Source organism: Klebsiella sp. Sb-30 (assembly GCF_057652795.1).
The window spans coordinates 1,314,640-1,429,982 of sequence record NZ_CM172749.1 but is presented as its reverse complement, the minus strand read 5'-3'; the positions used below and the strand labels follow the sequence as shown (position 1 = coordinate 1,429,982).

102 protein-coding genes and 1 pseudogene (1 of these 103 running past the window's edge) are annotated in these 115,343 nt (G+C 56.2%); 37 read left to right on the top strand and 66 right to left on the bottom strand.

Annotated elements, in window-relative coordinates:
• Positions 1-32: 32 nt before the first annotated feature.
• Positions 33-1,031, top strand: a complete 999-nt coding sequence (locus AC236I_RS06825; RefSeq protein WP_487608723.1) for a bile acid:sodium symporter family protein — start codon at positions 33-35, stop codon at positions 1,029-1,031.
• Here the strand turns inward: AC236I_RS06825 and AC236I_RS06820 are convergent.
• The 3 genes from AC236I_RS06820 to zipA form a co-directional block, all read right to left on the bottom strand.
• On the bottom strand, positions 1,028-1,246 hold the full coding sequence (locus AC236I_RS06820; RefSeq protein WP_004865436.1) for a DUF3820 family protein: 219 nt from the start codon (positions 1,244-1,246) through the stop codon (positions 1,028-1,030). The two genes, AC236I_RS06825 and AC236I_RS06820, sit on opposite strands and share 4 nt — an antisense overlap.
• Position 1,247: 1 nt before the next feature.
• Complete coding sequence (ligA, locus tag AC236I_RS06815) at positions 1,248-3,263, bottom strand: NAD-dependent DNA ligase LigA (RefSeq protein WP_004865440.1); 2,016 nt, start codon at positions 3,261-3,263, stop codon at positions 1,248-1,250.
• A 74-nt stretch (positions 3,264-3,337) separates the two neighbouring features.
• Complete coding sequence (zipA, locus tag AC236I_RS06810; protein ID WP_015583739.1) at positions 3,338-4,372, bottom strand: cell division protein ZipA; 1,035 nt, start codon at positions 4,370-4,372, stop codon at positions 3,338-3,340.
• 230 nt (positions 4,373-4,602) lie between these two features.
• Between zipA and cysZ the strand changes: the two genes are divergently transcribed.
• From cysZ to crr, 5 genes are all read left to right on the top strand, one after another.
• On the top strand, positions 4,603-5,364 hold the full coding sequence (cysZ, locus tag AC236I_RS06805) for a sulfate transporter CysZ (RefSeq protein ID WP_004865446.1): 762 nt from the start codon (positions 4,603-4,605) through the stop codon (positions 5,362-5,364).
• 199 nt (positions 5,365-5,563) lie between these two features.
• On the top strand, positions 5,564-6,535 hold the full coding sequence (gene cysK / locus AC236I_RS06800; RefSeq protein ID WP_004865450.1) for a cysteine synthase A: 972 nt from the start codon (positions 5,564-5,566) through the stop codon (positions 6,533-6,535).
• Positions 6,536-6,914: 379 nt separating this feature from the next.
• Positions 6,915-7,172, top strand: a complete 258-nt coding sequence (ptsH, locus tag AC236I_RS06795; RefSeq protein WP_000487600.1) for a phosphocarrier protein Hpr — start codon at positions 6,915-6,917, stop codon at positions 7,170-7,172.
• Between the two features lie 44 nt (positions 7,173-7,216).
• Positions 7,217-8,944 carry a phosphoenolpyruvate-protein phosphotransferase PtsI gene (ptsI, locus tag AC236I_RS06790; protein WP_484636851.1) on the top strand — a complete coding sequence of 576 codons (1,728 nt, stop codon included), beginning with the start codon at positions 7,217-7,219 and terminating at the stop codon, positions 8,942-8,944.
• A gap of 42 nt (positions 8,945-8,986) precedes the next feature.
• On the top strand, positions 8,987-9,496 hold the full coding sequence (crr, locus tag AC236I_RS06785) for a PTS glucose transporter subunit IIA (RefSeq protein ID WP_003861316.1): 510 nt from the start codon (positions 8,987-8,989) through the stop codon (positions 9,494-9,496).
• Positions 9,497-9,538: 42 nt separating this feature from the next.
• On the opposite strand, the gene AC236I_RS06780 is transcribed toward crr, so the two are convergent.
• Positions 9,539-9,778 carry a cytoplasmic protein gene (locus tag AC236I_RS06780; RefSeq protein ID WP_487608722.1) on the bottom strand — a complete coding sequence of 80 codons (240 nt, stop codon included), beginning with the start codon at positions 9,776-9,778 and terminating at the stop codon, positions 9,539-9,541.
• Entirely contained in the window at positions 9,775-10,641 is an 867-nt protein-coding gene (gene pdxK / locus AC236I_RS06775; RefSeq protein WP_004866083.1) for a pyridoxine/pyridoxal/pyridoxamine kinase, read from the bottom strand. The genes AC236I_RS06780 and pdxK overlap by 4 nt, the downstream gene beginning before the upstream one ends.
• Positions 10,642-10,723: 82 nt before the next feature.
• Here pdxK and ptsJ point away from each other — a divergent pair, with 82 nt between their 5' ends.
• The 3 genes from ptsJ to AC236I_RS06760 are packed head-to-tail and all read left to right on the top strand — an operon-like array spanning position 10,724 to position 13,167.
• A complete protein-coding gene (gene ptsJ, locus AC236I_RS06770) occupies positions 10,724-12,019 on the top strand; it encodes a MocR-like B6 salvage transcription factor PtsJ (protein WP_487608721.1) in 1,296 nt (431 codons plus the stop codon).
• Positions 12,020-12,033: 14 nt separating this feature from the next.
• Entirely contained in the window at positions 12,034-12,750 is a 717-nt protein-coding gene (locus tag AC236I_RS06765) for a type 1 glutamine amidotransferase (RefSeq protein ID WP_048025196.1), read from the top strand.
• Positions 12,751-12,765: 15 nt separating this feature from the next.
• Positions 12,766-13,167, top strand: a complete 402-nt coding sequence (locus AC236I_RS06760) for a YybH family protein (RefSeq protein ID WP_004866092.1) — start codon at positions 12,766-12,768, stop codon at positions 13,165-13,167.
• Here the strand turns inward: AC236I_RS06760 and cysM are convergent.
• The 9 genes from cysM to AC236I_RS06715 all read right to left on the bottom strand — a co-directional run bounded on the left by cysM (position 13,164) and on the right by AC236I_RS06715 (position 20,776).
• Positions 13,164-14,075, bottom strand: a complete 912-nt coding sequence (cysM, locus tag AC236I_RS06755; protein WP_182924984.1) for a cysteine synthase CysM — start codon at positions 14,073-14,075, stop codon at positions 13,164-13,166. The two genes, AC236I_RS06760 and cysM, sit on opposite strands and share 4 nt — an antisense overlap.
• A 119-nt stretch (positions 14,076-14,194) precedes the next feature.
• Positions 14,195-15,289, bottom strand: coding sequence for a sulfate/thiosulfate ABC transporter ATP-binding protein CysA (gene cysA / locus AC236I_RS06750; protein ID WP_487608720.1), 1,095 nt, complete (start codon positions 15,287-15,289; stop codon positions 14,195-14,197).
• Entirely contained in the window at positions 15,279-16,154 is an 876-nt protein-coding gene (gene cysW, locus AC236I_RS06745; RefSeq protein ID WP_004866100.1) for a sulfate/thiosulfate ABC transporter permease CysW, read from the bottom strand. Before cysW ends, cysA begins: the two co-directional genes overlap by 11 nt.
• Positions 16,154-16,987, bottom strand: a complete 834-nt coding sequence (gene cysT / locus AC236I_RS06740) for a sulfate/thiosulfate ABC transporter permease CysT (RefSeq protein WP_004866101.1) — start codon at positions 16,985-16,987, stop codon at positions 16,154-16,156. The genes cysW and cysT overlap by 1 nt, the downstream gene beginning before the upstream one ends.
• Positions 16,987-18,003 carry a sulfate ABC transporter substrate-binding protein gene (locus AC236I_RS06735; RefSeq protein ID WP_054829096.1) on the bottom strand — a complete coding sequence of 339 codons (1,017 nt, stop codon included), beginning with the start codon at positions 18,001-18,003 and terminating at the stop codon, positions 16,987-16,989. Before AC236I_RS06735 ends, cysT begins: the two co-directional genes overlap by 1 nt.
• Before the next feature lie 280 nt (positions 18,004-18,283).
• A complete protein-coding gene (locus tag AC236I_RS06730) occupies positions 18,284-19,183 on the bottom strand; it encodes a Dyp-type peroxidase (RefSeq protein ID WP_004866106.1) in 900 nt (299 codons plus the stop codon).
• Between the two features lie 94 nt (positions 19,184-19,277).
• The gene (locus AC236I_RS06725) at positions 19,278-19,853 is read right to left on the bottom strand and encodes an RpoE-regulated lipoprotein (RefSeq protein ID WP_195874064.1); all 576 of its coding nucleotides are present in this window, start codon (positions 19,851-19,853) and stop codon (positions 19,278-19,280) included.
• Between the two features lie 61 nt (positions 19,854-19,914).
• Entirely contained in the window at positions 19,915-20,364 is a 450-nt protein-coding gene (locus tag AC236I_RS06720) for a DUF2919 domain-containing protein (RefSeq protein ID WP_004866113.1), read from the bottom strand.
• Complete coding sequence (locus AC236I_RS06715; RefSeq protein ID WP_004866116.1) at positions 20,351-20,776, bottom strand: GNAT family acetyltransferase; 426 nt, start codon at positions 20,774-20,776, stop codon at positions 20,351-20,353. The genes AC236I_RS06720 and AC236I_RS06715 overlap by 14 nt, the downstream gene beginning before the upstream one ends.
• 210 nt (positions 20,777-20,986) lie before the next feature.
• Between AC236I_RS06715 and amiA the strand changes: the two genes are divergently transcribed.
• Complete coding sequence (gene amiA, locus AC236I_RS06710; RefSeq protein WP_015583734.1) at positions 20,987-21,862, top strand: N-acetylmuramoyl-L-alanine amidase AmiA; 876 nt, start codon at positions 20,987-20,989, stop codon at positions 21,860-21,862.
• Complete coding sequence (gene hemF, locus AC236I_RS06705; protein ID WP_015583733.1) at positions 21,859-22,758, top strand: oxygen-dependent coproporphyrinogen oxidase; 900 nt, start codon at positions 21,859-21,861, stop codon at positions 22,756-22,758. Before amiA ends, hemF begins: the two co-directional genes overlap by 4 nt.
• Before the next feature lie 441 nt (positions 22,759-23,199).
• Here hemF and maeB read toward each other — a convergent pair whose 3' ends face one another.
• Positions 23,200-25,479 (bottom strand): NADP-dependent oxaloacetate-decarboxylating malate dehydrogenase, encoded by a 2,280-nt coding sequence (gene maeB / locus AC236I_RS06700; RefSeq protein ID WP_004866124.1) that lies wholly within the window; start codon positions 25,477-25,479, stop codon positions 23,200-23,202.
• Positions 25,480-25,767: 288 nt separating this feature from the next.
• Here maeB and tkt point away from each other — a divergent pair, with 288 nt between their 5' ends.
• Complete coding sequence (gene tkt, locus AC236I_RS06695; protein ID WP_071359697.1) at positions 25,768-27,762, top strand: transketolase; 1,995 nt, start codon at positions 25,768-25,770, stop codon at positions 27,760-27,762.
• Here tkt and AC236I_RS06690 read toward each other — a convergent pair.
• The 3 genes from AC236I_RS06690 to aegA form a co-directional block, all read right to left on the bottom strand.
• Positions 27,731-28,798, bottom strand: coding sequence for a DUF1176 domain-containing protein (locus AC236I_RS06690; protein WP_015583732.1), 1,068 nt, complete (start codon positions 28,796-28,798; stop codon positions 27,731-27,733). The genes tkt and AC236I_RS06690 overlap by 32 nt on opposite strands.
• 66 nt (positions 28,799-28,864) lie before the next feature.
• Positions 28,865-29,461 carry a GDP-mannose pyrophosphatase NudK gene (nudK, locus tag AC236I_RS06685; protein ID WP_004866133.1) on the bottom strand — a complete coding sequence of 199 codons (597 nt, stop codon included), beginning with the start codon at positions 29,459-29,461 and terminating at the stop codon, positions 28,865-28,867.
• Between the two features lie 57 nt (positions 29,462-29,518).
• Positions 29,519-31,501 carry a formate-dependent uric acid utilization protein AegA gene (gene aegA, locus AC236I_RS06680; RefSeq protein ID WP_487608719.1) on the bottom strand — a complete coding sequence of 661 codons (1,983 nt, stop codon included), beginning with the start codon at positions 31,499-31,501 and terminating at the stop codon, positions 29,519-29,521.
• A gap of 378 nt (positions 31,502-31,879) precedes the next feature.
• Between aegA and acrD the strand changes: the two genes are divergently transcribed.
• A complete protein-coding gene (acrD, locus tag AC236I_RS06675) occupies positions 31,880-34,993 on the top strand; it encodes a multidrug efflux RND transporter permease AcrD (protein ID WP_004866137.1) in 3,114 nt (1,037 codons plus the stop codon).
• Positions 34,994-35,130: 137 nt separating this feature from the next.
• On the opposite strand, the gene ypfM is transcribed toward acrD, so the two are convergent.
• Complete coding sequence (gene ypfM / locus AC236I_RS06670; protein WP_100181659.1) at positions 35,131-35,190, bottom strand: protein YpfM; 60 nt, start codon at positions 35,188-35,190, stop codon at positions 35,131-35,133.
• Positions 35,191-35,598: 408 nt separating this feature from the next.
• Between ypfM and AC236I_RS06665 the strand changes: the two genes are divergently transcribed.
• From AC236I_RS06665 to AC236I_RS06635, 7 genes are all read left to right on the top strand, one after another.
• Positions 35,599-35,955: an ArsC family reductase gene (locus tag AC236I_RS06665; protein WP_015583730.1), complete on the top strand. Its 357-nt coding sequence runs from the start codon at positions 35,599-35,601 to the stop codon at positions 35,953-35,955.
• A gap of 3 nt (positions 35,956-35,958) precedes the next feature.
• Positions 35,959-37,086, top strand: coding sequence for a succinyl-diaminopimelate desuccinylase (gene dapE, locus AC236I_RS06660; RefSeq protein WP_004866142.1), 1,128 nt, complete (start codon positions 35,959-35,961; stop codon positions 37,084-37,086).
• Positions 37,087-37,115: 29 nt separating this feature from the next.
• Positions 37,116-37,316 (top strand): YpfN family protein, encoded by a 201-nt coding sequence (locus AC236I_RS06655; protein WP_004866145.1) that lies wholly within the window; start codon positions 37,116-37,118, stop codon positions 37,314-37,316.
• A 501-nt stretch (positions 37,317-37,817) separates the two neighbouring features.
• Complete coding sequence (locus tag AC236I_RS06650; RefSeq protein ID WP_069476536.1) at positions 37,818-38,192, top strand: carboxymuconolactone decarboxylase family protein; 375 nt, start codon at positions 37,818-37,820, stop codon at positions 38,190-38,192.
• Entirely contained in the window at positions 38,185-39,120 is a 936-nt protein-coding gene (locus tag AC236I_RS06645; protein ID WP_487608718.1) for a tripartite tricarboxylate transporter substrate binding protein, read from the top strand. The genes AC236I_RS06650 and AC236I_RS06645 overlap by 8 nt, the downstream gene beginning before the upstream one ends.
• A 72-nt stretch (positions 39,121-39,192) precedes the next feature.
• Complete coding sequence (locus AC236I_RS06640) at positions 39,193-39,627, top strand: tripartite tricarboxylate transporter TctB family protein (RefSeq protein ID WP_048024157.1); 435 nt, start codon at positions 39,193-39,195, stop codon at positions 39,625-39,627.
• Positions 39,628-39,656: 29 nt separating this feature from the next.
• On the top strand, positions 39,657-41,177 hold the full coding sequence (locus AC236I_RS06635) for a tripartite tricarboxylate transporter permease (protein ID WP_004866155.1): 1,521 nt from the start codon (positions 39,657-39,659) through the stop codon (positions 41,175-41,177).
• 49 nt (positions 41,178-41,226) lie between these two features.
• Here the strand turns inward: AC236I_RS06635 and ypfH are convergent, their stop codons facing one another.
• The 6 genes from ypfH to dapA all read right to left on the bottom strand — a co-directional run bounded on the left by ypfH (position 41,227) and on the right by dapA (position 47,758).
• Positions 41,227-41,925, bottom strand: a complete 699-nt coding sequence (gene ypfH / locus AC236I_RS06630; protein ID WP_004866158.1) for an esterase — start codon at positions 41,923-41,925, stop codon at positions 41,227-41,229.
• A 76-nt stretch (positions 41,926-42,001) separates the two neighbouring features.
• Positions 42,002-44,002, bottom strand: coding sequence for a tRNA(Met) cytidine acetyltransferase TmcA (locus AC236I_RS06625; protein ID WP_004866161.1), 2,001 nt, complete (start codon positions 44,000-44,002; stop codon positions 42,002-42,004).
• Between the two features lie 12 nt (positions 44,003-44,014).
• Positions 44,015-44,884, bottom strand: a complete 870-nt coding sequence (gene ypfJ, locus AC236I_RS06620) for a KPN_02809 family neutral zinc metallopeptidase (protein ID WP_487608717.1) — start codon at positions 44,882-44,884, stop codon at positions 44,015-44,017.
• Positions 44,885-45,005: 121 nt separating this feature from the next.
• Positions 45,006-45,719 (bottom strand): phosphoribosylaminoimidazolesuccinocarboxamide synthase, encoded by a 714-nt coding sequence (purC, locus tag AC236I_RS06615; protein ID WP_004866167.1) that lies wholly within the window; start codon positions 45,717-45,719, stop codon positions 45,006-45,008.
• A gap of 109 nt (positions 45,720-45,828) precedes the next feature.
• On the bottom strand, positions 45,829-46,863 hold the full coding sequence (gene bamC / locus AC236I_RS06610) for an outer membrane protein assembly factor BamC (protein ID WP_004866171.1): 1,035 nt from the start codon (positions 46,861-46,863) through the stop codon (positions 45,829-45,831).
• A gap of 16 nt (positions 46,864-46,879) precedes the next feature.
• Complete coding sequence (gene dapA, locus AC236I_RS06605) at positions 46,880-47,758, bottom strand: 4-hydroxy-tetrahydrodipicolinate synthase (protein ID WP_015583724.1); 879 nt, start codon at positions 47,756-47,758, stop codon at positions 46,880-46,882.
• 153 nt (positions 47,759-47,911) lie between these two features.
• On the opposite strand from dapA, the gene AC236I_RS06600 reads away from it, so the two are divergent.
• Both AC236I_RS06600 and bcp read left to right on the top strand, forming a co-directional pair.
• Positions 47,912-48,481: a glycine cleavage system transcriptional repressor gene (locus AC236I_RS06600; protein ID WP_004866176.1), complete on the top strand. Its 570-nt coding sequence runs from the start codon at positions 47,912-47,914 to the stop codon at positions 48,479-48,481.
• 3 nt (positions 48,482-48,484) lie between these two features.
• Positions 48,485-48,955, top strand: a complete 471-nt coding sequence (gene bcp / locus AC236I_RS06595; RefSeq protein ID WP_004866178.1) for a thioredoxin-dependent thiol peroxidase — start codon at positions 48,485-48,487, stop codon at positions 48,953-48,955.
• 80 nt (positions 48,956-49,035) lie between these two features.
• Here bcp and AC236I_RS06590 read toward each other — a convergent pair whose 3' ends face one another.
• Positions 49,036-50,103 (bottom strand): AI-2E family transporter, encoded by a 1,068-nt coding sequence (locus tag AC236I_RS06590; protein ID WP_004866181.1) that lies wholly within the window; start codon positions 50,101-50,103, stop codon positions 49,036-49,038.
• A gap of 226 nt (positions 50,104-50,329) precedes the next feature.
• Between AC236I_RS06590 and bepA the strand changes: the two genes are divergently transcribed.
• Positions 50,330-51,793: a beta-barrel assembly-enhancing protease gene (gene bepA / locus AC236I_RS06585; protein ID WP_004866184.1), complete on the top strand. Its 1,464-nt coding sequence runs from the start codon at positions 50,330-50,332 to the stop codon at positions 51,791-51,793.
• A 9-nt stretch (positions 51,794-51,802) separates the two neighbouring features.
• Positions 51,803-52,162 carry an arsenate reductase (glutaredoxin) gene (arsC, locus tag AC236I_RS06580; protein ID WP_004866188.1) on the top strand — a complete coding sequence of 120 codons (360 nt, stop codon included), beginning with the start codon at positions 51,803-51,805 and terminating at the stop codon, positions 52,160-52,162.
• A gap of 89 nt (positions 52,163-52,251) precedes the next feature.
• On the opposite strand, the gene AC236I_RS06575 is transcribed toward arsC, so the two are convergent.
• The 5 genes from AC236I_RS06575 to bglK form a co-directional block, all read right to left on the bottom strand.
• Positions 52,252-52,953, bottom strand: coding sequence for a DnaA inactivator Hda (locus AC236I_RS06575; protein ID WP_071824600.1), 702 nt, complete (start codon positions 52,951-52,953; stop codon positions 52,252-52,254).
• A gap of 94 nt (positions 52,954-53,047) precedes the next feature.
• A complete protein-coding gene (gene uraA, locus AC236I_RS06570) occupies positions 53,048-54,337 on the bottom strand; it encodes a uracil permease (RefSeq protein WP_004866193.1) in 1,290 nt (429 codons plus the stop codon).
• Positions 54,338-54,433: 96 nt separating this feature from the next.
• The gene (upp, locus tag AC236I_RS06565; RefSeq protein WP_004866196.1) at positions 54,434-55,060 is read right to left on the bottom strand and encodes a uracil phosphoribosyltransferase; all 627 of its coding nucleotides are present in this window, start codon (positions 55,058-55,060) and stop codon (positions 54,434-54,436) included.
• Positions 55,061-55,243: 183 nt separating this feature from the next.
• Positions 55,244-56,674 carry a 6-phospho-beta-glucosidase gene (locus tag AC236I_RS06560; RefSeq protein WP_004866198.1) on the bottom strand — a complete coding sequence of 477 codons (1,431 nt, stop codon included), beginning with the start codon at positions 56,672-56,674 and terminating at the stop codon, positions 55,244-55,246.
• A gap of 10 nt (positions 56,675-56,684) precedes the next feature.
• Complete coding sequence (gene bglK / locus AC236I_RS06555; RefSeq protein WP_100663156.1) at positions 56,685-57,578, bottom strand: beta-glucoside kinase BglK; 894 nt, start codon at positions 57,576-57,578, stop codon at positions 56,685-56,687.
• Positions 57,579-57,843: 265 nt separating this feature from the next.
• Between bglK and purM the strand changes: the two genes are divergently transcribed.
• The 4 genes from purM (at position 57,844) to ppx (ending at position 63,395) form a co-directional block, all read left to right on the top strand.
• Positions 57,844-58,881 (top strand): phosphoribosylformylglycinamidine cyclo-ligase, encoded by a 1,038-nt coding sequence (gene purM, locus AC236I_RS06550; RefSeq protein WP_004866203.1) that lies wholly within the window; start codon positions 57,844-57,846, stop codon positions 58,879-58,881.
• Positions 58,878-59,519: a phosphoribosylglycinamide formyltransferase gene (purN, locus tag AC236I_RS06545; protein ID WP_487608716.1), complete on the top strand. Its 642-nt coding sequence runs from the start codon at positions 58,878-58,880 to the stop codon at positions 59,517-59,519. Before purM ends, purN begins: the two co-directional genes overlap by 4 nt.
• A gap of 273 nt (positions 59,520-59,792) precedes the next feature.
• The gene (gene ppk1, locus AC236I_RS06540; protein ID WP_004866208.1) at positions 59,793-61,853 is read left to right on the top strand and encodes a polyphosphate kinase 1; all 2,061 of its coding nucleotides are present in this window, start codon (positions 59,793-59,795) and stop codon (positions 61,851-61,853) included.
• Between the two features lie 3 nt (positions 61,854-61,856).
• Positions 61,857-63,395, top strand: a complete 1,539-nt coding sequence (gene ppx, locus AC236I_RS06535) for an exopolyphosphatase (protein ID WP_004866210.1) — start codon at positions 61,857-61,859, stop codon at positions 63,393-63,395.
• A gap of 42 nt (positions 63,396-63,437) precedes the next feature.
• Here ppx and AC236I_RS06530 read toward each other — a convergent pair whose 3' ends face one another.
• Positions 63,438-65,675 carry a sensor domain-containing phosphodiesterase gene (locus tag AC236I_RS06530; RefSeq protein ID WP_015583720.1) on the bottom strand — a complete coding sequence of 746 codons (2,238 nt, stop codon included), beginning with the start codon at positions 65,673-65,675 and terminating at the stop codon, positions 63,438-63,440.
• A gap of 370 nt (positions 65,676-66,045) precedes the next feature.
• On the opposite strand from AC236I_RS06530, the gene AC236I_RS06525 reads away from it, so the two are divergent.
• On the top strand, positions 66,046-66,219 hold the full coding sequence (locus AC236I_RS06525; RefSeq protein ID WP_032686514.1) for a YfgG family protein: 174 nt from the start codon (positions 66,046-66,048) through the stop codon (positions 66,217-66,219).
• A 42-nt stretch (positions 66,220-66,261) separates the two neighbouring features.
• On the opposite strand, the pseudogene AC236I_RS06520 reads toward AC236I_RS06525, so the two are convergent.
• Positions 66,262-67,181 (bottom strand): annotated as a pseudogene (locus AC236I_RS06520) (LysR family transcriptional regulator).
• Between the two features lie 72 nt (positions 67,182-67,253).
• On the opposite strand from AC236I_RS06520, the gene AC236I_RS06515 reads away from it, so the two are divergent.
• A complete protein-coding gene (locus AC236I_RS06515; protein ID WP_075808326.1) occupies positions 67,254-68,456 on the top strand; it encodes an MFS transporter in 1,203 nt (400 codons plus the stop codon).
• A 26-nt stretch (positions 68,457-68,482) separates the two neighbouring features.
• Here AC236I_RS06515 and AC236I_RS06510 read toward each other — a convergent pair whose 3' ends face one another.
• Positions 68,483-69,367: a LysR family transcriptional regulator gene (locus AC236I_RS06510; protein ID WP_048024168.1), complete on the bottom strand. Its 885-nt coding sequence runs from the start codon at positions 69,365-69,367 to the stop codon at positions 68,483-68,485.
• Between the two features lie 94 nt (positions 69,368-69,461).
• On the opposite strand from AC236I_RS06510, the gene AC236I_RS06505 reads away from it, so the two are divergent.
• Complete coding sequence (locus AC236I_RS06505) at positions 69,462-70,454, top strand: nitrilase family protein (RefSeq protein ID WP_064356779.1); 993 nt, start codon at positions 69,462-69,464, stop codon at positions 70,452-70,454.
• 64 nt (positions 70,455-70,518) lie between these two features.
• Here AC236I_RS06505 and guaA read toward each other — a convergent pair whose 3' ends face one another.
• The gene (gene guaA, locus AC236I_RS06500) at positions 70,519-72,096 is read right to left on the bottom strand and encodes a glutamine-hydrolyzing GMP synthase (protein ID WP_004866242.1); all 1,578 of its coding nucleotides are present in this window, start codon (positions 72,094-72,096) and stop codon (positions 70,519-70,521) included.
• A 65-nt stretch (positions 72,097-72,161) separates the two neighbouring features.
• A complete protein-coding gene (gene guaB, locus AC236I_RS06495) occupies positions 72,162-73,628 on the bottom strand; it encodes an IMP dehydrogenase (protein ID WP_004866245.1) in 1,467 nt (488 codons plus the stop codon).
• A gap of 158 nt (positions 73,629-73,786) precedes the next feature.
• On the opposite strand from guaB, the gene xseA reads away from it, so the two are divergent.
• Positions 73,787-75,157: an exodeoxyribonuclease VII large subunit gene (xseA, locus tag AC236I_RS06490; protein ID WP_004866247.1), complete on the top strand. Its 1,371-nt coding sequence runs from the start codon at positions 73,787-73,789 to the stop codon at positions 75,155-75,157.
• Positions 75,158-75,163: 6 nt separating this feature from the next.
• Here the strand turns inward: xseA and AC236I_RS06485 are convergent, their stop codons facing one another.
• From AC236I_RS06485 to AC236I_RS06430, 12 genes are all read right to left on the bottom strand, one after another.
• A complete protein-coding gene (locus AC236I_RS06485; RefSeq protein ID WP_015583714.1) occupies positions 75,164-75,382 on the bottom strand; it encodes a zinc ribbon domain-containing protein in 219 nt (72 codons plus the stop codon).
• Between the two features lie 49 nt (positions 75,383-75,431).
• A complete protein-coding gene (locus tag AC236I_RS06480) occupies positions 75,432-76,523 on the bottom strand; it encodes a Gfo/Idh/MocA family oxidoreductase (RefSeq protein WP_100663161.1) in 1,092 nt (363 codons plus the stop codon).
• A 137-nt stretch (positions 76,524-76,660) separates the two neighbouring features.
• Positions 76,661-78,139: a ribosome biogenesis GTPase Der gene (gene der / locus AC236I_RS06475; RefSeq protein ID WP_004866324.1), complete on the bottom strand. Its 1,479-nt coding sequence runs from the start codon at positions 78,137-78,139 to the stop codon at positions 76,661-76,663.
• Positions 78,140-78,331: 192 nt separating this feature from the next.
• Positions 78,332-79,510 (bottom strand): outer membrane protein assembly factor BamB, encoded by a 1,179-nt coding sequence (bamB, locus tag AC236I_RS06470; RefSeq protein ID WP_004866328.1) that lies wholly within the window; start codon positions 79,508-79,510, stop codon positions 78,332-78,334.
• A gap of 10 nt (positions 79,511-79,520) precedes the next feature.
• Positions 79,521-80,141 (bottom strand): YfgM family protein, encoded by a 621-nt coding sequence (locus AC236I_RS06465; protein ID WP_015583712.1) that lies wholly within the window; start codon positions 80,139-80,141, stop codon positions 79,521-79,523.
• A 34-nt stretch (positions 80,142-80,175) separates the two neighbouring features.
• On the bottom strand, positions 80,176-81,450 hold the full coding sequence (gene hisS, locus AC236I_RS06460) for a histidine--tRNA ligase (protein ID WP_004866334.1): 1,275 nt from the start codon (positions 81,448-81,450) through the stop codon (positions 80,176-80,178).
• 91 nt (positions 81,451-81,541) lie between these two features.
• Positions 81,542-82,663, bottom strand: coding sequence for a flavodoxin-dependent (E)-4-hydroxy-3-methylbut-2-enyl-diphosphate synthase (ispG, locus tag AC236I_RS06455; protein ID WP_004866336.1), 1,122 nt, complete (start codon positions 82,661-82,663; stop codon positions 81,542-81,544).
• Between the two features lie 26 nt (positions 82,664-82,689).
• Positions 82,690-83,658: a cytoskeleton protein RodZ gene (gene rodZ / locus AC236I_RS06450; protein ID WP_004866341.1), complete on the bottom strand. Its 969-nt coding sequence runs from the start codon at positions 83,656-83,658 to the stop codon at positions 82,690-82,692.
• Between the two features lie 272 nt (positions 83,659-83,930).
• A complete protein-coding gene (rlmN, locus tag AC236I_RS06445) occupies positions 83,931-85,097 on the bottom strand; it encodes a dual-specificity RNA methyltransferase RlmN (RefSeq protein ID WP_004866345.1) in 1,167 nt (388 codons plus the stop codon).
• 333 nt (positions 85,098-85,430) lie between these two features.
• Complete coding sequence (gene ndk, locus AC236I_RS06440) at positions 85,431-85,862, bottom strand: nucleoside-diphosphate kinase (RefSeq protein ID WP_004866348.1); 432 nt, start codon at positions 85,860-85,862, stop codon at positions 85,431-85,433.
• Positions 85,863-86,023: 161 nt separating this feature from the next.
• A complete protein-coding gene (pbpC, locus tag AC236I_RS06435; RefSeq protein WP_213894547.1) occupies positions 86,024-88,348 on the bottom strand; it encodes a peptidoglycan glycosyltransferase PbpC in 2,325 nt (774 codons plus the stop codon).
• Positions 88,349-93,298, bottom strand: a complete 4,950-nt coding sequence (locus AC236I_RS06430) for an alpha-2-macroglobulin family protein (RefSeq protein WP_088883736.1) — start codon at positions 93,296-93,298, stop codon at positions 88,349-88,351.
• Between the two features lie 625 nt (positions 93,299-93,923).
• On the opposite strand from AC236I_RS06430, the gene AC236I_RS06425 reads away from it, so the two are divergent.
• The 3 genes from AC236I_RS06425 (at position 93,924) to sseA (ending at position 97,322) form a co-directional block, all read left to right on the top strand.
• A complete protein-coding gene (locus AC236I_RS06425) occupies positions 93,924-95,132 on the top strand; it encodes a hypothetical protein (protein WP_015583708.1) in 1,209 nt (402 codons plus the stop codon).
• A gap of 37 nt (positions 95,133-95,169) precedes the next feature.
• Entirely contained in the window at positions 95,170-96,354 is a 1,185-nt protein-coding gene (locus AC236I_RS06420; RefSeq protein WP_004866358.1) for an amidohydrolase, read from the top strand.
• Between the two features lie 122 nt (positions 96,355-96,476).
• Positions 96,477-97,322: a 3-mercaptopyruvate sulfurtransferase gene (gene sseA / locus AC236I_RS06415; protein ID WP_004866360.1), complete on the top strand. Its 846-nt coding sequence runs from the start codon at positions 96,477-96,479 to the stop codon at positions 97,320-97,322.
• A 34-nt stretch (positions 97,323-97,356) separates the two neighbouring features.
• On the opposite strand, the gene sseB is transcribed toward sseA, so the two are convergent.
• The 11 genes from sseB to trmJ form a co-directional block, all read right to left on the bottom strand.
• Positions 97,357-98,133 (bottom strand): enhanced serine sensitivity protein SseB, encoded by a 777-nt coding sequence (gene sseB / locus AC236I_RS06410; protein ID WP_032718057.1) that lies wholly within the window; start codon positions 98,131-98,133, stop codon positions 97,357-97,359.
• 93 nt (positions 98,134-98,226) lie between these two features.
• Positions 98,227-99,513, bottom strand: a complete 1,287-nt coding sequence (gene pepB, locus AC236I_RS06405; protein ID WP_004866367.1) for an aminopeptidase PepB — start codon at positions 99,511-99,513, stop codon at positions 98,227-98,229.
• 197 nt (positions 99,514-99,710) lie between these two features.
• The gene (iscX, locus tag AC236I_RS06400; RefSeq protein WP_004866369.1) at positions 99,711-99,911 is read right to left on the bottom strand and encodes a Fe-S cluster assembly protein IscX; all 201 of its coding nucleotides are present in this window, start codon (positions 99,909-99,911) and stop codon (positions 99,711-99,713) included.
• Position 99,912: 1 nt separating this feature from the next.
• Positions 99,913-100,248 carry an ISC system 2Fe-2S type ferredoxin gene (gene fdx, locus AC236I_RS06395; RefSeq protein ID WP_004866372.1) on the bottom strand — a complete coding sequence of 112 codons (336 nt, stop codon included), beginning with the start codon at positions 100,246-100,248 and terminating at the stop codon, positions 99,913-99,915.
• A gap of 1 nt (position 100,249) precedes the next feature.
• On the bottom strand, positions 100,250-102,100 hold the full coding sequence (gene hscA / locus AC236I_RS06390) for a Fe-S protein assembly chaperone HscA (RefSeq protein ID WP_004866374.1): 1,851 nt from the start codon (positions 102,098-102,100) through the stop codon (positions 100,250-100,252).
• A gap of 15 nt (positions 102,101-102,115) precedes the next feature.
• Positions 102,116-102,631, bottom strand: coding sequence for a co-chaperone HscB (hscB, locus tag AC236I_RS06385; RefSeq protein WP_004866378.1), 516 nt, complete (start codon positions 102,629-102,631; stop codon positions 102,116-102,118).
• A 193-nt stretch (positions 102,632-102,824) separates the two neighbouring features.
• On the bottom strand, positions 102,825-103,148 hold the full coding sequence (gene iscA, locus AC236I_RS06380) for an iron-sulfur cluster assembly protein IscA (protein ID WP_004866380.1): 324 nt from the start codon (positions 103,146-103,148) through the stop codon (positions 102,825-102,827).
• A 15-nt stretch (positions 103,149-103,163) separates the two neighbouring features.
• A complete protein-coding gene (gene iscU / locus AC236I_RS06375) occupies positions 103,164-103,550 on the bottom strand; it encodes a Fe-S cluster assembly scaffold IscU (RefSeq protein ID WP_004866383.1) in 387 nt (128 codons plus the stop codon).
• Between the two features lie 26 nt (positions 103,551-103,576).
• Positions 103,577-104,791: a cysteine desulfurase gene (gene iscS, locus AC236I_RS06370; protein WP_004866386.1), complete on the bottom strand. Its 1,215-nt coding sequence runs from the start codon at positions 104,789-104,791 to the stop codon at positions 103,577-103,579.
• 177 nt (positions 104,792-104,968) lie between these two features.
• The gene (gene iscR / locus AC236I_RS06365) at positions 104,969-105,460 is read right to left on the bottom strand and encodes a Fe-S cluster assembly transcriptional regulator IscR (RefSeq protein WP_004866388.1); all 492 of its coding nucleotides are present in this window, start codon (positions 105,458-105,460) and stop codon (positions 104,969-104,971) included.
• A 235-nt stretch (positions 105,461-105,695) separates the two neighbouring features.
• Positions 105,696-106,430 (bottom strand): tRNA (cytosine(32)/uridine(32)-2'-O)-methyltransferase TrmJ, encoded by a 735-nt coding sequence (gene trmJ, locus AC236I_RS06360; protein WP_015583705.1) that lies wholly within the window; start codon positions 106,428-106,430, stop codon positions 105,696-105,698.
• A 120-nt stretch (positions 106,431-106,550) separates the two neighbouring features.
• Here trmJ and suhB point away from each other — a divergent pair, with 120 nt between their 5' ends.
• Positions 106,551-107,354: an inositol-1-monophosphatase gene (gene suhB, locus AC236I_RS06355; RefSeq protein ID WP_004866394.1), complete on the top strand. Its 804-nt coding sequence runs from the start codon at positions 106,551-106,553 to the stop codon at positions 107,352-107,354.
• Positions 107,355-107,394: 40 nt separating this feature from the next.
• On the opposite strand, the gene AC236I_RS06350 is transcribed toward suhB, so the two are convergent.
• Positions 107,395-108,375 carry a nickel/cobalt transporter gene (locus tag AC236I_RS06350; RefSeq protein ID WP_004866396.1) on the bottom strand — a complete coding sequence of 327 codons (981 nt, stop codon included), beginning with the start codon at positions 108,373-108,375 and terminating at the stop codon, positions 107,395-107,397.
• The gene (locus AC236I_RS06345) at positions 108,366-109,004 is read right to left on the bottom strand and encodes a DUF1007 family protein (RefSeq protein ID WP_015583704.1); all 639 of its coding nucleotides are present in this window, start codon (positions 109,002-109,004) and stop codon (positions 108,366-108,368) included. The genes AC236I_RS06350 and AC236I_RS06345 overlap by 10 nt, the downstream gene beginning before the upstream one ends.
• Positions 109,005-109,128: 124 nt before the next feature.
• On the opposite strand from AC236I_RS06345, the gene csiE reads away from it, so the two are divergent.
• Positions 109,129-110,406, top strand: coding sequence for a stationary phase inducible protein CsiE (gene csiE / locus AC236I_RS06340; RefSeq protein ID WP_004866400.1), 1,278 nt, complete (start codon positions 109,129-109,131; stop codon positions 110,404-110,406).
• Here the strand turns inward: csiE and AC236I_RS06335 are convergent.
• The 5 genes from AC236I_RS06335 to AC236I_RS06315 form a co-directional block, all read right to left on the bottom strand.
• Entirely contained in the window at positions 110,403-111,536 is a 1,134-nt protein-coding gene (locus tag AC236I_RS06335; RefSeq protein ID WP_048024185.1) for a 3-phenylpropionate MFS transporter, read from the bottom strand. The two genes, csiE and AC236I_RS06335, sit on opposite strands and share 4 nt — an antisense overlap.
• A 90-nt stretch (positions 111,537-111,626) precedes the next feature.
• Positions 111,627-112,508, bottom strand: coding sequence for an aldose 1-epimerase (locus tag AC236I_RS06330; protein WP_004866404.1), 882 nt, complete (start codon positions 112,506-112,508; stop codon positions 111,627-111,629).
• Between the two features lie 9 nt (positions 112,509-112,517).
• Positions 112,518-113,579 (bottom strand): zinc-dependent alcohol dehydrogenase family protein, encoded by a 1,062-nt coding sequence (locus AC236I_RS06325; protein WP_004866406.1) that lies wholly within the window; start codon positions 113,577-113,579, stop codon positions 112,518-112,520.
• A gap of 26 nt (positions 113,580-113,605) precedes the next feature.
• Entirely contained in the window at positions 113,606-114,604 is a 999-nt protein-coding gene (locus AC236I_RS06320; protein ID WP_004866408.1) for an ABC transporter permease, read from the bottom strand.
• A 27-nt stretch (positions 114,605-114,631) separates the two neighbouring features.
• Positions 114,632-115,343: the 3' end of a sugar ABC transporter ATP-binding protein gene (locus AC236I_RS06315; RefSeq protein WP_044347853.1), read on the bottom strand. Its footprint extends 803 nt past the window's final position; 712 of the gene's 1,515 nt are visible here — the last part of the coding sequence; the start codon falls outside the window, past its right edge; its stop codon occupies positions 114,632-114,634.

Below are 115,343 nucleotides of genomic sequence, written 5' to 3'. Positions count from 1 at the left end.
CACAATAGCGATATCGATTTTCAGGAGCGTTTATGAAACTTTTCCGCATTCTTGATCCCTTTACTCTGACTCTTATCACCGTTGTGCTGCTGGCCTCTTTTTTTCCGGCCCGCGGCGGTTTTGTTCCCTTCTTTGAAAATTTAACCACCGCCGCCATTGCGCTGCTGTTTTTTATGCACGGGGCGAAACTCTCCCGCGAGGCCATCGTCGCCGGCGGCAGCCACTGGCGTTTACACCTGTGGGTTATGTGCAGCACGTTTGTGGTATTCCCTGTTTTAGGCGTGCTGTTTGCCTGGTGGGCGCCGATTAATGTCGACCCTGCGCTGTATACCGGATTTATCTATCTCTGCATTCTGCCTGCGACCGTTCAATCAGCCATTGCCTTTACCTCGCTGGCAGGGGGTAACGTCGCGGCGGCCGTCTGCTCGGCATCGGCTTCAAGTCTGCTGGGGATATTTATTTCGCCGCTATTGGTCGGTCTGCTGATGAACCTGCACGGCGCCGGCGGCAATCTGGAACAGGTCGGTAAGATTATGCTGCAACTTCTGCTGCCGTTCGTTCTTGGCCATCTCTCTCGCCCATGGATTGGCGACTGGGTTGCCCGGCATAAAAAGTGGCTCTCAAAAACCGACCAGACTTCGATTCTGCTGGTGGTCTATTCCGCATTTAGCGAGGCAGTAGTGAACGGCATCTGGCATAAAGTCGGCGTCGGCTCGTTACTCTTCATCGTGGTCGTCAGCCTGGTTCTGCTGGCTATCGTGATTGCCATTAATATCTTCGTCGCACGCAAATGCGGCTTTAATAAGGCCGATGAAATCACGATTGTTTTCTGTGGTTCGAAAAAGAGCCTGGCAAACGGGATACCGATGGCCAACATCCTCTTCCCGACGTCGATTCTGGGGATCATGGTGCTGCCGCTAATGATCTTCCATCAGATTCAGCTGATGGTGTGCGCCGTTCTGGCACGACGCTATAAACGGCAGGCTGAAGCACGGCTGGCGCAGGAGAAAACCCGCGCCTCTGAGGCTTAACGAGGCTTCTTCAAGGGCTGGACCAGCTGGGTCAGCCCTTCTGTTTTAATCAACAAAGTTAATGCCATCAGCTCGCCAAGATGGCCGGCAGGAAACTGGTCTTTACGGGCAAACCACAGCAAATACTCTTCCGGCACATCAATCAGGCGACGGCCTTTGTATTTACCAAACGGCATGTCCGTATTAGCAATCTCAATGAGCTGATCCTTATCCACCTTATTCTCCCAGCAGCCGCAGCATTTCTGCTTCATCAATGACGGCGATGCCCAGCTCCTGCGCTTTAGCAAGTTTAGAGCCCGCCGCTTCGCCGGCAATCACCAGATCCGTTTTCTTCGAGACGCTGCCGGCGACTTTTGCCCCCAGCGCCATCAGCCGCGCCTTCGCATCATCGCGAGAAAGCTGGCTGAGACTGCCGGTCAGGACAACCGTTTTACCGGCAAACGGGCTATCAATCTCCTCGGCATTGACCACCACCGGCGCAGGCCAGTTGACCCCTTCCGCGCGGAGCTGCGCGATCACATCGCGGTTGTTCTCTTCAGCAAAGAAGTGAAAAACGTGCGTGGCCACGACAATTCCCACATCCGGCACTTTTTGCAGCTCCTCAATAGTAGCCTGCTCCAGCGCTTCAATCGTGGCGAAATAGGCCGCCAGCCCCGCTGCCGTTGCTTCACCGACCTCGCGAATACCTAATGCGTAGAGGAAACGAGCAAAGGTGGTTGCTTTTGATTTTTCCAGGGCATTAACCACGTTTTGTGCTGATTTAGGCCCCATTCGATCCAGACCGGTGAGTTTCCCGGCGGTTAAGCGGAAGAGATCTGCCGGAGTGTGGACGTACTCTTTCTCAACCAGCTGGTCGATAATTTTATCCCCCATGCCCTCCACATCTAACGCGCGGCGGGAGACAAAATGTTTTAGCGCTTCCTTACGCTGCGCACCGCAAATTAACCCGCCGGTACAGCGCGTTACCGCCTCGCCTTCGACCCGTTCAACATCAGAATTACACACCGGACAATGGGTCGGGAAGACGATCTCTCGCGTCTCCTCCGGGCGATCGGAGAGTACGACGTTGACGACCTGAGGAATCACATCCCCCGCGCGGCGAATCACCACTTTATCGCCAATTCGCAGCCCCAGGCGCTCTATTTCATCGGCGTTGTGCAAAGTAGCATTGCTCACCAGAACACCGGCCACATGCACCGGCTCCAGGCGAGCCACCGGCGTGATGGCTCCGGTACGCCCTACCTGAAACTCGACGTCGCGCACAAAAGTCATTTGCTCCTGCGCCGGGAACTTAAACGCCACCGCCCAGCGCGGCGCACGGGCCACAAATCCAAGCTGTTCCTGAAGCGCCAGAGAATCGACTTTGATGACCACACCATCAATATCAAAACCTAAATTCGGACGGTCTTCTTCAACTTTACGGTAGTAAGTAAGCACTTCCTCTGGGGTATGGCAGAGCGTTACCCGGTCGCTAACCGGCAGCCCCCATGCCTTAAACTGCTGCAGACGGCCGGAATGGCTCTCCGGCAGCTCACCGCCAGTCAGCGCGCCCACGCCGTAACAAAAGAAAGTAAGCGGTCGCTTCGCCGTAATTCGCGGATCGAGCTGACGCAGAGAACCTGCCGCCGCGTTTCGTGGGTTAGCAAACACTTTCCCTCCGGTACGGCGGGCCTCTTCATTAATTTTTTCGAAGCCGGCCTGCGGTAAGAAGACCTCGCCGCGAACTTCCAGCCGTTGTGGAATATTGTCGCCACGCAGTCTCAACGGGATGGCGCGAATTGTCCTGACGTTGGCGGTGATATCTTCGCCGGTGGTGCCATCGCCACGGGTTGCCGCCTGAACCAGGACGCCGTTTTCATACAAAATGCTGACCGCCAGCCCGTCCAGCTTTAGCTCACAGCAATAGATCAGGTCATCACTGCTCTTGAGTCGATCCTGAACGCGCTTGTTGAAGGCAAGGAAGCTCTCTTCATCAAAGACGTTATCCAGCGACAGCATCGGAACCTCATGGCGGACCTGGCTGAATGACGCCAGCGGCGCCGCGCCCACGCGTTGGGTTGGAGAATCAGGGGTAATCAGATCCGGATGCTGAGCTTCGAGCTCGCGCAGTTCGCGCATTAACCGGTCATATTCCGCATCGGGAATCTCCGGGGTATCCATAACGTGGTACAGATATTCATGATGGCGAAGCGTGGTTCGCAGTTCAGTTAGTTTTTGTTCGATCGGTTCCATATCACACCATCAATGATAAAAAACCCCCGGCAGGCGGGGGTTCTGGATTGGTAGACGAAACGCCGGGGAATAAATCAGGCGTTAGCCTCTTTAACTTCACGAATACGGTCCTGATATTCGCGCAGTTTTTGCGGGGTCATCATCCGACGCTGATCGTCCAGCACCACACCACCGACTTCATCGGCAATATACTGTGCAGATTGCAGCATCAGTTTAAAGTTTTGTAGCTCATCACCAAACGACGGCACCTGCATAAAGATCGTTACGCCAGGCGTAGTCATATCGGCCATACCATCAGGATTAAAGGTACCCGGTTTAACCATATTTGCCAGGCTGAACAGAACCTGACCGCTGCCGTCCGGACTGAGATGGCGATGAAAAATATTCATATCACCAAATTTAAAGCCCGCCTGCTGGATGCTGTTAATCAGCACTTCGCCGTTAATCTGCGTGCCCTGGTGCGCAGAAACGTTCATGACGATAACCGTTTCTTTGCGTTCTTTTGGCTGCGGCGCTGGCGCTGGCTGCTGAGGCTCGGAGACCTGCGGTTCAGCTGCCGGCTGAGGCTGTGCGGCGACAGGCTGCGGCGCTGGCTGCTGTACCTGAGCAGGCTGTTGCGGCGCACTCTGAACTACCGGCTGCTGAGGCGACTGCTGAGGCTGATATTGCGGCGGCACAGGCTGCTGTGGCGCGACAGGTTGCGGTGGCTGTTGCACCTGAGGCGACGGTACATGAGGCTGCGGTGCCTGATGCTGAACGGGCTGCTGCCGTACCGGCTCTTCCGGACGCACAGGCTGCTGCACCTGACGCTCGTAAGGAGGCTGGTATTGGTGTTGCGGCGGCGCCTGACGAGGTGCTTCTTGCTCCCCATGCACGCCATTTGGGGCGTGGTTAACCCGGTGAACGCGAACTTCACCTACGCCTTCAACATCGTCATCAAAGTCATCGTTCTCAGACTCTTCGTCATCGCGAGACTTCATACGTTTCAGTGGGCGATCGCGAAACATCGAGGAACGTTCTTTACGGCTGGTCCAGAAACCGTGTACCAGTAAAGCGAGTATGGCGATCGCGCCAACAATGATTAATATCAGACGCAAATCCTGCATCATTATATTCTCTGTTGTTCTAACACCTTGCCACCACGGCAAACATTTACTCACTAAGAGTATTTGCCGATTACGTCGAGTGCAAGTGTGTCTACCGCTTTCACTACATAAAGATGAACTAAATCGTGCTTTTTGCTGTTTTTTCGAACATTTCCTAACTGGTTATTGTCTGACAACCCGATAAAATAAGCGGGCATTCAGTTAGGATGTCAAAAGAGGAGCATCGCCTGACCATGGTTTCAACATCCGCATCTACCCCGCGTAGCGGCGTCTACTATTTTTCGCAGGGCTGGAAACTGATCGGGCTGCCGGGGATTCGTCGTTACGTCTTTCTGCCTCTGTTAGTTAACATCATTCTGATGGGCGGCGCCTTCTGGTGGCTGTTCACCCGCCTGGATAGCTGGATCCCATCCTTAATGAACCATGTTCCGCAGTGGCTACAATGGCTGAACTATCTGCTGTGGCCCATCGTGGTCATCTCTATCCTGCTCGTGTTCGGGTACTTCTTCTCGACCATCGCCAACTGGATTGCCGCGCCGTTTAGCGGCCTGCTCGCAGAGCAGCTCGAAGCTCGTCTGACCGGCGCCACGCCGCCGGACGTGGGCGTTTTTGGCATCATGAAAGACGTGCCGCGCATTATGAAGCGTGAGTGGCAAAAGTTCGCCTGGTACCTGCCGCGTGCAATCGTACTGCTGATACTCTATTTTATTCCCGGAATTGGCCAGACGCTGGCGCCGGTACTGTGGTTCCTGTTTAGCGCGTGGATGCTGGCGATTCAGTACTGCGACTACCCCTTCGACAACCACAAAGTGCCGTTTAAAACCATGCGCGAAGCGCTGCGGACCCGTAAAGTCACCAATATGCAGTTTGGCGCGCTGACCAGCCTGTTCACCATGATCCCGGTCCTCAACCTCGTTATCCTGCCGGTGGCCATTTGCGGCGCAACGGCCATGTGGGTCGATTGCTATCGCGATAAACACGCCATGTGGAAATAGCACCCTCTCCTTGTGCCCAGTGCTTCAGGCCAGCAAACGCGTGGCCTGAAGCACAGCGGCTATATACCGCGCCTTATTCCTTCTGGCTTACCATTATTTCCCTTCCGAATATAGATATGCTAAATCCTTACTTCCGCATATTCTTTAAGCGGGTATGCTGAAGCCGTAATCCCAAATTTCATACAGTTAAGGACGGGCCATGAGTAAGATTTTTGAAGACAACTCCCTGACTATCGGCCACACGCCGTTAGTACGACTGAACCGAATCGGTAACGGGCGCATCCTGGCAAAGGTTGAATCACGCAACCCGAGCTTTAGCGTAAAATGCCGAATTGGTGCCAATATGATTTGGGATGCCGAAAAACGCGGTGTACTGAAAGCAGGCGTTGAGCTGGTTGAACCGACCAGCGGTAACACCGGTATCGCTCTCGCCTACGTTGCGGCAGCGCGCGGTTATAAGCTGACGCTGACTATGCCGGAAACCATGAGTATTGAACGTCGTAAGCTGCTGAAAGCACTCGGCGCGAATCTGGTACTGACCGAAGGCGCGAAGGGCATGAAAGGCGCGATTCAGAAAGCAGAAGAGATTGTCGCCAGCAACCCGGAAAAATATCTGCTGCTGCAGCAATTCAGCAACCCGGCAAACCCGGAAATTCATGAAAAGACCACCGGCCCGGAAATCTGGGAAGATACGGATGGCCAGGTGGATGTCTTTATCTCCGGCGTCGGCACCGGCGGTACGCTGACCGGCGTGAGTCGCTATATTAAAGGCACGAAAGGCAAAAAAGATCTGATCACCGTGGCGGTTGAACCGACCGACTCCCCGGTTATCGCTCAGGCGCTGGCGGGCGTTGAGCTGAAGCCAGGTCCGCATAAAATTCAGGGCATCGGTGCCGGCTTTATTCCAGGCAACCTGGATCTGAAGCTGGTTGATAAAGTGGTGGCTATCACCAACGAAGAAGCTATCTCCACCGCACGTCGTCTGATGGATGAAGAAGGTATTCTGGCCGGTATCTCATCCGGCGCGGCCGTCGCTGCGGCGCTTAAGCTCCAGGAAGATGAGGCCTTTACCAATAAGAATATTGTGGTTATCCTACCCTCTTCAGGTGAGCGTTATTTAAGCACCGCGCTGTTTGCCGATCTCTTCACCGAGAAAGAACTGCAACAGTGATGCCAGCTCGTTAGCATCGTGTAAAAAAGCACCTTTTCAGGTGCTTTTTTGTGGCATACGTCAAAGTTTTACCCCTCCTGGCATTGATTCACCGCGTAGGGTCTGGTATTTAACCAACACATTTATTTTGATGCGCGAAATTATTCATAATCGGATTTCCGTAAGCTGAATCGATTTTATGATTTGGTTCAAGTCTTCCTTTCGCTGCATAATGTTTAATGACGTGCCAGACGTCCACGGCCAGATGGTCTTCACAGCGAACACGCTGCTGACACCTTAGCCAGACACGTAATGCCGGCGCTAACAATACAGGCTAAAGCCTGGCCGTTAGGCTAGACTTTAGGTCCACAACACTAAACCTATAAGTTGGGGAAATATAATGTTCCAGCAAGAAGTTACCATTACCGCTCCGAACGGTCTGCACACCCGCCCTGCTGCTCAGTTTGTTAAAGAAGCAAAAGGCTTCACTTCTGAGATCACTGTAACCTCCAACGGCAAAAGCGCCAGCGCCAAAAGCCTGTTCAAACTGCAGACTCTGGGCCTGACTCAGGGTACCGTCGTGACTATCTCCGCTGAAGGCGAAGATGAGCAGAAAGCAGTTGAGCATCTGGTAAAACTGATGGCTGAACTCGAATAAGTTCACGGGTTCTTTTTAATATCAGTCACAAGTAAGGTAGGGTTATGATTTCAGGCATTTTAGCATCCCCGGGTATCGCTTTCGGTAAGGCTCTCCTGCTGAAAGAAGACGAAATTGTCATCGACCGGAAGAAAATTTCTGCCGATAAGGTTGATCAGGAAGTCGAACGTTTCCTGAGCGGCCGCGCCAAGGCCTCCGCCCAGCTGGAGGTCATCAAAACCAAAGCTGGTGAAACTTTCGGTGAAGAAAAAGAAGCCATCTTCGAAGGGCACATCATGCTGCTGGAAGATGAGGAGCTTGAGCAGGAAATCATAGCCCTGATTAAAGATAAGCAGATGACTGCCGATGCGGCAGCAAATGAGATTATCGAAGGTCAGGCCACTGCCCTGGAAGAGCTGGATGATGAATACCTGAAAGAACGTGCGGCTGACGTACGTGACATTGGTAAGCGCCTGCTGCGCAACATCCTCGGCCTGGCTATCATCGATCTGAGCGCGATTCAGGAAGAAGTGATTCTGGTTGCCGCCGATCTGACTCCGTCGGAAACCGCACAGCTGAACCTGAACAAGGTGCTGGGTTTCATCACCGACGCCGGGGGCCGTACCTCCCACACCTCTATCATGGCGCGTTCCCTTGAACTGCCTGCCATCGTGGGCACCGGTAGCGTCACCAACCAGGTGAAAAACGGCGATTATCTGGTCCTTGATGCGGTGAATAACCAGGTTCTGGTTAACCCGACCAACGAACAAATCGAAGAGCTGCGTAAACTGCAGATTCAGGTCGCTGAAGAGAAAGCAGAACTGGCTAAGCTGAAAGATCTGCCGGCGATTACGCTGGACGGACATCAGGTTGAAGTCTGCGCCAACATCGGTACCGTACGTGACGTCGATGGCGCTGAGCGCAACGGCGCAGAAGGCGTCGGTCTGTACCGTACAGAATTCCTGTTCATGGACCGCGATGCGCTGCCGACTGAAGAAGAGCAGTTTGCCGCCTATAAAGCGGTTGCCGAAGCGTGCGGTTCTCAGGCCGTTATCGTTCGTACCATGGACATTGGCGGCGATAAAGAACTGCCGTACATGAACTTCCCGAAAGAAGAAAACCCGTTCCTGGGCTGGCGTGCCGTACGTATCGCGATGGATCGTAAAGAGATCCTGCGTGACCAGGTACGTGCCATCCTGCGCGCCTCCGCGTTCGGTAAGCTTCGCATCATGTTCCCGATGATCATCTCTGTTGAAGAAGTGCGTGCGCTGAAGAAAGAGATTGAGATCTACAAGCAGGAACTGCGTGACGAAGGTAAAGCATTCGACGAAAAAATCGAAGTCGGCGTGATGGTTGAAACACCAGCCGCGGCAACGATTGCCCGTCATTTAGCGAAAGAAGTCGATTTCTTTAGTATCGGAACCAATGATTTAACGCAATATACTCTGGCAGTTGACCGTGGTAATGATATGATTTCACATCTTTACCAGCCAATGTCGCCATCTGTACTGACGCTGATTAAGCAAGTCATTGATGCTTCTCATGCCGAAGGCAAATGGACTGGCATGTGTGGTGAGCTTGCGGGCGATGAACGTGCTACACTTCTGTTGCTGGGTATGGGGCTGGACGAATTCTCTATGAGCGCCATTTCCATCCCGCGTATCAAGAAGATTATTCGTAACACGAACTTCGAAGATGCGAAAGTATTAGCAGAGCAGGCTCTTGCTCAACCGACAACGGACGAGTTAATGACGCTGGTTAACAAGTTCATTGAAGAAAAAACAATCTGCTAATCCACGAGATGCGCGGCCCAAATTACTGCTTAGGAGAAGATCATGGGTTTGTTCGATAAATTGAAATCTCTGGTTTCTGATGACAAAAAAGACTCCGGAACTATTGAGATTGTTGCTCCGCTCTCTGGCGAGATCGTCAACATCGAAGACGTGCCGGATGTGGTTTTTGCGGAAAAAATTGTGGGTGATGGCATTGCCATCAAACCTACCGGCAACAAAATGGTTGCGCCGGTAGACGGTACCATCGGTAAAATCTTTGAAACCAACCATGCATTCTCTATTGAATCGGATAGCGGCATTGAGCTGTTTGTTCACTTCGGTATTGATACCGTTGAACTGAAAGGCGAAGGCTTCAAACGTATTGCCGAAGAAGGTCAGCGTGTGAAAGTGGGTGACCCGGTCATCGAATTCGATCTGCCGCTGCTGGAAGAGAAAGCCAAGTCGACCCTGACTCCGGTTGTTATCTCCAACATGGACGAGATCAAAGAGCTGATCAAACTCTCCGGTAGCGTTACCGTGGGTGAAACCCCGGTCATTCGCATCAAGAAGTAATTCTTGCCGCAGAAAAAATGGCGCCCTATGGCGCCATTTTTTTTACAGGATGGATTTTACCGGCCGAAAGCATTTCTCCCGGGAGAGTATCTTCATCCCCTCTGGCCCACTTTCCAGAATCCGCCGTTCGCTATCTGAAACCAACAGATCGCACTGGTATCCACCGGTGACGCCAAACAGCGACCGGGCCACGCAGACATCTTCCAGGGCCTCATTACCGGCGGTCTCAAAATAACCAACAATACGCCCCTGCTGACGTACAACTAAACGATAGCTCTTCATGCTGTGACCTCCGGCGGCGGCAGGATCAGCTCATCACAGCCTTGCCGATCGGTCCAGGTCATCACTGCCAGCACCCGCTGCGCCGCAGCCTGCGTCGCCGCTCCCAGCGTCAGCCCCGACACCAGGCCGCTAATCAGCTCGGCGCAAAACAGGTCGCCGGTACCTTTCAGATCCGTTTCAACGCGCGGATGGACCACTACCTCAACCGAATCAGCCGTTACCACCAGAACGTTAATCGTCGCGCTGTCCATTCCCGGGGCGCTGGTAATCACGACCCACTTCAGCGAGTCGGATAACAGACTACGCGCGGCAGCGATGGCCTCCTGCTGATGGCGGCAGGGCATTCCGCTCAGCGTTTCCAGTTCGAACAAATTTGGCGTTATCCCCTGCGCCAGCGGCAGCAGATGAGTACGATAGGCATCCGGAATCTCCGCCTTCACGTAGATCCCGCTGTCGACATCGCCAATGACCGGATCAACAAGAATACAGAGCTGCGGGTGAGATTCGCGGATCCGGCGTAACCACTGCGCCAGGCGTTCTATCTGTACCGCGCTGCCCATATATCCCGTGGTCACCGCCCGCAGTTCACGCAGCGCGTCACGCTCCTCCAGCGCCTGCAGGTAACCCACAAACCACGCTTCCGGAATCACTCCGCCATAGAACGTATCGTAGTGTGGCGTGTTACTGAATAGCACGGTCGGCACGGCCATCACCCGCAGTCCATGCTGTTTAATGGCCGGCACCGCGATACTGTTACCGACGCTGCCGTACACGACCTGCGATTGCACGGCGACGATGTCGACCTGCAGCGCCCGGCTCTTATCGTTGAAGAGTACCGATTGTATTTCGTCTTGTTGGCCCATCCCTTCTCCCCCCGCTGGACAGCGGGTCATACTCTGATTATCATTCGTCCTATGCTAAAATTCATTTTGTCATAGGTCAATAATGATCGTTGGAAAAACCGCCAGTGAAATTTTTGATAACATCCGTCATCTGATACAAAGCGGAGTATTAAAACCCGGAGAAACGCTGCCTCCGGTTCGTGAGCTGGCTGCTGAACTGACGGTTAACCGCAACACCGTCGCCGCGGTCTATAAACGGCTGGTCACCTCCGGGCTGGCCGTCAGTCAAGGGCGCAACGGTACCGCCATTAAATCCGCGAATGCTCCCCTGCCGCAGGAAGGCGGAGACCCCTCGTCGCCACTCAGAGATATCTCCGGTGGTAACCCGGATCCCCGCCGCCTGCCGGATCTCGCTCGCTATCTGAGTCAGCTCTCGCTGACCCCACACCTGTACGGCGATGCCGCCGTGGAACCTAAGCTGGCGGCCTGGGCGCAGCGCTGGATGCACCAGGACCTGGGAATCCATGCTGAGATTAACCTGACCAGTGGCGCCATCGATGCGCTGGAGCGGCTGCTTTGCGCCCTGCTTCTGCCCGGCGACGGCGTGGTTGTTGAAGACCCCTGCTTCCTCAGCAGTATCAATATGCTGCGCTACGCCGGATTCCATGCCTGTCCGGTGGCAGTTGACGGAGAAGGGATGTTGCCTGACGAGCTGGAACTGGCCTTACGCAGCGGCGCGCGAGCCGTCATTCTGACCCCGCGCGCGCACAACCCGACCGGCTGTAGCTTCAGTGAAGCCAGGGCAGCGGCTATTCGCGAGATACTGGCTCATTACCCGCAGGTGCTGGTGATTATTGATGACCACTTCGCATTGTTATCGGCAACGCCCTGGCACTTCCCTCTGCCCGCCACCACTCAGCGCTGGGCGCTGGTGCGCTCCCTGTCAAAAACGCTCGGGCCGGACCTGCGTCTGGCGTTTGTTGCCAGCGATAGCACCACCTCGGCAGCGCTACGTCTGCGGCTCAACGCCGGCAGCCAGTGGGTCAGCCATCTGCTGCAGGGCTTTGCCTTTGCCTGCCTGAATGATAGCGTCTTTACTGCCTCGCTGGCGGAGAGTCGTCGCCATTATCATCGGCAGAATGAAAAACTGGCCGCGGCCCTGACCCAACGCGGTTTTCCCCCTTTCCCTCCGGGAGATGGCCTCAATTTCTGGCTGCCGCTAACGGAGCCGAGCCAGCCAATCGCCCTGCGCTTAGCCCGCGCCGGCTGGTTAGTCCGCGAAGGTGAAGCGTTCGGTATTCACACGCCATCGCACGGTCTTCGGCTATCGCCGGGAACGTTAAGCGATGATGAGATTGAGCGCCTGGCTGACGATTTACACCTCGTTCTACAACCCTGACCGGAGTGACGTCTATGCAAATTCATTTTATCGTCCACGAACATTTTGAATCACCGGGAGCCTGCCTCCACTGGGCACAGGATCGGGGCTACACCATCGGCTGGTCACGGGTATACGCCGGCGATCCGCTGCCGGCAAACGCCGATGGCTTCGATATGTTGGTGGTGCTCGGCGGCCCGCAGTCACCACGTACTACGCTGGCGGAGTGTGCTTATTTTGATACACATGCTGAACAAAATCTTATTGCCCAGGCCATCGCCGCCGGGCGAATTGTCATCGGCATCTGTCTTGGCTCACAGCTGATTGGTGAAGCGCTGGGCGCCCCCGTCATGCAAAGCCCGGAAAAAGAGATCGGCCACTACCCTGTCACCCTCAGCGTAGAGGGTTTACGTGACCCGAATATCGCTCATTTTGGCCCTGCTCTGGTCGTGGGACACTGGCATAACGATATGCCCGGCATGACGCCGACGGCAACGGTGCTGGCCGCAAGCGAAGGTTGCCCGCGACAAATTGTGAAATATGGCGACCGGGTATATGGTTTCCAGTGCCACATGGAATTTGACGCAGAGGTCATTGAACGGCTCATCACCCATTCGCAGGAGGAGCTTGAGGCGGCAAAAGGCCGGCGTTTTATCCGTTCCGTACAGGAGATGCGCAGCTGGGATTATCGCGAGATGAACCAAAAGCTGTGGACATTTCTCGATAATCTGGTGACCCATTATCGGCACTAACCCCGGAGGGTATTCATGGTAAACCCGCAGCTAAAAGCCGTCATTGAAGCGTGCGACCGCGCAATATCGCAGGAAGACTACGATACGTTAATGGACTACTACGCGGAGGATGCCCTGCTGGTGGTGCAGCCAGAACGGCTGGTGAAAGGTAAGGAGAACATCCGCAAAGCCTTTCTCGCCATTGCCGACTATTTTCAGCACCGTCTGGTGGTGACACAAGGCAGAATGGAGATACTGGAAGGCGGCGACACTGCGCTGGTGATTATGGAAACCCGGCTGGATATCCCGACTCCGGAGGGAGGCACCACCCAGGTCACGCGCCGCGCCACCTATGTTTTTCGCCGGCAGGAGCAGCGCTGGCTGTGTACCGTAGATAACTCCTACGGTACCGACCTGCTGGACTCGCCAGCCCGTTAAATCCCCGCCCCCTGGCTGAAGTGCTCTTCGCCAAAAACCCCGGTAGACAGGTAGCGATCGCCGCGATCGCAGACGATCGCCACCACTACCGCGCCGGGATTTTCACGCGCGATACGTAATGCGCCGGCCACCGCGCCGCCGGAGCTAACGCCGCAAAAAATACCTTCCCGTACCGCCAGCATACGCATGGTGTTTTCCGCATCCTGCTGGTGAATATCCAGCACCGCATCAACCAGCGAAGCATTAAAAATCCCCGGCATATACTCTGCCGGCCAGCGCCGAATACCCGGAATGCTGCTGCCCTCTTCCGGCTGCAGTCCCACAATACTCACCGGCTTATCCTGTTCACGCAAAAAGCGGGATACGCCGGTGATGGTGCCGGTAGTGCCCATACTGGAGACAAAATGGCTGATTCGCCCGGCGGTCTGCTGCCAGATTTCCGGTCCGGTGGTGGTGTAATGCGCATAGGGGTTATCCGGATTATTGAACTGATCCAGCAGTTTCCCTTCGCCACGCTGCGCCATTCCCGCCGCCAGATCGCGCGCGCCCTCCATCCCCTGCTCTTTGGTGACCAGAATCAGCTCGGCACCGTAGGCCAGCATCGCGGCCCGGCGCTCCTGGCTCATGTTGTCCGGCATCAGGAGCTTCATCTGATAGCCTTTCAGCGCGGCAATCATCGCCAGCGCGATACCGGTATTCCCGCTGGTGGCTTCAATCAGGACGTCGCCAGGCTTTATTTCACCGCGTTTTTCGGCTTCAACGATCATTGAAAGCGCGGCGCGGTCCTTTACTGAACCCGCCGGGTTATTGCCTTCCAGTTTGACCCAGATTTCACTGCCATTGTCCGGTCCCATGCGCTGAAGCTTGACCAGAGGGGTATTACCGATGGTGTGTTCAAGTGTATTCACGATTTTTACTCAATAAAAAAGCCGGGTGGCGCTTCGCTTACCCGGCCTACAAGACGCAGTGATAACTGTAGGCCCGGTAAGCGCAGCGTCACCGGGCGATAAACATATTCAATAAACTATCAGGCTGACTCCGCCAGAGCAATATCCTCACGCGGCTCTATCCGCTGATTGCCGTTATAGAGTCGCGCATTTTGTAAGCCGACAAACAGCCGTTCACCGCGATACGGCGCGTCATCGCCCGACAGCACGACGGTCAGCGGTTTGTCATACCACCCTAATGGCTGAACAACTAATTGGGTGTAGTGCCCTTTCGGGCTGGCTTCCAGTACCTGAACCGGCAGAGGTGAATCGAGGCTGGTACGGCGACTGATATCCACTTCCCAGGGGCGGAGGAACAGATCCACCGGCCCTTGATACGCCGGGGTATACCCCAACGGCCAACGATGCGCACCGACATGGAACTGGCCACCGCGAACAATCCCTTTCAGGCGGTTAACTTCGCCCATAAACTCCAGCACGAAGCGGGTGGACGGTTCACGCCAGACCTGTTCCGGTGCATCGGCCTGTTCGATATTGCCCTGGCTCATGACCACCACGCGGTCAGCTACTTCCATCGCCTCTTCCTGATCGTGGGTCACAAACACGCTGGTAAACTTCAGCTCTTCATGCAGCTGACGCAGCCAGCGGCGCAGCTCTTTGCGCACCTGAGCGTCCAGCGCACCGAAGGGTTCATCGAGCAACAGAATCTGCGGCTCAACGGCCAGCGCACGCGCAAGAGCCACGCGCTGCTTTTGCCCGCCGGAAAGCTGCGCCGGGTAGCGATCGGCAAGATGCGCCAGCTGCACCATTTCCAGCAGCCGGGTGACTTTCGCTTTGATCCCGGCGGCGTTCGGACGTTCACGACGCGGCAACACCGTCAGGCCGAAGGCGATATTCTCAAATACCGTCATATGGCGGAACAGCGCATAGTGCTGGAAGACGAAGCCCACTTTACGGTCACGGGCGTGAACGCGGCTCACGTCGGTGCCATGGAAACGAATATGACCGCTGGATTGATTCTCCAGACCAGCAATAATACGCAGCAGCGTGGTTTTTCCGGAGCCGGACGGCCCCAACAGCGCGACCATCTGTCCGGAAGGGATATCCAGAGAGATATCATTCAGCACCTGAGTGCGTCCAAAAGATTTCTTAATATTGACAATCTCAATGCTCATGATTCCCCTCCAGTTGCGCGCGTTTTTCCTGATTAGCCAGGCGCCATTGCAACATACTCTTTAAAAACAAAGTCAAAATAGCCATTAACGTCAGCAGAGCTGCGGCGGTAAAGGAACCGACGGTATTGTAATCCTGCTCCAGCAATTCAATCTGCAGCGGCAGCGACAGCGTTTCACCGCGAATCGAGCCCGAAACCACCGAAACGGCGCCGAACTCCCCGATAGCGCGAGCGTTGGTCAGCACCACGCCGTATAACAGCGCCCAACGGATATTCGGCAGAGTCACCCGGCGGAACATCTGCCAGCCGGACGCGCCGAGCAGGATCGCCGCTTCATCTTCATTACTGCCCTGACTGATCATCACCGGAACCAGCTCGCGCACCACAAATGGACAGGTGACAAAAATGGTGGCCAGCACCATTCCCGGCCAGGCAAACATGATTTGCAGGTTATGCGCGTCCAGCCAGCCGCCGAGCGGGCCGTTGGAACCGTAGAACAACAGATAGACCAGCCCCGCCACCACCGGCGAGACGGCAAAAGGAATATCCAGCAGCGTCAGCAGCAGCTGGCGGCCAGGGAAGTTAAAACGCGTTACCAGCCATGCCAGCAGAGTACCGAAAACCAGGTTAACCGGTACGGTAATCAGCGCAATCATCACCGTCAGCCAGATTGCGTGCAGCATGTCCGGGTTGGCCAGGTTTTGCAGTACCGGCATCAGCCCTTTGCTGAAGGCCTGGACGAAGATATAGACCATCGGCACGATCAGAATGAAAGCAGAAACCAATATTCCGGTGCCAATCAGAAACCATTTCCCCCAGTTGATGCGGGGAGCATCGTAACGCTTCAATTGAGTAACTTCCGCCATTAGTGACCTACCACACGTCGACCAAAGCGACTTTGCAGGGTGTTGATGGAAAACAGCAGCAGCAGCGAAGCCGCCAGGATCACCGACGCAATCGCGCTCGCCGCCGGGTAATCAAACTCCTGCAGGCGCACGAAAATCATCAGGGAAGTGACCTCGGTTTTCCATGCGATGTTGCCGGCGATGAAAATCACCGCGCCAAACTCGCCAAGGCTACGCGTAAATGACAGCGCGATCCCGGCCAGCAGCGCCGGAGAGAGCTCAGGCAGCACCACTTTACGGAAGCTCTGCAGGCGCGTGGCGCCCAGCGTTTCCGCCGCTTCTTCATATTCCGGCCCCAGCTCTTCAAGTACCGGCTGAACCGTCCGGACCACGAAAGGAATACTGGTAAACGCCATGGCGACCGCGATACCGAGCCAGGTATAGGTCACCTTGATATCAAACTTCGCCAGCCACTCGCCGTAAAAGCCGTTGACTGAAAACAGTGACGCGAGGGTCAGGCCGGCGACTGCCGTCGGCAGAGCAAACGGCAGGTCCATCAGCGCATCGAGCAGCGTCCGGCCCGGAAAGCGATAGCGCGTCAGAATCCAGGCCATCAGCAGGCCAAATACGCCATTAAAAATTGAGGCGACAAACGCCGACAGCAGCGTGACTTTGTAGGCCGCCACCACCTGCGGGTTAGTCACCACTTCCCAGTACTGACCCCAGGTCATCTGCGCCAGCTGCATCACCAGCGCACTCAGGGGGAGCAGTAAAATCAAGCAGACAAACAGCAGGCTGGTGCCGAGGCTCAGGGTAAAGCCCGGCAGCACGCGCTTAGATGCAGCAGCAAACATTACTTACGCCCCGCCGCCAGCAGTTTGTCCAGCTCACCGCCGCTGACAAAGTGGGTTTTCATTACCTGCGGCCAGGAGCCAAACTGATCTTCGACGCGGAACAGTTCGGTCTGCGGGAATTTATCCTTCAGCGTCTCCATCACCTTCGGGTTGTTCACACGATAGTAATAGTCGGTAATGATCGTCTGCGCCTGAGGGGTATAGAGCCAGTTCAGGTAAGCCTTCGCCGCCTTCTCGGTTCCGTTGGCCTTGACGTTTTTGTCCACCCAGGCGACCGGGAACTCCGCCAGAATATTGACCTTCGGCACTACCACTTCGAAGCCCTGGTCTTCATACTGCTTGCGAATATTGTTCACTTCCGATTCGAAGGTAATCAGGACGTCGCCGAGTCCACGTTCAACGAAGGTCGTAGTCGCGCCGCGGCCGCCGGTATCAAATACTTCGACGTTTTTCAGGAACTGGGTCATAAACTGCTCGGTTTTCGCTTTATCGCCGCCGTCGGCTTTATCTGCGGCTCCCCATGCAGCCAGATAGGTATAGCGCGCGTTACCGGACGTTTTCGGATTCGGGAAAATCAGCTTCACGTCCGGGCGCACCAGATCGCTCCACTCATGAATATTCTTCGGGTTCCCCTTACGCACCAGAAACGCCATGGTGGAGTAGAACGGCGAGCTGTTGTTCGGCAGCCGGCTTTGCCAGTCGGCGGGAATCAAGTTGCCTTTGTCATGCAGGATCTGTACATCCGTCACCTGGTTATAGGTCACCACATCGGCTTTTAAGCCCTGCAATATGGCCAGCGCCTGTTTCGACGAACCGGCATGAGATTGTTTGATCGTCAGCTTATCGCCGGCATTATCTTTCGCCCACTGCTGTTCAAACGGCGGATTAAGGGCGGCAAACAGCTCGCGGGAGACATCATAAGAGCTGTTCAGCAGCTCAGTCGCCTGCGCCTGCGCAACCAGCAGCATCGAAGCAGCCAGTGCCAGATATCCTTTGTTCAGTGATTTAACCGCCATTGCGCACCCTTATCAGTTTGATGACTTTCTTATAGCCATAATATTTATAACGAGGATGAAAGGAGTAACGGTTTTATATACCGTTTGGCGATTTGGAAGTCGAAAAGAGAATAAGCCGTTTACAAACCATTGTGGAGACGGGTTTTCGGCGTGATTTTCCCTCTATGGGGCGGAGCTGGAGGTCAGGGAGAACAAGGGGTTAAGCCGAACGTGGTCGTCAGACTGGGAGAAAGTTATCTGCCCTCTCCCGAGTGGAAGAGGGGCAGTGTCAACCCGGAGATTACAGCGCCTGGAGACGATCCAGTGACGGAGCAAAGTAGTAGCCGCCGGTCACGGGTTTGGTAAAGCGCAGCATGGCATCACGTTTGCCGTCGGTATCGCCAAACATGCTCAGCAGCTGCTGTTCAATGTTATGGATACGTGCGCAGTACGCACAGAAATAGAGGCCATGAGTGCCGCTGGCGGTGCCGTAAGGCAGGCTCTGACGAACAATCTTCAGCCCTTTGCCATCCTCTTTTAAGTCGACGCGACTCAGGTGTGAGGTTGCCGGACGATCGTCGCCATCAATCTCTTCATTGGCTTCTTTGGTCCGGCCAATCATCATCTCCTGGTCCGGAACGCTCATGCGATTCAACTGCTTGAGGTTATGCTCCCAGCGCTGAACGAAGACATAGCTGCCGCCGGCATCCACGCCATCTTTGATGATCGCCACTTCACGGCGGGTCTCAAGACCGGCCGGATTTTCCGTGCCGTCGACGAAACCGCTCAGGTCACGCTCTTCAATCCAGCGGAAACCGTGAACCTCTTCTTTCACCTCAATCACATCGCCAAAGGCCGCCATGGCTGCCTGAGCAACGGAGAAGTTCACCTCATGACGCGCGGAGAGGATATGAATCAGGACATCATACTGGGTAGACGGCGCCAGGCCCTTGCCGTATACCGGGAAATCTTTAAGCTCTTCGGCACCCACACCGCCGCTCAGCTCACGCCAGACGTTATTGCCAAAAGCCACCACGGCGCCCAGCTGTGCGTCCGGAAATTGCGTTTGAAAGGTCGCTAATTTATCAATAAAGACTTTGCTGGCTTCGCGCAGGGCGTTGACGTCCCCTTTGACATTGGCTTCAATCCAAATCGCCGCACGGCAATGTTCCGGCAAAATGCCGCTCTGAACCTGAGACATCGCTCCTCCTGAAATGATACAACCACAACACTGTGGCACTTTTATCGCGCTATTGTACCCGTTTTTTCCCTGTGCCGTGTCCGTTCAGATCAAATTAGCCGTGCCAGATAATTTTGCTGACCTTCCAGTTTTTCAGCGTGTCGTCGGAAGGCATCAGCTCTTCCGGACCATTCCAGTGGCCGGTAAAGGCGTAGCTGATATGCTGACTACCGTCCGCCTGGCACTCCACCACGGCACCATTATCATTTGCGCCTTTTTGACAATGACCAAAGGCTTTGCTGTACAGCTCGCTAAACGGAGTGCCGACCTGAACGCCGCGGTCCGTTTTAATCTCGCTATCCCGCACTTCGATACGGTTGATGGTGCCGCCGTCGCCGTTAATGGTCATCGCGACTTTGTCATCTTTCAGCGCCTCAAAGTAGCGCACGATATTACCGTTGGCCGCTTTCATGCCGCTGCGCAGACGATAGCTCCCGCCCAGCGCATCGCTGATGGCCTGTTCATTCAGCGGCGTTGTGGCCGTTAGTTTACCCACGCCCTGCTCGGTCACTTCCATTGAGGAACCAAACCAGTTCCATGGGTAGGCCGCTGACCAGTTAACCGCACTCATAGTGGAGCAGCCGGTTAATGCCAGCGGTAACGCGCAGAGAAGCAAACGTAGCGATTTCATGACTCGATCCTTTCTTGTTTATTTGACGCCTGTTGGAGTGCAGGATCGGCAAAAAGTGCCGTTAAACCCGATCTTCCTGAAAACAAGCTTTGAGTCGACGGCTGGCTAACAGCCACCAGAAGGCATAGAGATCGGCGATCAGCAGGCCGATAGTCAGCATCGAAGGTGACTCGCCGCTCAGCCATAACAGCGGCTGCCAGAGCAGCAGCAGCGTCTGCGACAGCACCAGCAGCCAGCGCATTAGCGGCCAGAGACGGGGAAAACGCTGCCGCTGCCCGCTGACGATAAACGCCAGTACCGCCGGGATACCCGGCAATAATCCTAGCCAGAAATTATCGTGATCGGGATAGAACAGGTTCAATAACACATCGCCCTGCTGGCGGGAGGCCCCCGCCATAATGAACAGCACCCAGGTTCGCGCCTGCAGCAGCAGTACGCACCAGAACAGAAACGGTAGCCTGAGCCGGCCGTGGGCATCGAAATCAGAAGGGATAAACTCAGTATTCTTCATCTTCAATCAAACGTTTACCCAGACTCAGGATATCGGCATATTCGTAACCAAGCCGTTCATACATCCCCTGCACCACCTCATTATCATCGCGAACCATGATGTTAATTTTCGGGCAGCCGCGAGCAATCAGCTTTTTTTCCAGCCGGTTCAGCAGCGCATTGGCGATACCACGCCCGCGATATTCCGGATGCACGCCCAGGTAGTAGGCGGAACCGCGATGACCGTCATAGCCGCCCATCACCGTGCCAACCACCTCGCCATTTACTTCCGCGACGAGAAACAGGCTGACATCGTGGTTAACTTTACGCTCAATGTCCATTTCCGGGTCATTCCACGGGCGCAGAAGCTCGCAGCGCTCCCACAGCGTAATCACTTCTTCAAAATCTTGCTGGCGAAAAACGCGTATCTCCATAGTATTCCCCATTTTTCAAGCTTAAAAACAGCGATTATGGCGCGATTTCAGCGGATAGCCAATATCAGGCGAAATGAAGTGGAAAAAATGACATAATACGCACTGTCATGTATTGAAATGAAAAGTAAAACAATTCTTGTTTTGAATGGTCGTAACGGAAAACGCGATACGATATAACACCAGGTACCACTTGTTTGCAATTCAGGCCGAATGAGCACTTTTAAACCATTAAAAATACTTGCTTCGCGCCGCCAGGTGCTGAAAGCAGGACTGGCTGCCATGACCCTTTCCGGGGTTTCATCGCAGGTCATCGCAAAAGAACAGCCGCTGACGACGTCCAACGGCCACAGTAAACCCGCGGCGAAAAAGGCGGGCGCGAAGCGCATCGTTATGCTCGACCCGGGCCATGGCGGTATTGATACCGGCGCTATCGGTCACAACGGTTCAAAAGAGAAGCATGTCGTACTGGCGATTGCCAAAAACGTACGCAGCATTCTGCGCAATAACGGTATTGACGCGCGCCTGACGCGTTCTGGCGATACCTTTATCCCGCTGTACGACCGCGTGGAAATTGCCCACCAGCACGGCGCCGATCTTTTTATGTCGATTCACGCCGATGGCTTTACCAACCCCAGCGCGGCCGGCGCGTCGGTATTTGCCCTCTCCAACCGCGGTGCGAGTAGCGCGATGGCGAAATACCTCTCCGATCGCGAAAACCGCGCCGATGAGGTCGCCGGTAAAAAAGCCACGGCCAAGGACCATCTTTTGCAGCAGGTGCTGTTTGACCTGGTGCAGACCGATACCATTAAAAACAGCCTGACGCTGGGTTCGCATATCCTGAAAAATATTAAGCCGGTGCATAAGCTGCATAGCCGTAACACTGAACAGGCCGCCTTCGTGGTATTGAAGTCGCCGTCAATCCCGTCCGTACTGGTTGAAACCTCATTTATCACCAACCCGGGCGAAGAAAAACTGTTAGGTACCACCGCGTTCCGGCAAAAAATCGCCAGCGCGATCGCGTCCGGCATCATCAGCTATTTCCACTGGTTCGATAACCAGAAGGCCCACTCGAAGAGACGTAAATGAAGCCCGACGCGCAACAGGTAAAACGCTATCTCCTCCAGCTCCAGGAGACCATTTGCCAGAAACTGAGCGCCATTGACGGCGGTGAATTTGTCGAAGACAGCTGGCAGCGCGAAGGCGGCGGCGGCGGTCGCAGCCGGGTTCTGCGCGATGGCGGCGTGTTTGAGCAGGCGGGCGTAAACTTCTCCCACGTTCACGGCGACGCCATGCCGGCTTCGGCAACGGCGCATCGCCCGGAACTGGCCGGTCGCAGCTTTGAGGCGATGGGGGTTTCTCTGGTGGTACATCCGTGGAATCCCTATGTGCCGACCAGCCATGCCAACGTGCGTTTTTTCATTGCTGAGAAGCCCGGCGCAGAGCCGGTGTGGTGGTTCGGCGGCGGGTTTGACCTGACGCCCTTCTACGGCTTTGAGGAGGATGCGGTTCACTGGCATCGCACGGCTCACGATCTGTGCCAGCCCTTCGGCGCAGAGGTTTATCCGCGCTATAAAAAATGGTGCGATGACTACTTCTATCTGAAGCATCGTCACGAGCAGCGCGGAATTGGCGGCCTGTTCTTTGACGATTTGAATACCCCGGACTTTGACCACTGCTTCAGCTTTATGCAGGCCGTTGGCAATGGCTACACCGATGCGTATCTGCCGATCGTTGAGCGGCGCAAAGCCACGCCATATGGCGAGCGGGAGCGTCAGTTTCAGCTCTATCGTCGCGGCCGCTACGTGGAGTTCAATCTGGTGTGGGATCGCGGGACGCTGTTTGGCCTGCAGACCGGCGGGCGCACGGAGTCGATTCTGATGTCGATGCCGCCGCTGGTGCGCTGGGAGTATGACTACCGGCCGGAAGAAGGCAGCCCTGAGGCTGCCCTGAGTGAGTTTATTCAGGTTCGCGAATGGATTTAATGCCGGGCGGCGCCTCCGCTTGCCCGGCCTACGCTATCCCGTAGGTCGGGTTAGCGCAGCGCCACCCGACAAATCCCTTACAGCGGCTGAGTCTGAGCCTCGACCACCGCCAGCACGACCATAGTGCCGATGCATCTCCAGCGTCAGAAAGTGAGTCTATTCAGTTCCACGCATGGATTTAATGCCGGACGACGCCTTCGCTTGCCCGGCCTACGCTATCCCGTAGGTCGGGTTAGCGCAGCGCCACCCGACAAATCCCTTACAGCGGCTGAGTCTGAGCCTCGACCACCGCCAGCGCGACCATAGTGCCGATGCATCTCCAGCATCAGAAAGTGAGTCTATTCAGGTTCGCGAATGGATTTAATGCCGGGCGGCGCCTTCGCTTGCCCGGCCTACGTTATCCCGTAGGTCGGGTTAGCGCAGCGCCACCCGACAGATCCCTTACAGCGGCTGAGTCTGAGCCTCGACCACCGCCAGCGCGACCATATTGACGATGCGACGCACGGAAGCGATAGGCGTCAGAATATGCACCGGCTTCGCCACTCCCATCAGCACCGGTCCGACGGTCACCCCTTCCGAACTGGAGACGCGCAGCAGGTTATAGCTAATGCGCGCGGCTTCCATATTCGGCATCACCAGAATGTTAGCCGAACCTTTCAGCGGACTGTCCGGCATCCGCTCATGGCGAATACTTTCCACCAGCGCAGCATCGCCGTGCATTTCACCATCGATCATCAGATCCGGCGCCAGCGCTTTCACCCGCTCCAGCGCTTCGCGCATTTTGCTTGCAGACGGGCAGTCAGAGGAACCGAAGTTGGAGTGCGACAGCAGCGCCACGCGCGGCTCAATACCAAAACGACGGACGCTTTCCGCCGCCATCAGCGTAATTTCCGCCAGCTGCTCCGGCGTAGGATCGTTATTGACGTAGGTGTCGGCGATAAAGGTGTTTCCGCTTGGCAGCAGCAGCGCATTCATGGCCCCCGCGGTGCTGACGCCGTCACGGTAGCCAAACAGCGGCTGAACGACCCCATAATGCTCATGGTAGTCGCCGATGGTACCGCAGATCATGGCATCCGCCTCGCCACGGTGCACCATGATTGCGCCAATGACCGTCGTATTGGCAATCACCGCCCGCTGGGCCTGCTCCTGGGTCACGCCGCGGCGTTTCATGATCTGGTAATACTCGCCCCAGTACTCTTTAAAGCGCGGATCGGATTCGTTATTGACGATCTCAAAATCCACGCCGGCTTTGATCTGCAGCCCCAGCTTCTGAATGCGCATTTCAATCACGCTCGGACGACCGATCAAAATCGGTTTTGCCAGCCCCAGCGATACCAGCTCCTGTGTGGCGTGCAGGACGCGCGTCTCTTCGCCTTCCGCCAGCACCACGCGCTTAGGCTCTTTGCGCGCCTGGGAGAAAATTGGCTTCATGAACAGGTTGGTTTTGTAGACAAACTCGCTGAGCTTCTCAATATAGGCGTCGAAGTCGGCAATCGGACGCGTGGCGACGCCGGAGTCCATCGCCGCTTTGGCGACCGCCGGCGCGATCTTGACGATCAGGCGCGGATCGAACGGTTTTGGAATGATATATTCCGGACCAAAGCTCAGATCCTGATCGCCGTAGGCAGAGGCGACCACTTCGCTCTGCTCGGCATGCGCCAGTTCAGCTATCGCGTGGACCGCAGCCAGCTTCATCTCTTCGTTAATCGCCGTAGCGCCAACGTCCAGCGCCCCGCGGAAAATGAACGGGAAGCACAGCACGTTGTTGACCTGGTTCGGGTAGTCAGAGCGCCCGGTGCAGATGATGGCATCTTCGCGGACCTGCTTCGCCAGCGGCGGCAGAATCTCCGGTTCCGGGTTAGCCAGGGCGAGGATCAGCGGCGCGCGGGCCATTTTTTTCACCATCTCCGGCGTCAGCACTTTCGGGCCTGAACAGCCGAGGAAAATATCCGCCCCGTCAATCACATCGTCCAGAGTGCGTTTGCCGTCATCTTCTACCGCGTAGGCCGCCTTGGTCTCTGCCATATGGGGCTCACGGTCTTTATAGATAACGCCTTTGGAGTCGCAGACCACGATATTGTGTTTCTGCATCCCCAGCGCCACCAGCAAATTCATGCAGGCAATCGCCGCCGCGCCCGCGCCGGATACCACCATCCGAACGTCGGAAAGATTCTTCTCAACCACCCGCAGGCCGTTAATAATCGCCGCGGTGCTGATAATGGCCGTGCCGTGCTGATCGTCATGGAACACAGGAATGTTCATGCGCTCGCGCAGCTTTTGCTCGATGTAGAAACACTCTGGCGCTTTGATGTCTTCGAGGTTGATGCCGCCGAAGGTGGGCTCCAGCGCCGCCACGACATCGATAAATTTATCCGGATTCAGCTCATCGACTTCGATATCGAACACATCAATCCCGGCGAATTTTTTAAACAAAACGCCCTTGCCTTCCATCACCGGCTTACCGGCTAGCGCACCAATATTCCCCAGTCCCAGCACCGCGGTGCCGTTGGAGACAACGGCCACCAGGTTGCCACGGGCGGTATATTTGTAGGCGGCCAGCGGATCTTTCTCGATTTCCAGACAAGGTGCCGCCACGCCTGGCGAGTAGGCCAGCGCCAGATCGCGCTGGGTGGCCAGAGGCTTGGTAGGGACAACCTGAATTTTCCCGGGAACGGGAAACTCATGGAAATCGAGGGCGCTTTGTTTCAACTGCTCATCCATTTTATTGTTCCTTTCACGTATCGGTCGTAGGGGGTGTGCGTAATGACTATCCTGGTGCCCACCCTAAGGTGGCGCATAGTATCTCGCCTGACGGCTTTTCAAACTTTGAACGCCGCCAAACTCTCGCCATCGCAATGGTATATTTGTTATCGATTTATAACATTTATGTAACCTGATTTCGAAAGCAATGATAGTCCCGTCTGCTATGCTTTTTAGTTATCCACCCGATAAACACCTCGACAAACAATCAACAAAAACTCATGCAACATCTTGTTTCAGGAGTCCATTATGTCCCGAAGAGAACTTGCCAACGCCATTCGCGCCCTGAGCATGGACGCCGTACAGAAAGCCAACTCCGGCCACCCCGGCGCCCCGATGGGGATGGCGGATATCGCCGAAGTCCTGTGGAATGATTTCCTTAAACACAATCCGGAGAATCCGCACTGGTATGATCGTGACCGCTTTGTGCTCTCTAACGGTCATGCGTCGATGCTGTTGTATAGCCTGCTGCATCTGACCGGCTACGATCTGCCGCTGTCCGAATTGAAAAACTTTCGCCAGCTCCATTCGAAAACGCCCGGCCACCCGGAACACGGCTATACTCCCGGCGTCGAGACAACCACCGGCCCGCTTGGCCAGGGGCTGGCCAACGCCGTCGGCATGGCGATTGCCGAGCGCACGCTGGCGGCGCAGTTTAACCGTCCCGGCCACGACATTGTCGATCACTATACCTGGGTGTTTATGGGCGATGGCTGTCTGATGGAGGGGATCTCCCACGAAGCCAGCTCGCTGGCGGGGACGCTGGGTCTCGGTAAGCTCATCGGCTTCTATGACCATAACGGCATCTCAATCGATGGTAAAACCGACGGCTGGTTCACCGACGATACCGCCGCGCGCTTTCGGGCCTATCACTGGCACGTGATTGGCGATATTGACGGCCACGACCCGCAGGCAGTGAAACAGGCGATTCTCGAGGCGCAAAGCGTCACGGATAAACCTTCGCTGATCATCTGCCGCACCGTGATCGGCTATGGCTCACCGAATAAAGCCGGTTCGGAAGAGTCCCACGGCGCAGCGCTGGGGGAAAAAGAGGTGGCGTTAACCCGCGAGAAGCTGGGCTGGAAATATCCACCGTTTGAGATCCCCAAAGAGATTTATCAGCAATGGGACGCCCGGCCGCGCGGCGAGCAGGCAGAACAGACGTGGAATCAGCGGTTCGCCGCTTATCAGCAGCAGTATCCTGAACTGGCGGCGGAGCTAAAACGCAGAATGGACGGCGCGCTGCCGGCGAACTGGAGCGATGCGGCGCACGATTATATCGCGCAACTGCAGGCCGAGCCGGCGAAAATTGCCAGCCGTAAAGCGTCGCAAAATGCCCTGAACGCCTATGGCCCGCTCCTGCCGGAACTGCTGGGCGGGTCGGCCGATCTGGCGCCGAGCAACCTCACCATCTGGTCCGGGTCAACATCCATCAAAGAGGATGTGGCGGGTAACTATATTCATTATGGCGTACGCGAGTTCGGCATGACGGCGATCGGCAACGGCATTGCTCTCCACGGCGGCTTTATCCCCTATACCTCCACCTTCCTGATGTTTGTCGAATATGCGCGTAACGCAGCGCGAATGGCGGCGTTGATGAAAGCCAGACAGATAATGGTCTATACCCATGACTCGATTGGGTTAGGGGAAGATGGCCCCACTCATCAGGCGGTCGAACAGCTGGCCAGTCTGCGACTGACGCCGAACTTCAGCACCTGGCGCCCCTGCGATCAGGTCGAAACGGCGGTCGCGTGGCAGGCGGCGATTGAACGACAAACCGGCCCCACCGCGCTGATACTGTCGCGGCAAAATCTGGCGCAAATGGCGCGGACGCCGCAACAGGTACAGGATATTGCCCGCGGCGGCTATGTGCTGAAAGATGCGGGGGGCAAACCAGATTTAATCCTGATAGCCACCGGCTCCGAAGTGGAGATAACCGTGCTGGCGGCGGAAAAGCTGCTCGCCAAAGGTGTTAACGTGCGGGTAGTCTCCCTGCCTTCAACCGATGTTTTCGATGCGCAAGATGCGGCATACCGGGAATCGGTTCTTCCGGCTAACGTCAGCGCCAGAATTGCCGTTGAGGCCGGTATCGCCGACTACTGGTATAAATATGTCGGGCTGAAAGGCGCCATCGTGGGAATGAGAAGCTACGGTGAATCGGCGCCGGCGGATAAGCTCTTCCCGTTCTTTGGCTTCACCGTCGAGCATATCGTCAGTCTCGCGGATGAAATATGTAACGGGTAACCCATAGCGTGGGCCAGGCATCTGGCCCCTGCCAGTTATCACACTGCGGCTGCTGCGCATAGCGAACCAGGCTAAACCGCTGGCCATCATAGCGCCAGCGGGTCTGAACCCCGCAATCGCCGGGGCCGCGCCCTTTATCCAGAGTCACCAGCTCGTGACGTCGCTCATCAATACTGGCATTAATCAGCTCAATATCACGCGCCGCATTGCCCGGCGGCTGGAAGGGCAGCGTCAGACGAACCTGGCGGGCCACATACGGCTGCTGGCGCGACACCAGCCAGGCCAGCCAGATGGTGTTGTACGCCCCGGCTTCGCAGCTGACCATCAGTAACACCTTCTCATCCGTCAACGCGGTAACCCGAATCTCGCGGCGGAAAGGGTCCAGCGAACAGGCGCTATTGTTCATCCGCTCGTTGCCGTAATCCATCAGGTCATTGAGCTCCTCCCGACTGAGCGGTGATTGCGAGAGATCGACTTTGCCAACCGCCCGCAGCGCAGGTGCCGGCGGTACGCTAAGCGGCGGCTCTTCGCCCTTCCCTACCCACGCGGTTTCACTGCCGACACGCTTTTGATGGCTATCGATAAACAGCAACGCGGCTTTCAGTCCTTGCAGAGAAATGCTTTGCAGCCCGTTAACCAGGGTTATCGCCTGCCCCTCCTGCACCTGCTGGAGAAAAGCATCGATCGTCACGCTATCCCCGGTTTTGAGCAGCTTATCCGCAACCTGCCAGTGTTTATCGGTCAACGCCAGCGGTTTACCATCAAGCAAAAGACGAGGAGCGATTGGCGCCAGGGCGGCAACCGGGTTACCGATACCGCCCAGCTCAATGCGCAGGCTGGCATCCGTGACGGCGCCGGCGCTACGGCTGAGAGTCATAACCAGTCCGTGATGCAGACCAACGTTGCGAGCGACGCAGAAATTCTGATTATTGCAGGTGACCAGCCAGTCGTCGAAGAGCTGTTGTACCGGCGCCGCCCACGCCCATGACGTCGGTATCAAACCGAAAAACAGAAAAAAAAGAACCCGATAAAGCATGCGCGGCACAACCCCAGAGAAGAACGCTCAAAACAGCAGCCATCTTCACCAGCGGCGACATGTTACTCAATCAGATTTATCAGATAACCCCGCCATCAGTCCCGATGTTTGCAAATATTGCAGCAGGATCACCGCCTTGCCATCGCGTATCTCGCCGCTGGCAACCATCTGCAATGCCTGGCTGAAAGGCAGCTCCAGCACATCGATATCTTCATCTTCAACGCCGCCGCCGCGCGTTTTGCGCTGCGCGTCGCTGTACTCGGCGATAAAGAAGTGGACAATTTCGGTCACCCCGCCGGGAGACATATACAGCTCGAACAGCTTATGCGCATCGCCCACTTCGTACCCGGTCTCTTCGATGGCCTCTTTGCGGATGCAGGCTTCAGGCTCGTCGTTATCCAACAGCCCGGCGCAGGTTTCGATCAGCATCCCGTCCTCGTTACCGTTAACCCAGGTGGCAACACGAAACTGGCGGACCAATACGACGGTTTGCTTACGGCGGTTATACAACAGCACCGTGGCGCCGTTGCCGCGATCGTAAACCTCGCGCTTATGACGGACCACGCTGCCGTCGCTACGCGTCAGCTCGTAGGTCATATTGCGCAAAATAAAGTAGTTTTCAGAGAGGAGTTTATCTTTGATAACGTTGATGTTGAGTGACATACGGCCCCGCAGCGTGGAATGACGCTGTCATACTACGCTGCGAGGCCGGGTTTGTCGTTAGTGAAGCAGGGCCGATTTTACGCCGAGATAATCCATGATCCCCTGCGCCGCATGGCGACCTTCGGCCATCGCCGTCACCACCAGATCGGCGCCGCGGACGGCATCTCCGCCGGCAAAAATTTTGTCGTGCGTGGTCTGATAGCGGTAGCGGCTCTCGACACTGGCCTTAATCCGCCCCCGGTTATCAAGCTCTACGCCGACGGACTCCAGCCACGGCATCCCGTGGGGATGGAAACCAAAGGCCATAATCACCGCATCGGCCGGCATCACGAACTCGCTGCCCGGCAGCGGCGACGGGCTGCGGCGCCCCTGCTCGTCCGGTTCACCCAGTTGTGTGCGCAGAAAACGTACGCCGTTAACCCGACCGTCGCTATCCAGCTCCAGCGTCACCGGCTGAACGTTGAATTCGAACTCCGCCCCTTCTTCACGCGCGTGTTTCACCTCTTTTTTCGACCCCGGCATATTGGCCTCATCGCGACGATAGGCGCAGGTGACCTTTTTCGCCCCGTGACGCAGCGCGGTGCGCACGCAGTCCATCGCCGTGTCGCCGCCCCCCAACACTACGACATTCAGCCCGTGGGTATTGACGTAAGGCTCTTCGGGTTTCTCGCTCAGCCCCATGACTTGTTTCGTATTGGCAATCAGGAACGGCAGCGCATCATAGACCCCCGGGGCCTCTTCATTTGGCAGTCCCGCTTTCATGGAACGGTAGGTTCCGGCGCCAATAAATACCGCATCGTATTCTGCCAGCAAGGTGGTTAACGCCACGTCCTTGCCCACTTCACACTCCAGTTCAAAGCGGATACCCATCTCAGTAAAAATCTCCCGTCGCCGGGCCAGCAGTGACTTTTCCAGCTTGAAGGCCGGAATGCCAAAAGTCAGCAAACCGCCGATTTCCGGATGACGGTCGAAGACCACCGGCTGCACGCCGTTTCGGATCAGCAGGTCAGCGCAGGCCAGTCCCGCCGGCCCGGCACCGATAATGGCCACCTTTTTCCCGCTATCGACAACCCGGGAGAGGTCCGGTCGCCAGCCCTGTGCCAGCGCCTGGTCGGAGATATAGTGCTCGATGTTGCCAATCGTCACCGCGCCCTGTTCATCGCGCAGCGTACAGGCCCCTTCACACAGGCGATCCTGCGGGCAAACCCGGCCGGTTATCTCCGGCAGGCAGTTGGTTTGATGGGACAGCGCCACGGCGGCGTCGATATCCCCCGCTTGTACCCGCTCAATCCACTGGGGAATATGGTTATGCAGCGGGCAGGTCCATTCACAGATACTGTGTTCGCCGCACTGCAGGCAACGCTCCGAGGCCTGCTGCGCCTGCCCGGCGTTAAAGGGCAGAACGATCTCGGCAAAATCCCTCTTGCGGATCGCCGCGGCCCGTTTATCGGCCTCGCTGCGCGGCGGCGTTGCCGCCATCTGGCGGGCTTTTGCGTCAGCTGCCGGTAATGCCATGTCGCCGGGATGCGCATGCCACGGCCGCGCATCCATCCGCGCCGTACGCAGGCGTCGCTGTCTGGCCATCGCGGACAGGGTCGCTTCCGTCGCCAGCTGCAGCGCCTGCGCCGGGCAGTTTTGCACGCAGGAGGGCCCGCCTTCACGGCCGCTGCACAGATCGCATTTATGCGCGGTGGCTTTCACTTTCCCCGCCGCCGCCGGTAACAGCACGATCTCCATGACGCCAAACGGACAGGCCACCATGCAGGATTTACAGCCGATGCACTTTTCCTCGTCAACCTGCACGCTATCATTTACCTGGCGAATGGCATCATTCGGGCAGCTGCGGGCACAGGGGGCGCTTTCACAATGCCGACATGTTATTGCGTTACGTTTTTGCTCGTGCTTCATCACGGTAATGCGCGGTAAGAAGCGCTGCGGGGTCAGGACGTGCTGTTCGTCGTTGTGTGCCATCACGCAGGCCACTTCGCAGGCTTTGCAGCCGATGCATTTGCGACTATCGCTGATAATAAAGTGGTTCATGGTATCCTTCGGTCTTCGCTAAATAACCCCTCGATTCGCATGACTATTTATTACCCGACAAAACGGGGCAGGAACAATGTTCATTTGCCCGGAAGCGTATTTTTCTGGAGATAACCCGTTTTGGATCAAATTCTTTGACTTAAATGAAATTGCGTTTTATTTAACGTAGCAAGAAGAAGGCAGTTTAACGATGACAAACGGACGCCGGGGTAAGCGGCGGTTTGCGCAGAGAGTCGGAGAGTTCTTTACGGTGTCCGCTAAAGCCACACGATAAATTACACTATCTCCTTAATTTCTCCACGTTTGCCCGTGGAGTTGCCTATAAAGTGTCACGGACTGTGCGGTAACAAAAATGTACACAATGAGGTCTCAATTCTGATGGCGAATTTTTTTATCGATCGCCCCATTTTCGCGTGGGTTCTGGCGATCCTGCTATGCCTGACCGGAACGCTCGCAATCTTGTCACTTCCCGTCGAGCAGTATCCCGATCTTGCGCCGCCTAACGTGCGCATTACCGCCAATTATCCAGGTGCCTCCGCACAAACGCTGGAAAATACCGTCACCCAGGTTATCGAGCAGAATATGACCGGCCTCGATAACCTGATGTATATGTCTTCCCAGAGCAGCTCTTCGGGTCAGGCGACGATTACGCTGACCTTTACCGCCGGAACCAATCCCAACGAAGCCATGCAGCAGGTACAAAACCAGCTGCAATCGGCAATGAAAAAACTGCCTCAGGATGTGCAAAATCAGGGGGTGACGGTACGTAAAACCGGCGATACCAACATTCTGACTATCGCGTTCGTCTCGACTGACGGCAGTATGGATAAGCAGGATATTGCCGACTACGTGGCCAGTAACATTCAGGAACCGCTCAGCCGCGTGAACGGAGTTGGCGACATTACGGCCTACGGCTCGCAATACTCAATGCGCATCTGGCTTGATCCGGCCAAACTCACCAGCGTGCAGATGACGGCGAAAGATGTCACCGACGCCATCGAATCACAGAATGCGCAGATCGCGGTCGGCCAGCTTGGCGGTACGCCGTCGGTCGATAATCAGTCGCTCAATGCCACCATTAACGCCCAGTCGCTGCTGCAAACGCCGCAGCAGTTCCGCGATATTACGCTGCGCGTGAATCCGGACGGCTCGCTGGTGACGCTCGGCGATGTGGCGAAAGTTGAACTGGGCGCGGAAAGCTACGATTACCTCAGCCGCTACAACCGCAACCCGGCCTCCGGCCTTGGCGTGCAGCTGGCCTCCGGGGCAAACGAAATGCAGACCGCGGAGCTGGTGCTCAATCGTCTGGATGAGCTGTCGCAGTATTTCCCTCACGGCCTTGAATATAAAATTGCCTACGAAACCACCTCCTTCGTGAAGGCCTCTATCCATGACGTGGTGAAAACGTTGCTGGAAGCCATCGTGCTGGTGTTCCTGGTGATGTACCTGTTCCTGCAAAACATCCGCGCAACGCTCATCCCAACCATTGCCGTACCGGTGGTTCTGATGGGGACTTTCGCCATCCTGTTTGCCTGCGGCTACAGTATCAACACCCTGACGATGTTCGCGATGGTGCTGGCGATAGGTCTGCTGGTGGACGATGCTATCGTGGTCGTCGAAAACGTTGAGCGCATCATGAGCGAAGAGGGCCTTTCGCCGCGTGAAGCGACGCGAAAATCCATGGGCCAGATTCAGGGGGCGCTGGTCGGGATCGCGATGGTACTGTCGGCGGTCTTTATCCCGATGGCCTTCTTCGGCGGCACAACCGGCGCCATTTATCGCCAGTTTTCTATTACCATCGTCTCGGCGATGGTGCTGTCAGTACTCGTGGCCATGATCCTCACGCCGGCCCTGTGCGCCACCTTGCTGAAACCCATGAAGAAAGGCGAAGAACACGGTAAAAAAGGCTTCTTCGGCTGGTTTAACCGTATGTTCAACCGTAACGCCAGCCGCTACGAAACCGCCGTGGGCAAAATTCTTCACCGCTCGCTGCGCTGGATAGCGATCTACGCGCTGCTGTTGGGGGGGATGGTCTTTATGTTCTTACGCCTCCCGACGTCGTTCCTGCCCCAGGAAGACCGCGGCATGTTCCTGACCTCGGTGCAGCTGCCGAGCGGCGCAACGCAGCAGCAGACCTTAAAAGTCGTGCAAAAAGTTGAGGACTATTTCTTTAATCATGAACAGGCCAACGTTGCTTCGATTTTCGCTACCGTGGGCTCTGGCCCGGGAGGCAACGGTCAGAACGTCGCGCGTATGTTTATCCGCCTGAAGGACTGGGATGAACGCGATGCGAAAACCGGTACCTCGTTTGCGATCATTGAACGTGCGACAAAAGCCTTTAACAGCATTAACGAGGCGCGGGTGTTCGCCACTAACCCGCCGGCAATCAGCGGACTGGGCAGCTCCGCCGGTTTTGATATGGAGCTTGAAGACCACGCCGGCAACGGGCACGCGGCGCTCATGGCAGCCCGCGATACGCTGCTCGATCTGGCGGCGAAAGATGAGCGGTTGACCCGGGTTCGCCATAACGGCCTTGACGATAGCCCACAGCTGCAGATTGATATCGATCAGCGGAAAGCCCAGGCGCTGGGCGTGGCTATTGACGATATCAACAACACGTTGCAAACCGCCTGGGGCTCAAGCTACGTGAACGATTTTATGGATCGTGGCCGCGTGAAGAAAGTCTACGTCCAGTCCGCCGCCCCTTACCGCATGCTGCCTGACGATATTAATCTGTGGTACGTGCGCAACAGCAGCGGCACGATGGTGCCCTTCTCGGCATTTGCCACCTCGCGCTGGCAAACCGGCTCCCCGCGCCTGGAGCGCTATAACGGCTACTCGGCGGTGGAAATCATCGGCGAAGCGGCTCCTGGCATCAGTACCGGTACCGCGATGGCTATCATGGAAGATCTGACCAGACAGCTGCCAAACGGCTTTGGGCTCGACTGGACGGCCATGTCCTATCAGGAACGGCTGTCCGGCGCGCAGGCACCGGCGCTGTACGCCATTTCGCTGCTGGTCGTGTTCTTGTGCCTGGCTGCGCTGTACGAGAGCTGGTCTATCCCCTTCTCGGTCATGCTGGTGGTGCCGCTGGGGGTTATCGGGGCGCTGCTGGCCACCTGGATGCGCGGTCTTGAAAACGACGTGTACTTCCAGGTTGGCCTGCTGACGGTCATCGGCCTGTCGGCGAAAAACGCCATTCTGATCGTCGAGTTTGCTAATGAGCTAAACGAGAAAGGGGAAGATTTACTCGCCGCCACGCTGTCGGCCTGTCGCCAGCGTCTGCGGCCGATCCTGATGACCTCGCTGGCCTTTATTTTTGGGGTCCTGCCGATGGCGACCAGCACCGGCGCCGGTTCCGGTAGCCAGCATGCCGTGGGTACCGGGGTCATGGGCGGGATGATTTCCGCCACCGTCCTGGCTATCTTCTTCGTTCCGCTATTCTTCGTACTGGTACGTCGACGCTTTCCGCAAAAAGAGCGCCCGCAATAACCCGGCAGGATCCTGAGGGTCCCGTTTCTTACCCGGGAAATAACAAAAAGGCGACTGTTATAGTCGCCTTTTTTATCTGCTTACAGCCGCCGGGCTATTATTTTAGCCGTACGATTACCCTGCTCACATTGAGGATTTTATTTACGAAGCATACCTTCAATAAAATCTTTCCAGTTCCCTAGTTCATGTTCAATCATAATAGCCTCTCTTATTATTATGGGTGATTCTATGCAAATCGGTTTGGGAAAGGAAGTGCACTAAGGTTATCGCTGCGATTGCTGGTAACCCCTTCTACGCCATCATCTCTCTGATTTACTGGTACTATGAGCCTGGGAGTGGAAATTTAATGTGATGCATAGCAACATTTCGCAACATTAAGCCTGTTTTCAGATAATTTCCCCTGCCGATATCCTGCTCTTTTATCCCCCGCCGGCGAACGATTTCCAGGTTATCGTTAGCGGACTGGTTAATATTCGCCCAGTGCATACATAGAGGGTAAAAAAGGATATTTATTCACGCGGTTCACGTATTATTTTATACCGGCTTGTGTATTCGGATATTTCTGAGTTAATCGCGTAAATCAACGTAAAAGAAAAGGTTTCATTATGCTGACTATGTACGGAATCAAAAACTGCGACACCATTAAAAAGGCCCGCCGCTGGCTGGAAGCTAATCACATTGCCTATCAGTTCCATGATTATCGTGCCGATGGCCTGGATCGCGAGTTATTAAACACATTTATCGCTGAGCTGGGCTGGGAAGCACTGCTCAACACGCGCGGGACAACCTGGCGGAAACTGGATGAAACCGTGCGTGCCGGTATCAATAACGCCGATGCCGCCGCCGCGCTGATGCTGGAAATGCCGGCAATTATCAAACGCCCATTGCTCTGCGCGCCCGGGCAGCCTATGCTGCTGGGTTTCAGTGAACTCACTTATAAGAAGCTTGTTAACGAGGTATAGTCTATGTCTTGCCCGGTCATTGAGCTGGCTCAGCAGCTTATTCGCCGCCCTTCCCTCAGCCCCGATGATGCGGGATGCCAGGCGTTAATGATTGAACGCCTGCGTGCGATTGGCTTTACCGTGGAACCGATGGATTTCGGCGATACGCAAAATTTCTGGGCCTGGCGCGGGCGCGGTGAAACGCTGGCCTTTGCCGGCCATACCGACGTTGTTCCGGCCGGCGATGCTGACCGTTGGATTAACCCGCCTTTCGAACCCACCATCCGCGACGGCATGCTGTTCGGCCGCGGCGCGGCAGATATGAAAGGCTCGCTGGCCGCGATGGTGGTTGCCGCCGAGCGCTTTGTCGCCCAGTACCCGAATCATAAAGGTCGTCTGGCCTTTTTGATCACCTCTGATGAAGAGGCCAGCGCGCACAACGGAACGGTGAAAGTGGTCGAAGCGCTGATGGCCCGCAACGAGCGCCTGGACTACTGCCTGGTCGGCGAACCGTCAAGCACCGAAGTCGTCGGTGACGTGGTCAAAAACGGTCGTCGTGGCTCACTCACCTGCAACCTGACCATTCACGGCGTGCAGGGCCATGTTGCTTACCCGCATCTCGCCGATAACCCGGTGCACCGCGCGGCCCCTATGCTGACGGAGCTGGTAGCAATCGAGTGGGATAAAGGCAATGAATTCTTCCCCCCCACCAGCATGCAGATAGCCAACGTGCAGGCGGGTACCGGGAGCAATAACGTGATCCCCGGCGACATGTATGTTCAGTTCAACTTCCGTTTTAGCACTGAACTGACCGACGAAATGATTAAAGCCCGCGTCGTCGAGCTGCTGGATAAATATCAGCTGCGCTATACCCTTGACTGGTGGCTGTCTGGCCAACCGTTCCTCACCAGCCGTGGCAAGCTGGTCGAAGCGGTGGTGAACGCCATTGAGCACTATAATGAGATCAAACCCCAGCTGCTAACCAACGGCGGCACCTCTGACGGTCGCTTTATCGCTCGCATGGGTGCGCAGGTGGTTGAGCTGGGACCGGTGAATGCGACAATTCACAAAATCAATGAATGTGTTAACGCCGCCGACCTGCAGCTGCTGGCGCGGATGTATCAACGCATCATGGAACAACTGGTCGCCTGACGACCTCGACCTGAAAAGAGGAAGCGCACATGGAATGGCTAATCAACCACTGGTGGATTCTGGTGCTGGTATTTTTGGTGGGCGTCATGATTAACGTCATTAAGGATCTTAATCGCGTTGACCACAAAAAGTTTCTCGCCAATAAGCCGGAACTGCCGCCCCATCGTGATTGTAACGATAAGTGGGACGATGACGACGACTGGCCGAAGCACGACCAGCCGAAGAAGTAAGATTTCGCTCCCGCTCCCCGGTTAGCGCAACGCTACCGGGGATTTGTCGAGCTTAAGGCGATGCGCCTTAGTCGGGTCACCAACTTCGCGAAATCATATACCCGCAGGGTGCGCTCAGAAATCTCACCTTTCGTCGTTAGACTGTCTTGCGCAACGTTCATTCCCGACGATTGCCCGGCACGCCAGAATCATTCCCAACCCCATCGTCAATGAAAAAACCGCGACGCTCATTCGTTATCCGGCAATATTTTATTTACCCCTGCGTACCCGCTGAAATTATCTATGGGAAATCATAATTTAATATAAATAAGAATAAATATATTCACACAACATATATATAAACGCCCTCAGCACACCGCATTCGCCGTGGAATATTAAAACAATGATCTCACCCGCATCGGCCAATAAAAAATAATGCCATATTAGCCAGGTCCCCACGGGATATTTCGTCAATCTCTTGCTCCAATTCTATACCGCAAATACTCGGGATATTTAAACATCATGAAGGATTATCAACAACTCGATGCCAGCGTCGCGCATAGTGCGGAGATGCTGGAACAGGCGCTCCCTGCTGTGCTGCAACCTTTTCAGGACATGGCGAAATCAGCCAAAGGTGAAGGCGCGATTCCTCATCAATCCAGGCTGCTTATTGCGCTGGGTATTGCCATTTCCACCCACTGCGATCCCTGTATCGCTCGACACGCTCGTAAGCTGGCAGAATGCGGCGCCAGCCGGCAAGAAATCGCCGAAGTCGCCGGTATTTGTATCAGCATGAGCGGAGGACTCTCACTCACCTATGCCAACTCAGCGCTGGAGGCATTTGACTACTTCAGTCTCCGTATCACTACAGGACAACAGGGGGCTGGAAATGAGTAAATGCCTGCTGCTGCTTATCGGACTGTGTGTTTTTTCTCCGCGGATACTCTCTGCCCAACACTTTCCCACGGCACCGGTGAAAATTGAAGTGGGTGCCGCTGCGGGTGGCGGTATGGATATCGTCGCCAGAGCCCTCGCCGAGCGGCTCTCCCCGCTTCTGGGCCAGCCCGTGTTGGTCAGCAATCGCGCCGGCGCGGGAGGCGCTATAGCCATGATGGCGCTAAAAAATGCACAGCCGGATGGGTATACCCTCGCCCTGGTGCCTTCCTGGACGCTAAGTTATCAGCCGCTGATAAGCACGCATTATCGGGCCGAAGACTTTACTCTCCTGGCCGTACTCTATCGCTCTCCGGACGCGCTCATTGCCAGAGCCGATACGCCATGGAACTCGCTGTCGCAGATGCTCGACTCGGCTCGTAACGAACAGAAAACGCTACTGTTCGCCTCTCAAAGCCCGGTAGATCAGCTCATTATTAACTGGCTGGCCCGTCAGACTGGCAACAAAATTGCCGCGCTGCCAACCCGAGGCGGCGGGGAAATGATCCCAAAACTGCTGGGCGGCCACGTTGATTTCGCTTACAGCGCGACAATGCATACGCAATATGTCAGTTCAGGGAAAATGAAAGTCCTGGCCTCGCTCACCGACCAACGTCAATCTATTGCCCCTGATGTGCCGACGTTAAAAGAACAAGGGTGGGATATCGCCATTAATACCTTTTTTATCGTCGTACTTCCCGCTGGCGTACCGCAGGCTATTACAGAACATCTCTCCTCAGCATTTGCCGACATCATGCGCGACGAACATATTCGATCTCTGATTGAAGATAAGCTTTTTATGAATATTGATGTTCATCTGATGAAAGATGCCTCCTGCCTCATCGTCGGGCAACAATCTAAAATGCGGACCTTATTCGACACATTGCAGTAAACGCTATGCGCACAGAAGGGGGACGGGATAACAAATTATTTCCCATACGTATAAACAGAGAGCGAGGAAAACATGAAAGATCGCATTCAAACTGTTGCATATCTCCTGTGCCTTGTCGTATCCCTGCTCATTCTGTCAATGCTTATTTTCCAGGAGGATTCGGGCGCTAACACGTATGGCATGCCCTCCTCGCGACTCCCCTGTATCTATAGCGGCGTAATGGCGTTCGCTTCGCTGGCGTTATTTATTCAAGCCAGACATCGGCAAACCAAAATATTTCAGTTCCCTCACGCGTGGCGAAATATATTACCGATCCAGATCGCAATACTCCTCTATGCATGGGCGCTCTACTTCTTTGGTTTTATCGTCGCAGGTATGGGAATATTGTTTATTTTACAATGGGTAATGGGGCAACGACGCTGGAGCATTCTGTTATTACTTTCGCTGTTACCTCCGCCACTTTTATGGTTGGCCTGCACGCGCCTGCTGGGTATGGCGCTGCCATAGTGGTCCATGGAAAACACAGGAAATCAAAAATGGAACTCGTTGTTTCCGCACTCCTCACCAGTATATCTATCGATAATCTGCTTTATATTGTCGCCGGTGTCGCGCTGGGAAATATCATTGGTGCGATCCCAGGCCTGAATGCCGTAATGGCTATCGCGATTGCCGTACCGCTGACCTACTATATGCCCGCGGTGGGCGCAATGGGTTTTCTTGTTGGTATCAACAAAGGGGCGGCTTTTGGCGGCTCGGTTTCCGCTATTATCTTAAACGTCCCCGGCTCGCCTGATGCGGCGGCTACCTGCTTTGATGGTTATCCCATGCATTGTCAGGGCAAGGGAATAAAAGCGCTCAAGCTGTCTTTATTTGCCTCGGCATTTGGCGATTTTTTTTCCACCTTGATACTTATTCTTATCGCGCTCCCCCTTGCCAGCCTGGCGATTCAACTCGGGCCGGCGGAGCTCTGCGCACTGATTATCTTCACATTGATCCTGATAGCCGATCTTGATTCCGACAATATCTGGAAAGGCATACTGGCGACAGCTTTCGGCCTGCTGCTTAGCACCATCGGACTGGATCCTGTCTCTTCTCTTCCTCGCCTGACGTTCGGTTACTACCCGTTGGAAAACGGAATACCGCTGGCCCCTGCCGTTATCGGGATTCTGGCGCTGACGGAGATATCCCGACAAATGGCGGAGTACGATCGGCATAAAGCGCAGGTTCAGCCCCACAATTTACCGCCTGGCGATATGCAGGCAGATCGGTTGGGATTCGTTGAGTTTTTCCGCTTACTGCCCGCGCTGATTCGCGGTTCGCTGGTTGGCGTGATTGTCGGTATTGTTCCGGGCATCGGAGGGACCGTTTCCGCCTTTCTAAGCTACGGCGTGGAAAAAAAACGCGCCAAAGATCCGGATACTTTTGGCAAAGGACGTAGCGAAGGCGTGGTAGCCCCGGAAGCCGCAAATAACGCCGTGATCTGCGCCAGCCTGATACCGCTGTTTACCCTGGGTATTCCCGGCAGCCTCATTTCAGCCCTGTTGATTGGTGCGTTCATTCTGCACGGCATCACACCCGGCCCGCTGATGTTCGAACAGCATACTGAAACCGTTTACGCCATTTACAGCACCATGATGCTAGGCAATCTCTTTAATTTGATTGTGGGTTACATCGGATTATTTTTCTTTATTCGCCTGCTCTCTTCCCCGCGCAAACTCCTCTTCCCGATGATCATTTTCCTGTGCTTTAGCGGGATTTGCGTCATGGACAGCAGTTTTACCGCGATCGTCATCGCCATTTTGTTTATGTTCCTTGGCTACGGGATGCAGGTACTGAACCTTTCTGTCGTTTCGTTAATTATTGGCCTGGTACTGGGGCCACAGCTTGAGCTGTATATGCAGCAAACCGTGATGATGGGCGAAGGTACGCTTGCGCCGCTGTTGACCCGACCTCTGGCCTGCATACTGATTCTTCTGAGCCTTCTGATAATGGCTAAAAAGCTGGTCTCGTATTCGGCAAAAAGTCTTCGCAATGGCAGAAGAAGCGCCGGGGAATAGGGAAGGCTCTGCCTGAGCCCCGATGCCACGACAGCACCGGGGCGCACTGTCAGAGTAGTTCTATAATATCATCGTCTTTCGGCGTACTGCCGCTCAACGCTTCGTCAAAATAGTGCTTTGGCACGGTATAGCGCAGGCGCTCAAGGGCAAACTGCATGCTGCGATCGTCAATCGCGTGCCCCAGATCCTCGACAATATCCAGCGTCACGTCGCCGCCCGCCTGCTGAAGCGCCTCCTGGGCCGAAACCGCCCACGCCAGGTCGATAACGCGATCCTCGCCGCCGTGAATCAGATGGATGGTTGTCGCGGTAGTCGCCGACTGCGGAAGCGTCGCATACCGTCCGTTAAAGGCGATCACCCGCGATGCCAGCCCCGGCTCAGCTTTGATACTCTCCAGAGACATAATCGCCCCCTGCGAGAAACCAATCAGCGCCGTCGCCCGCGGACCGACGCCGCTCTGTTTCTGCCAGTAGCGAACGGTCTCAATAAAGGTCGGCATAATGGCATCAATACGCGACTGGCGATTTTCCTCCGTCACCCCCTGAACCGAAAACCACTGACGGCCCGGCGGCGGACCGCAAGGTTCCGCGCCACCGATGCTGACGATCAGCGCATCCGGGAACTGCGGCGCAAACAGACTGCCGATTTGCCCCATTGCAACCGGGTTATCGCCGACGCCATGAAACAGCAACAGCAGCTGTTGGGCAGGTGTCGCAGGGCTTTGTACAATAAAATGGTCGTGTTTCATGGCTGTCTCCTTAGTTTACGTGGGCAGTTTACGCCGCGCGCGGAATATGACCATGACATTTAACTGAATGAGTTAGTTAAAAAAATTGCAGTTCCCCGACCTGCTGACGCAGCCTCTCCGCCCGCGATGCGTCGAGGTTCAGCAGCGCCAGTCCCGCTTCTTCACGCAGCCTGGCCAGCAGCGCTTTGCGTCCGGACAGACGCAGCCCGGTGCAAATCTCCGCTTCGTCCTGGCGTTGCAGGCGGGCGCGAAGCGCCGGAAGCGGCAGCCCGGTGTGTAGCAGCAGGCGGTTCAGGCTGCCAACCACCGCCAGCAGCGGACGATGGGCAAACGCAAAGCCCGCCACATCCAGCCAGTCGTCATCCGTAAGCATAGCTGCTGGCGCTACCGGCCGCGGGAATAACGCTTCCCGCCACTCCCACAGCCAGAACTCATCGCGCGCCAGACGCTGCGACTCCCGTAAAACCAGTTCGTGCCCCGCCGAAGTTAACGGATAAAGTGCCATCGCCGTGTAGCACCCGCTACTTGCCTCACGATGGGTACCTAAACGCACCAGCGTAAAACCGCAGCGCTGCCAGAAGCGCCCTAGTTCTGGCGTATAGCCAAAGCTGACCGATAGATAATCGAGGCCGTGGCTTTGCGCTACCGCCCGGGCAACCAGAGCCTGACCAAGCCCCTCGCGCTGGCGGGTCGGGTGCACGGCGATACGAGTGATTCGCTGCCCCAATAGCGTGGCCGCCAGCGGACTTCCGCCGTGAGCCGCCAGCGACTGCGCCACCAGATTACCGCGCGGGCGGCGAAAACCGGCCCATACCGCCCGACTGAGCGCGGGATCAAGCCCTCCCTCCGCCACCCGCCATAGCGCACCGGCCACGCCGTTGCTGGTGCGGGCGCAGGTAAAATGCTGGCCCGGCGCATCCATCATCCGCCGTAAATCCAGCGGCGATGTGCGGTAATGCGCGCCGGAAAGGAGCTGATACATCGCCTCGGCCAGCCCGTCCTGCTGCCGCCAGCTGTCCTGACTCACCGCCTCAAACGTCACCTCCCCCGCTGGAGATTGCGTAAAGCTTTCATCACCAAACAAGAGTAATTCACTGACCACTGCTTCCAGCGGACAGCCTGCGGCCCAGCGGATAGGATCAAGCAGACTAAACTGGCGCAAATGGGGGAAGCTGGCGCAAAACTTGAGCAGAAAACCGCGGCCGGTCCCTTCATAGCCCTGCACGGTCGTGGTCAGTAAGGTGCGAGGAAAACGGGTGACCAGCTGGCGAAGCAGCGGCCCGGGAATGGCGGCCGCTTCATCAACGATCAGCCATGACGCTCGCATATCGCCAGCCAGCAACGCATCCGGCGCTATAAAGCGAAAACCTTCACCGGCGAACGCCGCCATCACCTCGGTCGCGCCGCGCGCCGGGGCGGTAACGATGGCATCGCCCGCCAGCTGACGTATCAACATTCCCGCCAGCGCGGATTTTCCGCGTCCGCGCTCGGCGGTAACCACGGCAATGCCCGCAGGGAGTGTGCTCAGACTGGCCAGAATAGCGGCCTGTCCGGCCTGAGGATGGCCATCAGCCGGATGCCAGCGCGGTCGTGGCACCTCCTCCGGTAGCGTCAGCGGTTCATTCTGACGCCAGACGATCGCCTCAGGATTCGCGCAGACCCGCTGACAAAAACGGTGGACAAAATGGGGAGTGGGAATAGGCTCCGGCGCGTCGCTCCAGCGCAGGGAGTCCGCATCTGGCCGCGTTGGCCAACGGGTGAAAGAGGGGGTCAGCAGGATCAGCCAGCTTCCCGCTTTCAATGTCCCGCTCAAGGCGGCAAAAGCCGCCGCGTCGAAGCCGCTGCGGGCATCAAAGAAGGCGTGGCGGTACTCGCGCCCGAGGAGAGATTTGAGGGCCTCCGGCGAGATACAGGGCGCTTCCATAGGCTGCGGCCCCACCCACAGACCATCGCCGGCCAGCCGTTTACGCAGCAGCAGCGCCTGCTCCAGACTCCACGCATCGTCGCCGCTGAGTACCAGCAGACGACGAATGCCCTGCTGCGCCATCCGCGCCGTCAGGTTAAGTAATTGATCCATTTACAGCGGCAGTCAGAGCGCATTACCAAATGTATTGCACTGCGCCGGGTCTCCGCTGTCAAACCCGCGCTTAAACCAGGTATAGCGCTGCTGCGAAGTACCGTGGGTAAAGCTGTCCGGGACCACGCGTCCCTGGCTTTGCTGTTGCAGGCGATCGTCGCCGATGGCCTCTGCGGCATTCAGCGCTTCCTGCAGATCGCCGGTTTCCATAACATCCTGATTCTGCATGCTGTGACCCCACACGCCGGCAAAGCAGTCGGCCTGCAGCTCCATTTTCACCGACAGGCGATTCGCTTCAGCCTGCGACGCGTGCTGCTGCAGCTGACGCACTTTGGATTCAATACCCAGCAGCTTCTGCACGTGATGCCCGACTTCATGAGCAATCACGTAGGCCTGTGCAAAATCGCCGTCCGCGCCGAGCTTGTTTTTCATCTCATCGTAGAACGAGAGATCGATGTAGACCGTGCTATCGGCCGGGCAGTAGAACGGCCCCATCACCGACTGGCCGGTACCGCAGCCGGTCCGCGTCGCGCCGCGATAGAGCACCAGCTTCGGCTGCGGGTACTGACGGCCCATCTTTTCGAAGATAGCGCCCCAGGTATCTTCGGTATCCGCAAGAATCACTCTGGTAAACTTCGCGGCCTGCTCTTCCTGTGGGCTGACAGAACGTTGGGTGGTGGTTTGCTGCTGTGAAACGGGCTCCCCGGTCAGCATGCCGGTCAAATCCACGCCGTAATAGCCCGCAACCAGCACGATAATCAGCAGGACGATACCGCCCTTCCCGCTGGGAAGACGGAAACCGCCGCCACCGCCCAGGGGGGAGCCGGAATCATTACGTCGATCTTCTACATTGTCGCTTTCGCGACGTCCTTGCCAGCGCATAGGCACCTCAATCCATCAAATTCTCGAATATGAGAGATCGTAGGCGGTTCGGCGCAGGATTACCACTGGAAACAACAAGGAGAGCGCCAGAAGGTAGAGCGACCTTCTGGCGAGAGGAGGATTAGTCGAGCTTAACACCAAGGCGATGGGCCACTTCTTCGTAGGCCTCAATCAGGCCACCGAGGCTCTGGCGGAAGCGGTCTTTGTCCATTTTATCGAGGGTATTTTTATCCCACAGACGGCTGCCATCTGGCGAGAACTCATCGCCCAGCACCACTTCGCCCTTGAACAGACCAAACTCAAGCTTGAAATCGACCAGGATCAGGCCGGCATCATCAAACAGCTTTTTCAATACGTCGTTGGCTTTGAAAGTCAGTTCCTGCATGCGCGCGAGGTTCTTTTTGCTTACCCAGCCAAAAGTCTCGCAGTAAGACTCGTTGACCATCGGATCGTGCATCGCATCATTTTTCAGGAACAGGTCAAACAGCGGCGGATTGAGTTCAATCCCTTCTTCAATACCCAGACGCTTAACCAGAGAACCGGCGGCGCGGTTACGGACTACGCACTCCACCGGAACCATCTCCAGTTTTTTTACCAGACATTCGGTATCGGAGAGCAACGCTTCCATCTGAGTCGGGATACCGGCTTCTTCCAGTTTGCTCATAATGAAATGGTTAAATTTGTTGTTCACCATGCCTTTACGATCGAACTGCTCAATGCGCGCGCCATCCCCTGCTGAAGTATCGTTACGGAATTCGAGTACCAGCAGATCCGGATTCTCCGTGCTGTAAACGGTTTTCGCTTTACCACGATACAACTCAGCTTGCTTTTGCATCTTTGTCACTCCAGTGAAGATATAGACGATAAATATTGCGCTTTTCTGCCGACGCACACGTTTGCGTCACTATACATGAAAAAGGGCTGGATTGCTCCAGCCCTGTTTATTACTTACTGAATGCGGCCTGGAATACGGCTACCAGGGCGTCATTCTGCGACTGCGTCAACGTATGGCCTTTCGGATCGATGAACTGCAGACTGCTGCGGTTATCGAGATCGCCGACCTGCAGTTTGTAGTCACCGGAAACCAGCTGCGGATCGCTGGCGCCCAGCGCCTGCCAGCTGCTGTCAGACAGCGGCTTGTAGGTCAGCGCCATGCTGCCTTGCGAGCGGGTGCTATCCGTCACCTTCATGCCCACTTTTTCCAGTGCGCCCGGCAGACGTTGCCACACCATGTTGAACGGTGCGCGAACAACCAGCATTGGCAGACCCGTATCGTCGGCAGCACTCTGCACATCGAAGGTCGCGCCAGCATTTTTCTGCGCCGCATTCTGTGCGCTGGTGGCGTTCATATCCAGACCTTCGGAAATGACGTTCAGCATCGACGTGCTATAGCGTTGCAGAGAAGCCGGATCGGATACCGGTTTCCCGGCCTGCTCAAGATTCACCAGCTTCACGATAACCGCCTGCTGATAACCCTGAGGTTTCACTGAGATTTGATAGCGACCACGATACTGCTGGTCTTCATCGAGGCGATTCCATTCAACCCAGTCGGTATTCAGCGTCTGGCTGGCATCGTCACGTTTGGTGATGACATAGTTCTTAGACTGTATGATGCTGGCTACCTGCGCCCACAGCGAACCGCTACGACCGTTCTCGACCATCAGCGTGGCGGTATCGCCATTGAACTGAGTACGAGCGCCGCTCACCAGTGCCAGAGGCTGAGCCGGTGGGCGGATGTCCAGAGCTTTGCCCACTGCGCCTTTGCTGGTCGCAACCGGAATATTATAATCACCAACCTGAACCGGCAGAATCATGCCAGCAGGTGCGTGAAGTTCACTGAGCGGCGTAGCTTGCAGATAGACCTCATCGCCTCCCACCTGACGTTTGTAGCGTGAGTCGGAACTACAGGCCGCGAGAAGCAGGACCAATGAAACACCCGCAACCTTCGTCAGGCGCGACTTCTGTACTGAGTAAGCCATCAAATCTCCCTAAACTTTACAGCAAACCGGCATGCTTCAGCGCTGCGGTAACGGCCTGAGTACCCTGTTCGGTAATCGGCGTCATCGGCAGGCGCAGCGTATCGGTTGCCACAAGACCCAACGCCTTACATGCCCATTTCACGGGGATCGGGTTGGGTTCGACAAATAATTTTGTATGCAATGGCATCAGACGTTGGTTAATTGCACGAGCTTGCGCAAATTGGCCTTCTACAGCCAGTCGGCACATATCCGCCATTTCGCGAGCCGCAACGTTCGCCGTTACGGAAATCACGCCCTGACCGCCGAGCTGCATAAAGTCCATTCCGGTGGCATCATCGCCGCTCAACAGAATAAAGTCATCTGAAACCAGCTCTTTGATCTGATGAACACGACTTAAGTTCCCCGTCGCTTCCTTAATACCAATAATATTTTTTACTTCCGCCAGGCGACCGACGGTTTCCGGCAGCATGTCGCAACCGGTACGGGACGGCACATTATACAGAATTTGCGGCAGGTCGGTGTGTTCTGCGATGGCTTTAAAGTGTTGGAACAGCCCTTCCTGGGTCGGACGATTGTAATAAGGAGTGACCGTCAGGCAACCGACAACACCGCTATTGTTAAAACGTTTGGTCAGGCTAATCGCCTCTGCGGTTGCATTTGCACCGGTACCTGCGATGACCGGGATACGCCCGTCAGCAAGTTCAAGCGTCATCATCACGACATCGCCATGTTCTTCATGGCTCAGGGTCGCGGATTCTCCGGTAGTCCCTACCGAAACGATCGCCGAGGTTCCGCTGGCGACATGGTAATCAATCAGTTTTTTCAGGCTTGACCGGCAGACATTACCGTTTTCATCCATCGGCGTGACAAGCGCTACAATACTTCCCGTGAACATGGGCCATCCTCAGAGCTGAAGTGCGACAAGATTCTCAATGTTACGTTTGGTGCCGTAATAAAAGCAAGAGACCCGATGCCATCAGGGATGTTGTATGCCGGTTTTTTTTATGCTTTCCTAATGTTACCTCACCTTTTTAAAGGAAGAACAGGTTTGACCGCCTCATTACAACACTATCTGGTTATTACCGCTTTGGGCGCTGACCGTCCCGGCATCGTGAACACCATCACCCGCCACGTCAGCAGCTGCGGCTGTAATATCGAAGACAGCCGGCTGGCCATGCTTGGTGACGAGTTTACGTTTATCATGCTGCTTTCAGGTTCATGGAACGCGATTACGCTGATCGAATCGACCCTGCCGCTGAAAGGTGCTGAGCTGGATTTGCTGATCGTGATGAAGCGGACGACCGCGCGGCCTCCTCAGGCCATGCCAAACACCGTCTGGGTCCAGGTTGAGGTACCGGACTCGCCGCACATTATCGAGCGTTTCACTGCCCTGTTTGACGCGTGGAATATGAACATCGCCGAACTGGTTTCTCGGACCCAGGTCAGCGGTGATGACGATTCAGCGCAGTTGTTCATTCAGATAACCGCACACAGCCCTGCAACACAAAATGCATCAAATATCGAACAAGCGTTCAAAGCCCTATGTACAGAACTGAACGCACAAGGCAGTATTAACATCGTTAATTATTCACAACATGATGAACAGGATGGAGTTTGAGTAATGAATCCACTGAAAGCCGGTGATCTTGCACCGAAATTTAGCTTACCGGACCAGGACGGCGAGGAAGTAAATTTGACCGACTTCCAGGGACAGCGTGTTCTGGTTTATTTTTACCCGAAAGCCATGACCCCGGGTTGTACCGTTCAGGCCTGCGGCCTGCGCGATAATATGGATGAGTTAAAAAAAGCGGGCGTTGAAGTCCTGGGTATCAGTACTGATAAACCGGAAAAACTCTCCCGTTTCGCCGAAAAAGAGTTGCTGAACTTCACGCTGCTGTCTGATGAAAATCACCAGGTATGCGAGCAGTTTGGCGTCTGGGGCGAAAAATCGTTTATGGGGAAAACCTACGACGGTATTCACCGCATTAGCTTCCTGATCGATAGCAACGGCAAAGTCGAACACGTGTTTGATAACTTTAAAACCAGCAATCACCACGATGTGGTGCTGAACTGGTTGAAAGAAAACGGCTAACGTTCTACCCGACGCAGGACGCCGGGTCACCATTCACTGACCCGGCGTCCGTTTTCTTCCCCGCGTTTTCCGGCCGCAGACTATTTCTCTTCTTCCACCGCCAGGCCATCCGGCCACGCATGCACTACCGCTTTGATAAGGGTTGCCAGCGGAATCGCAAAGAAGACTCCCCAGAATCCCCACAGCCCACCGAAGATAACCACCGACAGGATAATCACCAGCGGATGCAGGTTGACCGCTTCGGAAAACAGCACCGGTACCAGCAGGTTACCGTCCAGTCCCTGAATAATCAGGTATACCGCAAACAGGCTCCAGAACTCCGGACCTGCGCCAAACTGGAACAGCGCCACGCCGACGACCGGAATGGTCACCACGAAGGCGCCGATGTACGGAATCAGCACCGAGAACCCGACCAGCACCGCCAGCAGCAGCGAATAGTTGAGATCGAACAAGATAAAGCCAATCCACGTTGCCACGCCGACGACAATCATCTCCAGCACCTTACCGCGGATATAGTTGGTAATCTGCTGGTTCATCTCTTTCCATACCTGCCCCGCCAGCCCGCGGTTGCGCGGCAGCACGCGGCGCACGGCGTTCAGCATCTGCTCTTTATCTTTTAGCAGGAAGAACACCATCAGCGGCACCAGCACCAGATAGACCGCCAGAGTCAGTAAGCCGACCAGCGAAGCCAGAGAGTATTTGACGACCGAGTCGCCGACGGTGAGCACGCGGTTACGCATATTGTCCGCCATGGCGTCGATAATCCCGGCGTCCATCAGCGCCGGGTAACGGCGCGGAACCGTGGCGGCAAAATCGGACAGCTTATTGAGCATGCCCGGCATATCGCGAATCAGATAGATGCCCTGCTGCCAGGCAACGGGCATCACCACAAACGCCATCAGCAGCAAGACGCCCACGAACAGAATCAGCACGAACGAGGTTGCCCAGGTTCGCGAAAGCCCTACGCGCTCCAGCCTGACGGTTGGCCATTCCAGCAGATAAGCCAGCACGATAGCAACCAGCAATGGCGCCAGCAGGCCGCTGAAAAAGAACATGATTCCGAACCCGGCCAGCAAAATAACCAGCAGCGCTATCGCTTCCGGATCGCTAAACCGACGACGATACCACTGCATTAACATCTCAAGCATAAAACCCTTCCCTGAAGCGCGTAGCGGCAAAAAAACCGAGGGAATTGTATCTAAATGTCACCTGAAAGACTTCGCTTTTATTAGCAAAGCCACAAACATTGACGCTGGCGTGAATATCATATTTTCAATAGCCTCAACGCCAGCTAAACTCGCATGACGCGCGGAAATGGAACATTACGCCGCCCAATCGGTCAAACTGGCACACCCACATTACAGGACAGAGGTTATGTTCAGGCAGTTAAAGAAAACGCTGGTGGCAACCGTCATAGCGTCGCTGACGCTGGGTTCGATTTTGCCTGCTTTTGCTGACTCCGCAGATACCCTGCCCGATATGGGAACCTCTGCGGGAAGCACGCTCTCTATTGGCCAGGAAATGCAGATGGGGGATTACTATGTGCGCCAGCTACGCGGTAGCGCGCCGCTCATCAACGACCCTCTGCTGGTGCAATATATTAACGGATTAGGGATGCGTCTGGTCTCGCACGCTAACTCTGTTCGCACCCCTTTCCACTTTTACCTGATTAATAACGACCAGATAAACGCCTTTGCTTTCTTCGGTGGCAATGTCGTGCTGCACTCCGCTCTGTTCCGCTATTCAGATACCGAAAGCGAGCTGGCATCGGTAATGGCGCATGAAATCTCACACGTCACCCAGCGCCACCTCGCGCGAGCAATGGAAGACCAAAAGCGCAACGCTCCGCTGACCTGGGTCGGTGCGCTGGGCTCAATTCTGCTGGCGATGGCGAGCCCGCAGGCCGGTATGGCGGCCCTCACCGGTACGCTGGCGGGAACCCAGCAGGGGATGATCAGTTTTACCCGGCAAAACGAAGAAGAGGCTGACCGCATCGGGATTCAGGTGCTGCAGCGCTCCGGTTTTGATCCGCAGGCGATGCCGGCCTTTATGGGCAAACTGCTCGACCAGTCGCGCTACTCTACCCGTCCGCCGGAAATGCTGCTGACTCACCCCTTGCCGGAAAGCCGTCTGTCTGACGCCCGCAACCGCGCCAACCAGATGCGTCCTGTGGTTGTTCAGTCTTCCGCCGATTTTTACCTCGCCAAGGCCAGAACCCTGGGAATGTATAACTCAGGGGAAAATAAGCTTGGCGACGATCTGCTGAACGCGTGGGCGAAAGGCAATATCCGCGAACAGCACGCCTCCCAGTACGGGCGAGCGCTGCTGGCCATGGGAAGCAATAATTACGATCTGGCGCGCAAAACGCTGCAGCCTCTGCTGAGCGCCGATCCGCAGAACGCCTGGTATCTCGACCTGGCAACCGATATCGATCTCGGACAGAAGAAAACGGCCGATGCGATTAACCGCCTGAAAAATGCCCGCGAAATTCGTACCAACCCGGTTCTGCAGCTGAACCTTGCCAACGCATACTTACAGGGCGGACAAGCGGCGGAAGCGGCGAAAATCCTCAACCGGTACACCTTTAGCTACAAAGATGACGGCAACGGCTGGGATCTGCTGGCGCAGGCTGAAGCGAGCCTCGGCAATCGTGACCAGGAGCTGGCGGCACGCGCAGAAGGTATGGCGCTGGTCGGCCAGCTCGATCAGGCGATTACTCTGCTGAGCAGCGCCAGCTCGCAGGTGAAACTGGGCAGTTTGCAGCAGGCGCGCTACGATGCGCGTATCGACCAGCTGCGCCAGCTGCAGGAACGATTCCGCCCCTATCAAAAAATGTAAGGAGACGACATGTCTGACGCGGTAAAAATCTATCACAATCCCCGCTGCTCCAAGAGCCGCGACACCTTAAGCCTGTTGAAGGCTAACGGTATCGATCCTGAAGTCGTGCTCTACCTGGAGACGCCGCCGGATGCAGACACGCTCCGCCAGCTGTTAAAAATGCTCGGAATGGTCAGCGCCCGCGAACTGATGCGCCAGAAAGAGGATCTGTATAAATCCCTGGAGCTCGCCGACCCGCAGCTTAGCGAGGAGGCGCTGATTCAGGCCATCGTCGATAATCCGAAGTTGATGGAGCGCCCGATTGTCGTCAGCCATGGCCAGGCGCGGATCGGCCGACCGCCGGAGCAGGTTCTGGAAATCGTCAACTGATGCCGATGCGCCATTGCGGTTTGCCGTGATGGCGCAGCGGGTGAAAGACGAAGGGCGCGGATTGGGCAGATCGCAGAGATCCGGCCCGGCTAGAGCTTGAGGATCTCTTTCACGAAAGGAATGGTCAATTTACGTTGCGCGGTAATCGAAGCGTGATCGAGCTGATCGAGCGTCATAAACAGCGAGCGCATTTCACGATCTAACCGTTTGAGCAAGAAACGACAGACGTCTTCCGGCATCTCAAAACCCCGCAGACGCGCGCGCAGCTGTAGCGCCTGCAGCTTATCTTCGTCCGACAGCGGCTGTAGCTTGTAGATTTGCCCCCAGTCGAGGCGCGACGCCAGGTCCGGCAACCCGAGATTCAGCTGGCGCGGCGGACAATCGCCGGTAATCAGCAAACGCGTTTTACCCGATTCGAGGATCCGGTTATAGAGGTTGAAAATGGCCATTTCCCACGGCTCGTCGCCGGCCACGCACTCGATATTGTCAATACAGACCAGCGAAAGCTGCTCCATCCCATCGAGCACTTCCGGTACAAACCACGTACGCTTATCCAGTGGAACATAGCCCACCGCATCGCCGCGCTGGGAAAGCTCCGCACAGGCGGCATGTAACAAGTGACTGCGCCCCGCCCCTTCGCGTGACCAGATATAGATGTACCCGCTATGTTCCTGCCGCAACACATTCTGTAAGGCAGCAAGAAGAGAAGGATTATCACCCGGCCAAAAACTCGCGAAAGTTTCATCATCGGGAAGATACAGTGGCAGAGAGAGCTGTGCCGGTGCGTTCAGATGGACCTCATCATAGGCTTACAGAAAAACGCGATGAGTTTATCACGAAGTATGCCTTGAGAGAACCGGGCGGGATCGCCGCCCGGTTGCAGGATCAATGTTTTACTTCTTCACTGTCGGCGGCATCCAGCACAACCTCTTCCGGACGCAGGACGCTGATCAGTTTGAAAATCAGGCTCAGACCCACGCCGACAATTGTCGCCAGCGCCATGCCTTTCAGCTCCGCCGCACCAATGTGCACTTTCGCGCCGCTGACGCCAATGATCAGAATCACGGAGGTCAGAATCAAATTCTGCGCCTTGTTGTAGTCCACTTTCGATTCGATCAGGACGCGAATACCGGAGGCGCCAATCACCCCGTACAGCAGCAGCGAAACGCCGCCCATCACCGGCAGCGGGATAATCTGAATCGCAGCCGCCAGTTTCCCTACGCAGGAGAGCAGAATCGCGAAGATTGCCGCGCCGCCGATAACCCAGGTACTGTAGACACGGGTGATCGCCATAACGCCGATGTTCTCGCCATAAGTGGTGTTGGGCGTCGAACCAAAGAAGCCGGAGATCATCGTCGACAGGCCGTTAGCAAACATCGAACGATGCAGCCCGGGATCGCGGATCAGATCTTTTTTAACGATATTCGCCGTCACCACCAGGTGGCCGACGTGCTCGGCAATCACCACCAGCGCAGCGGGCAGGATGGTGAAGATAGCAAACCATTCAAAGCGCGGGGTGTAGAACGTCGGCAGGGCAAACCAGTGCGCCTCGGCGATCGGCGTAGTGTCGACAACGCCCATCACGAAAGAGAGCGCGTAGCCGACCAGCACGCCGATCAAAATCGGGATAATGGCCATGAAACCGCGAAACAGCACCGAACCGAAGACCGTCACCGCCAGCGTCACCATCGAAATAATGATGGTTTTGCTGTCCGGCGATTGCCCGTCAGCCGGCAGCAGGCCAGCCATATTGGCAGCGACGCCCGCCAGTTCGAGGCCGATAACCGCGACAATGGCCCCCATAGCCGCCGGCGGGAACATCACGTCCAGCCAGCCGGTGCCGGCTTTTTTGACAATAAAGGAGACGATGCAGAACAGAGCGCCGCACATAATGAAGCCACCCAGCGCCACCTCATACCCCAGCGGCAGCAGCAGCAACACCGGGGATATAAATGCGAAGCTCGATCCGAGATAGGCCGGGATTTTTCCCTTACAGATGAAAAGATACAGCAATGTCCCAATGCCGTTAAACAGCAGGACGGTAGCCGGGTTGATATGAAACAGAACGGGCACCAGAACCGTTGCGCCAAACATAGCGAACAGATGCTGCAAACTCAGTGGGATAGTCTGTAAAAGCGGCGGTCTTTCACTCACCCCGATTGCGCGGCGCGTCATAGCGTTTTCCTCTAAGAGTCGTTTATTAGTTGCTGTGAGTTTGTTTTATTCAAAAAAAAGCCGACTCTTAAAGTCGGCTTCTTATTATCTATGTAATCACTTGGTACCAAAAATCTTATCGCCGGCATCGCCGAGCCCCGGAATAATGTATCCGTGCTCGTTGAGGCCCTGGTCAATGGATGCGGTATACATCTCAACATCCGGATGCGCTTTCTCCAGCGCGGCAATCCCTTCCGGCGCCGCCACCAGAACCAGCACCTTAATGCTGGAGCAGCCCGCTTTTTTCAGCAGGTCGATAGTGGCGATCATCGAACCACCGGTTGCCAGCATCGGGTCAACCACCAGCGCCATGCGTTCGTCGATATTCGACACCAGCTTCTGGAAATAAGGAACCGGCTCCAGCGTCTCTTCGTCACGATAGATCCCTACCACGCTGATACGCGCGCTCGGTACGTGCTCCAGAACCCCTTCCATCATCCCCAGACCGGCGCGCAGAATCGGCACAACGGTGATTTTCTTCCCTTTGATCTGCTCGATTTCTACCGGACCATTCCAGCCCTCGATGGTGACTTTCTCTGTCTCCAGATCGGCAGTGGCTTCATAAGTCAGCAAGCTACCTACCTCTGAGGCAAGTTCACGGAAGCGTTTGGTGCTGATGTCGTGCTCACGCATCAGGCCCAGCTTGTGTTTGACGAGCGGGTGTTTCACTTCCACAATCTTCATTCTCTTTCTCCTCTGAGGGGCAGCCACAAAAAAAATCGCGGGATTATACCGCTTTTTTCCATTTGCGCCATAGCCGATATGTTTGACCGGGATCAACCAAAATGCTTTGCGCTGCCTGAGCCAGTATAAAACAAAATAAAAAAACCCCGCACAGGCGGGGTCACACAAGACTTGAGGGGTGTTTTACAATGTTTCGCCGTTGCTGCTGATAACCTGTTGATACCAGGAGAAAGATTGCTTCCGGCTGCGGTCCAGCGTTCCGTTGCCTTCGTTATCTTTATCGACGTAGATAAATCCGTAGCGTTTCTTCATTTCACCGGTACCGGCGGAAACGAGGTCGATACATCCCCACGGGGTATAGCCCATCAGGTCAACGCCGTCCTCAACCACCGCTTTTTTCATCTCGGCAATATGCGCGGAGAGATAATCGATACGGTAACGATCGTTCACCGTGCCGTCAGCTTCGCGCACGTCGATGGCCCCGAAGCCGTTCTCAACAATAAACAGCGGCAGCTGGTAATGATCCCAGAACCAGTTCAGGGAGTAGCGCAGACCCACCGGGTCAATCTGCCAGCCCCAGTCTGACTTCTGCACGTACGGATTAGAGACCAGGCTTTGGGTCTCGTCATAATCCAGCTGCGGGTTATCATCGGTCGCTTTCGTGGCAAACGACATATAGTAGCTAAAGCCAATATAGTCGACGCAGCCTTCGGCCAGCGCCTGACGATCTTCTGCGGTGATATCGAGCGTAAAACCGCGGCGCGCGAAGTAGTTCAGCAGATGCTGCGGGTACTTACCGCGAACATGAACGTCGGTAAACCAGTAACGGCGATGCATGGCGTTCATTGCCATCATCATATCGTTCGGGGCACAGGAGAACGGATAAATCGGGCACATGGCAATCATGCAACCCACCTGCAGCGAGGGATTTATCTCACGGGCAGCTTTTACCGCCAGGGCGCTGGCCACCAGCTCATAGTGCGCCGCCTGATACATCACCGGTTCGCGATCTTCATCCGGCAGATACTTCAGACCTGAGTTGGTAAACGGGGCAAAATCTTCGTGGAAGTTAGCCTGGTTGTTGATCTCATTAAAGGTCATCCAGTACTTCACTTTGTGCTGATAGCGATCGAACACCACTTTCGCAAAGCGGACGAAGAAATCGATCAGCTTACGGTTACGCCAGCCGCCATACTCGGTCACCAGATGGTAAGGCATCTCGAAGTGAGAGAGCGTGATCACCGGTTCAATGCCGTACTTCAGGCATTCATCAAACAGGTCGTCATAGAACTGGAGCCCTGCTTCGTTAGGCTCCCGCTCATCGCCCAGCGGGAAGATACGTGTCCAGGCAATCGAAGTGCGGAAGCATTTGAATCCCATTTCAGCAAACAGCTGAATGTCTTCTTTATAACGATGGTAAAAATCAATCGCCTCATGGTTGGGATAATTTTTCCCCGGCAGTACGCCATCGGTGATTTCACGCGGCACGCCGTGTGCGCCGGCGGTCATCACATCAGCCACGCTGACGCCTTTACCTCCTTCCTGCCAGCCACCTTCCAGCTGATGCGCCGCCACCGCGCCGCCCCACAGAAAACCTTCTTTAAATCCAGACATGTTCTCTTCCTTATGCGCGATCGCCGTTAAGCGATCGGTTTTGCTGATTAAAATGGTAAACCGCCCCCATCAAACCGGCGTCGTTGCCGTGGCTGACGGTGTCGAGATAGTCCGCGATACCGAACCAGGCCAGATGTTCACGCAGCAGCGCCAAAAAGCCCGGCCGTTCCACAATGCCGCCGCCGATGAAAATGGCCTGCGGATCAAAAATGTTCACCAGGTTATACAGACCGCTACCGAGACCGTTGAAAAAGTCAGCCACCAGCCGCTGGCAGGTCACGTCGCCCGTATCGTAGCGATCGAATATCTCTTCCCCAGTCACCTCTTCCAGCGTTTTGCCGAAATGGTCGGCATAGCGCTGGCGCAATACGCGCATCGTGCAGTTTTCATTCATTGAATAGCGGCGAACATCGCGGGTGCCCGGACGATCGGTCTGCATATAGCCGAATTCGCCGGCGCGAAAACTGGCGCCGTGCACCAGTCGGTTATTACAGAAGATCGCCCCGCCGATGCCGGTGCCAATCGTCAGGACCAGAAAATCACTCATCTCGGCGGCTTTGCCCCGCCAGCGCTCAGCGAGCAGGACGCAGTTCGCATCGTTTTCGATGGCGACGGGAAGCCCGGTCTGTTGCTCCAGCCAGCGCTTAATGGCGAAATTATCGAACTTACGGATTGCGCCGCCCATTTCGATAAAGCCGGTGTGCGGGTTGACATAGCCAGGCGCGCTGATCGCCACGCCTTCACACGCCGGGTGAGCGACAATCCACGCCAGCATCGCTTGCAGTATCTGGTCGCCATCGCTATCGATAATCGACTGCTTGCCTTTTTCACGCAGTTCGCCTGCAGCGGTGCTGACGCCCATTTTCAACGCCGTTCCACCGATATCAAATGCGGCAATGCTCATCCCGTCTCTTCCTCCTGAATCCCCGCAGAATCTACCTTCGGCTCTCTTGAACAAAAACAGAAACCGGTTTCAGTGGCATGATGGCTATTCCCGATGTCAGAGGCAAGCACAAGAATGTACCCGGTTTCATTTTCGTGAACCGCTTCAAATTTGTTCATATCGCTGCCGATTAACGCCGACTGCAAAGCAGGCTCGCAAACGTTTGCTTTCCCTGTTAGAATTGCGCCGATTTTTCTTGCTACCGCAAATGTGTGGAGATTTCGCAGTGACCGATAAAACCTCTCTCAGCTATAAAGATGCCGGCGTAGATATTGATGCAGGCAACGCGCTCGTCGACCGTATCAAGGGTGTGGTGAAGAAAACCCGACGCCCGGAAGTGATGGGTGGACTGGGCGGATTCGGCGCACTGTGCGCATTGCCGCAAAAATACCGCGAGCCGGTTCTGGTTTCCGGCACTGACGGCGTCGGCACCAAGCTGCGGCTGGCAATGGACCTGAAGCGCCACGATACTATCGGTATTGACCTGGTGGCGATGTGCGTCAATGACCTGGTGGTCCAGGGTGCAGAACCCCTGTTTTTCCTCGACTACTATGCAACCGGTAAACTGGATGTCGATACGGCAGCCAGCGTCATCAGCGGCATCGCGGAAGGCTGCCTGCAGTCAGGCTGTGCGCTGGTTGGCGGCGAAACGGCAGAAATGCCGGGCATGTACCACGGCGATGACTATGACGTCGCGGGCTTTTGCGTCGGCGTAGTAGAAAAATCAGAAATTATCGATGGTAGCAAAGTTGCCGATGGTGACGTGCTGGTCGCGCTGGCCTCCAGCGGTCCGCATTCCAACGGCTACTCGCTGGTGCGTAAAATTATCGAAGTCAGCGGCGTCGATCCGCAGACGACCGATCTGAATGGTTCACCGCTGGCCGACCATCTGCTGGCGCCGACTCGCATCTACGTTAAGTCGGTTCTGGAGCTGATTGCTAACGTTGAAGTCCACGCAATTGCCCACCTGACCGGCGGCGGCTTCTGGGAAAACATTCCGCGCGTTCTGCCGGATAACACCCAGGCGGTCATCGACGAGTCCTCCTGGCAATGGCCAGAGGTCTTCAACTGGTTGCAGCAGGCCGGTAACGTCAGCAGCCATGAAATGTACCGTACCTTTAACTGCGGCGTCGGCATGGTTATCGCCCTGCCGGCTGAAGTCGCCGACAGCGCCATCGCGCTGCTGAACGAGAAAGGTGAAAACGCGTGGAAAATCGGCTATATCAAAGCTTCTGATTCCGAACAGCGTGTGGTCATTGAATGAAAAACATTGTGGTGCTGATTTCCGGTAACGGAAGCAATTTGCAGGCGATAATTGATGCCTGCACCCGAAAGCAGATTAACGGCACCCTGAGAGCGGTATTCAGCAATAAGGCCGACGCGTTCGGCCTTGAACGCGCGCGTGAGGCCGGTATTCCGGCCCATGCGTTATCGGCCAGCCAGTTTGCCAATCGCGAAGCCTTCGATCGCGAGCTGATGCATGAGATCGATGCTTATGCGCCGGATCTGGTGGTGCTGGCAGGCTATATGCGGATCCTTAGCCCGGCGTTTGTCGCCCATTATCAGGGGCGCCTGCTGAATATCCACCCATCGCTGTTGCCAAAATACCCGGGGCTGCATACGCATCGCCAGGTACTGGAAAACGGCGATGAGGAACACGGTACATCGGTGCATTTCGTCACCGATGAGCTCGACGGTGGTCCGGTGATTCTGCAGGCCAAAGTGCCGGTTTTTGCCGGGGATAGTGAAGACGAGATTACCGCCCGCGTGCAGACACAGGAACATGCCATCTACCCGCTGGTGGTGAGCTGGTTTATGGACGGTCGTCTGCGCATGGAGGGAAATCAGGCCTGGCTTGACAACGCCCCTCTGCCGCCGCAGGGCCATGCGGCCGAAGAATAATCATCAGCGCCTCCGGCACTCGCCAGAGGCGCATTTTATCGGTTCAGCCTCAGCCGCTTTCCCTCTGTTTTGTTTAAATCAGCGATGATTTTTGCCCGGTTTATCTCCAGGCACAGCCTCGTTTTGCACACAATATCGGCACTTGCTCGCCACCGTTTTTGTTCACAGCAGATTGAAAGAAAACTGTCATACTTCTTTGACATAGTTGGACATTCAATGGCAAAGCTCGCCATAATGAAAAAGCAACATCAATCAACCGGAGTGTGAGTTGTAATGGGCCAGGAAAAGCTATATATCGAGAAAGAACTCAGCTGGTTGTCCTTTAACGAACGCGTACTTCAGGAAGCGGCGGATAAAAGCAATCCACTGATTGAGCGCATGCGCTTTTTGGGCATCTACTCCAACAACCTCGATGAATTTTATAAAGTGCGCTTCGCTGAACTTAAGCGCCGTATCATAATTAGCGAAGAACAAGGGAGTACCGCCCATTCTCGCCATTTGTTAGGCAAAATTCAGGCCCGCGTTCTGAAGGCTGACCAGGAATTTGACAGCCTGTATAATGAGCTGCTGCTGGAGATGGCGCGTAACCAGATCTTTTTGATCAATGAACGCCAGCTTTCGGTGAATCAGCAGTCCTGGCTACGCAACTATTTTAAACAGTACCTGCGTCAGCACATCACCCCGATCCTGATTAACCCAGAAACGGATCTGATCCAGTTCCTGAAAGATGATTACACCTATCTGGCGGTCGAAATCATCCGCGGGGAAACCATCAATTACGCCCTGCTGGAGATTCCGTCAGATAAAGTCCCGCGGTTTGTCAATCTGCCGCCGGAAGCACCGCGTCGCCGCAAACCAATGATCCTGCTTGATAACATCCTGCGTTACTGCCTGGATGATATCTTTAAAGGCTTCTTTGACTACGATGCGCTGAACGCCTACTCGATGAAAATGACCCGCGACGCCGAGTACGATCTGGTGCACGAGATGGAGTCGAGCCTGATGGAGCTGATGTCTTCGAGTCTGAAGCAGCGTCTGACGGCGGAACCGGTGCGTTTTGTTTATCAGCGCGATATGCCGGACACCATGGTGGAAATGCTGCGCGAGATGTTCTCCATTTCACGCTACGATTCAATGCTGCCAGGCGGGCGCTATCATAATTTTAAAGACTTTATCGGCTTCCCGAACGTCGGTAAGGCCAATCTGGTCAACAAGCCGCTGCCGCGCCTGCGCCACACCTGGTTTGATAAGTTCCGCAACGGGTTTGACGCCATTCGCGAACGCGACGTGCTGCTGTACTACCCGTATCATACCTTTGAGCACGTGCTGGAGCTGCTGCGCCAGGCCTCATTCGATCCGAGCGTGCTGGCAATCAAAATCAACATTTATCGCGTTGCCAAAGACTCACGGATCATCGATTCGATGATCCACGCAGCCCATAACGGCAAAAAAGTCACCGTGGTGGTGGAGCTTCAGGCGCGTTTCGACGAAGAAGCCAATATCCATTGGGCGAAGCGTCTGACCGAAGCCGGCGTCCACGTTATCTTCTCTGCGCCAGGGCTGAAAATTCACGCCAAGCTGTTCCTGATCTCGCGTAAAGAGGGAGAGGAAGTCGTCCGCTACGCGCATATCGGGACCGGCAACTTCAACGAAAAAACCGCCCGTCTGTACACCGACTATTCGTTGCTGACGGCAGATGCACGTATCACCAATGAAGTGCGCCGCGTCTTTAACTTTATCGAAAATCCATATCGCCCGGTGAGCTTCGATTACCTGCTGGTTTCGCCGCAGAACTCGCGCCGCCTGCTGTATGAAATGATCGACAGAGAAATCGCCAACGCCCAGAACGGTCAGCCTTCTGGCATCACGCTGAAGCTGAATAACCTGGTTGATAAAGGACTGGTGGATCGACTTTATGCCGCGTCAAGCTCCGGGGTTCCGGTTAACCTGTTGATTCGCGGCATGTGCTCTTTGATTCCTGGGCTGGAAGGGATCAGCGAAAATATTCGCGTCACCAGTATCGTCGATCGTTTCCTTGAGCACGACCGCGTCTATGTTTTCGAAAACGGCGGCGACAAACAGGTTTGGCTTTCCTCTGCTGACTGGATGACGCGCAATATTGATTACCGTATTGAGGTCGCCGCGCCGCTGCTGGATCCGCGGTTGAAGCAGCGCGTACTGGATATTTTTGATCTCTTATTCAACGATACGGTCAAAGCACGCTATCTTGATAAAGAACTGAGTAATCGCTATGTGCCGCGCGGCAATCGCCGTAAAGTGCGCGCACAGCTGGCGATTTACGATTATCTCAAATCACTCGAACAACCCGACTAACCTATGCCAATAAACGAAAAAACCCCTCGTCCGCAGGAGTTCGCTGCGGTCGACCTTGGTTCAAACAGTTTTCATATGGTGATCGCCCGCGTCGTCGACGGAGCCATGCAGATCATCGGTCGCCTGAAACAGCGGGTTCACCTGGCCGATGGACTGGATGAAAACTCCGTGCTCAGCGAAGAGGCGATCGCCCGTGGGCTTAATTGCCTGTCGCTGTTTGCCGAACGCCTGCAGGGTTTTTCTCCCTCCAGCGTCTGCATCGTCGGGACACACACCTTACGCCAGGCCGCCAACGCCGCGGAATTTCTCAAGCGCGCGGAAAAGGTGATTCCCTATCCGATAGAGATAATCTCCGGTAACGAAGAAGCGCGCCTGATCTTTATGGGCGTCGAACATACGCAGCCGGAACGTGGCCGTAAGCTGGTCATTGATATCGGCGGTGGTTCGACGGAGCTGGTGATTGGCGAGGATTTCGAACCGCGTCTGGTTGAGAGCCGTCGTATGGGCTGCGTCAGCTTCTCGCAGATCTATTTCCCCGGCGGCACCATCAACAAAGAGAATTTCCAGCGCGCGCGTCTGTCGGCGGTGCAGAAGCTGGAAACGCTGGCGTGGCAGTTCCGCATCCAGGGCTGGAATGTGGCGCTGGGCGCATCCGGCACCATTAAAGCTGCGCAGGAAGTGCTGGTCGCCATGGGTGAGAAAGATGGTTTTATCACCCCGGAACGCCTTGAAATGCTGGTGGATGAAGTGTTGAAGTATAAAAACTTTGACGCGCTCAGCCTGCCGGGTCTGTCGGAAGAACGCAAAGCGGTGTTTGCTCCTGGGCTGGCTATCCTCTGCGGCGTTTTCGATGCGCTGGCGATCAAAGAGCTGCGCTTGTCCGATGGCGCGCTGCGTGAAGGCGTGCTGTATGAGATGGAGGGACGTTTTCGCCATCAGGATATCCGCAGCCGCACCGCGCAAAGTCTGGCAAACCAGTACAACATTGACCGTGAGCAGGCGCGTCGGGTACTGGAAACGACCACCCATATATTCGAACAGTGGCAGGAACAGAACCCCAAACTGGACAACCCGAATCTGTCGGCGTTGCTGAAATGGGCGGTAATGCTGCACGAAGTGGGGCTGAATATTAACCACAGCGGAATGCACCGCCACTCGGCTTATATTCTGCAAAACAGCGATTTGCCGGGCTTCAATCAGGAGCAGCAGATGCTGATGGCTACGCTGGTTCGCTATCACCGTAAAGCGATCAAACTGGATGATTTGCCCCGCTTTACGCTGTTTAAGAAAAAGCAGTTTCTGCCGCTCATTCAGCTTTTACGCCTGGGTATTTTGCTGAATAACCAGCGTCAGGCGACCACCACACCGCCCACGCTCAGGCTGAAGACCGAAGCCAATCACTGGACGCTGATCTTCCCGCATGACTGGTTCAGCCAGAATGCGCTGGTGCTGCTCGATCTGGAAAAAGAGCAGCAGTACTGGGAAGGCGTGCCTGACTGGCTGTTGAAAATCGCCGAAGAAGAGCCTGAAAGCAAAAACTAGTCCCGAGGCCGGGTTGCTCTCACCCGGCCCGCTTCTTCCCCATCAGCTCGCTTCAGCCGTTACCGCCGTCACCAGAGACGCCAGTGGAACCGGCTGGCCAATCTCGTACCCCTGCAGATAATCAATCCCCAATGACAGCGCCGCCTGTCGAATCTCCGGCGTTTCCACACACTCCGCCACCACCTGCATATTCTTCATCCGCGCCAGATGGCAAATCGATGCCACGACCTGGTAATCAAGACTGCTGGAGTGCAAATTACGAATAAAGCTACCGTCAATCTTCAGCAGATCAACGTTCAGCGTTTTCAGGCGCGCGTAGCTGGCGTAGCCGGTACCAAAGTCATCGATCGCCACCCGACATCCCAGCGCCTGCAAATGCGCCAGCGTTTGCCGTGCCTGCTCAGGGTTGCTGAGCGAGTGGTTTTCCGTTAACTCAAATAATAACTGCCACGGTTCAACATGATACTGCGCCAGCAGCCGCTCCACTTCGCCGGGAAACTGGCTCCGGCTGACGGAGACCGGCGAAAGATTCACCGCCAGCCGCAGACCGGGTAAAATTGTCCGCTGCTGGTTCATAAAGGCGAGCGTATTCTCCAGTACCCACAGGTCAATACGGGATGACAGGCCAAACTCATGCGCCACCGGGAGGAAATCATCCGGGTAAATAAGCTCCCCGTCATCTCCCGCCATACGCAGCAGAACTTCATAATAGTTGTCACCGCGAATACCGACGATCGGCTGCGCCATCAGACAAAAATGGTTCTGCTCCAGCGCCTGCTGGATCTGGTTCATCATCACCACTTTATCCCGTAAGCCGTGCTGAATATGTATAGCCCCGCGACGCTGCATATTTTCTGGCTGGCCGCTGGTCAGAGACATATCAGCAATGTTATTCAGCTCGCCTAAAAGCAAATAGAGGTGCTTCACCGGTGAGCGCACGCTGCAGTAACTAATCCCTACCGCGGGCTGCAGAGGTATACCGTCCCAGATAAAGCGAAACCGTTGGATACGTTCATCCAGCGCGGCAATGCGCGCCTTATGATCGCCGCTGTTCAGACGGAGCACCAGATCGTGTCCGGCCAGATGGTGAACGGCCTCGTTCGGCTGGAGTAAGTCGCCCAGATGTTCAGCCAGTTTTTGTTTATATTGAATACGCAGCATAACGCCATAATGGCGCCCCAGTAGCTCCAGCTCAGGAATGCGTAAAAAGCACAGCACCGACCACATTGCGCTGTCCAACGACCGACTCAGCGCCCGTAAATTGGGCATATGGACAACCGGATCGAGAAAAGCCATCCGCCGTACCCTGGCATGAATCAGACGCTGCCGGGTCGCCAGCATGGCCATATAAGTAATAATAAAAGAGAACACCAGATAGCTCGAAGAGGTTATGGCCAGCTGATGGGCATATCCCGGAGAGAAAGGCAAATAGCGATAATGAAAGTGAATAATGATGATTAAAACCGGCGTCCAAATCATTGCGATACAGCGATAGCCAAAGCGCATCGCGCCCCACAACATTACCGGCATGAGTAATGACAATGTATAGTTTGTGCTAAATATCGTACTCTGACCATTCAGCGGTATTAATAACAAACCCAATAACATTAACAATGTTATCGACCATAAAACAAATTCACCACATTTTATTTTTGGATCAACCTGTAACTTCGCCTGTGAAATAAAACTACGCAGATAAAAAGGATTGCGAAGAATACGAATCAATAAATAGCACAGCGGAACGCCGGTTAAACCGCCTACCATCAAGGCTTGAAAAGTAATCAGGGAGCGTAAACTTAGCGGATCGATCCCGGCCAGCCCCGTCGTCCGCGGATGCATGCCGAGATACTCGGCAATCTGAGAAAGTATGAGAAAAATGAGCGATGGCAGCAGCATCTGCCAGAACAGGCGATACGGCATCAGGCTCACGTTACCGTGGTAAATATGCTGGCGGCGCGGCACAAAAATCCGATAGCCGCCCCAGCACAAAACCGCCGGGATAAGAAAATGGAAAACGACCACAATCGCCTCCCACGGATTCATTCCCCGGGCCACGGTGCACAGCAGACCGATGATAATACCGGGCAGCGCTGCCACATCAAAAAACAGCATAAGACTCTGCACCAACGCCAACGGTAAATAGTAAAGCGAAACTTCACTACCATCCAGCACGGCATAGGAATTTGCCCCTCGCGCCAGAGGCAGTAAAAGCAGGGGTAAAATCAGCGGAAGCGCCCACCATTTATCCCGATACAGTCTGTATTGTTTAATTATTTTCATTGATGCTCTACAGATAACCCAAATTCCCGCTGGGTATATTCAGGTAGGCATCCAACCTAACCATCCTAGCCGCATAAGGAATACCTACGCGGAACAGGCAAGAGATTTTAGTTATCAGCACACGCGGACTGTTGATATAAATCAATAAATCTTTTAGCTATGATTAATAAAGCTTATTTTTATGCGTCTGTTCGAATGAAAGAAAAAGGATGTGAATGTGATAATTATCTTACATAACATTAAGTAATGTTTGAGCGGCGGATTTTTACATCCCCATCAATTGACCCTGCTGCATTCCTGTGCCTTAATACCCTTATCGCCCCAGTTGTGGGTATACCTCAAGGAACCTTTTGTGAGTCAGGCACCCAGTATGCGTAAACGACATCGATTTAACCGTCGCATGACCCGTATCGTACTGCTTATCAGCTTTATCTTCTTCTTTGGACGCTTTGTCTACTCTTCTATTGGCGCCTGGTATCATCATCAGGACAAGATCGAGTCCCAGCAATCGACGCTCCCGGTTGATACCACGCCGCGGGAATAAGCCAGCACATTACGGTGCCAGCCAGTACGGCATAACATTGCTTTAAACGGTAAACTGCACCTCTCGCAGCAGGCGCAGCATCTCGCCGATCCCTTTGCTGAGAATTTTATCCTGACGCATCACGACCCCCAACTGACGGTGGAGTAGTGGCGTCAGCGATTGAACGCGTAACCCCTGCCGATCGTCATGATGCGCCACCGCCATGCGTGGAACAATGCTGTATCCCAGTCCGGCACGCACCATTCGCTTGATGGCTTCAATGCTGCCCAGCTGCATCACCGGCGAAATATCCCGCCCGCTGGCACGAAACCAGCCATCAATCAGCTCCCGGGTTCCACTCCCGGCCTCAAAGGCAATCAGCGGCAGCGCCTGCAGCACTTCCGCCGTCAGCTCCAGCGGCAGCGCATCCTGTCCACAGGCAAAAATAAACACAAACTCCTCATCCACCAGCGGATCTATTGCCAGGTTGCGCCCGTGGGCCGGAAGCGTGACCAGTCCGAGATCGAGTCGGTTCTCCTCCACGGCGCGCACGATATCCAGCGTATTTCCGGTCGTCACGCCTACCGTCAGCAGCGGATGCGCCTGCCGCAGCTGCTGTAAGACCGGCGGTAAAAGATGTATGCAGGCCGTGGCCCCCGTTCCGAGCGTTATCGCGCCGCTGATTTCGCGATTAAACTCGCTCACCGACAGTACCGCCGCGCTGACCGCCCGTTCAATATTGTCACCGTGAGCCAGCAGAGCCATACCGGCCGCCGTCGCTTTAATCCCCCGTCCGGTCCGCTCAATCAGCCGGGTCTGCAGAAACTGTTCCAGCTGACGTACCTGCAGGCTGACCGCGGGCTGCGATAGCCCCAGGACATCCGCAGCAGCCGAGAAGCTCCCCCGCTGTACCACCAGCCGGAAAGTAGCCAGATGTCCCAGATTAAGCGTCGTCATCTCAAAGTTTCTCTTATAAGGGTCATAAACCAACGAGTCTGCCTGCACAATAGCGCGCAGGTTATGCTGCCGGCAACTGCATAACAGACTGAGATACGATGAAAAATATGGAAAACAGACGCGCCGCGTCCGGCATGCTGACGCTTGCCGCTGGATGCAATCAGCTGATTAACTGGGGGATCTCATTTTATATGCCGGGCACTTTTTCCCGGGCTATCGAGCAGGACACCGGCTGGCCAACGACGCAAATCTACCTCGGCCTGACGATCGCCATGTTGATAATGGCGTCGATCTCCCCGTTTGTCGCCCGCCTGCTGGCCCGGTTTGGCGGCCAGCACATTGTGGTCAGCGGCACGCTGGCGATCGCCGCAGGATGCTTCATCATGGCGGCCGTACCGACTCTCTCCGGTTGGCTGGGCGCCTGGCTACTTACCGGTATCGGAATGCGTCTGGCGCTGTATGATACGCTGTTTGCCGCGCTGGTGAATCTTTACGGTCAGCAGGCAAGACGCACCATTTCCCGCGTGACGCTGGCTGGCGGCCTGGCTTCCGCTCTGTTCTGGCCACTGGGCGCATTTTTGCTGACGATGATGAGCTGGCGGGAGGCGTTGCTGGTTTATGCCCTGCTGGGCCTGTTCAGCGCGCTGCTGCTCTGGCGAATGCCGAACGCCAGGCGACCCGCGGCGATACGGCCAGAAGCGCACCGGCCCGCTTCCCGCCAGCAGAGACAGGTTGCTCTGCTGTATGCGGCGCTGATCGCGCTGGTGACATTTGTTTCTAATGGAACCTCCACCCACCTGCCGGAATTTATCGCCCACTACGGTCTGCCGGTGGCGGCGGGGATGCTTTGGGGCATTGGCCAGACCGGCGCCCGCTTTCTGGAGGTCGCCTCGGGTTCGGTGCTCACGCCGCTTCGACTTACGCTGCTGACCACGTTGCTGATGCCGGTCTGTTTCGCCCTTGGCCTGAGCGGGCCTTATCTCCTCGGCACCGCCGGCGGATTTGTGCTGGGCTATGGCGCCATCAATGGGTTAACGACGGTATTTAAAGCCACGCTACCGCTAGAGCTTTTTGCCGCCGAGGATTACGCCAGACGCACCGGTATCCTGTTGATCCCCGCCCAGCTGCTGGCTGCCGCCTCCCCGTTTGCCTACGCCTGGTTAACTCAGCAGTTCGGGGTTCAGGGAAGCTTAGGTTTTTCCGCTGCGCTGACGCTGGTGGTCGCCGGGCTGGCGCTCGCCATTGCCCGGAGCCAGTCCCGTCGGCCGCCCGAGACGATGCCGGCAGCCATTGATTCCTGAGCTTCGTGGCGATATCTGCACGCCCCTTAGCGAGGAGGTATCTCCCCGTTTTTCCGACAGACCATTGCGATAAAACGATCGCGGACGGCGTCCGCCGCCTGAGGATTCCAGGCCAGGCCAACCTGCCATTGCGCGCCCTCCCCCGTCACGGTAACGAGCTTTATGCCTGCCGGCAGAAGATGACATGCGCCGGCAGGAAGCAGCGCAACACCATTTCCGGCGGCAACCAGCGCCAGCAGGGTGTGAATATCGTCAGCATCCGTCACGATGTCAGCGGACAGGCGGTTGATTTGCAGGAAATGCGCCGTTTGCTCTGCTAACCCCCGGCCGCGCCGTGGGTTAATTTGCAGCAGCGGGAACTGTCGGAGCACCGAGGCGATATCCGGGAGCGCCTCCGTTGCGCCAGCGGGCACGGCAAGCACCAGGCTCTCTTCCATCAGCGCCCGGGCCTCAAGCGCCTCCGGAACAGGCATCCGCACGAACCCGGCATGCAGCTGCCCCTCCAGTAACATTCGATACTGCTCGTGGGAAGCGATATCGTTGAGGGAGACCTCAATATCGGGAAACTGCTGGCGAAAGGCTTTAACTTGCGCCGGGGCCAGCTGGAAGGTTGAGATGCCGAACCCCAGCGCCAGCGTGCCGACGTTTCCGCGCCGGACCTGCTCCGTCCAGGCACAAAACTGGTCATGCTGCGCTACAAAATGGCAGGCCTGAGAATAGATAGCCTCCCCCGCCGCGGTCAGCTGTGCTCCCTGCCGCCCCCGCTGAAAAAGAGTCATGCCCGTCAGATGTTCCAGGGTCTGGATTTGTTTCGTCAGCGCCGGCTGGGTCAAACAAAGCCGCTCCGCCGCCGCATGGTAGCGTCGCAGCTGGGCCAGAGTGACGAACGCCCGTATTAATCTGATGTCCATTCCAGTCCCTTATCAAACGCGGAGAAAGCGTGATTATACATCCTGTGTCTCTGCTGGCGTAATGAGCTCAGTTTTTCGCAACGAGAAGAGACCTATGAACAACGAACTCCAGGTGGCTACGGTACAGTTCTGCCACCGCGCTAATGATAAGTCCTATAACCTGGGCATTATGGAACGCTTTATTCATCAGGCAGCCGGCGAAGGGACCCGCATTCTGGCCTTTCCCGAAATGTGCATTACCGGCTACTGGCACGTTATCGATCTCAGCGCCGAGGAGGTAAGCTCGCTGGCCGAGACCATTGACGACAGTCCTTCCCTGGCGAGAATTGCACGCCTGGCGCAAAGTTATGAGATGGCGATTGGCGTAGGGCTGATTGAAAGAGCGAGTGACGATCGCCTGTATAACACCTACGTCGTTTGTATGCCGGATGGCCAGAGGCATATCCACCGCAAGCTGCACGCCTTTGAACATCCGGCGATAGACCGGGGGAATCGCTTCACCGTCTTCGATACGCCGTGGGGAGTGAAAGTTGGCGTTCTGATCTGCTGGGACAATAACCTGACGGAAAATGCCCGGGCTACCGCGCTGCTGGGCGCGGATATTCTGCTGGCCCCCCATCAAACCGGCGGCACGAACTCCCGCAGCCCGTTCGGGATGAAGCCCGTTCCCGTTGCCCTTTGGCAGAACAGGTATCAGGATCCTGACGCGCTGAAAGCCGCATTTCAGGGCCGTAACGGTCGGGAATGGTTGCTCCGCTGGCTGCCCTCAAGAGCGCATGATAATGGGATGTTTATCTTATTCAGCAATGGCGTCGGGCTGGACAACGGGGAGGTGCGTACCGGAAATGCGATGATTATCGATCCCTATGGCCGCATTATTGCCGAGACCGATGCGTTTGAAGACACCCTGGTCTGCACCACGCTGGATTTAAACCTGCTGGCCATGTCCACAGGCCGACGCTGGATTCACGGCAGACGCCCCGAGCTCTATGCGATTCTGAGCCAGAATCAGGGTTATGAACGCGATGCCCGCAGCGCGCGTTTCTCAACGGAAGTGCCGCAGTTCAGCGATAACACTCAGCATTAATCCGGCGGTCAAAAAGAAAAGCCCCCTGATAAAACAGAGGGCTTCGTTTAACCACGTCGGGGAGTTATTCCCACTCGATGGTTGCCGGCGGCTTGCCGCTGATGTCATAGACGACGCGGGAAATGCCATTCACTTCGTTGATAATGCGGTTGGAAACGCGGCCAAGGAAGTCATATGGCAGGTGCGCCCAGTGGGCGGTCATAAAGTCGATGGTTTCGACCGCACGCAGGGAAACGACCCAGTCGTACTTACGGCCATCGCCCATTACGCCGACAGAGCGGACCGGCAGGAACACGGTGAACGCCTGGCTCACTTTGTTGTACAGGTCAGCTTTATGCAGCTCTTCGATGAAGATAGCATCCGCACGACGCAGCAGATCGCAGTACTCTTTCTTCACTTCGCCCAGTACGCGAACGCCGAGACCCGGCCCCGGGAACGGATGACGGTACAGCATGTCGTACGGCAGGCCCAGCTCCAGACCAATCTTACGCACTTCGTCTTTGAACAGCTCACGCAGCGGTTCAACCAGCCCCATTTTCATCTCTTTCGGCAGGCCGCCCACGTTGTGGTGAGATTTGATGACGTGTGCTTTACCGGTTGCAGACGCTGCGGATTCGATGACATCCGGGTAGATGGTTCCCTGCGCCAGCCATTTAACATCTTCCAGCTTCAGCGCTTCTTCGTCGAACACTTCGACGAACACGCGGCCGATGATTTTACGTTTGGCTTCCGGATCGTTCTCGCCTTTCAGCGCGTCCAGGAAGCGCTTCTCGCCTTCCACGTGAACGATGTTCAGACCGAAGTGATCACCGAACATGTCCATAACCTGCTGGGCTTCGTTCAGACGCAGCAGACCATTGTCCACGAAGACGCAGGTCAGGTTTTTACCGATAGCGCGGTGCAGCAGCATGGCGGTCACGGAGGAGTCCACGCCGCCGGAGAGGCCGAGGATCACTTTGTCATCGCCAACCTGCTGGCGGATACGCTCAACGGCATCGTCGATGATTTTTGCCGGCGTCCACAGGGCTTCACACTGGCAGATGTCACGCACGAAGCGCTCCAGCATACGCATACCCTGACGGGTGTGGGTCACTTCCGGATGGAACTGCACGCCATAGAAGCGTTTTTCTTCGTTCGCCATGATGGCAAACGGGCAGCTTTCAGTGCTGGCAACGGTTACGAAGTCAGACGGGATCGCGGTGACTTTGTCGCCGTGGCTCATCCAGACGTCGAGCAGCGGTTTACCTTCAGCGGTCAGGGAGTCTTCGATACCGCGCACCAGCGCGCTATCGGTAACAACTTCAACCTGCGCATAGCCGAACTCGCGCTCATTAGAGCCTTCTACGTGGCCGCCCAGCTGCATTGCCATGGTCTGCATACCGTAGCAAACGCCAAACACCGGTACACCGGCTTCGAAAACATACTGCGGCGCGCGCGGGCTGTTATGTTCAGTGGTGCTTTCCGGGCCACCGGAAAGAATGATGCCGCTAGGATTGAACTCACGAATCTGAGCTTCCGTTACGTCCCAGGCCCACAGCTCGCAATACACCCCTAATTCACGTACGCGACGCGCAACCAACTGGGTGTACTGAGAACCGAAGTCCAGGATTAGAATGCGATGTTTATGAATGTTATCCGTCATTGACGTTTATTCCAGAGCAGTAGCGATTAAATAAAATCGCCCGGCGCATGACCGGGCGATGAAAATCAGGAGCCCATGCGGTAGTTCGGGGATTCCTTGGTGATCGTCACGTCGTGAACGTGACTTTCCTGGATGCCAGCACCGCTGATACGCACGAATTCCGCTTTAGTACGCAGGGTGTCGATGGTACCACAACCGGTCAGCCCCATACAGGAGCGCAGGCCACCCATCTGCTGGTGAATGATCTCTTTCAGGCGACCTTTATAAGCAACGCGGCCTTCGATACCTTCCGGCACCAGTTTGTCCGCGGCGTTGTCGCTCTGGAAGTAACGGTCAGAGGAGCCTTTGGACATCGCACCCAGAGAACCCATACCGCGATAAGATTTGTAAGAACGCCCCTGGTAGAGCTCGATTTCACCCGGGGACTCTTCGGTGCCCGCCAGCATGGAGCCGACCATCACGGCAGCAGCGCCAGCAGCGATTGCTTTGGCGATATCGCCGGAGAAACGGATACCGCCATCGGCGATAACCGGAATGCCGGTACCTTCCAGCGCTTCTACCGCGTCTGAGACGGCGGTAATCTGCGGGACACCAACGCCGGTGACGATACGGGTAGTACAGATAGAACCAGGGCCGATACCTACTTTCACCGCGCTCACGCCCGCTTCAGCCAGGGCACGCGCGCCGGCGCCGGTAGCCACGTTACCGCCGATGATTTGCAGGTCAGGATATTTAGCACGGGTTTCACGAATGCGCTGCAGAACGCCTTCAGAATGGCCGTGGGAGGAGTCGATCAGCAGAACATCAACGCCTGCAGCAACCAACGCATCTACGCGCTCTTCGTTGCCCGCGCCTGCGCCAACCGCTGCACCGACGCGCAGACGACCATGCTCATCTTTACACGCATTCGGCTTACGTTCCGCTTTCTGGAAATCTTTAACGGTAATCATGCCGCGCAGATGGAAGCCAGCATCAACAACCAGCGCTTTTTCAACGCGTTTTTCGTGCATTTTGGCAAACACGACTTCGCGGCTTTCGCCTTCACGCACGGTAACCAGACGCTCTTTCGGCGTCATGTAAACGCTGACGGGCTGGTTCAGGTCGGTCACGAAGCGAACGTCGCGACCGGTGATGATACCGACCAGTTCGTTGTCTTCGGTCACTACCGGATAACCGGCAAAGCCGTTACGCTCGGTCAGCACTTTTACTTCACGCAGGGTGGTTGTAGGCAGTACGGTCTGCGGATCGGAAACCACGCCGGACTCATGTTTCTTCACGCGGCGAACTTCTTCCGCCTGACGCTCGATAGACATGTTTTTGTGAATAAAGCCGATGCCGCCTTCCTGTGCCAGGGCAATTGCCAGGCGCGCTTCTGTTACGGTATCCATGGCTGCGGAGAGCATAGGAATATTCAGACGAATGGTTTTCGTCAGCTGGGTGCTGAGATCGGCAGTATTCGGCAGAACGGTAGAATGAGCGGGAACGAGGAGGACGTCGTCAAACGTCAGAGCTTCTTTAGCGATACGTAGCATGGGCAATATCTCGACCAGGGTGGATAAATATTGCCGTGGCATTATACAGAGCGTAACCGATTGCATCTACCCTTTTTTGAAAATAATACTTGCGATCGTCCATCAGCAGGTTACTATCGACTGAATAACCTGCTGATTTAAAATTTGATCTTGCTCACATGTTACCATCTCAATCCCCTGCAATTTTCACGGTCAGCCGCCTAAACCAGACGGTTCGCCTGCTGCTGGAACAGGAAATGGGTCAGGTCTGGATCAGCGGCGAGATCTCCAACTTCAGCCAGCCCTCTTCCGGCCACTGGTACTTCACCTTAAAAGACGATAACGCCCAGGTGCGCTGCGCGATGTTCCGCAACAGCAACCGACGGGTCACTTTTCGCCCGCAGCACGGACAGCAGGTACTGGTGCGTGCCAATATCACCCTGTATGAGCCGCGCGGCGACTATCAGATTATCGTTGAGAGTATGCAGCCTGCCGGCGAAGGGCTGTTACAGCAAAAGTATGAACAGCTAAAAGCGCTGCTGGCGGCGGAAGGTCTTTTCGATCAGCAGTATAAGCAAGCCCTCCCCTCCCCTGCGCGCTGCGTGGGCGTCATCACCTCGAAAAGCGGCGCGGCGCTACACGACATTCTGCACGTGCTGAAAAGACGCGATCCGTCGCTGCCGGTCGTTATCTACCCCACGTCGGTTCAGGGCGACGATGCGCCAGGGCAAATCGTTCGCGCCATAGAATTAGCCAACCTTCGCGAAGAGTGCGATGTGCTGATCGTTGGCCGCGGCGGCGGTTCTCTGGAAGATTTATGGAGCTTCAACGATGAGCGGGTAGCGCGGGCGATTTTTGCCAGCCGCATCCCGGTCGTCAGCGCCGTCGGCCATGAAACCGACGTCACCATCGCCGATTTTGTCTCCGACCTGCGGGCGCCAACCCCTTCAGCGGCCGCAGAGATTGTCAGCCGCAATCAGCAGGAGCTGCTGCGCCAGCTGCAATCCGGACAGCAGCGTCTGGAAATGGCGATGGACTATTTTATCGCCAACCGTCACCGTCGTTTTACCCAGCTGTTCCATCGTCTTCAGCAACAGCATCCGCAGCTACGATTAGTGCGCCAGCAAACGGCGCTGGAAAGGCTACGGGAGCGAATGCGCCTTGCGCTTGAGACGCAGATGAAACGCGCCGATCAGCGTCAACAACGCGTCATTCAGCGTCTGAACATGCAAAACCCGCAGCCGCGCATCCACCGTCATCAGTCGCGCATTCAGCAACTCGAATACCGCCTCGCCGAGAGCATCCGTTCGCGTTTAAGCGAGCGCCGCGAGCGCTTCGGCAACGCGGTGACCCATCTGGAGGCGGTGAGTCCGCTGGCAACGCTGGCCCGCGGCTATAGCGTCACCTCAGCCAGCGACGGCAAAGTGCTGAAGCAAACCAAACAGGTGAAGGCAGGCGATATGCTGACCACTCGTTTAAATGACGGCTGGGTCGCAAGCGAAGTCAAAACGATTACGCCCGTGAAGAAAACCCGGGCGAAGAAAAAGTAACAACGGTTATTCTACCGCCGCCCACTCCACGCGTTTTTTCGAAATCAGCCCGTGCCCGTTCTGGCAAAAATAATCCACTGCGCCACACGCTTTTAAAACCTCCAGCGGTTTGTGGCAATCCGGGCAGCGGGCTTGCAGGGCAAACGCTTTCGCACAGTGCTGACAGTGCGCATTCTGATCCTCTACTGCCAACGGCGCGCGACAGATGGGGCATGCAAGTTCCATGATGATTCCTTACCGAATGTTCGTCCGCCCAGTTTACCACGGCGGTGGTTCAGTGTGGCCCACGCAATTGCTGCTGTAGCTCAAGCAAGAGCGCCACTTCGTTGATCCGTCGCTGCGTTAACCGGGACACTTCCTCAGGAGCGCGAACAAACAGGCTCTCTGTTCCCAGAATATGCTCGCCCAGGCAATGCTCATAGATAGCGCCCGGACGCCGCCAGCGCTCAATACGATCGCCAGCAATCAGCTCCACCACTTCGCAATTATCGCGCCGGTCCTGATTGATAATGCGCCCATCGCGTAGCCAGATGCGCAGCCCTTTTTGTCCTCCCGCCGGTCCGGCATATTTGTTCAGCCAGATATTGAGCGGGATGCCGCTGAGTTGCCCCTGCAGATGGGCCTTGCCTTCCGCGGTTTGCGTATCTCCCCGGGCAATGGCATGACCCAGGCGATCGCTGACCTGCCGGACTTCAAGGTGCATCTCATCCGTCCCACCACAGTAGCGGATTGTTTCGCGCAGCATCGCCAGCACATGCGTACCAATATCAAGAATCACGCCGTCAGGATGACGCAGCTGGCGCGTATCCGGCTCACCGGTGGCAAAATTGAGCGCCACGGGCTCGCCCTGGTCGTTAAATCCGCTGGGCTCCTGCAAAAATCCGTCAATACGGGCGATATCCTGGATTGATGACAGCAGAGGCCGACGGGGCTGCGCCGCATCTTCCCCCTGCCAGCGCTCGTCCAGCTCACCCAATGCCAGCTTCAGCGCACCGTCCCGCGCCATCCAGTGATCGAGCGCCAGTACCCGCCGCGCATGCTGCGGCTCGTTGAGCAGCTCACGCAGACGGGTCATTTGTTCAAGAGTCGCAACAACCGGTTTTTCCACCACAATGCGCGGACAGGCTGATGCCAGCGCCGCCTCCAGCACCGGAAGATGCTGCAACGACGCGGTGGTGATAAATAGCAGATCTAACGGCTTTCCGAGCACTGCCGCTAGTGACGCACAGCGGGTTATTCCCGGTAATCTTCTGCCAGGATTCGCATCGAAACCCCAGCATTCGTTCATGAGGATCCCCAAATGCCTCAGCGCGGGAAGATAAGCGGTTTCGACCACCGCGCCCAGCCCAACAAATCCAGTCTGCATAGTGACCTGCCAGTAAGTCGGTGGAAATAATATGGGTATTATACACATCGAACGGGCGGCGAACGTGGATTCACCAATGTCGCGAGTTGTTACGAGATAAAAAAAACCCGCCAGCGGCGGGTTTCTCTATTACTGGATTACTTGCTTTTCTTGATGTGTTTAATCAAGCGTTTACGCTTACGCATCTGGTTCGGCGTCAGGGTATTGCGTTTGTTGGCAAACGGGTTTTCCCCTTCTTTGAACTGGATACGAATTGGCGTACCCATTACGTCCAGCGACTTGCGGAAGTAGTTCATCAGGTAACGCTTATAGGAGTCCGGCAGATCTTTTACCTGATTACCGTGGATGACCACAATCGGCGGGTTATAACCGCCGGCATGGGCATATTTCAGTTTCACGCGACGACCACGCACCAGCGGCGGCTGATGATCTTCTGCCGCCATGGTCATGATACGGGTCAGCATCGCCGTCCCGACGCGACGGGTCGCGCTGTCATACGCTTCGCGTACGGATTCGAACAGGTTACCTACGCCGCTGCCGTGCAGTGCGGAGATAAAGTGGATACGTGCAAAGTCAATGAAGCCCAGACGGAAGTCCAGCGTCTCTTTAACCTGCTCTCTCACTTCCTGGCTCAGGCCATCCCACTTGTTGACCACAATCACCAGCGAACGGCCGCTGTTGAGGATAAAACCGAGCAGAGAAAGATCCTGGTCGGAAATCCCTTCACGCGCATCGATAACCAGCATCACCACGTTGGCATCTTCAATGGCCTGCAGCGTTTTGATGACCGAGAATTTTTCGACCACGTCGGTAATTTTACCGCGCTTACGCACGCCCGCGGTGTCGATGAGCACGTATTCACGTTCATCGCGCTGCATCGGAATGTAGATACTGTCGCGCGTGGTTCCCGGCATGTCGTAGACCACCACGCGGTCTTCGCCCAGGATACGGTTGGTCAGCGTGGATTTACCCACGTTCGGACGACCCACAATCGCCAGCTTAATCGGCAGATCTTGCGGGTTGAAGTCGTCTTCCGGCTCTTCCGCTTCTTCACCGTTCTGTTCCGCTTCAAACTGCGCCCAGTACGCCGCATCTTCATCGACCTCTTCCGACGGGTCGATCTCTTCGGCCCACGGCAACAGGACGTGCTCCAGCAGGCTGGTCACGCCGCGACCGTGAGACGCAGCGATCGGATGGATATCCCCGAGACCCAGCGACCAGAAGTCGGCAATGGCCTGATCGGCATCAATGCCGTCGGTTTTGTTCGCCACCAGGAAAGTCGGCTTTTCACGCGAGCGAAGATGTTTGGCGATCGCGGTATCAGCAGGCATCAGGCCCGCACGCGCATCGACCATAAACAGCACGACGTCCGCCTCTTCAATCGCCAACAGCGACTGTTCAGCCATACGGGTTTCAACGCCATCTTCTGTGCCATCGATACCGCCGGTATCGATACAGATAAATTCACGACCTTCAACTTCAGCACGACCGTACTTACGGTCACGAGTCAGCCCCGGGAAATCCGCGACCAACGCATCACGAGTGCGCGTCAAACGGTTGAAAAGCGTGGATTTTCCAACATTAGGGCGCCCGACAAGCGCGACCACAGGTATCATGTTAAATGCCTCTTACAAATTGCTATGCAACATCGATTTAACGACGTTTTTAAAAAAGTCAAAACGGCCCCTGTCTGCCAGGAGCCGTTTCTCAATTCGCACTATACCCGTTGTCTCTCAGTGAACGTCGCCGCCGGCTGCGTTGCCGGCCGCCGCGAAGAAACTCAAGAGCCGCGGGGTAAGCCGCCACGACTAACGCGTAATAGAATACAGCGTGCCGTCGGTTGCCTGGATCAGCAGTCGACCATCGGCTACCACCGCGTCGGTACGGAAGCCGGAGCTATCCACTTTCTGCTGAGCCACAAAGTGACCATCTTCCGGGTTCACCCAGTGCATATAGCCTTCGCTATCACCGACCACCAGGTTGCCATTATACAACACCGGCGCGGTCAGCAGGCGATGCAATAGATCGCTTTGCGTCCACAGCGTCACGCCACCTTCGGTGGAGAGCGCCAGGATGCGGTCATTCTGATCGACCAGGTAGATACGGTTGCCGTCAACGATAAAGTCGTTCACGGAACCCAGCTCACGCTTCCACATGATCTGGCCGCTGCGCAGATCCAGCGCGGTCAGGTTGCCATTATACGCCAGCGTGTATACCACACCGTTGACGATAACCGGGGTCGTATCGACGTCATTCAGACGATCGATTTCCGTCGGTCCGGTCGCCTGGGAGATACGCTGCTGCCAGATAATCTGCCCTTGCTGCATCAGCACGGCGCTAACGCGACCGTTATCGCCGCCAACGATGGCTGCGCCATAGGCGGTCGCCGGAGCAGATTCACCGCGCAGAGAGAGCGCCGGCATATCCAGGTTAACGGTCCACTTCACCGCCCCATCCGCTTCATTCAGCGCCTGCAGCTGACCGTTACTGGTGTGAACCAGAACCATGCCGTCGCTGACGACCGGGCGAGAAATCGCTTCACCCGCAACGCGAGCCTGCCACGCCACCGTACCATCGCTGGTATTCAGGGCGAACAGCTGCGCTTTTTCGCTGCCGATATAGACATGACCACCGGAAACGGTGATACCGCCAGAGAGCAGCGCAGGCGTGCGAGAGAACCAGCCGTCTTTTTCAGCCAGGTTCACCGACCACACCTCTTTCCCGTCGTCAGCGTTCAGCGCTTTGACGGTGCCCTTACGATCGGCCGCATAGACTACGCCGTCGGCAAAAGCCGGGTGCAGGTTAGAATAGAAATCGCCGATACCATCGCCAACAGAGGTGCTCCAGGACGTGGACGGCGTAAACTGATTTTCCACCGTCGGCAGCGGTGACATTTTCACCACATCTTCTTCGCTGTTAAACAACGAACAACCGCTTAATAAGGTAACGGAAAGCAGCCCTGGCAAAAGTAATTTACGCAATTGCATCGAGTCCCTCTCAGATGGACAGATTATTTATTTTCATACGCATCATTTCGCTGAGCGCAGGTGAAGCATCGCTTTTCACGCCAGCTTCCCAGGCCGCGCGAGCGCCTTGCTTATCGCCTTTGTTAAGCAGAATCTCACCACGGAGATCGGCAACAATAGCGACCCAGCCTTCACCTTTAATACCATCAAGGGTTTTCAGCGCTTCATCAGGTTTCTTCAGCTGCAGCTGCACACGCGCAAGACGCATATTGATAACCGACTTCAGGTTATCATCCGGCGCGGCGGCCAGGCCCTGCTGAAGCTGCTTTTCGGCATTTTGCAGATCGTTCTTATCGACAAAACGCTGGGCCAGCTCCAGAGAAGCAAACGCGCCATAGCTGTTTTTGCTATCGGCAGCAAACTTTTCCGCCGAACCGATCGCTTCCGGCTTGTCTGATTTGAGCGCGGAAATGGCGTTTTCATAGGCTAAAGAGGATTCTCTCGCCGTATCCTGCTGATGAGAACTCCAGTAGCGCCAGCCAACCAACGCGCCAATCCCTAAAATCACACCAACGGCCAGCGCTTTGCCATTTTCGGCAAAGAAACGCTTGAGCGCATCGACCTGATCGTTTTCGTTGTTATACGTTTCCACGCAGTCCTTCTCCTGACTAATGATTCCCGGGAGATTAACCCAGAAGTGCGCGCAAATGCGCAGCAACGCTATCCTGCGTTACGGTAGTTTGCTCACCTGAGCGTAAATCCTTCACTACCACGTTTCCGTCAGCAATTTCTGATTCACCGACCACCAGAGCAACGCGAGCGCCCCATTTATCCGCGCGGGCAAACTGTTTCTTAAAGTTGCCGCCGCCGTGGTTGGTCATCAGCTTAGCGCCGGGCAGCTCATCGCGAACCCGCTCAGCCAGACGCATCGCTGCAGACTGGGTATCGGTTCCGGAAGCCACCAGGTATATATCGACAACAGGATCGGCTTTAAATTCCGGATTTACTGCCTGAACCAGTAAAACAAGACGTTCCAGCCCCATAGCGAAGCCTACGGCCGGCGTTGCGCGCCCGCCCAGCTGCTCTACCAGACCATCATAACGACCGCCGGCACAGACCGTTCCCTGGGAACCGAGGCTGGTGGTGACCCACTCAAACACGGTACGGTTATAATAATCCAGGCCGCGCACCAGGCGCTGATTGACGGTATAGCGAATCCCAGCATCGTCCAGCAGGGCACACAGGCCCGCGAAATGCGCTCTGGAGTCTTCGTCCAGGTAGTCGCCCAGCGCAGGCGCATCGTTGAGCAGCGCCTGTACTTCCGGATTTTTGGAATCGAGGACGCGCAGCGGGTTGGTATACATGCGGCGTTTGCAGTCTTCGTCGAGCTTATCTTTAAACTGCTCAAGATAGGCGACCAGCGCATCGCGATAGGTTGCACGCGCTTCCAGCGAACCGATGGAGTTCAGCTCCAGCGCAACGTGGTCAGCGATGCCCAGCTCACGCCACCAGCGAGCGGTCAGCATGATCAGCTCAGCATCGATATCCGGACCCTGCAGGCCAAAGACTTCAACGCCCATCTGGTGGAACTGGCGATAGCGCCCTTTCTGCGGACGTTCGTGGCGGAACATCGGTCCGACGTACCACAGACGCTGTTCTTGATTGTACAGGAGACCATGTTCGATGCCGGCACGTACGCAGCCCGCCGTCCCTTCCGGACGCAGCGTCAGGCTATCGCCATTGCGGTCCTCAAAGGTGTACATCTCTTTTTCAACCACGTCGGTCACTTCGCCGATCGCGCGTTTGAATAACGGGGTCTGCTCTACAATCGGCAAACGGATTTCGCTGTAACCGTAGCTGCCGAGCACCTGTTTCAGTGAGCCTTCAATGCGCTGCCAGAGAGCGGTCTCGCCCGGCAGATAATCGTTCATGCCACGGATGGCTTGAATGTTCTTTGCCACGTTTATTCTCTTTATTTATATACAAAAATGAACCCCGACGCCGCGCGTCTGCGGGTTCAATCATACACGGGAAGTGATACACCGCCCCGGATTATTTCTCTTCAACCTGCTGAACATTGATGCGACGCGCTTCATCAAGCATTGAGGCTTTCGCACGAATCCGTGCTTCCAGCTGATCGATCATATCGTCGTTGTCCAGCCTGTCTTTACGCACGCCATCTTCATAGAGGCCGCTTTTTTTATTGCCGCCGGTCACGCCAAGCGTTGAAACCAGCGCTTCGCCCGGACCGTTCACCACGCAACCGATAATCGAAATATCCATCGGCGTAATAATGTCTTCCAGACGTTGCTCCAGCGCGTTAACGGTGCCGATAACGTCGAACTCCTGACGCGAACAGGTCGGGCAAGCGATGAAGTTGATCCCGCGGGCGCGGATGCGCAGGGATTTCAGAATGTCGAAACCGACCTTGATCTCTTCAACCGGATCCGCCGCCAGGGAAACCCGCAGGGTATCGCCGATCCCTTCAGACAGCAGCAGCCCCAGGCCGATCGCCGACTTCACCGCGCCGCTGCGGGCGCCGCCGGCTTCAGTGATCCCAAGGTGCAGCGGCTGATCGATCTGCTTCGCCAGCAGACGATAAGATTCCACCGCCAGGAAGACATCGGAAGCCTTCACGCTGACCTTAAAGCGATCGAAGTTGAGACGATCGAGATGATCGACATGACGCATGGCTGATTCCAGCAGCGCCTGCGGCGTTGGTTCGCCGTACTTTTCCTGCAGATCTTTTTCCAGAGAACCGGCGTTGACGCCGATACGGATAGGAATATTTTTATCGCGGGCGCAATCAACCACCATGCGGATACGTTCTTCGTTTCCGATGTTGCCCGGGTTGATACGCAGGCAGTCCACACCGTACTCCGCCACTTTCAGGGCAATACGGTAGTCAAAGTGGATATCGGCGACCAGCGGGACGTTGACCTGCTGCTTGATGAGCCTGAACGCTTCCGCTGCATCCATCGTCGGAACGGAGACGCGGACGATATCCGCGCCAACGCGCTCTAAGGCTTTGATTTGGTTTACCGTCGCAGCCACATCGGTGGTGCGAGTATTGGTCATCGACTGTACGGCGATGGGAGCACCATCGCCAATCGGCACATTCCCAACGTAAATACGTTTTGATTTTCTACGTTGAATCGGAGCCTGGTTATGCATGAAAAATCTCCCGCGTTACCCGTCTGTTACTGCGCCGGTGATGTTTCGGCATTAAGGGTCAGACGCGCAACCTGGTTAGTTCTGATAAAACGACTCAAATCGACGGGTTTACCCAGATACTGAATCTGTACCGCTGCCGGCGCGCCAATTTTCAGTTTATAAGGCGCCTGACCGCTCAGGTTCAGATTACCGCCCTTACGTTGCAAACCGCTGAACAGTTTTTTACCGGTTGCATCGCTCACTTCCAGCCAGCAGTCGGCAGAGAAGTTCAGGACCAAATCCTGGGCCGCAGCGGCGGTAGCGGCGGCATTAGCCGGGGCGGTTGGCAGTGGAGAGGTCGGCGCCGCGGCAGCCGGTGCGCTATCCACATTGGCCTGAGACGGCGCCACAACGGCGTTATTATCAACCGGTGCCTGGGTAGAGGCCGTCGGCGCAGGGGTGGTATCAACCGGCGCGCTGTTGGCAGTGCTGTCCGCTGCCGTGCTGCCGGCACCGGTATCCAGCGGAATACTCTGGCTGCTGTCGCCCGCATTCAGTTCAGCGGTTGACTGGTCGGCCATTGAGGTAATTTCTTCCTGCTGGGCCTTATGGTCTTGCCACCACCAGGCGCCGCTGAGGCCAATGACCACAAACAGCACCAGCCAGGTGAAGCTCATCAGCCAGCCATCACGCTTTTTACGGCGTTTTCCCAGGGAGAAGCTCTGCATCGGCGCAACTTTCGCGGCACGAATCGGGGCCTGTTTTGCCATCATTGGCAGCAGTTCATCTTCCGGAATGTGCACAAGGCGCGCATAGGAGCGGATGTAGCCGCGCAGGAACGTAGAGGCCAGGTCGGCCGGCGCCTTGTCGTCTTCAATATCACGAACCGTGGAAACTTTCAGGCATAAGCGCTCCGCCACCGCTTGCTGGCTGAGTCCGAGTTGTTCACGGGCATGACGTAGACGCGTGCCCGTCGTATTTGCTTCTTGATGGTCTTGAGTGGCTTCAGTGTTCATTCGACAACTACTGGTACGTGAATTTAAAGTTCAGCGCCGGTTAACCCCGCGCCGCGAAACATCTGCTAAACGTCACACGAAGAGTATAAGTCCGTATGACCCACTATCACAGATACTTATCAATATTGAATGCTAAGCGGTTGTAGTGCCGCTACATACTGCCTCAAAGTCGACAAAAACGCACCGTAATTATTGCCCGAATCAGCGTATTTCGCCTGGCGATTAGGCATAAATCCGCAGCGCATGCTTCATGCCGTGCGCTGCGTCATTTATCAGACCGTCTTCACATCGATAGCTTCGCCCTGCATGCGTTTACGCAGCGTACGCTTGGTCCGGTCGATAACATCGCCGGCCAGCTGTCCACAGGCGGCATCAATGTCATCGCCGCGCGTTTTACGCACGATAGTGGTAAAGCCATATTCCATCAGCACCTTGGAGAAACGGTCGATACGGCTGTTTGAACTACGGCCGTACGGCGCCCCCGGGAACGGGTTCCAGGGAATCAGGTTGATCTTGCACGGCGTATCTTTCAACAGCGCCGCCAGTTCATGGGCATGCTCGGTACCATCGTTGACGTGATCCAGCATGACGTACTCAATGGTGACGCGACCCTGGTTAGCGTTGGATTTCGAAATATAGCCGCGAACCGAGTTCAGGAAGGTCTCAATATTATATTTCTTGTTGATCGGCACGATCTCATCACGAATCGTATCGTTGGGGGCGTGCAGGGAGATCGCCAGCGCCACGTCGATCATATCGCCGAGCTTATCCAGCGCCGGGACCACGCCAGAAGTAGAAAGCGTCACGCGACGTTTCGACAGGCCAAAACCGAAATCGTCCAGCATGATTTCCATCGCCGGAACGACGTTAGTCAGGTTCAGCAGCGGCTCGCCCATCCCCATCATCACCACGTTGGTGATCGGGCGTTGGCCGGTAATTTTGGCCGCACCGACGATTTTCGCCGCGCGCCATACCTGGCCGATAATTTCTGAAACCCGCAGATTGCGGTTAAAACCCTGCTGCGCGGTCGAGCAGAATTTACACTCTAAAGCGCACCCAACCTGCGACGAAACGCACAGCGTCGCACGATCGTCTTCCGGAATATAGACCGTTTCCACGCGCTGATCGCCGACGGCAATCGCCCATTTAATGGTACCGTCGCTGGAGCGCTGCTCCTCAACGACTTCCGGCGCGCGAATCTCCGCGACTTCCTTCAGCTTGTTGCGCAGCACCTTGTTGATATCGGTCATATCATCAAAGTTGTCGCTGCAGTAGTGATACATCCATTTCATCACCTGATCGGCGCGGAAGGGTTTTTCACCCATGTTTTTGAAAAACTCGCGCATCTGCTGACGGTTCAGGTCCAGCAGGTTGATTTTGGCATCTTTGTTCGGCACCGTCAGAGCGGCGGTATCAGGTGTGACAATATGTTCAGACATAATCTATTCCGGCCTCGTTGTTACACGTTATGGCCCCAGGAGGGTTGAAAAAAGAAACGCCCCTATGAACGAGTGCTCGTCCAGGGGCGCTGCATTGTACAAATTCTGCTGCATCAATACCACGTTTGCACGCGGCAATGATGAAAAAATCTGTTGCTGCGTACTTCATCCTCTATGGCTTTTCGATTGGCGAAAAGACGAGGACCAGGATCGCCAAAGTATTTCAGCTCACGGCGAGACGGCACGTTCGCAAATCCCCGGGAACAGAGATAACTATGTGACCCGGGTGCGCGAATGAAGCCAACAAAGCAGTGGCCTGAAAGACACAGGAGATTAGCGAGTGCGCGGGCAAACCTCGCCTTCGGCGAAGAAGAACGCAATTTCGCGAGCGGCAGATTCAACGGAGTCGGAACCGTGGGTGCCGTTCTCGGTGAAGCTGTCGGCGTAGTCTGCGCGCAGGGTGCCTGCCAGCGCGTTGTCCGGGTTGGTTGCGCCCAGCAGGTCACGGTGACGCTGAACGGCGTTTTCGCCTTCCAGAACGGAGACCACGATCGGGCCGGAAGTCATGAACTCAACCAGACCGTCAAAGAACGGGCGACCTTCGTGCTCAGCGTAGAAACCGCGAGCCTGTTCAACGGTCAGGTGCAGCATTTTGGTGCCGACGATTTTGAACCCTGCAGCTTCAAAGCGAGAAAAGATGCTGCCAATAACGTTTTTTGCCACCGCGTTTGGTTTGATGATGGAAAAAGTACGTTCAATAGCCATGATTACCTCTAATAAAATGTTCTGTTGTTGCGCATACGATCGTATGGCCTGGCGCGCATTATAATGAGCAACACCGGCGCTGCCTATGGATGAAGGTAACATTTTGTTAAAATAAGACGAGTTTTAGCAACACATAAAACAGGGGAATTGGGCATCTGCCGCTATTGCAGAGTAAAATTCGCCGTCGCCACCTGGCCACTCTCGTCCATGACGACCAGTTGATAACGGTCGGGTCGCTCCAGCGGCAGCGTGACGCTGGCGCCAGCGGCAGTCTGGGATTCGCCATTAAGAAACCACCAGCGCCGCCCTTCGCCACCGGTTGTCTGCAACGCCAGCATGACCCGCGCCGTTCCCGGTAAACGTTTAATCACCGCCCCCTCGCGCACGCCTGACAGCACCAACGGCGCCACATCCGTCGCCTGCGGCGGCGGGCAGTCCGGTGAAACCGCGCCCAGGCGGGCTGCCCGCCGCTCCGCAGGGGGCAGCCAGGACTCCAGCGGCAGCGGCCAGACATCGACGACTTTCCGCACCGCGCCGGGGCAATCCGCCGCCACCCGCCGTCCCTGCTCATCTAACCAGATGGGGAAGCGAATACCGCGCCCCTCTTCCTGGCCCGGCAACAGCAGCGTCGGCGGCTGGCTGTCTTCCAGCAGCCATGTCGCCAGTCGACGTCGACAGTTGCTATCGCCTGATGCCAGGCTCTGCCCGCCGGGCCAGCAGATCGTTGCCGCGCTGACCGTCTGCGGACGCGGATCGGTGGGCAGACCGCCGCGTCCCATGGCCGGTCTCGCCAGCAGCATATTATTGACCTGGTTCAGCAGAGGCACCGCGCTGGCAAAACCAAACTGCCCCACCACCGGGGTGCCGTCCGGCCGTCCGGTCCAGATACCGATCAGGTAGCGGGCATTGACGCCAATGGCCCAGGCATCGCGGTAGCCGTAGCTGGTCCCGGTTTTCCACGCCAGCGGAACCACCTGCACCAACGAAGCGTCCGGCACCGGCTGGGCCTCGCCAGCCAAAATTCGCCGGACTATCCAGGCCGCCCCCGGCGACAACAGCGGTCTTTCCACCAGCGGGTCATCCGGCGTCATCCGCAATCGCGCGACCTTGCCATGGCGGGCGAAGGCGCTATATCCGGCCACAATATCTTCCAGTTTTGCTCCCGTCCCGCCGAGGATCAGCGACAGGTTGGGTTCCGCGCCGGCCGGTAATATCAGCGGCAAACCGGCATTGCGTAAGTTGGCGGCGAAGCGCTTCGGCCCATAGGCTTCAAGCACCTGAACCGCCGGAAGATTCAGCGAGCGCACCAGCGCTTCGCTGGCGCTGACCGGCCCATGGAAACCGCTATCAAAATTTCCGGGCCGGTAATCACTAAAGCGGCGCGGCACATCCTGTAATAAAGATGCCGGATGAATAAGCCCGTCATCCAACGCCATACCGTAGACAAACGGTTTTAAGACTGAACCCGGCGAACGAATCGCCGAGACCATATCGATATGCCCGAAGCGACTATCGTCGGAAATATCTGCCGACCCGACCCAGCCCCGCACTTTCATACTGGTATGGTCGACCACCACCATCGCCAGCGAACTGCGCGGCGGCAGGCGCGATTTCCAGTTGAGCGCCAGATCTTCCAGCTGACGCTGGAGCCCGGCATCCAGCGTCGTCACCACTTTCTCCCGGCGGCTGCTCGCCAGTGCCCGCCGGGAAAAAAGCGGCGCCAGCTGCGGCATCTGTCGTGGAAACAGCCATACCGGTTCTTCAATCGCCTCCTGTACCGCCTTATCGGGCCAGACCCCCTGACTGCGCATCCGCGTCAGTACTTTATCCCGCGCGGCCTGAGCCCGCTGCGGCCAGCGGTCCGGACGTAGGCGGCTCGGCGCCTGCGGCAGCACGGCCAGCAGGGCCGCTTCACCATAGCTGAGCTGCGCGGGGGGTTTACCGAGATAGGCCCAGCTGGCAGCGCCAATTCCCTGCAGCGTCCCGCCAAAGGGGGCACGGTTAAGATACAGCGTCAGGATCTCGCTTTTTGATAAATGCCACTCCAGCTGCAGCGCGCGCCAGAGCTGGCGCAGCTTGCCGCCGAAGGTTCGGGGATGGGGATCGAGCAGCCTCGCGACCTGCATAGTCAACGTGCTGCCACCGGAGACGACTCGCCCGGCGGTCAGGTCTTGCCAGGCCGCGCGAATAACCGCAAACGGGTTCACCCCCGGATGCCGCCAGAACCAGCGATCTTCATACTGGATCAGCGCCTGCAGATAGCGCGGCGACACATCATCGAGAGCGACCGGATAGCGCCAGACTCCCTGCTTATCCGCAAAACGCCACAGCGGCGTGCCATCTTCCGCTACCACCACCCGGGCCGGCGCCACCTCATGCAGCGGCAACGGCCACAGACGATCGGCCGCCAGCACCGCCAGCCATAGCATAATGATCAACGCCGCCAGCCAGCGCCAGCGGCGTTTTATCTGTCGCAGCCGCCGCATTTACGGGGTAACAGTCAGCGGGCCGCTGGCCGCGCCGGTCGCCCGCCACTGCGGAATATACATCGACTCTACCTGCGGCTGCGGAACCTGATATGTTCCCGGCGTGACCGCGCGCGCCAGATACACCAGCGTCACCGGCTGCCCTTCGTTAATTGCCACGGCGGCGACAAAGCGATCGTCACGAAACTCGATATGCTGAATATCCGCCTGCTGCATCTGGTTAAGCAGGTTCTGCACCGCGTCGCCGTTCTCCTGCAGGCTGGCGCTGCTGTTCGCCAGGTTCTGGTTTTCCAGCTCCAGTCCCGCCGGCAGCAGGTCCACCACCAGCGCATCCGGAACATTGCGTTTGGCGGTTACCTCCAGCTTCACCAGCACCAGCTCGCCGCTACGCAGCGAGGTCAGCGACTTCTGCTGACCGCGGGTATCAAAGATTTGACGCTCAATGCCCAGTACGTTCCCCGTGGCCTGCGGCGCAGCGAGCGGGTATCCGCTGCTATCAAGGCGCAACCAGAGCGGACGATCGCCGGTGTTGCTGACCTGCAGGGTCGCCAGCTGTTCAGCGCTCAGATTGCGGGTCTGCGCTTTATCCGCCGCCAGCGGCTGCGCCTGCAATGAGGTTTGCGCCTGCCAGCTGCCGGGTAAGCCCTGTAATGTCCGGCCGGCCAGGAACAGCGCATTGGTCTCCTGGGTTGAAAGCCAGCGCTGACCGTAGGCCTCTTCCGCAAGGGTGCTCAGTAAGGTGTTCTGCGCATCCGGCAGCAGTTGATTCTCCTCCAGCAGGGCCAGCTTCAGCGCATCATCGCGCAGGGCGCTGCCATAATCGCCCAGCCAGCGGTCCGTATCCTGACGCGGCGTACTCATCGCCAGCGTCAACGCCTGCTCAGCACGCGGCGCATCGCCCATCGCTTTAAGGGCGATCCCCAGCTGCAGCAGAGGCAGGCCAGAACGCGCCTGCTCATGACGACTCCAGATTTCGCGGAGGGCACCAAGGGGGGCTTTTTGCTGACGGGCCAGCACCAGGGCGGCATAGGCCTGAGCGGCGAAACGGCTGGCCGCCGCGTCATCGCTGTAGCGAACGGTTATCAGTCCCGGCTCCTGCAGATAGCGCAGCAGACGCTGGTTACCGTTATTCATCGCCTGAGTCGGTACGCTATAGCCCTGCTCGCCTGCTCTCACAAGGAAATCCATGGCATAGGCGGTCAGCCAGTACTCTTCCGGCCCCTCTTTGTCCCACAGCGCAAATCCGCCATCGTCACGCTGCATATGCAGCAGTCGGGAAATACCGATCTCTACCGCCGCACGGCGCTTTTCATCACTGTCGCCGGCGATGCCCAATGCTTTGAGCTGCGCGGCGTTGGTGTAAAGCGACGGGAACAGACCGCTGGCGGTCTGTTCCAGGCAGCCATAGGGATAGGCTTTCAGGTCGCGAATATAGCGGGCGAGATTCAACGGCGGCTTACCGCTGAACACCAGCTGTCCCTGCAGCGTCGCCGGTGAGAACCCCTGGGTTTGCCCGACTGGCGCCTGCCAGCGTTCCCCCGGTTGCAGCACCACGCCACTATTCACGGTTTGCGCCGGGAAGGCCGGACGTACGCCAATTTTCCACTGTTTCTGCATCGGAGGGAAGGTCTCACCCGGCAGAGCCACGCCGGTAATCGTGGCATTCACCTGACCATCGCCAAAACCATCGCGGGCGCTCACCGGGACAAACAGCGTACTGCGCGCGCCGGGCGCCAGCTGTAGCGGAGGAATGGCCGCGCCATCGAGCTGCAGCAAACCGCTGGCGCTCAGCGCGACGTTCAGCGTTTGCGGCCTGTCGGTGAGGTTACGCAGATCCAGCGCCAGCCGGGTTGCGTCGCCGTTGGCGAGGAAGCGCGGCGTATTCAGCTCGGCAATCAGCGGCGCGGCCACCACCACTTTCTCGTCGCTGCTGCCAAAATCATCGGCGGTCCACGCCTGCGCCATCACCCGCAGCTCGCCGTTGAAATCGCCAATCGGCAGCGTCACCGCGCCTTCGCCACGCTCGTCCAGGATCACCGGCTGCGCCTGCTGGGCAATAATCGTGACGTGGTTAACCGGCGGTTTACCGCCGCGTTTGAGTTCATCGCCGTCACCGCCGAAGCGCAGGCTGGCGAGACGCCCCTGCCCTTCAATCACCTGACCGTAGATATCATAAATATCCGCGCCGTAACGCTTCTGACCAAAGAAAGCCTTCCACGGATCCGGAGTGGCGTAATCGGTGATATTCAGCACGCCGCTGTCCACGGCGGAGAGCAGCACATTGACCTGTTTTGGCACCTCCCCCTGCGCCACGCTGGCTTTGATTTTCACCGTCAGCGGCTGATTCGGGCGTATTTTTTCTGGTGCATCCAGCGCAAGCGTCAGGCGGCGGTTTTCATCGCCCAGCGGCAGGTGCAGCAGACCCACCGCCCGTTTTGGCGTCGCCGAGCGGGATTTATCCCCGGGGCGAATCACCAGGGTGCTGAGGTAGAGATCGTGACGGTTCCAGGTTTTATCGACCGGAATCGACAGCGCCATACCCTCCGCCGGGACGTCAATTTCCTGCCACCACAGCGGCCCTTCGCTGGATTCAACCATCGCATAACCTTTTCCCGCCGCAGGCGCGGCGATATGCAGTTTGATAGTGTCCCCCGGTTTATAGGCCGCTTTGTCCAGCTTCATGGTGACCCGATCCGGACGCGCGGCTCCTGTGCCATCGCTGTTATCCTGCCAGCTGTAGCCCGCCCAGAAGCGCACGCTGCTGATCACGTCATCAGGCCCCTTCACTTCCAGGCGGTAGGATCCCCACTCCACCGGGAAACTCACTTTCGCCGTTTGCCCGGCCTGCAGATCCAGAGACTGTTCGCCTTCCTGCAGATCTTTTTGATCAAACTGCGACTGCCAGCCTTCGCCGTCAGACCAGTTCCAGTAGTAGTCGCGGCGCTCGCGAATCAGCCGTACCTGTAGCCCGGAGACCGCTTTTTTCTCGCCTTTGGCATCGGCGTAGACAATCTCAAACGCCGCGGTGCTGTTTTCTTCTACCACCGGCTGTTTCACCGTACTGTCGGTGCGATAGTCGTAGACCTCTTTGAGGGCAAATTCAGGGCGGATCCCCGGCAGCGTATCGGCCGGCCAGATCGGCTGCTGTACGGTACGGGTAACCGGTCGGCCGCCTGACTCCAGCAGGCTGGCCTGTAAAACCACCTGCAGCGGCGAATGGCTATCCTGCCACTGGCTGGCGGTAGTCACGTCGGCATGGCCTTTTTCATCCAGCGTCGTCTGGACTTCATCCAGGCTGCGGGAGAGGTTTTCTTCGGCAATATCACCAAACTGGAAGCCCGGCAGCGCTGCAACCGCATCGCGCAGCGGACGCAGGAACAGTTTTCCCTGGAGCTGATTGCCGCTGGCCGGGGCGCCATACAGATAGGCGCCGGCAACGTTAAAGTGCACATCGGCATCCATGGCCAGCGGGGTATTTTGCGGCGTCAGATTCAGCGCCATACGCTCAGGCATAAAATCTTCGACGTGGAAATCCCACTCGCGCGGCTGATTGTCGCCGGTGCTGGCGCGGATATGCCACATACCGGTCGCCGCCCCGCTATCAAGCGGCCAGGTAAACTGATACAGACCATTGACCGGTTTGCTGACCAGCGAGCGGATCACCTGACCGTCCGGCTGAACCACGTCGAACTTCACCGGCTGCTCGGCCAGCGGTTTGCCGTCGCCGTCACGGAGCAGCGCGTTGAGGATGACCGTCTCTCCCGGGCGATAAAGATCGCGCGGACCAAACATAAAGAACTGCTTGCTGAATCCCGGGGCGCCGGCAATCGAGAACTCGGCCAGATCCAGTGCGGGAAGTTTGAGATCCAGCAGGGTGGTCTGCCCGTCTTTTCGCGCCAGCAACAGCGCCGCTTCTTTATCATCGGTTTGCAGGGTCACGTGCCCCTGGGCGTCGCTTTTCGCCTGGGCGAGAGTTTGCCCTTTCGCATTCAGCAGCTGCACATCGATACCCGATTGCGCCGCACCGTCTTCGAGACTCTGGGTAAAGACATCCAGCCGGTTACGATAACGGTGCGCCGATACGCCGATATCGCTCAACGTAAACAGCGTCGCAGCGTTGCTATAGCTGTAGCGTCCCGCCGGATTCATCACCGCTACGTAAACGCCCGGCTGCTGCAACGGCTTAATATCCGCCAGCGGCAGCAGCAGTTTCTCCCGCGTGTTGCGCGCCGGATTGAGATCGAAACGCCCGGTATAGACCAGATCGGCCATTTTCAACAGCTCGTCAGACTCCCAGTTACTCAATGAGTTACGATATTCCCACTGACTGACAAAAGCGGACAGCGACTCCGGCTTGATACGGAAAAAGTTGACGTCGACGTTATCGACGTTCAGCGCCATAACCGGCAGCCCGGCAACCACTTTGCCCGGCAGCAGCGAGCCGCGGCTGGCAAAACCGACGCTCGGAGCAATATCGCGGGTGGTAATGGTTTTTTCAAAATGGTTATCAAAGGTCGCCGCGTTCAGCGCACTCAGCGTCGGGTCAACGGAGACAATCAGTTCGCGTTTCGGCTCAAGATGACGTAGCCGCAGCGCTTTCAGGTCAGGAGAGAGCTCCCAGGCACCATCCACCTTGCCGCTTTTTTTATCGACAAGATGTACGCTGCGTGAGAAATCCTGATCGGGATTAAGCGGCACAGAGAAGGTGAGCACCATCGCCGCCGCGCCGTCCAGCTGGATTTCCGAGGCATCGAGCAGCGTCAGCGCTTTACCTTTGCTTTTTTCCGCCAGCGCCGCCAGCTGCGCGCTATCCGGTTTTGCAGTGCCCGTTTGCCCAGCGGAAGAGCCGGCTGGCGCGACGGCCTGCGGTTTACCGCTGTCATCGCATCCGCTGAGAGAGAGTGCCGTCAACAGTGCCAGCGACAGCGCCGCTAAACGAAATGGTTTCATCCTTTAACCCCTTGGCCTGAACAGCCAGATGCCTGTAGTGAACACATTATTATGCGCTAACGGCGGAATTACCAATTGCTTATGGTATCGGCATTGCACAGGCGGTCTGATGTTCCGATAATACGCTTTCGGCAATATGCTTTATCTGGTACCCGATGAGAATAATAACAACAGTGTATTTGAGTCCGCGGAGGACTAAAAATTGCCGACCCGCACGATAAATATAAAATATGTGACCACGCGCATTTAAAAAAAGCAGAAACGGACAATGTGGCAATTTAATTACCGCCTGAGAGTATAATTTTCCTCCTTGATTAATTCCGAAATTAAATGCACTACCGCTTTATAAATTGACAATACGCCCGTTTTCTCTTATCTGAACGCTATACCGCCATATTTCATGCCCTCTGATACTGCTGGCAGTCGTCAATTTTCATCTCCAGACGGAGAAATGACCTCATTGCCGAAGCCCGTTCAACCGCATGATTACCGGTATCTTTCAATATGCCCACGTTGGCTAAAAAAACGGATAGTCGTTCTGACCGCCCGCGCCGCTGATTCAATAACGGCACAACCGTCATTCGTTCCGTATTGATATATTAAATAAGTAATATGGGAATTATTTATGTCACAAATGAACGCGCTGTTAATTATTATTTTCATTCTTTATACAGGCGATGTTATCTCTACCCGCACCAAAGCCTGGATCCCTTCCGTCTTTGTCTGTGCGGTCCTGTTTCTGGGCGGATACTGGACGTTTTTTCCGCCTGATATTATTAGCCGGGCGGGGATCACGGCGCCCGTTGCCATCATGCTGATGTATCTGCTGATTACCAATATGGGTACCCTGCTGTCACTGCAGGAGCTCATGCGCCAGTGGAAAACGGTGATCATCGCGCTTGCCGGTATTGCCGGGATAACGGTAGCCGTCTTCGCGGTGAGCCTGTTGCTATTTGACCGCAACACCGCGCTGGTGACCATCCCGCCGCTGGTCGGTGGGATCGTGTCATCATTAATTATGTCGCAAGGTGCAAGCAACGCCGGGCTGGTCGATCTGTCCGTACTGGCGATTCTGATTTACGTGATGCAGGGATTCGCCGGCTATCCCCTCACCGCCATCATGCTGCAACGCGAAGGAAAATCGTGGCTCAGGCGCTACCGCAGTAACAAACAGCATCATGAAAACGCTGAAGAACAGCCCCTCCTCCCCTGCGGCGAAGAAATAATGCCGCGTTTGTTTAGCCGCCTCCCCGCAAGCTACAACAGTAGCTATTTTAAATTTCTGCGCCTGGCGATGGTCGGCTGTCTGGCCTGGTTTATCTCCGACCTGGCAAAACCCATCGTTAGCATCAGTCCGTTCGTGCTGTGTCTTTTTTTTGGCGTGGTCTTTACTTCCGTAGGGTTTCTCGAAAAACACACGCTACAAAAAGCGAACGGGTTCGGCTTTGCCGTCATGGCATTGATGCTGTTTATCTTTGATACCCTGAACAAAGCGACGCCGGAGATGCTGCTACGCCTGCTTTATCCGATGGCGGTGCTCATCGCCACGGCGGTTATCGGCATGTTTATGGTTTCCTGGCTCGTGGGGAAAGCGCTCGGCGTCAGCGGCGCCATGTCATTCGCCATCTCCCTGACCGCGCTGTACGGCTTCCCGGCGGATTACATCATCACCAACGAAGCCATTAACGCCCTTACCCAGGATGAAAAAGAACGCCAGATGCTGACTCAGCACATGCTGGGGCCAATGCTGGTTGGCGGGTTTATCTCCGTGACGATTGTTTCCGTCATTCTGGCCGGAATACTGGTGGGTTATCTGGCGCCGGTGATCGACTGAACCGTTTCATTTTCTACGAACCTATGGAGTCCGTTTTATGATTAACCCCGTTATTACCGCCATCATCGCCAGAGAAGAGCAGGCAACAATCGACTTTCGCCGCGATCTACACGCCCACCCGGAGCTGCCGTGGGAGGAGCGACGAACGACGGATCGCGTCGTGGCGGAACTGGAGAATATCGGCATCGCCTGTCGCCGTACCGTTCCGACCGGCGTCATTGCAGACATTACTGGCAGTAAACCGGGCAAAACGGTGGCACTGCGCGCCGATATGGATGCGCTGCCGGTGCATGAGCTCAACGATCGGCTCAGCTATAAATCGCTCACCGCCGGGAAAATGCACGCCTGCGGGCATGATTCCCATACCGCAATGCTGCTTACCGCCGCCCGCGCGCTGTATGAGGTTCGCGAGCAGATGGCCGGTAACGTACGGTTAATTTTTCAGCCCGCCGAGGAGATTGCCGAAGGCGCCAAAGCGATGATCGCCCAGGGGGCCCTGGATAATGTCGACAACATTTTTGGCATGCACATCTGGTCCGGCTCGCCTTCCGGCAAAATATCCTGCAACGTGGGGTCGTCATTTGCCTCCGCAGATTTACTCAAAGTCACCTTTCGCGGCCGCGGCGGTCACGGTTCCATGCCAGAGGCCTGCATCGATGCGGCGGTTGTCGCCTCCGCCTTCGTGATGAATTTACAGGCTATCGTGGCGCGTGAAACTTCGCCGCTGGACTCCGCCGTGGTCTCTATCGGTCGCATGGATGTCGGCACCCGGTTCAACGTGATTGCCGAAAATGCGCTCCTGGACGGTACAGTACGTTGCTTCAGCATCGAAACCCGTCGGCGCCTGGAGGCCGCAATCACGCGCTATGCGCAGCATACTGCGGCGATGTATGGCGCCAGCGTTGACGTCGACTACTGCTACGGCACGTTACCGGTGATTAACGAAGAACGCAGCGCATTGCTGGCGCAGTCCACGATCCGCGAAGCCTTCGGTGACGACGTGCTATTCAGCGAAAAACCCACGACCGGCGGGGAGGATTTCAGCTTCTATCTGCAAGATATTCCCGGTTGTTTTGCCCTGCTCGGCTCCGGTAATAAAGCGAAAGGGAGCGACTACGCCCACCATCACGGATGCTTCAATATCGATGAACAAGTGATGAAAACCGGCGCCGGGCTGTACGCTCAGTACGCCTGGCGCTATCTGCATCAAGACCGCTTCTGATCGCTTCTCCCCGGTGTACGCCGGGGACATATCACATTACGGTATGTATTACGTGAAAATGCCTTGTCGGTAAGGGCAAAAACATCAACAATCTACCTATTGTTGATGACACGGAGACAGCCATGTCCACTTCGTTTTTTGTCGCCGCTGACTGGTTAGCGGAACATATTGATGACCCGGAAATTCAGATTATCGATGCGCGAATGGCGCCGCCTGGGCAGGAAGATCGCGATTTGCACGCCGAATATCGCGCGGGTCATATTCCCAACGCCGTATTTTTCGATATTGAAGCGCTTTCCGATCGCACCAGCCCGCTGCCGCATATGATGCCGCGAGCGGAAGCCTTCGCCGTTGCGATGCGCGAGCTGGGGGTCAGCAGCGATAAACATCTGGTGGTTTACGATGAAGGCAATCTCTTCTCAGCCCCGCGCGCCTGGTGGATGCTGCGCACATTTGGCGTCGAAAACGTCTCGATTCTCGCCGGCGGCCTGGCCGGCTGGCAGCGCGATGAATTGCCTCTTGAGCAGGGAGTTCCCGATATTCCGGAAGGCGAATTTGACGGACGCTTCGATCCGGAAGTGATCAAACGGCTGACCGATGTACTGCTGGTTAGCCATGAGGGATCGGCGCAGATCGTCGATGCGCGTCCGGCCGGGCGTTTTAATGGCCTGGTGGATGAGCCTCGTCCAGGACTGCGTCGCGGTCATATTCCCGGCGCGCTCAACGTACCGTGGAGCGATCTGGTGATTAACGGCGAACTGAAAACCGTGGATGAACTGAATGAGATTTTCATTCGCCAGGGCGTGGATTTCGAGCGGCCGATTATTGCCAGCTGCGGCTCCGGCGTCACGGCGGCGGTTGTGGTGCTGGCGCTGACGACGCTGGGCGTCAACGGCGTCTGTCTCTATGACGGCTCGTGGAGCGAATGGGGCGCACGTAGCGACCTGCCGATCGAACCGGCGCAATAAGAGAACAGCAGCGGGGGCCGAAGCCCCCGCTGCTTTAGATAATGCGATTCTGTTTGAAATCGCGCAGGAAACTGCCCCAGCGCTTTTCATAAAATGGCGTGATATGGGCAATCATAAAATGGCTGATCCCCTTTTCACCTTCAACCACCTGACAAATATCAACCGGCTCATCGCCAGGTAACGTATCGGTCGCCACGCTGCCTGCCGCCTGGATCACCTCTTCGATATCGCCTTCGGCTTCAATCCCGATCAGCAGGTTTGCCGGCGCATCAGCGCTATCTTTAATTGAGCAAAGAAATGCCCGTCTGACGGTCTTCATCGTTTTAAACAGCGTCGTCAGCGAATCAATCATCTGCGCCGGTGGCTCGGCGACTTCAGACAACAGCAAAGACTCGCCGCCTTCAAGCACGGTTTGGGTGCTGAGCGGGCTGCCCTCTTCCCCCAGCAGATGGCGGATCTCATTGGGCATAAACTCTTTACCGGTTGCCAGCTTCGCATTGAGGAACAGCGTTTCGCCGAGCGTCATCGCAAACAGCGTCCGTGCCGGCATCACCACAAACGATTGTTCATCTTCCACCGCCTGCTGCAGCGCTTCCAGAGAAGAGAAAAACGGAATCACCGAAGCGCCATCATCTTTCTCCCAGTGCTGCAGATCGACGGCACTCTCTTCGACAATCGGCTCACCTTCCGCTGCCGCCCCCGGAACCCACACGGTGGATTCCAGCAGCGTACGGAAAAATGCCGGGCGGTGACCTGGCTCGGTCGCCGCCTTTTCCAGCAGAGTTTCTAATTCATTTTTAGTTTCGGACATATTTTCATTACTTTAAATTGCCCGGCGGCGCTGCGCTTGCACGGGCCTACGAATTTCCCCGGCCGGATAAGCGCAGCGCCACCGGCAAGAGCATTACTCTGCGGTTAACAGATGAGCAATCGTGCGCACGCCGAGGCCGGTGGCGCCGGCAGACCACTGCTCAACCGCCGCTTTGCGATAGGTCGCCGAGCAGTCGATGTGCAGCCAGCCCTGGTGATAATTTTCAACGAAATGCGACAGGAAACCGGCTGCAGTGCTGGCGCCAGCCGGATAGGCCGCGCTGCCGGTGTTGTTCAGCTCGGCGAAGTTAGACGGCAGCTGGCCGCGGTGGAACTCGGCCAGCGGCAGGCGCCAGAAGGCTTCGTTTTCCGCCTGCGCACTCGCCAACAGACGGTTAGCCAGCGAGTCATCAAAGCTGAACAGCGCGTGATAGTCATTACCGAGCGCGGTTTTCGCCGCCCCGGTCAGGGTCGCGGCATCGATGATCAGCTCAGGTTTCTGCGTCGAGGCATCAATCAGACCATCCGCCAGCACCAGACGACCTTCAGCGTCGGTGTTCATGATTTCCACAGTCTTGCCATTGCGATAGCGAATGATGTCGCCGAGTTTAAAGGCATTACCGCTGATCAGGTTGTCCGCACAGCACAGATACAGCTTCACGCGTTTGTTCAGGCCGCGGGTAATCGCGAACGCCAGCGCGCCGGTAACCGTTGCCGCGCCGCCCATATCGGACTTCATCGAATCCATAAACGCGCTTTGTTTGATGCTGTAGCCGCCGGAATCGAAGGTGATACCTTTCCCGACCAGGCAAGCGTACACCGGGGCCTCTTTATTGCCGGTTGGGTTGTAATCCAGCGCCAGCAGTACCGGCGGACGCTCGGAGCCGCGGCCAACGGTATGCAGGCCAAGATAGCCTTGCTCACGCAGGTCTTCACCTTTCGTGATGCGGTATGTCACGTTGTCGCAGGCGACGCTGCACAGCAGATCGACCGCGCGCTGAGCCAGCTGTTCCGGGCCAAGCTCTTCCGCCGGCGCGTTAATGGTATCCCGCACCCAGTCAATAATCGTCAGCCGATTGTCCAGCTCGCTTTTCTGCGCGTCGTCCAGCGCCGGCCATTCCACCTTGCGGCTGCCTTTCGGCCCTTTGTAACCGGCCCAGAATGCCCACGCGCGGTCGGTATCCCAGCCTTCACCGCTCAGCGCGACATGTTTGATCCCCATCCCGTCGACTTTACGCGCCGCGCGCTGAATCAAACCGAGGTCGTCTTTACCGTTCAGATGCAGGGTGATGCCGTCATTATTAATGCTGTAAGCCGCTTTTTCTCCCCAGCGCGCGTCGGCGGGTTGGGTCGTCAGCGTAATCTTCATGGCTTCGGTCATTTTATCTTTATCCTTATTTGGCAAAGGAGCCGCATTTGGCAAAAGGGCCGCCAAAAGGCAGCCCATATTATTTTTCCGATGTTTCACGCTGCAGGAGAAGGCGGTCAGCCGCTCATTCACCGGGCCCACAGATTACTGTGCGGCGGGAGTGAGCAAACACGACCCACGCATCTGCAGCGTGAAACATGTTGCGGAAATTATTCTGCTTCATCTAACCAGACTAGCAGAATCGCCTCCAGAATTTTTTCATTGGATGCGGTCGGATTGTCATCAAAATCTTCCAGCTCGCAAATCCACTGATGCATATCGGTGAAGCGAACGGTTTTCGGGTCGAGATCCGGGAAGGCGTCATACAGCGCTTCGCCAATTTCACGACTATCGGTCCATTTCAGTCCCATATTAATGCTCGCGTGCGTGGTTGATAGTATAACGCGGGATCTCGACGACCAGATCATCGTGGGTCACGCGCGCCTGGCAGCTCAGACGGCTGTCGGGCTCCAGCCCCCAGGCCTTATCCAGCATATCATCTTCATCTTCGGTACTTTCGGCCAGCGAGTCAAAACCTTCACGCACGATACAGTGGCAGGTGGTGCAGGCACAGGATTTTTCGCAAGCGTGTTCAATCTCAATGCCGCTACGCAGAGCAGCATCCAGAATGGTCTCACCGATCTCAGCTTCCACAACTACGCCATCCGGGCACAGGTCCTGATGGGGCAGAAAAACAATCTTTGGCATATTAAACCTCGTCCACGGATTGGCCTTTCAGCGCAGTACGGACCGACTGGTCCATGCGGCGTGCGGCAAATTCCTGGGTTTGTGTGTCTGTATTTTTAATCGCATCTTTAATAGCGTCGGCGTCATCGCCTGCGGCAACCGCACGCAGCTGCGCCGTTGCTTCATCGATAGCCTGACGTTCTGCGGCGCTTAGCAGCGCGGCATCGGCGGCCAGCGCACTTTCCAGGCTCTCAAGAACGCGTGCGGCTTCCACTTTTTGCTCGGCCAGCATACGCGCCTTGATATCCTGTTCGGCGTGACTCATCGAATCTTTAATCATGGTGGCGATTTCGCTGTCGGTCAGACCGTAGGAGGGCTTGACCTGAATGGAGGCTTCGACGCCGGTCGATTTCTCCATCGCGGTCACGCTCAGCAGGCCATCGGCGTCCACCTGGAAGGTGACGCGAATGTGCGCCCCGCCCGCCGGTAACGCCGGAATACCACGCAGCGCAAAACGCGCCAGCGAACGGCAGTCCTGCACCAGTTCGCGCTCGCCCTGCATAACGTGGATAGACATTGCCGTCTGACCATCTTTAAAGGTGGTGAACTCCTGCGCACGCGCCACCGGAATCGTGGTGTTGCGCGGAATCACTTTCTCCACCAGGCCACCCATCGTCTCCAGCCCTAAAGAGAGCGGAATAACGTCGAGCAACAGGAGTTCGCTGTCCGGTTTGTTGCCCACCAGGATATCAGCCTGAATCGCGGCGCCAATGGCCACCACTTTGTCTGGATCGATAGTGGTCAGCGGCGTGCGGCCAAAGAATTCACCGACGCGCTCACGCACCAGCGGCACGCGGGTTGAACCGCCAACCATGACCACTTCCAGCACCTCTTCCGCCGCCACGCCCGCATCTTTCAGCGCGCGACGGCAGGCTAACAGCGTACGTTTCACCAGCGGCGCAATCAGCTCGTTAAACTGCTCACGGGTAATATCGCCTTGCCAGCCGCCGACGTTGACGCTGACCGAATCGGCATCGCTGAGGGCGATTTTCGCCGCGATGGCCGCATCCAGAAGTTCGCGCTGCAGGCGATTGTCGCTACGATCGCTCAGCCCGGCCAGCTCACGGAGATAATCCGCCAGCAGATGGTCAAAGTCATCGCCGCCCAGCGCGGAATCCCCGCCGGTGGCCAGCACTTCAAATACGCCGCGGCTTAAGCGCAGCACCGAAATATCAAAGGTGCCGCCGCCGAGATCGTAAACCGCGATCACGCCTTCCTGACCGGAGTCCAGGCCGTAGGCAATGGCCGCGGCGGTCGGTTCGTTCAACAGGCGCAATACGTGCAGACCGGCCAGACGCGCGGCGTCTTTGGTGCCCTGACGCTGAGCATCGTCAAAATAGGCCGGGACGGTAATCACCACGCCGTCGAGTTCGCCGGACAGGGCTTCCGTTGCCCGGGCGGCCAGCGCCTTCAGGATGTCGGCGGAGACGCGAACCGGGTTGAGCAGACCGCCGGCGGTCTGAATCATCGGCAGACCATTTTCGCTGGCCTGCAGTTGGTAAGGCAGATGGGGGTAACGCGTCTGGATATCGGCCAGCGAGCGTCCCATCATCCGTTTCACGGAGCTGATGGTATTAACCGGGTCGAGGGCCGCATTGTGTCGGGCGTCGTAGCCGACGCTCAGGCCAGATTCATGGTAGTTAACCACGGAAGGCAGCAGGTAGCGTCCCTGATGGTCGGGCAGAGTTTCGGCCTGACCGCTACGCACGGTAGCGACCAGAGAATTGGTGGTGCCCAGGTCAATACCCGCCGCCAGACGACGCTGGTGCGGCGCGGCACTCAGACCAGGCTCACTAATTTGTAATAAGGCCATAATTGCTTCCGAAAATTAAAAATCGAGCAGCTTTTCTTCGAGTTGTTCTGCAACGCTCTGAAGTTTATCGAGAAAACGCAGTTTACGCACGGTATCCGCCGCCGCGTCCCACGTCTCGCTATTTAATTGTTCGACAACCTGCTGATGACGAACGTCGTACATCCCCTTCACGCGTTTGATAAATGCCGCCAGTCGTTCTTCATCCTGCGATTTTTCAATCTCATCCAGCTCTTCACGCAGCTCCAGCTGTTCCATCAGAAAAGCGGTATCGCGCACGGTGTGCTGCTCGCAGGCCAGGTCATAGCCGTGGAGTGAAAGGAGATATTCGGCGCGGGTCAGCGGATGACGGAGCGTTTGCCACGCCTGATTGATCGTGGCGGATTGCTGCACGGAGGCGAGCTGTTCGGCCGCGCTCGCGCTGGCGAACTTATCGGGATGATACTGGCGCTGCAAATCCTGGTACCGGACAGCCAGCTGTTCTTGCGAAAGGGTATAACTGACCGGTAACCCGAAGAGGGTGAAATAGTCCATAGTAACCTCAGGGTTAACGAGATAAAGCAAACCCCACTCACGATTCACCGCGGTGGGGTCCTCTACCCGTGCACATCGGGCCGCCTCTGCGTGGGCTGTAGTCGCTTACCCGCAGGACCGACTGCTGTCAGCCCCCGGGATTCACGCATTTACCGCCCTGATGCGGCCTGAAATACGTCGGATAGTGTCGGGATTATACGTTAAAGCTTTCGCCGCAACCGCACTCATCTTTAACATTCGGGTTTGTGAATTTAAACCCTTCGTTCAGGCCTTCTTTGACGAAGTCCAGCTGAGTGCCGTCGAGGAACTGCAGGCTTTTGCCGTCGATCACTACCTTGACGCCTTTATCTTCAAACACGGTGTCTTCTGCCGCCGGCTCGTCAACAAATTCCAGCACGTAGGCCATACCTGAGCAGCCCGAAGTGCGGACACCTAAGCGCAGACCGAAGCCTTTGCCACGGTTGGCCAGGAAGGAATTAACTCGCGACGCTGCGCTGTCGCTAAGAGTAATCGACATACAATAACCTCTTAATTATTTCGCTTCACGTTTGCTTTTATAATCCGCAATCGCGGCTTTAATCGCGTCTTCCGCCAGGATGGAGCAGTGAATTTTCACCGGCGGCAGTTCCAGCTCATCGGCGATATCGGTGTTCTTGATAGCCTGAGCTTCGTCCAGAGATTTCCCTTTCACCCATTCGGTAACCAGGGAGCTGGAGGCGATAGCAGAACCGCAACCATAGGTCTTGAAGCGCGCGTCTTCAATGATACCTTCATTGTTGACTTTAATCTGCAACTTCATCACGTCGCCGCACGCTGGTGCGCCAACCATGCCGCTGCCGACGCTGTCGTCGCTGTTGTCAAAAGAGCCGACGTTGCGCGGATTCTCGTAATGATCGATAACTTTTTCGCTGTATGCCATGATGAATTCTCCTTATACCCTACCGATTAATGATGTGACCATTCGATGCTGTTCAGATCCACGCCCTGTTTGAACATATCCCACAGCGGAGAAAGATCGCGCAGACGGCCGATGGATTTACGAACCAGATCAATGGTGTAGTCAATCTCTTCTTCGGTAGTGAATCGACCTAAAGAGAAACGGATAGAACTGTGTGCCAGTTCGTCAGTCATGCCCAGTGCACGAAGCACATAGGACGGCTCAAGGCTTGCGGAGGTGCAAGCAGAACCGGAGGAAACGGCCAGGTCTTTCAGCGCCATAATCAGCGACTCGCCTTCAACATAGTTGAAGCTGACGTTGAGAATGTTCGGCGCGCCCTGCTCGAGGTCGCCGTTAAGGTAAACCTCTTCCATATCTTTTACGCCGTCCCACAGACGGTTACGCAGACCGCGCAGACGCGCCATCTCGGTTTCCATCTCTTCTTTCGCGATACGGTAAGCTTCACCCATACCGACGATCTGGTGGACTGGCAGAGTACCGGAACGCATGCCGCGCTCGTGACCGCCGCCGTGCATCTGCGCTTCAATGCGGATACGCGGTTTGCGACGAACGTACAGTGCGCCAATACCTTTAGGACCATAAATTTTGTGACCGGAGAAGGACATCAGGTCAACTTTCAGCTGGCTCAGATCGATAGGCAGTTTGCCCACGCTCTGGGTGGCGTCAACGTGGTAAATGATGCCACGCGCGCGGCACAGTTCGCCGATGGTGGCGATATCCTGCACCACGCCGATTTCGTTGTTCACGTGCATGATGGAGACCAGGATGGTGTCGTCACGCATCGCGGCTTCCAGCTCTTTCAGATCGATAATCCCGTTGCTCTGCGGCGCCAGGTAGGTAACGTCGAAACCTTCACGCTCCAGCTGGCGACAGGTATCCAGAACCGCTTTATGCTCGGTTTTGCTGGTGATAATGTGCTTGCCTTTTTTCTGATAAAAGTTGGCTGCACCTTTAATCGCCAGGTTGTCTGATTCCGTTGCACCGGAGGTAAAGACGATTTCACGCGGATCGGCACCGACCAGTTCAGCAATCTGATTACGGGCGATATCAACCGCCTCTTCAGCCTGCCAACCGAAACGGTGTGAACGAGAGGCCGGGTTACCAAAGGTCCCGTCCAGGGTCAGGAACTGCATCATTTTCTCGGCAACACGCGGGTCCACCGGCGTTGTTGCGGAGTAATCGAGGTAAATCGGTAATTTCATTGCTCTTTAACTCCGTACATCACTCAATGCAAGGAACCAGGCAACCGGCTTGATGTACGACCGGGGACACGGGATGTCGCAACATCCCGGCCTGATTCTGAAATCTCTTTTTTATCGTTTTTACTCTGACTATTTCAGCCTGCCGCAGCGGTGCCGCAAGCTGAAACAAGACGAGTATTATGCACGCAGCTTGACGTCAATGGCGTCCTGAGTGCGGGTATTGCGCTGGGATTCATGGCTATGCTGACGACCTGAAACATCGAGGATTTCCTGGTTATTCACCAGTTCACCCAGGGTGATGTTGTTCAGGAAGCCGGTCAGACGTTCGCTCAGGTCGCGCCACAGCGCGTGGGTCAGGCATTTATCGCCGCCCTGGCAGCCGCCTTTACCCTGACAGCGGGTCGCGTCAACCGATTCGTCTACTGCGCTGATCACTTCGCCTACGGCGATGCTGCCAGCTTCTTTACCTAACAAATAACCGCCGCCTGGACCACGTACGCTGGATACCAGACCATTTTTACGCAGGCGGGAAAACAGCTGTTCCAGATAGGACAGCGAGATTCCCTGACGTTCAGAAATATCAGCCAACGGAACCGGGCCCGATTCAGAGTTGAGCGCAACGTCCAGCATCGCGGTCACAGCATAACGCCCTTTAGATGTCAGTCTCATGTCTTACTTAACCTCAAACTCGCCCCTGCCCGGGCTTTTTATTAATATGGGTATTGCATAGCAGGGCCAAGTCTGACATTCCCGAGTAATTTGGTCAACTATTTACTTGACTGTTTTAGTCAGGTATTTAACCATCCGTGCGGTCTGTATTTGCCCGGCGGCGCTACGCTTGTGCAGGCCTGTGACGATGCAGGCCGCGTAAGGCGGAGCCGCTCCCGTCAAGGGATGCAGGCGCTTACTTCTCTTTCTTTAACTGATCGATAGAGGCCAGCATACCGCGCAGGATATTCAGCTCCTGGCTTTCCGGGCGGGCGCGGGTGAACAGACGACGCAGTTTGTTCATCACCTGCCCTGGATGGCTGGCGCGAATAAAACCGGTGGCGAGCAGGGTTTGCTCGAGGTGGCCATAGAAACGTTCTAAATCGTCAACCAGCGGATACGGCGTCTCTTCGTGCGCCGCTGCCGGTTCGTCCTGTTCCTGGGTGGCCAGCCAGGCCATGCGGACTTCGTAGGCGATAACCTGCACCGCCATTGCCAGGTTCAACGAACTGTATTCCGGGTTTGCGGCAATCGCGACGTGATAATGACATTTCTGCAGTTCATCGTTGGTCAGCCCAACGCGTTCGCGGCCAAAGACCAGCGCGACCGGTGCATGCTGCCCTTCCGCCACGCTCTTCAAACCGCACTCGCGCGGGTCAAGCATCGGCCACGGCAGAGTGCGTGAACGGGCACTGGTCCCCACCACCAGGCTGCAGCCGGCCAGGGCTTCATCCAGGGTATCAACGATCTGCGCATTGCCAATCACGTCACTGGCGCCAGCGGCCAGCGCGATAGCCTGAGAATCAGGTTTAACCAGCGGATTAACCAGCCACAGGTTGGTTAACCCCATGGTTTTCATTGCCCGGGCGACGGAACCCATGTTTCCAGTATGTGATGTTTCTACCAGTACAATTCGAATATTTTGTAGCATTATGGTTCTTCGGCTAAAGATTATTCACGCATGCTATCATAAAACGGAGACATAGGCAGATTTCACTGTTACTATGTGCGCCGTTTTTTCCCGTTCTTTAACATCCAGTGAGAGAGACCGATGCATCCGATGCTGAACATCGCCGTGCGCGCAGCGCGCAAGGCGGGTAATTTAATTGCCAAGCACTACGAAACCCCAGACTCCGTAGAAACGAGCCAGAAAGGCAGCAATGATTTTGTGACCAACGTCGATAAAGCAGCCGAAGCGCTGATTATTGAAACCATTCGCAAATCTTACCCGCAGCACACCATTATCACCGAAGAAAGCGGTGAACACGCAGGTGAAGATCAGGATGTTCAATGGGTTATCGATCCACTGGATGGCACCACCAACTTCGTCAAACGTCTGCCACACTTCTCCGTTTCCATCGCCGTACGCATCAAAGGCCGTACAGAAGTCGCGGTGGTTTACGATCCAATGCGTAACGAACTGTTCACGGCTACCCGTGGTCAGGGCGCACAGCTGAACGGCTACCGTCTGCGCGGCAGCAACGCTCGCGACCTGGATGGCACGATTCTGGCGACCGGCTTCCCGTTCAAAGCAAAACAGCACGCGACGGCGTACATGAATATTCTCGGTAAGCTGTTTACCGAGTGTGCTGATTTCCGCCGCACCGGTTCTGCTGCTCTGGATCTGGCTTACGTGGCCGCAGGCCGCGTTGACGGTTATTTTGAAATCGCGCTGAAACCCTGGGATTTTGCGGCAGGTGAGCTGATCGCTCGTGAAGCAGGCGCGCTGGTTTGCGATTTCACCGGCGGCCACAACTACATGCACACCGGCAACATCGTTGCCGGTAACCCGCGTGTCGTTAAAGCTATGCTGGCGAATATGCGTGACGAACTGAGTGAAGCGCTGAAGCGCTAATCATTCTCCCCTCACCCCGTTCGCGGGGTGAGGGGATTCTTCAAAACGGTCGTAACCCCCCGCCAACAGGCGCCGCACTGCTCCACATCACCAGCGCCGCAACCAGTAAAATCACCCCGCCCGCCAATGCCAGCGTCGCCCAACCAACGTGTTGCCACAGCGGTGGCGTCTTATTGCCGCTGAGCTTAACGGCCAGCTGGCGGAAACCATGAACCAGCAGCGCCAGCCCGCTGATGGTCAACGAAGTGCCTGCCGCCATCGCCAGCGCCGCCGCCATTCCCCAGTTAAACACGCCAATCACTTTACTAAACAGCAGGACCATAATCGCCCCGGAACAGGGCCGCATCCCCATCGAAAGGATAATGACCAGCCGCGCGCGCCAGTCATCGCCGCTTTGGAGCTGTTCCGGCGCGGGCATATGCTGATGTCCGCATCCGCACTGAGCATGATGAACGTGGTGCGGCGTAAAGGCGATAAACGTCGGTCGTCGCAATACCGCGCGCAGCTTTTTCACCGCCCGCCAGCACAACAGCAGGCCCAGCGCCCCCACCAGCAGATAGCTGCCTTTCTCCAGCCAGAAGCTGCTGAGATGCAGCTGTCTGGCCGGCAGTTGCAGGAGAGTTAATACCACCACGACCAGCGCAATCGCCACAACGCCCTGCAGGAGCGAGGCCGCCAGGGTCAGCATAATACTGGATTTAAGTTTTGCCGGATGCGTGGCCAGCCAGGTGGTAATCACGATCTTGCCATGACCAGGCCCCAGGGCGTGCAGCACACCGTAGATAAAACTGAACGCCAGCAGCGATAATCCCGCCGCTGAGGGATTGTCCGCAACCGCTTTCAGCAGACGGCTGAGCTCAAGATTCAACGCCCGCTGCCAGACGGCGCTTTGCAGCAAGACCTGCGGCCAGGCCTGCCACAGCCAGATCCCCGCCGCTGTCGCCAGCAGCAAAAAAAGCGCCAGCGGCCACATCTGGCGCAGACGCGAAGTGCGTGCGGTGTGAGAGAAAATTACGGACATGTCAGCGTCACCTTCTGGGCAAAGTAGGTTCCCAGCGCCATATCTTCCGGCGGCGCGTCGGCTTTATCGAGAGACTGGGCAAAAGCCGCCATTTTTTCATTCGGTTCCGGCGTGACCACCTTGACCTTACATGTCGTGCGTAACGCGGCGGGCAAGGTGACATCGCTCGCTTTGTCATAGTGCATATCAACATAATAGGTCGGATCGAATGTCGACAATGTTAGCGTCTGTCCGGCCAGCGGCTGAGGTTTTGCCAGCGGCAGCGTAAACGTCAGCACCGCCTGGTGACCATCGCGTTCGAGGCCATAGCCATCAGGTCGATTATCAAACTTCACCCGCTGGCCGTTGTGCCATAGCTCGCTGAAGTAATGCTGGCCGAGCACATTGGCCATCACCTCTGCCGCCAGTTTTTTCCACACCTCATCCCCTGGCTTTGCGTTCCCCGCATCGTAGAGCAAGTCTGCCGAAGTGATTTCATCCATCGTCCAGCGCATGTTAAAACCGGTGAGCAGCCCGTTGTCCGCCACGACTTCCGTTTTCAGGCTAATGAAGCTATGCGGGTGCGCTAGCACACTAAATGATAAAACCATGAAAAATGCCGCACTGGTGCATTGTTTCACTCTCTTCATCCGATCCTCACGTGAAAAATTCTGTGAACTTAGCCAGCAATCCTGACGTAAAGGCGCCGAACTGCCCTGATCTCCATTCATCCATTAGCTATTCTTAGCAAAAACCCTAACTGGAACTCACCAGATGATGACCGTCATTGAACCACCATCTGCGCTTTCCAGTCCACAGCGCCGTAGTCAGGTACTGCTGATGTTTTATCTGCCCGGGCAGCCAGTGACGCCAGAACAGCTTAGCCACATCAACCAGGTTGATGAGTCAACGGCCCGGCAGGATATCGCAGAGACCGCACGCGAAATTCAGCGTTACCACCGACTGACGCTTTCGTCACAGGTGGACGGCAGCTACCGGATTGAAGGTGCTGTCATCGATCAACGACTGTGTCTGCTGCACGGCCTGCGGCGGGCATTACGTTTATGTCCGCATTTTATTGCCCACCATTTTACGCCGGCATTAAAAACGCAGCTTAAACTACAGGGCATTGCGCGGACGCTGTATGACGACACCAACCTGCAGGCGCTGGTCAACCGCTGCTCGCGGATGCTCAACCGGCAGTTTGACTGTCGCGATGTTCATTTCCTGCGTCTGTATCTGCAATATTGCCTGCTGCAGCATCATCTTGGACTGACCCCGGATTTTACCCATGAGCAGCAGCGCTGGACGCAACAAGCGGCGGAGTTCGCTCTCGCCCAGGAGATCGTTCGCCACTGGCAACGCCGGGTCGCCAGCACGCCGCACGCGGGCGAACAGCTGTTCCTGACGCTGCTCTTTATGTTGTTGAAAACGCCCGATCCCATCCGCGACGGCCATCACCAGGACCGGCGGTTACACCTGGCAATCGATCGCTTAATTCATCGCTTCCAGGATCTGGCGGGTCGGCCGTTCAGCGATGACCAGGGACTGAGCGATCAGCTTTATATTCATCTGTCGCAGGCGCTCAATCGCAGCGTGTTCGCCATCGGTATTGATAACGCCCTGCCGGAAGAGATTAGTCGTCTCTACCCGCGGCTGATGCGCACGACCCAGGCCGCGCTACGCGAGTTTGAAGCGACCTACGAGATTACGTTTAATCAGGAAGAGGTGGGGCTGATTGCGGTGATTTTCGGCGCATGGCTGATGCAAAAAAGCGACCTGCATGAAAAGCAGGTCGTGCTGCTTACCCACGATAATCCCGTTCTTGAACAGGCGCTGGAACTCCAGCTGCGCGAACTGACGCTGCTGCCGCTGAATATCAAATATCAAAGCGTGCAGGCTTTTGAGAAGGAAGGCGCCCCCAAAGGCGTGGCGCTGGTCGTCACACCGTACGCCACCGCATTACCGCTGTTCTCACCGCCGCTGTTTCACACTGAAGAGATGTTCAGCGATCACCAGCGGCAGCATATTTGCAAAATGCTGGAGGATTAGGCAACCGCCTTCGGCCGCAGCACCACCGCCGGGAGGGCCACCAGCGCCATCACCCAGAATACGCCCTGATGCAGGTGCTGATAGAGGAAGCCGGCGAAAACCGTCATCACCGCAATACTGCCGCCCATCGCCACGGCAGAATAGACCGCCTGCAAGCGTATCACTTCGCTGCCCTGGCGCGCGGAGATATAGCGCATCGCCGCCAGGTGGCACACCGTAAAGGTGCCGCAGTGCAAAATCTGGGTGACGATCAGCCACGGAAGAGCCGTGGTTGCGCCCATCAGCGTCCAGCGAATCAGACCGCACACGGCCGAAAGCAGCAGCAGCTCCCGGGCGCTGAAGCGACTGAATACTTTTTTACTCAGTGCAAAGATAACCACTTCCGCCACCACGCCCAATGACCATAAATAGCCCACGGCAGAGGCAGAGTAACCGGCTTCCTGCCAGTAAATCGCGCTGAAGCCGTAGTAGGCGGCGTGCGCGCCCTGGAGCAGACAGACGCAGGCGAGAAAGCGCCAGCTTTGCCGTATCAGCGACAGCCAGGCCGCCACTCCCGCCCCTTCCTGATGACGAGACTCCCCTTGCGGCATCACCGAGGGTTTCAGCAGCATCCCCAGCAGCATAGAGGCAACGCCGAGGCTGAGCAGCAGCAGAATCGCCCGATAGTCAAACAGGCTGACCAGTTTACCGGTAAGCGCCGAGCCGATAACAAACGCCACTGACCCCCACAGACGCACGCGCCCGTAGTCCATGGTTATCTGTTTTTGCCAGGTGTTGGCCAGCGCATCGGTCAACGGCACCAGCGGAGAGAAAAAGAGGTTGAACCCCACGATCACCACCGCCAGCCAGGCAACGTGGTTTCCGGCCCAAAAGGCCAGGGCAAACAACAGCACCAGTAGCGCGAGGATACGCAGAGCGGAAATCAGCCGCGCGGGATCGCTGACCCGCGGCGCGATGAGCAGGCTCCCCAGGAAACGAGCCACCAGCCCCGCGCCCAACAGCATACCGATGGTTTCCGGCGTTAAACCGGTTCCCGCCAGCCAGACGCTCCAGAATGGCAGAAAAATGCCGTAGCTGAAAAAATAGGTGAAGTAACTAAGCGCCAACCAGCGCGTGGAGTGCAAGACCATGATTCCCTCCCGAATGGAGTCGATAGTCTGGCGATAAAGCATGAATGCCGCAAGGTGAAGTTGACCTGCCCGCTTCCGGGCAGGTCGGGCTTAAAGCGGACGAACATTCAGCACCATTTTTTGCCGCAGGCTTTCACCGCGTGCCAGCACGGTTAGCTGGCCAAATCCCGGACGATGATGATCGTCAGGCGCGTGGCTCATCGGCTCAAAACAGAAGAAATCAAATTTATAGCCTTGATCAAACGCCGGATCGGACACAAAAACAAAATAGCATGGCGCCGGCGGTTCGGTGGTCATAGAGAGCTGGTACCCCAGTTCCGGTTGCCGGATCGTCGCGATGCCATCCCAGCCGGAGAACCCATTATTCACCCAGTGCCCGGGGAGTGGCGCAGACTGATTGAAATCCAGTTCCTGCGGCAAACTCTCCTGATACTCCCCGGTAAGCCACTGTTCTTTCTCCAGCCAGTAGCCCGTGGCCCGCGCCTGCACCCGCGTTTCCTGTGACAGCGGTAGATAGGGATGCCAGCCCAGGCCAAACGGCAGCGCGTCGCCATCATTCGTCACACGCAGTTCCATCTCCACGCCGCTTTCGCTTAGGGTAAAGCGCTGCTGCGCGGTGTAATGATAGAGCCCCTGGCGATGAACATACTCTAGCGTGAGGTGCGTGGGAGATTGATCCATACAGCGCCAGCTATTCAACCAGCCATCGCCGTGAAGATAGTGGCTATCCCACTCGACGTTTGGCGCCAGCCGATGCTCCCCAGCCGGCGAAGAAAACTGATTGCCACTCACCCGGTTGCCAAACGGCACCAGTGGAAAGCAAGAGGACTCCACCGCCACCCCGCTATTCAGCCCAGGGCGTAGCAGCGGGAACGTTTTCCCCTGATGCTGCCACCATAACCCCTCGATCGCGCCGCCGCGCTCCGCAACCTGCAGCCTTACCCGATCGTTATCCAGTGTAAAAAGCGTCATCATGGCTCCTTAATCGGGGAAATTAATCACCACTTTGCCGCATTTACCGCTGGCCATCAGCGCGTAGGCTTCCCCCGCCTGGGCAAGCGAAAAACGATGGGTAATCGCGCTATGCGGCCACAGTTTCCAGTCGGTCAGATCGCGGGCGCACTTCTCCATATGGAACAAACTGGTCACCCAGGAGCCAATAATACGCCGCTGGTGGTGCATCAGATCGGCGCTCACCTCGAACTCAACCTTCCCGGTTTCACCGATGTACACCACTCTTCCCCAATCCGCCGTAGACTGCAACGCCAGCAAACGCCCTGCGGCATTACCAGAACAATCCAGCGCCACATCCGCGCCGCCGTGCGTCAATTCGGCAATCCGCGCCGGGAGGTTCTCCGTTGTCGCCAGGAAGCCGTTATCCATCACCCCCAGCTGTTTCGCCGTCGCCAGACGCTCCGGCAACATATCGACGCCAATCACGCGTTTTGCACCGCGTCCTTTCGCCAGCATCATCGCCATCATGCCAACGGGCCCTAACCCGACAACCAGAACGTTGTCACTGCCGGAAACCTCGCCGCGCAAAATGCCTTCATAGGCGGTTCCTACCCCGCAGCTAATAAACGCGCCATCTTCATAGCTCAGTGCGTCCGGCAGATGAATAAGGTCTTTTTCCTCCGCCAGTAAATATTCTGCATGGCCGCCATCGCGCTGCCAGCCATAGGCCGCTTTGCCCTCTCCGGTGCAGGAGATAGGAAAACCACGGCGGCAGTTGGAGCAAAAACCACAGCCGGAAATATGGTAAACCAGCACTCGGTCCCCTGCTTTAAAGTGTCGGCATCCGGCCCCGGTCTCTATAATTTGCCCACAAGGTTCATGGCCATTAATAAAGCCTTGATACAACGGCTTATCCGGCGCGGCGGCGGTACCACGATGCTGATGATAAATATAATGGACATCGCTGCCGCATATTCCTGAGGACTTCATTTTAATCAACACCTGGTTAATCCCCGGCGTTGGTACGGGAACTTCGCGTAGCTCTACGCTTGAGTTGCCCGGTAAAAAAGCAGCCAACATTGTTTTCATAATTCCCTCTAACAAATTGATGAATATTAATGTTTATGTTTACTGTTGCGCTGGGTCAGTAATATATTTGCCAGAACAGCAACCACGATAATTAATCCGCGAACGACCTGCTGGAAGAATGAGTTAATACCCAGAAGCACCAGTCCATTGCCAATAAGGGTAATCACCAGCACACCTAATAAGGTGCCAAATAGCGAACCGCGGCCGCCGGACAGTGCGGTACCACCGACCACCACCGCGGCGATAACATCAAACTCGAGGCCGTTGGCAGCCCCCGCATTGCCCGAACCAAGACGCGCCGCCAGCAGAATACCGGTAATCGCCGCCAGCAATCCTGAAAGCGTAAAAATCAAAATACGCACCCGCTTAACGTTAATCCCGCAGAGCTGCGCCGCCGTTGCGTTGCCCCCGGTGGCAAACACGGAACGGCCAAAGGCGGTTTTGCGGCTGATAAACACAAAGATGACGAACAGAATCAGCATAATTAATGCCGAAACGGGTATGCCAAAGAGCTGCCCGCCGAGCCAGTCCAGCACCTCATTTTCATCGATGGGAACCGGTAGGGCGTTGGTCATGAAGAGCCCCATGCCACGCAATGCACTCCATAAACCTAAGGTTGCGACAAAGCTCGGCACGTTGAATACGCCTCGCAACACGCCAGCGAGAGTCCCCAACGCAGCACCGAGGATTAACACCAGCAGGCAGGCAAGACTAAGCGGAACCTGAAACTGCAGCAGAAAGGCGAGGCAGACCGAGATAAACGCCACCATCGGACCGACGCTGACATCAATCTCGCCGGAGATAATAATCAGCGTCATCGCCCATGCGGCAATACCAATCGTTGCCGCATCGCGCAGCACGTTCATTTGATTGTTTAAAGAAATAAATCCCGGCGCGTTAAATGAAAACACCAGATATAAAATAGCGATCACTACCAGCAGGCCAATTTCATTAATATGACGGCTGATAAACTGCTTGGGTGTGGCACTTTTGCCTTGCGGCAGCGTTAATGATGAGGCAGACATCTGTTAATTCCTCAATAAACGTAATGGCTAATGCGTGGATAAAATTGCCGACATTAATTCATCGACATTTACGGGGGCTAAAAGCTCACGGGTAAATTCACCGTTTTGCAGCAGCAAAATACGATCGCAGACCAAGGGCAGTTCCTCTATTTCACTGGAAATGAATACAACGCTTTTTCCTTCAGCGGCGAGTTCCCTCACAATTCGATAAATCTGCTGCTTGGCTTCGATATCAACCCCGCGCGTAGGCTCATCAAGAAGTAAAATGTCACTTTCGGCATAAACCCAGCGGCCAATCACCACTTTTTGCTGGTTCCCCCCCGATAGCGTCCCGATAGCAGTCTCTGTATTTGCCGCCTTGACCGTCATTCGGTGCATGACCGCGGCAGTTAACTGCTGAATCCGCTGCCAGTTCAGGACGCCACGGCGGCTAACTTTGTGCCGGTTGGTCATCACCGTATTTTCATCCACGCCCAGCAGCGGAATGATGCCCGCTTCCTTACGGTTTTCCGGGGTATAGCCCACGCCACTCTTGAGCATCGAGGTATACCGTGGACGCGAAATGCGCACACCATTGAGCGTGATCTCCCCCTCAGCAAACGTTTCTAAGCCGATGATGGCCTTAAGTAGTTCACTACGACCCGATCCCAGCAGCCCGGCAATACCCAGCACTTCGCCACGGTGCAGGGTAAAATTAATCTGCTGAAGCTTAGGGGGATGGCGTAGCCGGGCCACCTGG

Excerpts from the sequence above, each read along its gene's own strand:
- upp (WP_004866196.1), bottom strand. The coding sequence starts at position 55,060 with ATGAAGATTGTGGAAGTGAAACACCCGCTCGTCAAACACAAGCTGGGC.
- iscA (WP_004866380.1), bottom strand. The coding sequence starts at position 103,148 with ATGTCGATTACTCTTAGCGACAGCGCAGCGTCGCGAGTTAATTCCTTC.
- AC236I_RS06590 (WP_004866181.1), bottom strand. The coding sequence starts at position 50,103 with ATGCTTGAGATGTTAATGCAGTGGTATCGTCGTCGGTTTAGCGATCCG.
- AC236I_RS06720 (WP_004866113.1), bottom strand. The coding sequence starts at position 20,364 with ATGAAGAATACTGAGTTTATCCCTTCTGATTTCGATGCCCACGGCCGG.
- AC236I_RS06345 (WP_015583704.1), bottom strand. The coding sequence starts at position 109,004 with ATGAAGAGAGTGAAACAATGCACCAGTGCGGCATTTTTCATGGTTTTA.
- AC236I_RS06420 (WP_004866358.1), top strand. The coding sequence starts at position 95,170 with ATGATTAACCCCGTTATTACCGCCATCATCGCCAGAGAAGAGCAGGCA.
- ppk1 (WP_004866208.1), top strand. The coding sequence starts at position 59,793 with ATGGGCCAGGAAAAGCTATATATCGAGAAAGAACTCAGCTGGTTGTCC.
- bglK (WP_100663156.1), bottom strand. The coding sequence starts at position 57,578 with ATGAGCATTGCCGCATTTGATATCGGTGGAACGGCGTTGAAAATGGGC.
- AC236I_RS06655 (WP_004866145.1), top strand. The coding sequence starts at position 37,116 with ATGGAATGGCTAATCAACCACTGGTGGATTCTGGTGCTGGTATTTTTG.
- AC236I_RS06325 (WP_004866406.1), bottom strand. The coding sequence starts at position 113,579 with ATGAAAACAATGTTGGCTGCTTTTTTACCGGGCAACTCAAGCGTAGAG.
- hemF (WP_015583733.1), top strand. The coding sequence starts at position 21,859 with ATGAAGCCCGACGCGCAACAGGTAAAACGCTATCTCCTCCAGCTCCAG.
- AC236I_RS06645 (WP_487608718.1), top strand. The coding sequence starts at position 38,185 with ATGAGTAAATGCCTGCTGCTGCTTATCGGACTGTGTGTTTTTTCTCCG.
- AC236I_RS06715 (WP_004866116.1), bottom strand. The coding sequence starts at position 20,776 with ATGGAGATACGCGTTTTTCGCCAGCAAGATTTTGAAGAAGTGATTACG.
- AC236I_RS06320 (WP_004866408.1), bottom strand. The coding sequence starts at position 114,604 with ATGTCTGCCTCATCATTAACGCTGCCGCAAGGCAAAAGTGCCACACCC.
- AC236I_RS06735 (WP_054829096.1), bottom strand. The coding sequence starts at position 18,003 with ATGGCGGTTAAATCACTGAACAAAGGATATCTGGCACTGGCTGCTTCG.
- iscS (WP_004866386.1), bottom strand. The coding sequence starts at position 104,791 with ATGAAATTACCGATTTACCTCGATTACTCCGCAACAACGCCGGTGGAC.
- AC236I_RS06730 (WP_004866106.1), bottom strand. The coding sequence starts at position 19,183 with ATGTCTCAGGTTCAGAGCGGCATTTTGCCGGAACATTGCCGTGCGGCG.
- cysK (WP_004865450.1), top strand. The coding sequence starts at position 5,564 with ATGAGTAAGATTTTTGAAGACAACTCCCTGACTATCGGCCACACGCCG.
- der (WP_004866324.1), bottom strand. The coding sequence starts at position 78,139 with ATGATACCTGTGGTCGCGCTTGTCGGGCGCCCTAATGTTGGAAAATCC.
- rodZ (WP_004866341.1), bottom strand. The coding sequence starts at position 83,658 with ATGAACACTGAAGCCACTCAAGACCATCAAGAAGCAAATACGACGGGC.
- cysT (WP_004866101.1), bottom strand. The coding sequence starts at position 16,987 with ATGTTTGCTGCTGCATCTAAGCGCGTGCTGCCGGGCTTTACCCTGAGC.
- pbpC (WP_213894547.1), bottom strand. The coding sequence starts at position 88,348 with ATGCGGCGGCTGCGACAGATAAAACGCCGCTGGCGCTGGCTGGCGGCG.
- ispG (WP_004866336.1), bottom strand. The coding sequence starts at position 82,663 with ATGCATAACCAGGCTCCGATTCAACGTAGAAAATCAAAACGTATTTAC.
- crr (WP_003861316.1), top strand. The coding sequence starts at position 8,987 with ATGGGTTTGTTCGATAAATTGAAATCTCTGGTTTCTGATGACAAAAAA.
- ypfH (WP_004866158.1), bottom strand. The coding sequence starts at position 41,925 with ATGAAACACGACCATTTTATTGTACAAAGCCCTGCGACACCTGCCCAA.
- aegA (WP_487608719.1), bottom strand. The coding sequence starts at position 31,501 with ATGAACCACTTTATTATCAGCGATAGTCGCAAATGCATCGGCTGCAAA.
- guaA (WP_004866242.1), bottom strand. The coding sequence starts at position 72,096 with ATGACGGATAACATTCATAAACATCGCATTCTAATCCTGGACTTCGGT.
- AC236I_RS06485 (WP_015583714.1), bottom strand. The coding sequence starts at position 75,382 with ATGGAACTTGCATGCCCCATCTGTCGCGCGCCGTTGGCAGTAGAGGAT.
- tkt (WP_071359697.1), top strand. The coding sequence starts at position 25,768 with ATGTCCCGAAGAGAACTTGCCAACGCCATTCGCGCCCTGAGCATGGAC.
- trmJ (WP_015583705.1), bottom strand. The coding sequence starts at position 106,430 with ATGCTACAAAATATTCGAATTGTACTGGTAGAAACATCACATACTGGA.
- AC236I_RS06650 (WP_069476536.1), top strand. The coding sequence starts at position 37,818 with ATGAAGGATTATCAACAACTCGATGCCAGCGTCGCGCATAGTGCGGAG.
- ppx (WP_004866210.1), top strand. The coding sequence starts at position 61,857 with ATGCCAATAAACGAAAAAACCCCTCGTCCGCAGGAGTTCGCTGCGGTC.
- uraA (WP_004866193.1), bottom strand. The coding sequence starts at position 54,337 with ATGACGCGCCGCGCAATCGGGGTGAGTGAAAGACCGCCGCTTTTACAG.
- hscA (WP_004866374.1), bottom strand. The coding sequence starts at position 102,100 with ATGGCCTTATTACAAATTAGTGAGCCTGGTCTGAGTGCCGCGCCGCAC.
- zipA (WP_015583739.1), bottom strand. The coding sequence starts at position 4,372 with ATGATGCAGGATTTGCGTCTGATATTAATCATTGTTGGCGCGATCGCC.
- ptsI (WP_484636851.1), top strand. The coding sequence starts at position 7,217 with ATGATTTCAGGCATTTTAGCATCCCCGGGTATCGCTTTCGGTAAGGCT.
- bamB (WP_004866328.1), bottom strand. The coding sequence starts at position 79,510 with ATGCAATTGCGTAAATTACTTTTGCCAGGGCTGCTTTCCGTTACCTTA.
- ptsJ (WP_487608721.1), top strand. The coding sequence starts at position 10,724 with ATGATCGTTGGAAAAACCGCCAGTGAAATTTTTGATAACATCCGTCAT.
- csiE (WP_004866400.1), top strand. The coding sequence starts at position 109,129 with ATGATGACCGTCATTGAACCACCATCTGCGCTTTCCAGTCCACAGCGC.
- AC236I_RS06330 (WP_004866404.1), bottom strand. The coding sequence starts at position 112,508 with ATGACGCTTTTTACACTGGATAACGATCGGGTAAGGCTGCAGGTTGCG.
- suhB (WP_004866394.1), top strand. The coding sequence starts at position 106,551 with ATGCATCCGATGCTGAACATCGCCGTGCGCGCAGCGCGCAAGGCGGGT.
- AC236I_RS06560 (WP_004866198.1), bottom strand. The coding sequence starts at position 56,674 with ATGTCTGGATTTAAAGAAGGTTTTCTGTGGGGCGGCGCGGTGGCGGCG.
- xseA (WP_004866247.1), top strand. The coding sequence starts at position 73,787 with ATGTTACCATCTCAATCCCCTGCAATTTTCACGGTCAGCCGCCTAAAC.
- AC236I_RS06625 (WP_004866161.1), bottom strand. The coding sequence starts at position 44,002 with ATGGATCAATTACTTAACCTGACGGCGCGGATGGCGCAGCAGGGCATT.
- AC236I_RS06510 (WP_048024168.1), bottom strand. The coding sequence starts at position 69,367 with ATGGACATCAGATTAATACGGGCGTTCGTCACTCTGGCCCAGCTGCGA.
- AC236I_RS06430 (WP_088883736.1), bottom strand. The coding sequence starts at position 93,298 with ATGAAACCATTTCGTTTAGCGGCGCTGTCGCTGGCACTGTTGACGGCA.
- purN (WP_487608716.1), top strand. The coding sequence starts at position 58,878 with ATGAAAAACATTGTGGTGCTGATTTCCGGTAACGGAAGCAATTTGCAG.
- iscU (WP_004866383.1), bottom strand. The coding sequence starts at position 103,550 with ATGGCATACAGCGAAAAAGTTATCGATCATTACGAGAATCCGCGCAAC.
- bepA (WP_004866184.1), top strand. The coding sequence starts at position 50,330 with ATGTTCAGGCAGTTAAAGAAAACGCTGGTGGCAACCGTCATAGCGTCG.
- AC236I_RS06480 (WP_100663161.1), bottom strand. The coding sequence starts at position 76,523 with ATGCAGACTGGATTTGTTGGGCTGGGCGCGGTGGTCGAAACCGCTTAT.
- sseA (WP_004866360.1), top strand. The coding sequence starts at position 96,477 with ATGTCCACTTCGTTTTTTGTCGCCGCTGACTGGTTAGCGGAACATATT.
- cysZ (WP_004865446.1), top strand. The coding sequence starts at position 4,603 with ATGGTTTCAACATCCGCATCTACCCCGCGTAGCGGCGTCTACTATTTT.
- ypfJ (WP_487608717.1), bottom strand. The coding sequence starts at position 44,884 with ATGCGCTGGCAAGGACGTCGCGAAAGCGACAATGTAGAAGATCGACGT.
- AC236I_RS06505 (WP_064356779.1), top strand. The coding sequence starts at position 69,462 with ATGAACAACGAACTCCAGGTGGCTACGGTACAGTTCTGCCACCGCGCT.
- AC236I_RS06640 (WP_048024157.1), top strand. The coding sequence starts at position 39,193 with ATGAAAGATCGCATTCAAACTGTTGCATATCTCCTGTGCCTTGTCGTA.
- AC236I_RS06530 (WP_015583720.1), bottom strand. The coding sequence starts at position 65,675 with ATGAAAATAATTAAACAATACAGACTGTATCGGGATAAATGGTGGGCG.
- AC236I_RS06825 (WP_487608723.1), top strand. The coding sequence starts at position 33 with ATGAAACTTTTCCGCATTCTTGATCCCTTTACTCTGACTCTTATCACC.
- dapA (WP_015583724.1), bottom strand. The coding sequence starts at position 47,758 with ATGTTCACGGGAAGTATTGTAGCGCTTGTCACGCCGATGGATGAAAAC.
- AC236I_RS06725 (WP_195874064.1), bottom strand. The coding sequence starts at position 19,853 with ATGAAATCGCTACGTTTGCTTCTCTGCGCGTTACCGCTGGCATTAACC.
- AC236I_RS06690 (WP_015583732.1), bottom strand. The coding sequence starts at position 28,798 with ATGCTTTATCGGGTTCTTTTTTTTCTGTTTTTCGGTTTGATACCGACG.
- cysA (WP_487608720.1), bottom strand. The coding sequence starts at position 15,289 with ATGAGCATTGAGATTGTCAATATTAAGAAATCTTTTGGACGCACTCAG.
- fdx (WP_004866372.1), bottom strand. The coding sequence starts at position 100,248 with ATGCCAAAGATTGTTTTTCTGCCCCATCAGGACCTGTGCCCGGATGGC.
- AC236I_RS06425 (WP_015583708.1), top strand. The coding sequence starts at position 93,924 with ATGTCACAAATGAACGCGCTGTTAATTATTATTTTCATTCTTTATACA.
- AC236I_RS06780 (WP_487608722.1), bottom strand. The coding sequence starts at position 9,778 with ATGAAGAGCTATCGTTTAGTTGTACGTCAGCAGGGGCGTATTGTTGGT.
- iscR (WP_004866388.1), bottom strand. The coding sequence starts at position 105,460 with ATGAGACTGACATCTAAAGGGCGTTATGCTGTGACCGCGATGCTGGAC.
- AC236I_RS06665 (WP_015583730.1), top strand. The coding sequence starts at position 35,599 with ATGCTGACTATGTACGGAATCAAAAACTGCGACACCATTAAAAAGGCC.
- nudK (WP_004866133.1), bottom strand. The coding sequence starts at position 29,461 with ATGTCACTCAACATCAACGTTATCAAAGATAAACTCCTCTCTGAAAAC.
- amiA (WP_015583734.1), top strand. The coding sequence starts at position 20,987 with ATGAGCACTTTTAAACCATTAAAAATACTTGCTTCGCGCCGCCAGGTG.
- AC236I_RS06515 (WP_075808326.1), top strand. The coding sequence starts at position 67,254 with ATGAAAAATATGGAAAACAGACGCGCCGCGTCCGGCATGCTGACGCTT.
- bamC (WP_004866171.1), bottom strand. The coding sequence starts at position 46,863 with ATGGCTTACTCAGTACAGAAGTCGCGCCTGACGAAGGTTGCGGGTGTT.
- AC236I_RS06350 (WP_004866396.1), bottom strand. The coding sequence starts at position 108,375 with ATGTCCGTAATTTTCTCTCACACCGCACGCACTTCGCGTCTGCGCCAG.
- maeB (WP_004866124.1), bottom strand. The coding sequence starts at position 25,479 with ATGGATGAGCAGTTGAAACAAAGCGCCCTCGATTTCCATGAGTTTCCC.
- ligA (WP_004865440.1), bottom strand. The coding sequence starts at position 3,263 with ATGGAACCGATCGAACAAAAACTAACTGAACTGCGAACCACGCTTCGC.
- purC (WP_004866167.1), bottom strand. The coding sequence starts at position 45,719 with ATGCAAAAGCAAGCTGAGTTGTATCGTGGTAAAGCGAAAACCGTTTAC.
- sseB (WP_032718057.1), bottom strand. The coding sequence starts at position 98,133 with ATGTCCGAAACTAAAAATGAATTAGAAACTCTGCTGGAAAAGGCGGCG.
- dapE (WP_004866142.1), top strand. The coding sequence starts at position 35,959 with ATGTCTTGCCCGGTCATTGAGCTGGCTCAGCAGCTTATTCGCCGCCCT.
- acrD (WP_004866137.1), top strand. The coding sequence starts at position 31,880 with ATGGCGAATTTTTTTATCGATCGCCCCATTTTCGCGTGGGTTCTGGCG.
- AC236I_RS06760 (WP_004866092.1), top strand. The coding sequence starts at position 12,766 with ATGGTAAACCCGCAGCTAAAAGCCGTCATTGAAGCGTGCGACCGCGCA.
- iscX (WP_004866369.1), bottom strand. The coding sequence starts at position 99,911 with ATGGGACTGAAATGGACCGATAGTCGTGAAATTGGCGAAGCGCTGTAT.
- AC236I_RS06525 (WP_032686514.1), top strand. The coding sequence starts at position 66,046 with ATGCGTAAACGACATCGATTTAACCGTCGCATGACCCGTATCGTACTG.
- AC236I_RS06635 (WP_004866155.1), top strand. The coding sequence starts at position 39,657 with ATGGAACTCGTTGTTTCCGCACTCCTCACCAGTATATCTATCGATAAT.
- bcp (WP_004866178.1), top strand. The coding sequence starts at position 48,485 with ATGAATCCACTGAAAGCCGGTGATCTTGCACCGAAATTTAGCTTACCG.
- ndk (WP_004866348.1), bottom strand. The coding sequence starts at position 85,862 with ATGGCTATTGAACGTACTTTTTCCATCATCAAACCAAACGCGGTGGCA.
- AC236I_RS06335 (WP_048024185.1), bottom strand. The coding sequence starts at position 111,536 with ATGGTCTTGCACTCCACGCGCTGGTTGGCGCTTAGTTACTTCACCTAT.
- guaB (WP_004866245.1), bottom strand. The coding sequence starts at position 73,628 with ATGCTACGTATCGCTAAAGAAGCTCTGACGTTTGACGACGTCCTCCTC.
- arsC (WP_004866188.1), top strand. The coding sequence starts at position 51,803 with ATGTCTGACGCGGTAAAAATCTATCACAATCCCCGCTGCTCCAAGAGC.
- pdxK (WP_004866083.1), bottom strand. The coding sequence starts at position 10,641 with ATGGGCCAACAAGACGAAATACAATCGGTACTCTTCAACGATAAGAGC.
- cysW (WP_004866100.1), bottom strand. The coding sequence starts at position 16,154 with ATGGCGGAAGTTACTCAATTGAAGCGTTACGATGCTCCCCGCATCAAC.
- hscB (WP_004866378.1), bottom strand. The coding sequence starts at position 102,631 with ATGGACTATTTCACCCTCTTCGGGTTACCGGTCAGTTATACCCTTTCG.
- ptsH (WP_000487600.1), top strand. The coding sequence starts at position 6,915 with ATGTTCCAGCAAGAAGTTACCATTACCGCTCCGAACGGTCTGCACACC.
- AC236I_RS06765 (WP_048025196.1), top strand. The coding sequence starts at position 12,034 with ATGCAAATTCATTTTATCGTCCACGAACATTTTGAATCACCGGGAGCC.
- rlmN (WP_004866345.1), bottom strand. The coding sequence starts at position 85,097 with ATGTCTGAACATATTGTCACACCTGATACCGCCGCTCTGACGGTGCCG.
- pepB (WP_004866367.1), bottom strand. The coding sequence starts at position 99,513 with ATGACCGAAGCCATGAAGATTACGCTGACGACCCAACCCGCCGACGCG.